Annotated in this window: 88 protein-coding genes, 2 pseudogenes and 1 riboswitch (1 of these 91 cut by a window edge); of the genes and pseudogenes, 30 read left to right on the forward strand and 60 right to left on the reverse strand. The window is 73.8% G+C overall.

The genetic code is table 11. The features are described from left to right. Positions 1-337 carry the 5' portion of a PAS domain-containing protein gene (locus tag ABDB74_RS20185; protein ID WP_346620695.1) on the reverse strand. Its footprint begins 101 nt before the window's first position, so 337 of the gene's 438 nt are visible here — the first part of the coding sequence; it begins with the start codon at positions 335-337; its stop codon lies beyond the left edge, outside the window. A gap of 198 nt (positions 338-535) precedes the next feature. Between ABDB74_RS20185 and ABDB74_RS20190 the strand changes: the two genes are divergently transcribed. Beyond that, entirely contained in the window at positions 536-994 is a 459-nt protein-coding gene (locus tag ABDB74_RS20190; RefSeq protein WP_346620696.1) for an ATP-binding protein, read from the forward strand. A gap of 79 nt (positions 995-1,073) precedes the next feature. On the opposite strand, the gene ABDB74_RS20195 is transcribed toward ABDB74_RS20190, so the two are convergent. From ABDB74_RS20195 to crcB, 17 genes and pseudogenes are all read right to left on the reverse strand, one after another. Continuing rightward, positions 1,074-1,568: a hypothetical protein gene (locus ABDB74_RS20195; RefSeq protein WP_346620697.1), complete on the reverse strand. Its 495-nt coding sequence runs from the start codon at positions 1,566-1,568 to the stop codon at positions 1,074-1,076. Next, positions 1,565-1,927, reverse strand: a complete 363-nt coding sequence (locus ABDB74_RS20200; RefSeq protein WP_346620698.1) for a response regulator — start codon at positions 1,925-1,927, stop codon at positions 1,565-1,567. Before ABDB74_RS20200 ends, ABDB74_RS20195 begins: the two co-directional genes overlap by 4 nt. Continuing rightward, on the reverse strand, positions 1,924-2,466 hold the full coding sequence (locus ABDB74_RS20205; protein ID WP_346620699.1) for a chemotaxis protein CheX: 543 nt from the start codon (positions 2,464-2,466) through the stop codon (positions 1,924-1,926). The genes ABDB74_RS20200 and ABDB74_RS20205 overlap by 4 nt, the downstream gene beginning before the upstream one ends. Beyond that, on the reverse strand, positions 2,463-2,846 hold the full coding sequence (locus tag ABDB74_RS20210; protein WP_346620701.1) for a response regulator: 384 nt from the start codon (positions 2,844-2,846) through the stop codon (positions 2,463-2,465). Before ABDB74_RS20210 ends, ABDB74_RS20205 begins: the two co-directional genes overlap by 4 nt. Beyond that, the gene (locus ABDB74_RS20215; protein ID WP_346620702.1) at positions 2,846-3,670 is read right to left on the reverse strand and encodes a protein-glutamate O-methyltransferase CheR; all 825 of its coding nucleotides are present in this window, start codon (positions 3,668-3,670) and stop codon (positions 2,846-2,848) included. The genes ABDB74_RS20210 and ABDB74_RS20215 overlap by 1 nt, the downstream gene beginning before the upstream one ends. Then, positions 3,667-4,803, reverse strand: coding sequence for a chemotaxis response regulator protein-glutamate methylesterase (locus tag ABDB74_RS20220; protein WP_346620704.1), 1,137 nt, complete (start codon positions 4,801-4,803; stop codon positions 3,667-3,669). The genes ABDB74_RS20215 and ABDB74_RS20220 overlap by 4 nt, the downstream gene beginning before the upstream one ends. 474 nt (positions 4,804-5,277) lie before the next feature. After that, positions 5,278-6,183 carry a hypothetical protein gene (locus ABDB74_RS20225; protein WP_346620706.1) on the reverse strand — a complete coding sequence of 302 codons (906 nt, stop codon included), beginning with the start codon at positions 6,181-6,183 and terminating at the stop codon, positions 5,278-5,280. A 274-nt stretch (positions 6,184-6,457) separates the two neighbouring features. Beyond that, complete coding sequence (locus ABDB74_RS20230) at positions 6,458-6,910, reverse strand: chemotaxis protein CheW (protein ID WP_346620708.1); 453 nt, start codon at positions 6,908-6,910, stop codon at positions 6,458-6,460. 1 nt (position 6,911) lies between these two features. Further along, complete coding sequence (locus tag ABDB74_RS20235) at positions 6,912-9,377, reverse strand: chemotaxis protein CheW (RefSeq protein ID WP_346620709.1); 2,466 nt, start codon at positions 9,375-9,377, stop codon at positions 6,912-6,914. Positions 9,378-9,536: 159 nt separating this feature from the next. Beyond that, positions 9,537-11,207: a methyl-accepting chemotaxis protein gene (locus ABDB74_RS20240; RefSeq protein WP_346620710.1), complete on the reverse strand. Its 1,671-nt coding sequence runs from the start codon at positions 11,205-11,207 to the stop codon at positions 9,537-9,539. A gap of 309 nt (positions 11,208-11,516) precedes the next feature. Beyond that, a pseudogene (locus ABDB74_RS20765) lies at positions 11,517-13,083 on the reverse strand (methyl-accepting chemotaxis protein). A gap of 110 nt (positions 13,084-13,193) precedes the next feature. Then, complete coding sequence (locus tag ABDB74_RS20255; RefSeq protein ID WP_346620712.1) at positions 13,194-13,673, reverse strand: HAMP domain-containing protein; 480 nt, start codon at positions 13,671-13,673, stop codon at positions 13,194-13,196. 759 nt (positions 13,674-14,432) lie between these two features. Further along, positions 14,433-15,346, reverse strand: a pseudogene (locus ABDB74_RS20770) (methyl-accepting chemotaxis protein); the annotation flags it as partial. 994 nt (positions 15,347-16,340) lie between these two features. Next, positions 16,341-17,081, reverse strand: coding sequence for a trehalose-phosphatase (otsB, locus tag ABDB74_RS20270; RefSeq protein ID WP_346620717.1), 741 nt, complete (start codon positions 17,079-17,081; stop codon positions 16,341-16,343). Further along, entirely contained in the window at positions 17,078-18,493 is a 1,416-nt protein-coding gene (locus ABDB74_RS20275) for a trehalose-6-phosphate synthase (protein WP_346620719.1), read from the reverse strand. The genes otsB and ABDB74_RS20275 overlap by 4 nt, the downstream gene beginning before the upstream one ends. A 90-nt stretch (positions 18,494-18,583) precedes the next feature. Beyond that, positions 18,584-18,940 (reverse strand): CrcB family protein, encoded by a 357-nt coding sequence (locus ABDB74_RS20280; protein ID WP_346620720.1) that lies wholly within the window; start codon positions 18,938-18,940, stop codon positions 18,584-18,586. Then, positions 18,937-19,323 carry a fluoride efflux transporter CrcB gene (gene crcB, locus ABDB74_RS20285; protein WP_346620721.1) on the reverse strand — a complete coding sequence of 129 codons (387 nt, stop codon included), beginning with the start codon at positions 19,321-19,323 and terminating at the stop codon, positions 18,937-18,939. Before crcB ends, ABDB74_RS20280 begins: the two co-directional genes overlap by 4 nt. A gap of 88 nt (positions 19,324-19,411) precedes the next feature. Here crcB and ABDB74_RS20290 point away from each other — a divergent pair, with 88 nt between their 5' ends. Then, positions 19,412-20,509: a CaiB/BaiF CoA-transferase family protein gene (locus ABDB74_RS20290; RefSeq protein WP_346620723.1), complete on the forward strand. Its 1,098-nt coding sequence runs from the start codon at positions 19,412-19,414 to the stop codon at positions 20,507-20,509. Between the two features lie 102 nt (positions 20,510-20,611). On the opposite strand, the gene ngg is transcribed toward ABDB74_RS20290, so the two are convergent. From ngg to ABDB74_RS20320, 6 genes are all read right to left on the reverse strand, one after another. Continuing rightward, complete coding sequence (gene ngg / locus ABDB74_RS20295; RefSeq protein WP_346620724.1) at positions 20,612-22,369, reverse strand: N-acetylglutaminylglutamine synthetase; 1,758 nt, start codon at positions 22,367-22,369, stop codon at positions 20,612-20,614. 11 nt (positions 22,370-22,380) lie between these two features. Continuing rightward, positions 22,381-24,165: an N-acetylglutaminylglutamine amidotransferase gene (locus ABDB74_RS20300; protein WP_346620725.1), complete on the reverse strand. Its 1,785-nt coding sequence runs from the start codon at positions 24,163-24,165 to the stop codon at positions 22,381-22,383. Positions 24,166-24,299: 134 nt separating this feature from the next. After that, the gene (locus ABDB74_RS20305) at positions 24,300-25,058 is read right to left on the reverse strand and encodes an ATP-binding cassette domain-containing protein (RefSeq protein ID WP_346620727.1); all 759 of its coding nucleotides are present in this window, start codon (positions 25,056-25,058) and stop codon (positions 24,300-24,302) included. Continuing rightward, complete coding sequence (locus ABDB74_RS20310; protein WP_346620729.1) at positions 25,055-26,083, reverse strand: iron chelate uptake ABC transporter family permease subunit; 1,029 nt, start codon at positions 26,081-26,083, stop codon at positions 25,055-25,057. The genes ABDB74_RS20305 and ABDB74_RS20310 overlap by 4 nt, the downstream gene beginning before the upstream one ends. Then, on the reverse strand, positions 26,073-27,050 hold the full coding sequence (locus ABDB74_RS20315) for an iron chelate uptake ABC transporter family permease subunit (protein ID WP_346620730.1): 978 nt from the start codon (positions 27,048-27,050) through the stop codon (positions 26,073-26,075). The genes ABDB74_RS20310 and ABDB74_RS20315 overlap by 11 nt, the downstream gene beginning before the upstream one ends. A 79-nt stretch (positions 27,051-27,129) precedes the next feature. Further along, positions 27,130-28,143 carry a siderophore ABC transporter substrate-binding protein gene (locus ABDB74_RS20320; RefSeq protein WP_346620731.1) on the reverse strand — a complete coding sequence of 338 codons (1,014 nt, stop codon included), beginning with the start codon at positions 28,141-28,143 and terminating at the stop codon, positions 27,130-27,132. A 210-nt stretch (positions 28,144-28,353) separates the two neighbouring features. On the opposite strand from ABDB74_RS20320, the gene ABDB74_RS20325 reads away from it, so the two are divergent. Both ABDB74_RS20325 and ABDB74_RS20330 read left to right on the forward strand, forming a co-directional pair. Beyond that, on the forward strand, positions 28,354-28,719 hold the full coding sequence (locus ABDB74_RS20325; protein WP_346620732.1) for a hypothetical protein: 366 nt from the start codon (positions 28,354-28,356) through the stop codon (positions 28,717-28,719). Beyond that, positions 28,712-29,158, forward strand: coding sequence for a hypothetical protein (locus tag ABDB74_RS20330; RefSeq protein WP_346620733.1), 447 nt, complete (start codon positions 28,712-28,714; stop codon positions 29,156-29,158). The genes ABDB74_RS20325 and ABDB74_RS20330 overlap by 8 nt, the downstream gene beginning before the upstream one ends. Before the next feature lie 94 nt (positions 29,159-29,252). Here ABDB74_RS20330 and ABDB74_RS20335 read toward each other — a convergent pair whose 3' ends face one another. Further along, the gene (locus tag ABDB74_RS20335; protein WP_346620735.1) at positions 29,253-29,768 is read right to left on the reverse strand and encodes a flavin reductase family protein; all 516 of its coding nucleotides are present in this window, start codon (positions 29,766-29,768) and stop codon (positions 29,253-29,255) included. Beyond that, a complete protein-coding gene (locus tag ABDB74_RS20340) occupies positions 29,768-30,703 on the reverse strand; it encodes a hydroxymethylglutaryl-CoA lyase (RefSeq protein WP_346620736.1) in 936 nt (311 codons plus the stop codon). Before ABDB74_RS20340 ends, ABDB74_RS20335 begins: the two co-directional genes overlap by 1 nt. A 154-nt stretch (positions 30,704-30,857) precedes the next feature. On the opposite strand from ABDB74_RS20340, the gene ABDB74_RS20345 reads away from it, so the two are divergent. Then, on the forward strand, positions 30,858-31,757 hold the full coding sequence (locus ABDB74_RS20345) for a sensor domain-containing diguanylate cyclase (RefSeq protein ID WP_346620737.1): 900 nt from the start codon (positions 30,858-30,860) through the stop codon (positions 31,755-31,757). Positions 31,758-31,777: 20 nt separating this feature from the next. Here the strand turns inward: ABDB74_RS20345 and ABDB74_RS20350 are convergent, their stop codons facing one another. The 6 genes from ABDB74_RS20350 to ABDB74_RS20375 all read right to left on the reverse strand — a co-directional run bounded on the left by ABDB74_RS20350 (position 31,778) and on the right by ABDB74_RS20375 (position 38,811). Beyond that, entirely contained in the window at positions 31,778-32,395 is a 618-nt protein-coding gene (locus ABDB74_RS20350) for a hypothetical protein (protein ID WP_346620739.1), read from the reverse strand. A 139-nt stretch (positions 32,396-32,534) separates the two neighbouring features. Then, complete coding sequence (locus ABDB74_RS20355) at positions 32,535-34,109, reverse strand: alpha-amylase family glycosyl hydrolase (RefSeq protein ID WP_346620740.1); 1,575 nt, start codon at positions 34,107-34,109, stop codon at positions 32,535-32,537. After that, positions 34,106-35,770 (reverse strand): alpha-amylase family protein, encoded by a 1,665-nt coding sequence (locus tag ABDB74_RS20360; protein WP_346620741.1) that lies wholly within the window; start codon positions 35,768-35,770, stop codon positions 34,106-34,108. The genes ABDB74_RS20355 and ABDB74_RS20360 overlap by 4 nt, the downstream gene beginning before the upstream one ends. Before the next feature lie 61 nt (positions 35,771-35,831). Then, positions 35,832-37,466: a phosphoglucomutase (alpha-D-glucose-1,6-bisphosphate-dependent) gene (pgm, locus tag ABDB74_RS20365; protein ID WP_346620742.1), complete on the reverse strand. Its 1,635-nt coding sequence runs from the start codon at positions 37,464-37,466 to the stop codon at positions 35,832-35,834. Between the two features lie 68 nt (positions 37,467-37,534). Beyond that, positions 37,535-37,963 carry a VOC family protein gene (locus ABDB74_RS20370; RefSeq protein WP_346620744.1) on the reverse strand — a complete coding sequence of 143 codons (429 nt, stop codon included), beginning with the start codon at positions 37,961-37,963 and terminating at the stop codon, positions 37,535-37,537. After that, positions 37,960-38,811, reverse strand: coding sequence for a helix-turn-helix domain-containing protein (locus tag ABDB74_RS20375; RefSeq protein WP_346620746.1), 852 nt, complete (start codon positions 38,809-38,811; stop codon positions 37,960-37,962). Before ABDB74_RS20375 ends, ABDB74_RS20370 begins: the two co-directional genes overlap by 4 nt. Before the next feature lie 202 nt (positions 38,812-39,013). On the opposite strand from ABDB74_RS20375, the gene ABDB74_RS20380 reads away from it, so the two are divergent. Beyond that, entirely contained in the window at positions 39,014-40,090 is a 1,077-nt protein-coding gene (locus ABDB74_RS20380; RefSeq protein ID WP_346620747.1) for a DUF222 domain-containing protein, read from the forward strand. Next, the gene (locus tag ABDB74_RS20775) at positions 40,005-40,229 is read left to right on the forward strand and encodes an HNH endonuclease signature motif containing protein (RefSeq protein WP_407062147.1); all 225 of its coding nucleotides are present in this window, start codon (positions 40,005-40,007) and stop codon (positions 40,227-40,229) included. The genes ABDB74_RS20380 and ABDB74_RS20775 overlap by 86 nt, the downstream gene beginning before the upstream one ends. A gap of 48 nt (positions 40,230-40,277) precedes the next feature. Here the strand turns inward: ABDB74_RS20775 and ABDB74_RS20385 are convergent, their stop codons facing one another. Continuing rightward, positions 40,278-40,613 (reverse strand): YnfA family protein, encoded by a 336-nt coding sequence (locus ABDB74_RS20385; RefSeq protein ID WP_346620748.1) that lies wholly within the window; start codon positions 40,611-40,613, stop codon positions 40,278-40,280. Next, a complete protein-coding gene (locus ABDB74_RS20390; protein ID WP_346620750.1) occupies positions 40,610-41,449 on the reverse strand; it encodes an alpha/beta fold hydrolase in 840 nt (279 codons plus the stop codon). Before ABDB74_RS20390 ends, ABDB74_RS20385 begins: the two co-directional genes overlap by 4 nt. 172 nt (positions 41,450-41,621) lie before the next feature. Between ABDB74_RS20390 and ABDB74_RS20395 the strand changes: the two genes are divergently transcribed. Beyond that, positions 41,622-43,358, forward strand: a complete 1,737-nt coding sequence (locus ABDB74_RS20395) for a helicase (RefSeq protein WP_346620752.1) — start codon at positions 41,622-41,624, stop codon at positions 43,356-43,358. A 21-nt stretch (positions 43,359-43,379) separates the two neighbouring features. Here the strand turns inward: ABDB74_RS20395 and ABDB74_RS20400 are convergent, their stop codons facing one another. Together ABDB74_RS20400 and ABDB74_RS20405 are read right to left on the reverse strand one after the other, a co-directional pair. Further along, a complete protein-coding gene (locus tag ABDB74_RS20400; protein ID WP_346620754.1) occupies positions 43,380-43,904 on the reverse strand; it encodes a MarR family transcriptional regulator in 525 nt (174 codons plus the stop codon). A 245-nt stretch (positions 43,905-44,149) separates the two neighbouring features. Next, positions 44,150-44,395, reverse strand: a complete 246-nt coding sequence (locus tag ABDB74_RS20405; RefSeq protein WP_346620755.1) for a hypothetical protein — start codon at positions 44,393-44,395, stop codon at positions 44,150-44,152. 67 nt (positions 44,396-44,462) lie between these two features. Between ABDB74_RS20405 and ABDB74_RS20410 the strand changes: the two genes are divergently transcribed. Then, entirely contained in the window at positions 44,463-45,158 is a 696-nt protein-coding gene (locus ABDB74_RS20410; RefSeq protein WP_346620756.1) for a hypothetical protein, read from the forward strand. 33 nt (positions 45,159-45,191) lie between these two features. On the opposite strand, the gene ABDB74_RS20415 is transcribed toward ABDB74_RS20410, so the two are convergent. Beyond that, complete coding sequence (locus tag ABDB74_RS20415) at positions 45,192-45,737, reverse strand: DinB family protein (RefSeq protein WP_346620758.1); 546 nt, start codon at positions 45,735-45,737, stop codon at positions 45,192-45,194. Between the two features lie 76 nt (positions 45,738-45,813). Further along, a complete protein-coding gene (locus ABDB74_RS20420) occupies positions 45,814-46,317 on the reverse strand; it encodes a DUF3291 domain-containing protein (RefSeq protein WP_346620760.1) in 504 nt (167 codons plus the stop codon). Between the two features lie 87 nt (positions 46,318-46,404). Continuing rightward, positions 46,405-46,498: riboswitch (TPP riboswitch) on the forward strand. Between the two features lie 67 nt (positions 46,499-46,565). On the opposite strand from ABDB74_RS20420, the gene thiD reads away from it, so the two are divergent. From thiD to ABDB74_RS20445, 5 genes are read left to right on the forward strand one after another with little or no spacing between them, the layout of a single operon-like run. Beyond that, complete coding sequence (gene thiD / locus ABDB74_RS20425; protein ID WP_346620762.1) at positions 46,566-47,378, forward strand: bifunctional hydroxymethylpyrimidine kinase/phosphomethylpyrimidine kinase; 813 nt, start codon at positions 46,566-46,568, stop codon at positions 47,376-47,378. Further along, on the forward strand, positions 47,375-48,046 hold the full coding sequence (locus ABDB74_RS20430) for a TenA family transcriptional regulator (RefSeq protein WP_346620763.1): 672 nt from the start codon (positions 47,375-47,377) through the stop codon (positions 48,044-48,046). The genes thiD and ABDB74_RS20430 overlap by 4 nt, the downstream gene beginning before the upstream one ends. 45 nt (positions 48,047-48,091) lie before the next feature. Continuing rightward, positions 48,092-49,435: a DNA polymerase IV gene (locus ABDB74_RS20435; protein ID WP_346620764.1), complete on the forward strand. Its 1,344-nt coding sequence runs from the start codon at positions 48,092-48,094 to the stop codon at positions 49,433-49,435. After that, positions 49,432-51,009: an FAD-binding oxidoreductase gene (locus ABDB74_RS20440; RefSeq protein WP_346620766.1), complete on the forward strand. Its 1,578-nt coding sequence runs from the start codon at positions 49,432-49,434 to the stop codon at positions 51,007-51,009. Before ABDB74_RS20435 ends, ABDB74_RS20440 begins: the two co-directional genes overlap by 4 nt. A 9-nt stretch (positions 51,010-51,018) precedes the next feature. Next, positions 51,019-51,624: a class I SAM-dependent methyltransferase gene (locus tag ABDB74_RS20445; protein WP_346620768.1), complete on the forward strand. Its 606-nt coding sequence runs from the start codon at positions 51,019-51,021 to the stop codon at positions 51,622-51,624. A gap of 20 nt (positions 51,625-51,644) precedes the next feature. On the opposite strand, the gene ABDB74_RS20450 is transcribed toward ABDB74_RS20445, so the two are convergent. Further along, the gene (locus tag ABDB74_RS20450) at positions 51,645-52,526 is read right to left on the reverse strand and encodes a hypothetical protein (RefSeq protein WP_346620770.1); all 882 of its coding nucleotides are present in this window, start codon (positions 52,524-52,526) and stop codon (positions 51,645-51,647) included. 103 nt (positions 52,527-52,629) lie between these two features. After that, on the reverse strand, positions 52,630-53,856 hold the full coding sequence (locus ABDB74_RS20455) for a helix-turn-helix domain-containing protein (RefSeq protein ID WP_346620771.1): 1,227 nt from the start codon (positions 53,854-53,856) through the stop codon (positions 52,630-52,632). A 72-nt stretch (positions 53,857-53,928) separates the two neighbouring features. Between ABDB74_RS20455 and ABDB74_RS20460 the strand changes: the two genes are divergently transcribed. Together ABDB74_RS20460 and ABDB74_RS20465 are read left to right on the forward strand one after the other, a co-directional pair. Continuing rightward, positions 53,929-55,038 (forward strand): ferredoxin reductase, encoded by a 1,110-nt coding sequence (locus ABDB74_RS20460; RefSeq protein ID WP_346620773.1) that lies wholly within the window; start codon positions 53,929-53,931, stop codon positions 55,036-55,038. Positions 55,039-55,064: 26 nt separating this feature from the next. Continuing rightward, complete coding sequence (locus tag ABDB74_RS20465; RefSeq protein ID WP_346620774.1) at positions 55,065-56,264, forward strand: acyl-CoA desaturase; 1,200 nt, start codon at positions 55,065-55,067, stop codon at positions 56,262-56,264. Between the two features lie 80 nt (positions 56,265-56,344). Here the strand turns inward: ABDB74_RS20465 and ABDB74_RS20470 are convergent, their stop codons facing one another. The 6 genes from ABDB74_RS20470 to rpsF all read right to left on the reverse strand — a co-directional run bounded on the left by ABDB74_RS20470 (position 56,345) and on the right by rpsF (position 62,158). After that, positions 56,345-58,219 (reverse strand): Ig-like domain-containing protein, encoded by a 1,875-nt coding sequence (locus tag ABDB74_RS20470; RefSeq protein ID WP_346620775.1) that lies wholly within the window; start codon positions 58,217-58,219, stop codon positions 56,345-56,347. A gap of 383 nt (positions 58,220-58,602) precedes the next feature. Beyond that, positions 58,603-59,973, reverse strand: a complete 1,371-nt coding sequence (dnaB, locus tag ABDB74_RS20475; RefSeq protein WP_346620776.1) for a replicative DNA helicase — start codon at positions 59,971-59,973, stop codon at positions 58,603-58,605. Between the two features lie 667 nt (positions 59,974-60,640). Then, complete coding sequence (rplI, locus tag ABDB74_RS20480; RefSeq protein WP_346620777.1) at positions 60,641-61,087, reverse strand: 50S ribosomal protein L9; 447 nt, start codon at positions 61,085-61,087, stop codon at positions 60,641-60,643. A gap of 11 nt (positions 61,088-61,098) precedes the next feature. Next, positions 61,099-61,335: a 30S ribosomal protein S18 gene (gene rpsR / locus ABDB74_RS20485; protein ID WP_014378671.1), complete on the reverse strand. Its 237-nt coding sequence runs from the start codon at positions 61,333-61,335 to the stop codon at positions 61,099-61,101. Positions 61,336-61,373: 38 nt separating this feature from the next. Then, a complete protein-coding gene (locus ABDB74_RS20490) occupies positions 61,374-61,868 on the reverse strand; it encodes a single-stranded DNA-binding protein (RefSeq protein ID WP_346620779.1) in 495 nt (164 codons plus the stop codon). 2 nt (positions 61,869-61,870) lie between these two features. Beyond that, positions 61,871-62,158, reverse strand: a complete 288-nt coding sequence (gene rpsF / locus ABDB74_RS20495) for a 30S ribosomal protein S6 (RefSeq protein ID WP_346620780.1) — start codon at positions 62,156-62,158, stop codon at positions 61,871-61,873. A gap of 248 nt (positions 62,159-62,406) precedes the next feature. Between rpsF and ABDB74_RS20500 the strand changes: the two genes are divergently transcribed. After that, entirely contained in the window at positions 62,407-63,219 is an 813-nt protein-coding gene (locus tag ABDB74_RS20500) for a deoxyribonuclease IV (protein WP_346620781.1), read from the forward strand. On the opposite strand, the gene ABDB74_RS20505 is transcribed toward ABDB74_RS20500, so the two are convergent. The 3 genes from ABDB74_RS20505 to ABDB74_RS20515 all read right to left on the reverse strand — a co-directional run bounded on the left by ABDB74_RS20505 (position 63,216) and on the right by ABDB74_RS20515 (position 67,827). Continuing rightward, positions 63,216-64,781 carry a glycosyltransferase 87 family protein gene (locus tag ABDB74_RS20505; RefSeq protein WP_346620782.1) on the reverse strand — a complete coding sequence of 522 codons (1,566 nt, stop codon included), beginning with the start codon at positions 64,779-64,781 and terminating at the stop codon, positions 63,216-63,218. The genes ABDB74_RS20500 and ABDB74_RS20505 overlap by 4 nt on opposite strands. 22 nt (positions 64,782-64,803) lie before the next feature. Then, positions 64,804-67,269 (reverse strand): transglycosylase domain-containing protein, encoded by a 2,466-nt coding sequence (locus ABDB74_RS20510; protein WP_346620783.1) that lies wholly within the window; start codon positions 67,267-67,269, stop codon positions 64,804-64,806. A gap of 141 nt (positions 67,270-67,410) precedes the next feature. Next, positions 67,411-67,827 (reverse strand): DUF5318 family protein, encoded by a 417-nt coding sequence (locus tag ABDB74_RS20515; protein WP_346620785.1) that lies wholly within the window; start codon positions 67,825-67,827, stop codon positions 67,411-67,413. 157 nt (positions 67,828-67,984) lie between these two features. Here ABDB74_RS20515 and ABDB74_RS20520 point away from each other — a divergent pair, with 157 nt between their 5' ends. The 3 genes from ABDB74_RS20520 (at position 67,985) to ABDB74_RS20530 (ending at position 70,671) form a co-directional block, all read left to right on the forward strand. Then, a complete protein-coding gene (locus tag ABDB74_RS20520; protein WP_346620787.1) occupies positions 67,985-68,626 on the forward strand; it encodes a PadR family transcriptional regulator in 642 nt (213 codons plus the stop codon). 95 nt (positions 68,627-68,721) lie between these two features. After that, entirely contained in the window at positions 68,722-69,801 is a 1,080-nt protein-coding gene (locus tag ABDB74_RS20525; RefSeq protein ID WP_346620789.1) for an inositol-3-phosphate synthase, read from the forward strand. 117 nt (positions 69,802-69,918) lie between these two features. Beyond that, on the forward strand, positions 69,919-70,671 hold the full coding sequence (locus ABDB74_RS20530) for a hypothetical protein (RefSeq protein ID WP_346620790.1): 753 nt from the start codon (positions 69,919-69,921) through the stop codon (positions 70,669-70,671). 118 nt (positions 70,672-70,789) lie between these two features. On the opposite strand, the gene ABDB74_RS20535 is transcribed toward ABDB74_RS20530, so the two are convergent. Further along, positions 70,790-71,407, reverse strand: a complete 618-nt coding sequence (locus ABDB74_RS20535; protein ID WP_346620791.1) for a YqgE/AlgH family protein — start codon at positions 71,405-71,407, stop codon at positions 70,790-70,792. A 212-nt stretch (positions 71,408-71,619) separates the two neighbouring features. On the opposite strand from ABDB74_RS20535, the gene ABDB74_RS20540 reads away from it, so the two are divergent. After that, entirely contained in the window at positions 71,620-72,891 is a 1,272-nt protein-coding gene (locus ABDB74_RS20540) for an MFS transporter (protein WP_346620793.1), read from the forward strand. Between the two features lie 9 nt (positions 72,892-72,900). Here the strand turns inward: ABDB74_RS20540 and ABDB74_RS20545 are convergent, their stop codons facing one another. Beyond that, positions 72,901-73,863 carry a matrixin family metalloprotease gene (locus tag ABDB74_RS20545; protein ID WP_346620794.1) on the reverse strand — a complete coding sequence of 321 codons (963 nt, stop codon included), beginning with the start codon at positions 73,861-73,863 and terminating at the stop codon, positions 72,901-72,903. Positions 73,864-73,921: 58 nt separating this feature from the next. Next, the gene (locus ABDB74_RS20550) at positions 73,922-75,409 is read right to left on the reverse strand and encodes a CCA tRNA nucleotidyltransferase (protein WP_346620796.1); all 1,488 of its coding nucleotides are present in this window, start codon (positions 75,407-75,409) and stop codon (positions 73,922-73,924) included. A 212-nt stretch (positions 75,410-75,621) separates the two neighbouring features. Between ABDB74_RS20550 and ABDB74_RS20555 the strand changes: the two genes are divergently transcribed. The 9 genes from ABDB74_RS20555 (at position 75,622) to ABDB74_RS20595 (ending at position 87,885) form a co-directional block, all read left to right on the forward strand. Continuing rightward, a complete protein-coding gene (locus ABDB74_RS20555; protein ID WP_346620797.1) occupies positions 75,622-76,098 on the forward strand; it encodes an NUDIX hydrolase in 477 nt (158 codons plus the stop codon). Beyond that, entirely contained in the window at positions 76,095-78,479 is a 2,385-nt protein-coding gene (locus ABDB74_RS20560) for a DUF6049 family protein (protein ID WP_346620799.1), read from the forward strand. Before ABDB74_RS20555 ends, ABDB74_RS20560 begins: the two co-directional genes overlap by 4 nt. After that, positions 78,476-80,557 (forward strand): murein biosynthesis integral membrane protein MurJ, encoded by a 2,082-nt coding sequence (gene murJ, locus ABDB74_RS20565; RefSeq protein ID WP_346620800.1) that lies wholly within the window; start codon positions 78,476-78,478, stop codon positions 80,555-80,557. Before ABDB74_RS20560 ends, murJ begins: the two co-directional genes overlap by 4 nt. Positions 80,558-80,637: 80 nt before the next feature. Continuing rightward, entirely contained in the window at positions 80,638-82,344 is a 1,707-nt protein-coding gene (locus ABDB74_RS20570) for a hypothetical protein (protein WP_346620802.1), read from the forward strand. A gap of 169 nt (positions 82,345-82,513) precedes the next feature. Next, positions 82,514-83,479 (forward strand): thioredoxin-disulfide reductase, encoded by a 966-nt coding sequence (gene trxB, locus ABDB74_RS20575; RefSeq protein WP_407062181.1) that lies wholly within the window; start codon positions 82,514-82,516, stop codon positions 83,477-83,479. Between the two features lie 127 nt (positions 83,480-83,606). Further along, on the forward strand, positions 83,607-83,936 hold the full coding sequence (gene trxA / locus ABDB74_RS20580) for a thioredoxin (protein WP_346620803.1): 330 nt from the start codon (positions 83,607-83,609) through the stop codon (positions 83,934-83,936). Between the two features lie 199 nt (positions 83,937-84,135). Further along, a complete protein-coding gene (locus ABDB74_RS20585) occupies positions 84,136-85,227 on the forward strand; it encodes an N-acetylmuramoyl-L-alanine amidase (RefSeq protein WP_346620804.1) in 1,092 nt (363 codons plus the stop codon). A gap of 295 nt (positions 85,228-85,522) precedes the next feature. Continuing rightward, the gene (locus ABDB74_RS20590; RefSeq protein ID WP_407062182.1) at positions 85,523-86,890 is read left to right on the forward strand and encodes a PLP-dependent aminotransferase family protein; all 1,368 of its coding nucleotides are present in this window, start codon (positions 85,523-85,525) and stop codon (positions 86,888-86,890) included. Further along, positions 86,890-87,885 (forward strand): D-alanine--D-alanine ligase, encoded by a 996-nt coding sequence (locus ABDB74_RS20595; RefSeq protein WP_346620807.1) that lies wholly within the window; start codon positions 86,890-86,892, stop codon positions 87,883-87,885. Before ABDB74_RS20590 ends, ABDB74_RS20595 begins: the two co-directional genes overlap by 1 nt. A 74-nt stretch (positions 87,886-87,959) precedes the next feature. Here the strand turns inward: ABDB74_RS20595 and ABDB74_RS20600 are convergent, their stop codons facing one another. The 8 genes from ABDB74_RS20600 to rpmH all read right to left on the reverse strand — a co-directional run bounded on the left by ABDB74_RS20600 (position 87,960) and on the right by rpmH (position 93,589). Next, positions 87,960-89,033, reverse strand: coding sequence for a ParB/RepB/Spo0J family partition protein (locus ABDB74_RS20600; RefSeq protein WP_346620808.1), 1,074 nt, complete (start codon positions 89,031-89,033; stop codon positions 87,960-87,962). A gap of 25 nt (positions 89,034-89,058) precedes the next feature. Further along, positions 89,059-90,114, reverse strand: a complete 1,056-nt coding sequence (locus tag ABDB74_RS20605; RefSeq protein WP_346620810.1) for a ParA family protein — start codon at positions 90,112-90,114, stop codon at positions 89,059-89,061. 100 nt (positions 90,115-90,214) lie between these two features. Beyond that, positions 90,215-90,913 (reverse strand): 16S rRNA (guanine(527)-N(7))-methyltransferase RsmG, encoded by a 699-nt coding sequence (gene rsmG / locus ABDB74_RS20610; protein ID WP_346620811.1) that lies wholly within the window; start codon positions 90,911-90,913, stop codon positions 90,215-90,217. After that, positions 90,910-91,512 (reverse strand): protein jag, encoded by a 603-nt coding sequence (locus ABDB74_RS20615; RefSeq protein ID WP_346620812.1) that lies wholly within the window; start codon positions 91,510-91,512, stop codon positions 90,910-90,912. Before ABDB74_RS20615 ends, rsmG begins: the two co-directional genes overlap by 4 nt. Positions 91,513-91,599: 87 nt before the next feature. Beyond that, on the reverse strand, positions 91,600-92,697 hold the full coding sequence (gene yidC / locus ABDB74_RS20620; RefSeq protein WP_346620813.1) for a membrane protein insertase YidC: 1,098 nt from the start codon (positions 92,695-92,697) through the stop codon (positions 91,600-91,602). Then, positions 92,690-93,073, reverse strand: coding sequence for a membrane protein insertion efficiency factor YidD (yidD, locus tag ABDB74_RS20625; RefSeq protein WP_346620814.1), 384 nt, complete (start codon positions 93,071-93,073; stop codon positions 92,690-92,692). The genes yidC and yidD overlap by 8 nt, the downstream gene beginning before the upstream one ends. Further along, positions 93,070-93,450: a ribonuclease P protein component gene (rnpA, locus tag ABDB74_RS20630; protein ID WP_346620815.1), complete on the reverse strand. Its 381-nt coding sequence runs from the start codon at positions 93,448-93,450 to the stop codon at positions 93,070-93,072. The genes yidD and rnpA overlap by 4 nt, the downstream gene beginning before the upstream one ends. Position 93,451: 1 nt before the next feature. Next, on the reverse strand, positions 93,452-93,589 hold the full coding sequence (gene rpmH / locus ABDB74_RS20635) for a 50S ribosomal protein L34 (protein WP_072921044.1): 138 nt from the start codon (positions 93,587-93,589) through the stop codon (positions 93,452-93,454). Positions 93,590-94,272: the final 683 nt, after the last annotated feature.

A 94,272-nucleotide genomic window follows, 5' to 3' on the forward strand; every position in this document is an offset into this window, starting at 1 on the left:
CGTCGGCCCGGAACCACGTGTCCAGCGGGGCGAACCACGCCTCCGTGCTCCCCGACTCCCCGGTGGCGCGCACGCGCCGGTAGAGCTCGTCGAAGGGGCCGCCGACCGCCTCGGGGAACTCGGCCCAGATGTCCCGGCCGAGCAGCTGCGGGACGGTGCGGGCCAGCACGCGGGCGCCGGCCGGGTTCACGTAGCGGAACCGCCAGTCACCGTCCAGGACGAAAAGCGGCCGCTCCATGCCCTCCACCGCCCGGAGGAGCAGGCGCCCCGAGGGGCGTGCGGCGTCGTCCAGGGTCATCCCCCGCAGTGCTCCGTCCCGCCGCACGGTCGGCAGCATGAGGTCCCAGCCTGACGGGTCGGCCGTGTGAAATCAATCCGCGGGCAACCCATCTCGCCGGCCCGGACGGGGCGCCGGGGCGGGGCCACGGCCGGCGGCGCCCGTCGGGCGGGAACCGGTTTCCGCGCCCGGACGGGGTTGACCCGGCGCCGCACGGGGCACCCCATGCCCGTCGGACAGGGACTCGAGGGGGAGAGCATGGGGCGACTCGCGTGGCCGGTGCGCCCGCTGCCCGACGGACGGGGCGAGGTCTGGCGGTGGCGGCTCGCCGCACTGGCCGAGCTGCCCTCCGCCCGGGCGGCGCTGCGCAGCCGGCTCCGGGACATCGGCCTCCCGCACGACCAGGACGACCCGTCCAGCGAGCAACTCGTGCTGGCCTTCGACGAGCTCGCCTCGAACGCGCTGCGGCACGGCGAGTCGCCGGTGGTGGCGACGGTCGTGCCGGGGAGCGGCGGATGGCTGCTCGACGTGAGCGACCGGGCACCCGAGTCGATGCCGGCGCCGGTCGTCGACCGGGATCCGGCCCAGGGCGGCATGGGCCTGCAACTGGTGGCCCGGCTCTCGGTGGCCCACGGCTGGTACGTCGACGACGACTGCAAGCACGTCTGGGCCTGCCTGCCCACGAGCACCGCGGAGCGCGAGCCCGCCCTGGCCTGAGCCGGGGTGTTCCACGTGCAACCAGGACGCGAGAGACCCCCGTCGCCCGGAGGCGACGGGGGTCTCTGCGCTGTCACAACTACGGGATGACCAGGGAGAGCGCACCCTTCCCGTAGGTGGGCACCTCGATGGCCAGGTCGACCCGGTTGAACGCGGCCAGCATGCCGGCCAGGTCGCCCGGGACCTCCTCGCCCGGCGCGTAGAGCCTGTGCAGCTTCGAGTGCGGGGCGCCCGGGGTGTTGAACAGCGCGGAGAGCACGTTCACCACCTCGTGCAGCGCCTCGACCTGCATGCCGCTGAGCTCGCCGTCCTCCTCCACGGCGTCCTGGGCGCCGCCGGGGGGCAGCAGGGCCAGGGCGGAGCCGGTGTAGGCCGACGCACCCAGGTCCATCAGGCACAGGGCGTTGACGTTCATGTGCGGGTCGACGTACACGGCCACGGACACCGGGCGGTCCGGGGCCGGCGTGACCGGGTCACCCGGGGCGACGGTGACCGGCTTGCCGACCAGCCCGGTCAGCATGTCGCGGACGTCCTTGGCGGCGGGCAGCTGCACGGCGCCGGCGGGGGCGGTCATGCGATCACCCCGTCCAGGTGCTCCTTGAAGGTGTCCTCGGTGAAGGGCTTGGCGATGAGGAACAGGGCGCCGGCGTTGGCCGCCTTCTCCCGCATCTCCGGAGAGCCCTCGGAGGTCACGAACCCGAACGGCACGCTCGAGCCGGAGGAGCGCAGCGCCTGCAGGCACTCGATGCCGGTCATGTTGGGCATGTTCCAGTCGGAGAGGACCAGGTCCGGCTTCTCCGAGCCGACCTTGGCCAGCGCGTCCGCGCCGTCCTCGGCCTCCACGATGTCGTGGTCGTCGTACCCCGCCTGACGCAGGGTGCGGATGACGATCTGCCGCATGACGCGGCTGTCGTCGGCGATCAGGATCTTCACTGTGGCACCTCGTTCTCGCGAGTGGGGGAAGGGACCGGCAGTGGCGGGAGGGCGCCCTGCACGGAGATGGAGACCGGCTCGCCGCGCCACACCAGGTCGATGCGGCAGACGTCGGCCGGGTTGCGGACGACCGGGGCGTTGCCCACCTGCGGCAGGCTCAGCGCGGACGGGCCCGGGAGTGAGGCCTTGACGTTGCCGCCGACCACGTTGGCGATCTCGCCGAAGGCGTCGGCGACGTCCTCGTCGTCGAGCACGTCCGGCGCCGTCTCCCGGAGCAGCGCCCGGGAGAGCTCCTCGGCGGTGCTCCGGCCGGTGGTGAGGACGACGCTGCCGGTCCACGGGCCGACGACGTCGACCCAGCTGGACACGATGTCGACCGGCAGCCGGCCCGGCAGCGGGACGAGCACCTCGTCCTCTCCGACGAGGGCGACCCACGCCTCGCCGGCGATCGACAGGATGGTGCCCTCGTCGATCAGGTCGGTGATGACCGGGCGGACGTCGCTGGCGCGGCGACGCTCCCCCGTGTCGGTCGTGCTCACAGGGCAGCCTCCTGGGGGAGCAGGCCGAGCAGCGCGAGCTTGTCGCGGAAGGCATCGGCGGTGAACGGCTTGATCATGTACTCGTGGGCGCCGGCGGCCAGGGCACGGACGATCTGCGTGTGCTCGCTCTCCGAGGTGACCATCATCATGGTCATCCGGCGCCACGCCGGGTTGGAGCGGACGGCGGAGACGAACTGCAGCCCGTCCATGACGGGCATGTTCCAGTCGATGGTGGCGAGGTCGGGCACCCAGCCCTCGTTCAGCACGTCGAGGCCCTCGCCGCCGTGGCCGGCATCGCGGACCTCGTAGCCGAGGCCGGTGAGGATCCCGCTGACGATCCGTCGCATGGCGCGGGAGTCGTCGATCACCAAGGCGCGCATTACTTCCCCTTCAGTGGGCGGTAGGCGGAGCTGCGGCCGATGACGACCCGCTCCCACGAGTCGTCGACGCCGAGGGTGGTCTCGGCGGCGCCGAGGAAGAGCCAGCCGTCGGGCCGCATCAGGTCCCGCACACGGCGGAGGATCGACTGCTTGGTCGGCAGGTCGAAGTAGATGAGCACGTTGCGCAGGTAGACCACGTCGAACGGGCCCATCCGCGGCAGCGGGGCGGCGAGGTTGCACTCGCTGGCGTTGACCATCCGGCGGAGGTTGGCCGACACCTCCCACTCGTTCCCGGCCCGCGTGAAGTGGCGGACCAGCATCGGCGCGGGCAGCCCGCGGTTGACCTCGAGCTGGCTGAACCGGCCGGCGCGGGTGCGCTGCACCATCTCGCGGGACAGGTCGGTCGCCGAGATCGCCACCCGGGAGGCGGCGTTGGGCAGCGCGTCGTCCAGCAGCATCGCGATCGTGTACGGCTCCTGCCCGCTGGAGCAGGCGGCCGACCAGATCTGCAGCCGCTCGTTGGCGCCACGGGCGGACACCAGCGCCGGCAGCACCGTCGAGGTCAGCGCGGTGAACGGGTCGCCGTCGCGGAACCACGAGGTCTCGTTCGTGGTGAGCGCCTCGACGATCTTCCTCGTGTCGTCGGCGTTGGGACGCACCCGCACCGACTCCACCAGCTTCCCGACGTCGGCCAGGCCCATCTGCCTGGCGATCGGCAGCAGCCGGGCCTCCACGAGGTACTCCTTGCCCGGCTGGAGCACGATCGCGCTCTCCTTGCGGACGAGGTCACGGACCCAGTCGAAACTGGTCGCGGTCAGGCTCATCGACGACCTCCCACGGCCATAGCGGTTCCGGGGCGCAGGGGTGCGGTCCCGGAGAGGTGTCGCTGGATCGCCTCGGCGATCCGCTCCAGCGGAAGGACCTCGTCGGCGTAGCCGGCCTGCGCCACGGCACCGGGCATCCCCCAGACGACGGAGGTCGCCTGGTCCTGGACGACGACGGTGCCGCCGGCGTTGCGGATCTCGCCGCAGCCGTTGCGGCCGTCGGCGCCCATGCCGGTGAGCACCACGCCCAGGACGGCGCCGTCGTAGGCGGCGACGGCCGAGCGGAAGAGCGGGTCCACCGCCGGGCGGCAGAAGTTCTCCGGCGGGCCCTGGTTGAGCGAGGTCGAGAACCCGGCGCGGCCGTTGGCACGGACGACCAGGTGGTGGTCGCCGGGCGCCAGGTGCACCGTGCCGGGGGCCAGTGGGACGCCGTCGACCGCCTCGACCACGCGCAAGGGGCTGAGCCGGTCCAGTCGCTGGGCGAACTGGCGGGTGAAGACCGGGGGCATGTGCTGGGCGAGCAGGACCGGCACCGGCAGGTTCGCCGGCAGGGCGGGCAGCACCCGGGCCAGCGCCTCCGGGCCACCGGTGGAGGACCCGATCACCAGCACCGCGGGCTTCTTGCCCGGGCCGGTCCGCGGAGCGGCGGGGCGCGGCGGCGGGACGGGGGCGGCGGCGCGGGCGGACGTCGCCACCGGACGGCCGGTCAGCGCCTTGATCTTGGGGATCAGCTGCTCGCGGACGCTCTCCATCGACTGCGCCACGCTGCCGACGTTGGCCGGCTTGGTGACGTAGTCGTTGGCACCGGCCGACAGCGCGTCGAGGGTCGCGGTGGCACCGCGCTCGGTCAGCGTGCTGAACATGATGATCGGCACCCGGCTGAGTCCCCGTCCCGCCCCACCACCCCCCGCAAGCCCCCGGATGGCACGGACCGCCTCGATGCCGTTCATCTCCGGCATCTCGATGTCCATCGTGACCAGGTCGGGCTCGAGCTGGGAGAGCTTGCTCACGGCGGCCCGGCCATTGACGGCGGTGCCCACGACCTCGATCCCGGGGTCCGCGGAGAGCACGTCGGTGACGATCTTGCGGACGACGACCGAGTCGTCGACCACCATCACCTTGATCGGGTTCACGCGTCCTCCTGGCCCCTGCCCGCGTCGACCGGCAGGCTCGTTGTTCTGTATCGGCATGTCCGCGCCCGGCTTGAGCCCTTCGGCGGTACGGCACCGGACATCTCCCCGTCGGGGGAGATGGACGACGAAAGGTGCCGTGGCTGGGCGCCAGACCGGGCGGAACTGCCGGCCGACGCCCGGGACCGCAGGTGCCAGGAATGGCGGCGGAGGGGACGGCGGCGGCGAGGTCAGCGCGCTCGAGGACGCCCCAGCCGCCGCGACCACACGGGTGCGGCGGGCTGGTGCTGCCTACGATTCTCGGCGCACCGAGGCCGGAATACAGCCGACACGCAGACGGTGTGGCCCCATTTTCTGGCCGTCAGAAATTGTCGACTTCGGCGAATTCGGCGACCCGCACGACCATTGTCGACATGATCCGCCGGAATGGCGGTGAACTGCTCGGACGCGCGGCGGGGGAGGTGGACTGCCGGGCGGTCAGCCGAGTGCGTCGACCGCGCGTCCGGGGGCGCGCAGGACGGTGACGGCGTCCGCGCCGAGGAGGTCGTCGAGCACGATCGCCTGGACGCAGCCGGCGACGGCGTTCCACACGCCGGCCGCGCCGTCGTGCAGGTCGAAGCCGCCGTCGAGGAACGCCTGGACGGCGAGCAGCTGAGCCGCGGCCAGCGCGCGCGTCCGGCCCGAGACGTGGGCGCCCCAGGAGGCCTCGTGCATGGCGGTGGCCCACGGCCGGTGCGCGGCCCGGCCCTCGTCCACCGCGATCCGCCAGCGGGTCCGGCCGGCGTCGTCGAGATCGCGGACGGCGTCGAGGAAGCCGGTCAGCTCGTCGGTGGCCGGGCCCAGGCCCCAGACGGCGGGCTCGGTCAGCGGACCGGCGTCCAGCGCGCGGTCGAAGGCGGCGGTCAGCTCGCGGCGCACCAGGGGCGGCAGCACGCCGGCGGCCCAGAAGCCGACCGCGGCGTCGGCCAGGACGTCGGCGGCCTCGTCCCACCGATCGGCCTCCACGTGGCCGGAGAGCGGGTGCTCGTGCCCCAGGACGTCCTCGCGGAGCAGCCGCTCCAGCGTCGGCGCGTCACCGATCGTGCCCTGCTCCAGCTGGGCGACCAGGATGGCGGCCCGGTTGCCCTCGCCACCGCCCGCCTCCGCGGCCGAGCGCATGTGCGGCACGGCGGCCGCCATCTCGCGGGCCCGGCGGGAGCGGACGGCGCGCACGCCCCGCTGCTCGCGGTCCAGGCCGCGTGCGGGGTGAGCGGCGGCCAGGCGGGCGACGGCCGGCTCGTCCGCCCCCAGGCCGGTGAGCAGCACCTCGGCCACGGCGCGGCCCGCGGGCAGGCGGACCAGGTCGAATCCGAGGGTGGCGGCACTGACCAGCGAGTAGGGCACGACAGGGCCTCCGGGGCTCGGCGAACAGGACGTCCCATGCTGTCTGCCCTGTCCGCCGAGCGCCATGCAGTCGTCACCCGTTCGCTGGAGTGACCACCCGCCTACTGGGCGTGTCGCGTCATGCTCTGCCATCAATCCATCACGCTGCGTGATGTAACCCACCTCCGGGTGCGGACGCCGGGTGCTCGCCCCGGGAACGCGTGAGCGGCGGGGGAGGTCTCCCTCCCCCGCCGCTCCACCGCACCGCGGGTGTCCTCCGGAGGAGGACGGATCGCTACGCGCTGACGGCCTTCTGGACGTCGAGGGCGAGCAGGAGCTTCCCGTCGAGCTTGTAGGCACCCCGGATCAGGTCGCGCGACTGGCCCTCGAGGGTGTCCGGCGGAGCCTCGAAGTCACCGGCGTCGACGTCCACGACGTCGGCGATGGAGTCGACCAGCATGCTGACGGCCTCGCCGTGCAACCGGACGACGATGACGACGGGATCGGTGCCCTCCGGCCGCGGCGGGCGACCGAGCCGCTCGCGCAGCTCGATCGCGGTGACCACCTGGCCGCGGAGGTTGATCAGGCCGGCGACGGCCGTCGGTGCGAGCGGCACACGGGTGAGCTGCTGGCTGCGCAGCACCTCCTGCACGTGCTCGACCTCGATGCCGTACAGGTCGCCGTCCAGCCGGAAGGTGGCCAGCTGGCCGCTGGTCGCGGGCGCGAGAGGGCGGGTCGGAGCGGTCATGTCAGACCTCCAGCAGGGAGTCGGAGACGCCGGTCGGCGCCGAGGAGTGCGAGTAGAAGGCCGGGTCGGCGGCGAGGATCGCGGCCCGGACGTCGAGCAGCTCGGTCACCTTGTCGCCGAGGACGGCGGAGCCGAGCAGGCCCATGTCGTCGATGTCGCTGCGCACGGCAGCCTCGCCGTCGACGATGTCGAGGATCTCCTCGACGACGATGGCGACGCTGCGGCCGTGGTCGGCGTAGACGATCACCTCGAGCACCTCGCGGTCGCTCTCGCCGTAGGCACCGAGGTGCCGGTCCAGCCGGACGATCGGCAGGATCGCCCCGCGGTACTGCACGACCTCGCGGTTGCCCACCTTCTCCACCGCCTCCGTGCGGACCTGCTCCAGGCGGGTGACGGTGTCCAGCGGGATGGCCACGCGGCGGCCGCCGCCGATCGCGGCCAGCAGCATCCGCTGCCGCTCGGTCTCGGCCGCGGCGGTCTGCAGCGACGTGGTCCGGGACTCCTGGCGCTCGGCGGTCTCGGTGCGCAGGGCGCGGCGGGCCAGTGCCTGCACGTCCAGGATGAGCGCCACCGTGCCGTCGCCCAGGACCGTGGCGCCGGAGTACAGCCCGATGGACTTCAGCTGCCCGCCGACCGCCTTGACGACGATCTCCTCGGTGTTGATCACGCGGTCGACGACGAGCCCGAAGCGCCGGCCCTCGGAGCGGAGGACGGCGATGACCACGTGCCCGTCGTGCCGCTCGGAGGTCAGCCCCAGGACGTCGGTGAGCCGGACGAGGGGGAGGAGCTCACCGCGGAGTCGGTAGACCTGCGCCCCGCCGACCTCCTCGACGGCGTTCACGGCCTTCTCCGCGTCCAGGCTGACCAGCTCCTGCAGGCTGATCTGCGGGATCGCGTAGCGGTCGGCGGCGCACTCGACGGTCAGCGCCGGGACGATCGCCAGCGTCAGGGGGATGCGCAGGCGGCAGACGGTGCCCACGCCCGGCTCGGACTCGACCTCGATCGTGCCGCCGATGGACTCGATGTTCGTCTTGACGACGTCCATCCCGACGCCGCGGCCGGAGACGTTCGTGACCGCCGCGGCGGTGGAGAAGCCCGGCAGGAAGATCAGCTGGAGGATGTCCGCGGGGCTCATCCGGGCCAGCGCGTCCTGGGTGAGCAGGCCGCGCTGCACGGCCCGGGCGCCGAGCTTCACCGGGTCGATCCCGGCGCCGTCGTCGGCCACCTCGACCACGACCTGGCCGCTCTCGTGCCGGGCGCGCAGGGTCAGGACGCCCTCGGCCGCCTTGCCGGCCTTCTTGCGCGCGTCCGGCGCCTCGATGCCGTGGTCGACGGAGTTGCGGACCAGGTGGGTCAGCGGGTCCTTGACCGCCTCGAGCAGCGTCTTGTCGAGCTCGGTGTCCTTGCCCTCCATCTCCAGGCGGACGTTCTTGCCGCACTGGATGCCGAGGTCGCGGACGACGCGGGGCAGCTTGGACCAGATGTGGTCGATGGGCTGCATGCGCGTCTTCATGACGCCCTCCTGCAGCTCGCTGGCGATGAGGTTCAGCCGCTGCGAGGCGCGCACCAGGTCGGTGTCGGTCGAGCGGCCGACGTACTGGACGATCTGGTTGCGGGTCAGCACCAGCTCACCGACGAGCAGCATCAGCTCGTCGAGCAGGTCGACGTCGACCCGGATGGTGCTGTCGGCGACGGCTCGGCGGACCTGGCCACCGGCGGCGTCGGCCGGGACGGCCTCCCCCTCGGGGTGGTGGTCTGCGGCGGCGGGCTCGGGCACCGGGTGCTCCTCGACGGCGGGGGCCGCGGTCAGCGGCTCGTCGGACAGGTCGTCCAGCAGGTCGTCCTGCGGGACGTCGTGCAGTTCCTCGACCGGAGCGGGGGCGGGCTTGGCGCGGGGTGCCCGCTTGGCCGGCGCCTTGGCGGCAGCGGGCGCCTTGGCCGGCGCCTTGCGGGCAGCCGGCTTCGCGGCCGCCTCGGCCGGCGCCTTGCGGGCAGCCGGCTTCGCGGCCGCCTCGGCCGGGGCCTCGGCCACCGGAGCCGGGGCCGGAGCCGGGGCCGGGGCCGGGGCCGGGGCGGCCGGCCCGTCCTCCATGGCGGCGCTGATGGCGGCTACGACGGCGGAGACGTCCACGGAGGCCTCGCCGCCGGTGGCCTCGATGGAGGTCAGCAGGGAACGGACCGTGTCCACCATCAGCAGCAGCACGCTCGTGCGCGCCGGCGTCAGCGCCAGCTCGCCGTCGCGCAGCCGGGACAGCATGTTCTCGCCGACGTGCGTGACCTCCTCCAGCCGGTTGAAGGCGAGGAAGCCGCTGGTGCCCTTGATGGTGTGGATGGTCCGGAAGATGCTGGACAGCCGCTCGCGGGAATCGGGCTCCTGCTCGAGCGCGACCAGGTCGGTGTCGAGCTGGTCGAGGTTCTCGTGGCTCTCGACGAGGAATTCCTCGACGATGTCGTCCAGACCGTCCACTGGTGCCTTCTCTCTGATCGGCGGGGCGCAGTCGGCCCCGCTGGGTCATCGGCGGGCCGCCGGCGGACTCAAGGTGAATCCGCCGGCGGCAGCCGCCAGGGGTGTTATCGGCAGTTCGTCGCCTCTGACCGACCATTCGGCGCGGGGACGCCGCGCCGGTCAGTAGGTGAAGCGGCCCACCGTGGTGCGCAGGCCGGCGGCCATCCGCGACAGCTCGTCGACCGCGGTGCGGGTCTGGGTCAGCGCCTGGGTCGTGGAGTCCGCGGCGGTGGAGACCCCGGAGATGTTCTCCGCGATCTGCGTCGTCCCACCGGCGGCCTCCTGCACCGACCGCGACATCTCGTTCGTCGTCGCCGTCTGCTCCTCCACCGCCGAGGCGATGGTCGTCTGCCGGTCGGAGATCTGGGCCACGATCGAGGAGATCTCCCCGATCGCCGCCACCGCCGCGGTCGTGTCGCCCTGGATCGCCAGCACCCGCCGCGCGATGTCCTCGGTCGCCTTCGCCGTCTCCTGCGCCAGCTCCTTCACCTCGTTGGCCACGACGGCGAAGCCCTTGCCGGCCTCGCCGGCGCGGGCGGCCTCGATGGTGGCGTTCAGCGCCAGCAGGTTCGTCTGCTCCGCGATCGAGGTGATCACCTTGACGACGTTGCCGATCTCGGCCGAGGACTCCCCCAGCTTCGCCACCGTCGCCGTCGTCGTCTCCGCCGCCGTCACCGCACGCGCCGCCACCTCGCTGGCCTCCGCCGCGTTCGTCGCGATCTCCCGGATCGAGGCACCCATCTGCTCCGCACCCGCCGCCACCGTCTGCACGCTGCGCGACACCTCCTCCGCCGCGCCGGAGACCACACCGGACTGCGCCGAGGTCTCCTCCGCCGACGCCGAGATCTGCGCCGACGACGCCGACAGCTCCTCGCTGCTGGCCGCCACCGCATCCGCCGAGGCGGCGACCTCGCCCAGGACCCCGCGGAGCGTGCCCATGGCCTCGTCGAGCGCCCGGCCCATCCGGCCGAGCTCGTCGCGGGACGTGAGGTCGCTCGTCCTCGTCAGGTCCCCGGCGGCCAGGCCGGCCGCGGCGTCCTGGACCTTCCGGGCAGCGCGGGCGATACCGGTCGCCACGCCGAGGCCGAGGCCGGCGGCGAGCGCGATCCCGACGATCATCGCGACGATCGCGATCGTCCGTTCCCACTCGTAGCTGTCCCGGACGGCGTCGGCGGCCGCGGCGGCCTCGGTCATCTCCATCTCGCGCAGGATCTGGATGTCCTCGCCCATCTCCGCGGCGATCGGCACGCCCTGCCGCTCGTTCGCCGCCGCCCAGCCCGCGACGTCGTCGGCCGCGGCGAGCGGAGCCAGCACCTGCTCCTGGAACGCGACGTACTCCTGGATGTCCACCGCCAGCTCCTCCGCCAGCGCGAGCTTCTCCCGGTTGTCGGTGCCGGCGGCGTACTCCACCAGCGTCGCGTCGAACCGGTCGCGGTGGCCCTGCACCTTGGCGGCGTGGGCCTGGAGCTCCTGGGGGGTCTGGGCGATGAGCATGTCGCGGGTCCCGACGCGCATGTCGCTGAGCGTGGCGTCCAGCTCGGCGGCGGCGACCGCTCCCTGCAGGTTGTTGCCGTACAGCTGGTCGGCCTGGTCGGCCGCCCCGCTCATGCCGACGATCCCGAGCACCCCGAGGCCCACCGCGACGGCCGCGCTGACCGAGACGGCGCCGAGCACCTTGGTCTTGACGGAGAGGTCGGCCAGCCGGGACATGGGGGACCGGCCGGGGGCGGCGGTCGGCCGGCCCGCCGGTCGGCGGACCGGGGTGACGGCCGTGCGGGCAACTGCGGTCATGGTGGTGCTCCAGGGAGAAAGGGGTTGGCAGGCGCCGGATTGGCCGGGCGAAGGTCGCCGGGCCCGGTGCGGGGCGGTACGCACCAGAAGGTAGGGCGCGGCGGACCGGAAAAGTACGGAATTGCCGGCGTGTCCCGATGGAGCGACAACATTGATCGGCGACCGCATTTCCGGTGTCGACTTGACGGCAGTTGCGGTACGCCGACCGGCCCGCACCGCATTCCGGGAACAATGGCGGCGGAACGCACGAAGGCGTGGTGACCGGGATTCCGGTCACCACGCCTTCGCGTGGACGTGCAGCGGCGTGGATCAGTAGGTGAAGCGGCCCACCCCTGCGCGCAGGTCCGCGGCCATGCGTGACAGCTCCTCGACGGCGGTGCGGGTCTGCCCCAGCGCCTGGTTCGTCGCATCGGCCGCGCCCGAGACGTTGCTGATGTTCGCGGCGATCTGCCCGGTGCCGCCGGCGGCCTCCTGCACCGACCGCGACATCTCGTTCGTCGTCGCCGTCTGCTCCTCCACCGCCGAGGCGATGGTGGTCTGCCGGTCGGAGATCTGGGCCACGATCGAGGAGATCTCCTCGATCGCCGCCACCGCCGCGGTGGTGTCGCCCTGGATCGCCAGCACCCGCTTGGCGATGTCCTCGGTGGCCTTCGCCGTCTCCTGCGCCAGCTCCTTGACCTCGTTGGCCACCACCGCGAAGCCCTTGCCCGCCTCACCGGCCCGCGCGGCCTCGATCGTGGCGTTCAGCGCCAGCAGGTTCGTCTGCTCCGCGATGGACGTGATCACCTTGACGACGTTGCCGATCTCGGCCGAGGACTCGCCCAGCTTGGCCACCGTGGCGGTGGTCGTCTCCGCCGCGGTCACCGCCCGCGCGGCCACCTCGGAAGCCTCGGCCGCGTTGCTGGCGATCTCCCGGATCGACGCACCCATCTGCTCGGCACCGGCGGCGACGGTCTGCACGTTCCGGGACACCTCCTCCGCCGCACCGGCGACCACACCGGACTGCGCACTGGTCTCCTCCGCCGACGCCGAGATCTGCGCCGAGTTGGCCGAGAGCTGCTGCGACGACGCGGCGACCGCGTCGGCCGACGCGACGACGGAGGCCATGACCTCGCGCAGACTCTCCTGGGCGACGTCGAGGGCTGCGGCCATGCCACCGATCTCGTCGGACTGCTCGATGCCGGTCGTCCGCGTGGTCGCCCTCGGCGAGCCCCTGGATGACGTGCTGGACCTTGAGGAGGCGGCGCCGGATCCCGCGGGCGACGACGTAGCCCACCGTCAGGGCGAGGGTCGCACCGACGGCGAGGACGGTGATGAGCAGGGTCCGGGCGTCGCTGCTGGTGTCGGTGACCGCGGCCGCGGAGTCGCGGGCCTCGGTGATCTCGGAGTCGAGGAGCTGACCGATCCCGCCGGTGACTGCCGCCATGATCTTCTGCGCCTCGGCGTACTTGGCACCGGCCGTGGCGGCGTCGCCGGCGCTGTAGGCCTGGTGGGTCTCGGCCTGCACCTGGGTCCAGGTGTCGTAGTCCGCGAGCGCCTGCTCGGCCAGAGCCTGCTGGTCGGCGGTCGGTTCCGTGTCCAGGTACCCGTCGCCGGCTGCGGAGAAGGCCTCGGCGGCCGCGAGCGCGCCGTCGGCCCACGCCTTCGCGTTCTCCGGGCTGATCCTCGGCAGCAGCCCGGCGGTCTGGTTGAGCTGGAGGGTGAGCAGCTGCGACCGCATCTCCTCCGCCTGCACGAGGGCCTGGGTGCTCTGCCGGTAGTTGGCCTCGGCCTTGTCGGCCGCATCGCCCAGGGAGACGGCGCCGACGGTCCCGACGGCGACGCCGGCCAGGACCGCGACGGAGACGGAGGCGAGGATCTTGCCCGAGACCGACATTCCGCCGATCGCACGGCGCACAGGTATTGCCACAGGACTTGTCCGTTCTGGAGGGTGATCGGAATGGTTTCCCGGCGGCGTGTCCCGGCGGGCGCTGAACGGGGAGCCGTTCACTCGCAACGAGAAGTTACGAGGCGGGAGTCGCGCTGTCGAACATTGTCCGCGTGTCGCACGAAGTTGTTCCGCAACAATTCGGGCACGGAGTTGACGAGTCGATAATTGCTTTTCGACGACCGGATCCGCGATGTCGACACGGTGCTGCCGAGCGAGGCGGCCATCCGGCCCAGCTCGTCACCCGAGCGCACCTCCGGCGTCACGGTCAGGTCGCCGGCCGCGAGAGCGTCCACCGACTTCTGCACCGAGCGCACGGTGGCGACGATCTGCCGCACGACGAGGACCGCCAGCACCGCGGCGGCCCCGATGCCGATCGCCAGGGCGATCCACAGGGTGTAGCGCGCCGACGTGGCGAGGTCCTGGCCGGCTGCGGCGTCGGCCTCCGCATCGGCGGCCTGGCGCTCCTGCTCCGCGCCGAAGGCGTCGGACAGGGCGCGCCCCGTCTCGGCCAGCGGCCCGGTGACGATGCCCTGCACGACATCCCTGTTCCCGGCGTCGGCCGGGGGTACAGCTGCTGGTCGACGACAGCGAAGTAGGCGTCGATCGCCTCCTGCATCGGCGCGAAGCCGGCCGGGTCGTTCAGCGTGGCGACGTAGGCGTCGATCTGCTCGCCGAACTCCACCCGGCGCTCGGCCAGGTCGACCCGCAGCTCGGCGCGCGTGGCTCCGTCGATGAAGCCGTACATGTTGTTGCGCGCGCGCTCGCCCTGCCAGGTGCGCTGCGCCTCGCCGAGCTTGTTGAGCGGGACGATCGAGTCCTCGTACAAGGTGTCCCCGCGTCGGCCAGCGTGTCGATCCGCTGGATGGCCAGCGCCGTCAGCCCGAAGGCGACGATGGCCAGCACCGCGAGGGCGGCGCCGATCTTCGCGCCGACCGGGCGGTCGGTGAACCAGCCCGCCCGTCCGGAGCGGGTGGTGCGTGCAGGGACAGTCATCGTGGTTCTCCAGGAAAGTGACTCGTACGAGCGGATCGGGACGGCGTCGCGTCCACGTCGACGCTTCTCGTCCCCACATCCATCGCGCGTCTCGGGCGCGACGGGCAGAAAGGTGGGGCACGTCCGAATCCGGATCGTCCGGATTTCAAGCGTGTCGGATCCGGCCCGGAAGATCGGTCGGTGACCGTGTCGCGGCCGTCGACATGCCGCCATTCCGGCCGGCGTCACCTGCAGAAATGCGGAACGCCGGTGGCGACCGGGGAACGGTCACCACCGGCGTTCCGGCGGATGTGCAGGCGCGATCAGTAGACGAAGTTCCCCACGGTGGTGCGGAGGTCCGCCGCCATCCGCGACAGCTCGTCGACGGCGATGCGGGTCTGGGTGAGCGCCTGGGTCGTGGAGTCCGCGGCGCCGGAGACCCCGGAGATGTTCTCCGCGATCTGCGTCGTCCCACCGGCGGCCTCCTGCACCGACCGCGACATCTCGCTGGTGGTGGCCGTCTGCTCCTCCACCGCCGAGGCGATGGTGGTCTGCCGGTCGGAGATCTGGGCCACGATCGAGGAGATCTCCTCGATCGCCGCCACCGCCGCGGTGGTGTCGCCCTGGATCGCCAGCACCCGCTTGGCGATGTCCTCGGTCGCCTTCGCCGTCTCCTGCGCCAGCTCCTTGACCTCGTTGGCCACCACCGCGAAGCCCTTGCCCGCCTCACCGGCCCGCGCGGCCTCGATCGTGGCGTTCAGCGCCAGCAGGTTCGTCTGCTCCGCGATCGAGGTGATCACCTTGACGACGTTGCCGATCTCGGCCGAGGACTCGCCCAGCTTGGCCACCGTGGCGGTGGTCGTCTCCGCCGCGGTCACCGCCCGCGCGGCCACCTCGGAAGCCTCGGCGCGTTGCTGGCGATCTCCCGGATCGACGCACCCATCTGCTCCGCGCCCGCGGCGACGGTCTCCACGCTGCGCGACACCTCCTCCGCCGCACCGGCGACCACACCGGACTGCGCACTGGTCTCCTCCGCCGACGCCGAGATCTGCGCCGAGTTGGCCGAGAGCTCCTCCGACGACGCGGCCACCGCGCTCGCCGAGTCGGCGACGCTGCTCAGGACCTCGCGCAGGCTGGCCTGCGCCGCGTCCAGGGACGCCGCCATCTGGCCGACCTCGTCGCGCGACGTGACGCCGGTGGCGACGGTCAGGTCGCCCTTCGCGAGGGCCTCGAGGGACTGCTTGACCAGCTGGACCGGCCGGGTGACCGAGCGCATGGTCAGCCAGCCCACGAGCCCCATGACCACCACGGCGGCGAGCGCGATGAGCAGGCTCTGGGTCTGGGAGCGCGTGATGCTGTCGGTGAGCGCCTGCTCGGCCGCGATGCTCTCGCCGATCAGCGCGTCCTTGGCGGCGCCCACCGCACCGTCGGTGATGTCGTTGGCCGTCTGGATCTCCTCCCAGCGCAGCAGCATGCCCGCCTGGTCGGCCACGGCGGAGTTGATGAACTGCTCGATCGCCTGGGTGTAGGGCCCGAAGCTGTCGAGGACCCCGGCGACGGCCGCGGCGCTCTCGCCGGTCAGCTCCACGGTCCGCAGCTCGGCCAGCAGCTCCTCGGCGGTGGCGATGTCGCCGGCGAGCTCCTCCAGCTGCACGGCGGGGTCGGGGCGGACGAGAGCCTTGTAGGCGTCCACCTTGAGCTCGCTGGCCCGGGTGTCGAGCGCGAGGACGACCGCCTCGGCCTTGTTGAGGTCACCGCTGTGGGCGTTGATGTCCTGGACGTCGGCGTTGCCGACCATCATCGACCCGAGGATCCCCCCGCAGCCGACCACGACCGTGCCGATCAGGAGGCCGAACTTCACGGCGATGGGTCGGTCGGCGAACCAACCAGCACGACGCGGCGCACCGGGGGAGGGGGCAGCTGAGCTCACGGAGAACCGTCCAAGGGGAGTGGCATGTGCGCCAGGTGTGACGACGCGATCATTGTGGTCACTCCACCGAACCATTTCGCGCGCACCCGTCCCCGCATTCCCCAATTGTGACCGGGACAGCGGGTCGGCTCATCCGGATCCGCCATTTGTCGACACGGCGGAATGGTCGTCGGCCGTGCGGTGGAGTTGGATGCTGGCCGAACAGCGTGCGGAGCCCCCGGTGTCGACAACGGCGGGGCGATGACCCGCAGCCGGCCCGCAGGTCGCCCCAGGGCCGTGCCGGACACGCCGGGTGGTGGGGTCAGCCCAGCCGGTCGGCGAGTGTGCGGAGCAGGACCACGACGTCCTCGGGCGCGTCGACGCGGAAGCGGGCCGCGGTCTCGCCCTCGCCCACCTTGACCGTCACGTCGCCGGGGCCCAGGGCCCGGAACCCGTCCTCGTCGGTCACGTCGTCACCCAGGTACACGGCCGCCGCGACGCCGAGGTCGGCGACCAGCCGGCGCAGCGCGCCGCCCTTGTCGGCATCGATGACGGCCAGCTCCAGCACGTCCTTGCCGGGTTTCATCGTCAGTGACGGATCCGCCAGCTCCCGGGCCTGTGCCAGCAGGGCGGCGGCACGGTCGCGGTCCTCGACCTGCCGGACGTGGACGGCGACACTGGCCGGCTTCACCTCCAGCCGCGCACCGGGCGTGGCGGTGACCAGCGGTTCGAGGGTCCGGGCGAGGTCGTCCCGCCGTCCGGCCAGGTCCCCCGCCAGCGGCCCGTCGTACTCGGCCCCGTGGCTCCCGACCCACCGGAAGGACCCGGTGAGCCCGCTGGTCCGCCGCAGGTCGTCGACCCCGCGGCCACTGACCAGCGCCACGGTGACCCCGTCGGCGGCGGCCAGCCGGCCGAGGACCTCGGCCACACCCGGCTCGGGGACGGCTGCCGCGGGATCGTCGCGCAGCCGGGCGAGGACGCCGTCGTAGTCACTGGCCACGAGCAGCGGCCGGCGGCCCGCCACGGCCGCCAGCGCGTCGTCGAGCGCGGGGGAGGGGGTCACGCCTCCCTCCGGAGCGCCTCGAAGAACGAGCTGGCCCAGTGCTCCAGGTCGTTCTTGAACAGGTGCCGCCGCATGGCCCGCATCCGGCGCGCCGCCTCCTGCGGCTCGGCGCGCAGCGCCCGCACGAGCTGGGTCTTCACCCCGGCGATGTCGTGCGGGTTGACCAGGAAGGCCTGCTTGAGCTCGGCGGCGGCGCCGGCGAACTCCGACAGCACGAGGGCGCCACCGAGATCGCCCCGCGCGGCGACGTACTCCTTGGCGACCAGGTTCATGCCGTCCCGGTACGGCGTCACGAGCATGACGTCGGCGGCGCGGTACAGCGCGGCCAGCTCCTCCCGCGGCATCGACTGGTTGAAGTAGTGCACGGCGGGCCCGGCGATCGACCCGTACACGCCGTTGATGTGCCCGACCTGCTGCTCGATGGTCTCGCGCATGTGCACGTAGTGCTCGACCCGCTCACGGCTCGGGGTGGCCACCTGCACCAGCACGGTGTCGGGTGCCTCCAGGGCGCCGTCCTCGAGCAGCTCCTCGAAGGCGGCGAGCCGGACGCCGATGCCCTTCGTGTAGTCCAGCCGGTCGACACCGAGGATGATCTTGGCCGGGCTGCCGAGCTCCTTGCGGATCTCCTCGGCGCGGGCGAGCACCTCCGGCGACCGGGCGAGCTGGTCGAAGGCCTCGACGTCGATGGAGATCGGGAAGGCCCGCGCGGTGACCACCCGGCCGTCGTACTCGATCTGGTTCTTGCGGCAGCTGAGGTCGTGCAGCCGTCGGGCGAGCTGGACGAAGTTCGCCGCGGCGGACGGCCGCTGGAAGCCGACCAGGTCGGCGCCGAGCAGGCCCTCCACGACCGCCGAGCGCCAGGGCAGCTGGGTGAACAGCTCGTAGGGCGGGAACGGGATGTGCAGGAAGAAGCCGATGGTCAGGTCGGGGCGCGCCTGCCGCAGCATCGCCGGCACCAGCTGCAACTGGTAGTCGTGCACCCAGACGATCGCGTTCTCGGCGGCCACCGCCGCGGCGCGCTCGGCGAACCGCTTGTTGACCTGCACGTAGGTGTCCCACCAGTGCCGGTGGTACTCCGGTTTCTCGACCACGTCGTGGTACAGCGGCCACAGGGAGGCGTTCGACATGCCCTCGTAGTAGCGGTCGACCTCCTCCTCGGAGAGCGGCACCGGGATGAGCGACATGCCACCGGACTCGAAGGGCTCCGGGGCCTCGCCCGCGGACCCCGACCAGCCCACCCAGGCGCCACCGCGCCCGGCGACGAACGGCTCCAGCGCGGTGACCAGACCGCCGGGGCTGCGCTGCCAGCGGGTGCTGCCGTCCGGGTCGGTGACCTGGTCGACCGGGAGGCGATTGGCGACCACGACCACGGGGCTGTCCGCCCCGACCTCGTTCTCCGTGTTCTCGGTCATACCGCCACTGACCCTAGCGACCGGGTCGAGCCCCCGCTCCCCGGGTGGGGCGCGGGTACCCCCTGGGGGTGGTTCGGGGAGCGTGTGGCGTCACAGCCCGCGGGCGGTCAGGTAGGCGCCCGCAGCGGCGCCCAGGCCCAGCACCAGGGTCGCGCCGAGGTACGCCAGCGGCCGCGCGAGCGCGCCGTCGGCCCGCAGCCGGACGACGTCGGCACCGAACGTGGAGAACGTGGTGAGAGCACCGCAGAACCCGGTGCCCACCAGCACCACGACGCCGGCCGGGACGTCGGCCAGGCCCAGCAGCAGACCGAGCACCGCGCTCCCCGCCACGTTGACCACCAGCGTCCCCGGGGCCGGGTCGCGCCCACCCCGGCCCGCGACCCGTGTGGCCAGCAGGCGCAGCGGCGCACCCACCGCGGCGCCCAGGGCCACCAGCAGCGGCGTCACCGGGCCGGCCGCCCGCCCGGTCGGCGGGCCACCCGCGCACCCAGGACGACGGCGGCGACGCCCCCGACGACCGAGGCGAGCACGTAACCCACGGCGAGGACCGGGAACCCGCCGTCGACCAGCCCGACCACCTCCACGGCGAACGTCGAGTACGTCGTGAACCCGCCCAGGACCCCCACGCCGAGGAACGGCCGCACCCAAGGTGGCTCGGGGGACCGGGCGGCCAGGGCGGCGAGCAGCGCGCCGAGCAGGAAGCAGCCGGTCAGGTTGACCAGCAGGGTGGCCCACGGCCAGCCCCCGGGGGAGGAGGGCACCACCACGGCCAGCGCCCACCGCGCCAGGGAGCCCAGCGCACCCCCCACGGCCGCCAGCAGGTACGCCATGTGACCTGGCTCTCCCTCCGGATCCGGGGTCGGGCAGCATGCCCCCGGGAGGGTCGCACGTCCGCGGCCCGGGGCAGAGGAGGACGCCGTGGGGCCGCTCGAGGGTGTGCGGGTCGTCGAGTTCGCCGGGCTGGGTCCGGGCCCGTTCTGCGGGATGCTGCTGGCCGACCTGGGCGCCGACGTCGTCCGCATCGACCGGAAGGGCGCCCGCGGAGGGCTGCTCGGCTCGCTCGGCGCCACCTCGCTGCTCGACCGCGGCAAGCGCTCGATCGCCCTGGATCTCAAGGACCCGGCCGACGTCGAGGTGGTGCGGGCCCTCGTCCGGCGGTCCGAGGTCCTGCTGGAGGGGTTCAGGCCCGGCGTCATGGAGCGGCTGGGGCTGGGCCCCGCGGAGCTGACGGCGGAGAACCCCGCGCTGGTCTACGGCCGGATGACCGGCTGGGGGCAGACCGGCCCGCTGGCGTCCTCCGCCGGCCACGACATCGGCTACATCGCGCTGACCGGCGCGCTGGGGGCCAGCGGGCGGCCGGACGAGCGGCCGGCGCCGCCGCTGAACCTGCTGGGCGACTTCGGCGGCGGGGGAGTGTTCCTCGCCCTCGGCGCGCTCGCCGCCCTCCTGCACGCCCGCAGCACCGGCCGCGGTCAGGTGGTGGACGCCGCGATCGTCGACGGCACCGCCGTCCTGACCACGATGATCCACGGCATGCTCGACGCCGGTGTCTGGACCGACCGCCGCGGCCGCAACCTGCTCGACACCGGCGCGCCGTTCTACGACGTCTACCGCTGTGCGGACGGGCAGTTCCTCGCCGTCGGGGCGCTCGAGGAGCAGTTCTACGCGGCGTTGCTGGCCGGGCTCGAGCTGGCCGGCGACGAGTCGCTGCCCGACCGGGCCGACCCCCGCCAGTGGCCGGCGCTGCGCGAGCGGTTCACGGAGGTGTTCGCCTCCCGCACCCGTGCGGAGTGGTGGCAGGTGTTCGCGGGCACCGACGCCTGCGTGGCGCCCGTCTGGTCGCTGCTGGAGGCGACGACGGACGAGCACAACCGCGAGCGCCGCGTCTTCGTCGAGGTCGACGGGACGCTGCAGCCCGCCGTCGCCCCGCGCTTCTCCGCGACCCCGGGCGCCGTCGGCCAGGTCCCGGCTCCTGGCCAGCACAGCGACGAGATCCGCGCCGAGCTCGGCCTCTGACCGGCGTCCTCCCTCACCGGGCGGCGTCCTCCCTCACCGCCGACCGCGAGGGAGGACGCGCCATGATCAGGTCACCTGATCATCGACGGCGGGCGGGGGGGCCTAGCGGCGGCGGGTCTCCGGGAAGAGCAGGTCGACGAAGCGCTCGGCGGTCGGCTGGGGCTCGTGGTTGGCCAGCCCGGGCCGCTCGTTGGCCTCGATGAAGACGTAGTCCGGGCCGGCCACGTCGGGCACCAGGAAGTCGATGCCGGTCACCGGGATGTCCAGGGCCACGGCCGCCCGGACGGCGGCGTCGGCGATCTCCCGGTGCAGCTGGCCGGTGACGTCCTCGATGGTGCCGCCGGTGTGCAGGTTCGCCGTCCGCCGCACCTGGATGCGGTCGCCGTTGCGCGGGACGTCGTCCATCGCGTAGCCGGCATCGGCGACCACCTCGGTGGTCGTCGCGTCCAGCGGGATCCGGGACTCGCCACCGGTCGCCCGCTCCCGGCGCCGGCTGGTGGTGCGCACCAGCTCGGTGACCGAGCTGCGGCCGTCACCGATCACCTCCGCCGGACGCCGGACCGCGGCGGCGACGACCTCCCGGTCGATGACCACCACGCGCAGGTCCTGGCCCGGCACCAGCTCCTCCACCAGCACGTCCGGGCAGAACTGCGCCGCGAACCGCACGGCCCGCTCGAGAGCGGCGTCGCCCTTGACGCCCACGGTGATGCCCTGACCCTGCTCGCCGCGGGCCGGCTTGACCACGACCGCGCCGACCTCGCGCAGGAGGGCCGAGGCGGCGGCCAGGTCGTCCTCGTGCGCCAGCGCCCCCCGGGCGACGCGCACCCCCGCCCGCTCCATGATCCGGCGGGTCACCCGCTTGTCGTCGCAGCGGCTCATCGCGACCGCGGTGGTGAACTCCGACAGCGACTCCCGGGTCACCACGGTCCGGCCGCCGACCGACAGCCGCAGTTCGCCCCACTCGGCGTCGGTGACCTCGACGCGGACACCGCGGCGCAGGGCCTCCTCGGCGATGACCAGCGCGTAGGGGTTGAGCCCCTCCAGCCCGGGCGGGCGGGCCGCGAACAGCGGCGTGTTGATCGGGTTCTTGCGCTTCACGCAGACCGCGGAGACCCGGCTGAACCCCAGCTTCCGGTAGAGGGCGATCGCCCCGGAGTTGTCGTGCATGACCGAGAGGTCGAGGTACGCGCGGCCGCGGCCGACGTAGCGCTCGGCGAGCACCCGCACGAGGGCCTCGCCGGCACCGGGAGGGGCGTCCTGGTTGTGCACGGCGAGGCACCACAGGCTGGTGCCGCCCTCCGGGTCGTCGAAGGCCAGGGTGTGGTCGACGCCGGTGACGGTGCCGACGATCTTGCCGGTCCGCTGGTCCTCGGCCACCAGGTAGGTGAAGCAGCGGGTGCGGTGGTTGCGCCACATGACGTCGGCGTCGCCCACCACCATGCCGTTCAGCGCGTAGATCTCGTTGATCGCCACCATGTCGGCGCGCGAGGTGGCGGTGCGCACGAACACCCCACGGATGAGCTCGTGCCGGGCCCGGTAGCGGTGCAGGTCGAGCCGGTAGGTGTAGCTGGGGTCGATGAACAGCTCGTCGGGGGCGAGGCCGACCAGGACGTGCGGGTCCCGGGGGTAGATGCAGATGTCCCGCTCGCCGGTCTCCTCGGCGCGCAGGGCGTCGACGATGCCGTGCAGATCGGAGAACGTCTGGCCGAAGACCAGGCGGCCCCACCCCATGTCCAGGACGACGTCGGAGCCCATGCCCTGGAGCTGGTGGTCCGACGGCTTCCGCCAGGACCGGTCGGTGAAGGCCGGCGTGCTGGTCACCGGGGTCCGGCGTCGGTGGCCGGCGAGCCGGGCTGCCATGGCGATCCCCGTCAGACCGCGTGCGTCTGGAGCCAGAGCTCGAGCAGCCCGAGCTGCCAGAGCTTGTTCCCCCGCAGCGGGGTGAGCTCGCCGTTCGGGTCGTTGAGCAGTTCCCGCACGTACTCCGGCCGGTACAGGCCACGGTCGCGGGCGGCGTCGCTGGAGAGGGCGTCCTTGACCAGGTCGAGCACCTTGCCCTGCAGGTGGGTGATCGCCGGCACCGGGAAGTAGCCCTTGGGACGGTCGATGACCTCCGGCGGGATGATCCGCCGGCCGATCGCCTTCAGGACGCCCTTGCCGCCGTCGGCGAGCTTGAGCTCCGGCGGGCACATCGCCGCCAGCTCCACCAGGTCGTGGTCGAGGAAGGGCACCCGGGCCTCCAGGCCCCACGCCATGGACATGTTGTCGACGCGCTTCACCGGGTCGTCGACGAGCATGACCTCGCTGTCCAGGCGCAGCGCTGCGTCGACGGCCGTCTGGGCCCCCGGGGCCGACATGTGCTCCCGCACGAACGCCAGGCTCGGGTCCTGGTCGAGGGCGTAGCGGCCCGAGACCACCTGCCGCATCTGCGCGTGGTCCCGGTCGAAGAAGGCCTTCGCGTAGGTCTGCACCGCCTCGTCCCGGCCGACCCCGGCCAGCGGCGGGTACCAGTGGTAGCCGGCGAAGACCTCGTCGGCGCCCTGCCCGGACTGCACGACCCGGATGGACTGGCTGACCCGCTCGCTGAGCAGGTCGAAGGCGACGGCGTCGTGGCTGACCATGGGCTCGGCCATCGCACCGATGGCGTGCCCGAGCGCGCCCACGAGCTCGTCGGACCCCACGCGGATGCGGTGGTGGTCGGTGGCGAAGTGCTCGGCGATGACGTCGGAGTAGGCGAACTCGTCACCTTCGCGGCCGCCGACGGACTCGAAGCCGATCGAGTAGGTGGCCAGGCCGGTCTGCCCCTCCTGGGCCAGCAGGCCGACGATCAGGCTGGAGTCCAGGCCACCGGACAGCAGGACGCCGACCGGGATGTCGGCGACCAGGCGGCGGCGGACGGCGACCCGCAGCGCCTCCTCGATCGCGTCCTCCCAGTCCCGCGCCGACCAGCCCGCGTGCTCGGGCCGGCGCTCGTACCGCGCCTCCCAGTAGCGGTGCTCCCGGCTGGTCCCGTCGGCCTCGATCACCCGGACCGTGGCCGGCGGCAGCTTGCGGACGCCGTTGAGGATGGTCCGCGGGGCGGGCACCACCGCGTGCCAGCTGAGGTAGTGGTGCAGCGCCACCGGGTCGACGGAGGTGTCGACGTCACCGGCGCGCAGCAGCGCCGGGAGCGTGGAGGCGAAACGCAGCCGCTTGCCCGGCGTCTCGGAGACGTAGAGCGGCTTGATGCCCAGCCGGTCCCGGGCCATGACGACCCGGCCGGTGTCCCGCTCGGCGATGACGAAGGCGAACATGCCGTGCAGGCGCGAGACGACGTCGGTGCCCCAGTGGTGGTAGCCCTTGAGGATCACCTCGGTGTCGCTGTGGGAGAAGAAGCGGTAGCCGTGGCCCTCCAGCTCGGCCCGCAGCTCCTGGTAGTCGTAGATGCAGCCGTTGAAGACCGCGGTCAGGCCCAGCTCGTTGTCCACCATCGGCTGGGAGCCGCAGGTGGAGAGGTCGATGACCGAGAGCCGGCGGTGCCCGAAGGCCACCCGGCCGTTGCCCCAGAAGCCCTGCCCGTCCGGCCCGCGCGGGACCAGGGCATCGACCATGCGGGTGACCGCGGTCGTGTCGGCCATCGAACCGTCGAACGTGATCTCGCCACTGAGGCCGCACATGCACAAAGATCTAACCCTCGCCGCCACGTGTGCGCGACGCGGGGGCGCCCGGTCGGGCGTAGCCGTGGCGCAGGTCACCGGGCATCCGCGCTGTTCCACGTGGAACCGGGCCGGGGATCCGACCGCCACGCTGCTCATCCGTAGTAGAGGGCGACCGGCTTCCCGTCGATCTCGCGGACGTCGACGGTGGTGTCGTAGACGGCGGCGAGCACGTCGGGGCGCATGATCTCGCGCGCCGGGGCGTCCGCCACCACGATCCCGTCGCGCATCGCGACGATGCGGTCGGCGTAGGTCGCCGCGAAGTTGATGTCGTGCAGCACGGTGACGATCCGCTTGCCGAGCTCGTCGGCCATCCTGCGGACCAGCCGCATGATCTCCGTCATGTGCCGCAGGTCCAGGTTGTTGAGCGGTTCGTCGAGCAGCACGTACTTGGTGTCCTGCGCGAGCACCATCGCGATGAAGGCCCGCTGCCGCTGGCCGCCCGAGAGCTCGTCCAGGAACCGGTCCCGGTAGACGCCGAGACCGAGGTAGTCGATCGCGCTCTCGATGTGCTCGCGGTCGTGCACGGTGAGCCGTCCCCGCGAGTGCGGGAAGCGGCCGAACTCCACGAGGTCGTGCACGGTCAGGCGCGCCGCGATGTGGTTGTCCTGGCGCAGCACCGCGAGGTTCTTGGCGAGCTCGTGCGACGGCGTCGTCGCGACGTCCATGCCGTCCACCGAGACCCTCCCGGCATCCGCCTGGAGCAGGCGGCCCACCAGGCCGAACAGCGTGGACTTGCCGGCTCCGTTCGGGCCGATGAGCGCCGTCACGCCCTCACCGCCGAACGCGAGGGAGACGTCGTCGACGACCGTCTGGTCGCCGTAGCGCTTGGTCACGTTCTCGAGCGCGATCACCGCGCCCCCTTCCGCAGCACGAGGTACAGGAAGAACAGGCCACCGGCGAAGTCGATGACCGTGGACAGGGTTCCGCCGAAGCCGAACAGCCGTTCCAGGATCAGCTGACCACCCAGCAGGCAGATGACGCCGATAAGCACGGCGGTGGGCAGCGTCCACACGTGCCGGAAGGACCCTGCGTAGGAGTAGGCGAGGTTCGCCACGATGAGGCCGAAGAACAGGATGGGGCCCACCAGCGCCGTGGACGCGGCGATCATCACCGAGACGCTCGCGAAGAGGACCATCACCACCCGCCGGTGGTCCACCCCCAGCCCCACGGCGGCCGGTTCACCCAGCGTGAGCACGTCGAGGACGCGCAGCAGCGGCACGACCGCCGCGCACCCGAGGACGACGAGCCCAGTGGTGAGCAGCAGCAGCATCTCGTCGGGCCGGGTGAGGGACGCGAACATCGCGTCGGAGAGCACCTGGAAGTCCAGCGGGTCGAGCATCCGCTGCATCCACTCGGTGAACGCGCGGAAGAACGTGCCCAGCACGATGCCGACCAGCAGCATGAGGTGGAGCGACCGCCGCTTGCCGCCGAACAGCCAGGTGAACAGCAGCACGCTGAAGGCGACCATCACCACGACCTGGACGAGCCACAGGGTGAGCTGGTCGAACCCGAGAAACGCCGCCGAGCCGGAGAAGAACACGATGATCGTCGAGATCAGCACGTAGAACGCGTCGAAGCCCATGATCGACGGGGTGAGGATGCGGTTCTGCGTGATCGTGTGGAACACCACCGTCGACACCCCGACGGCCGTCGCGACCACCAGCATCGCGACCACCGTGAGGCTGCGGACCTCGAGGGCGAAGGACAGCGAACCGGGGACCGCGGTGAAGAGGTAGACGGCGGTCAGGACCAGGACGGCCGCACCGAGCACGCCCAGGCGGACCCGTGGCCTCGCCCACGAGACGCCGAGCCGGCTGCGGTGCAGGCCGGCCTCGGGCAGGGCACCGGACTCGGTGGGGACGGGGTCAGTGAGCACGGCTCCGCCTCCGCAGCAGCAGCCAGAGGAACAGCGCCGCACCGATGATGCCGACGATGACCCCGAGCGGGATCTCGTAGGGGAAGCGCACGACCCGCGCGATCAGGTCGCAGGCCAGCACGAACACGGCTCCGATCCCGGCGACCCACGGGATCGACCGGCGCACGTTGTCGCCGATGATCAGGCTGACGATGTTCGGGACGACGAGTCCCAGGAACGGGATCATGCCCGCCGTGACGAGCACCGCCGCCGTGATCACGGCGATGATCACCATGCCGACGGCGACGACCCGCCGGTAGTCCAGCCCCAGATTGGTCGCGAACTCCTCCCCGAGGCCGATGACGCTGAACCGATCGGCGGCCACCCAGGCGAGGACGACCATGAGCCCGGCGATCCAGAGGAACTCGTACCGGCCCTGCATGATCGTGGCGAAGCTGCCCTGCGACCACTGCCCGAGGGACTGCAGGAGATCGAGGCGGTAGGCGAAGAACGTCGTGACGGCGCCCACGACGCCGCCGAGCATGATGCCGACCAGCGGGACGAGCACGAGCTGGCGCACGGGCACGACTCGGACCACCCGCAGGAACACCCAGGTGCCGAAGAGGCCGAAGACCGCGGCCACGCCCATCTTCCCGACGACGGCCAGGCCGGGGAGGAAGACCATCGTGGCGAGCATGCCGAGCGTCGCGAACTCGCTGACGCCGGTGGTGCCCGGCTCCACGAACTTGTTGCGCACGAGCATCTGCATGATCAGGCCGGCGATGCCCAGCGACGCGCCGGCGAGGAGCACGGCGACCGTGCGCGGGATCCGGCTGGCCACGAGCAGGAAGGCCGCGTCGCTGTCGGGGCCGCCCGTGAGGACCGAGGACGGGGACACGTCCGAGACGCCGACGAACAGGCTCGCGAACGCAAGGACGACGAGCAGCACGGCGACGAGCACCCCCACCCAGGTGCGGCGGGGCCGCACACGGGCAGGGGTGCTCGTCGGGGTTCGGTCGAGCGTCGTCACGGACGTCGCGATGGGCGCTCCGCCGGAGCCACGCTGGTCATCCGGCGATCTGCGTGACGTCGTCGATCATGATCTTCGTGGTCTCGACCCCACCGAAGACGACGTACCAGGCCGTCGGGTCCAGGTAGATGATCTGGTCGTTCTGGTACGCGGTCGTCTGCTTGACGATCTCGTTGTCGAGCACCGCCGCGGCCGCCTGCGCGCCCTCGGTGTTGGTGGCGGCGTCGCGGTCGACGACCCAGAGGTGGTCGGGGTTCGTCTCGAGGAGGAACTCGAAGGAGACCGGCTCGCCGTGCGTGGCGGCCCTGATGTCCTCGACCACCGGCTCGACGCCGAAGGCGTCGTAGATCAGCCCACCGCGCGCGCCGCGCGCGTCAGAGCTGTCGCGGGACGGGGACAGGGCGCTGAGCTCGCCACCGGAGACCATCAGGCCGAGCCCGGTACCCGCGTCCGCGGTGGCGGCCCGCGCCTCCTCGATGCCCTCCTCGAGCTCGGCGATCGCCGCCTCCGCCTCGTCCTCGGCACCCAACACCTCACCGAGGAAGGTGGTGTTGCGCTCGAGGGTCTCGGTGTACGAGCCCCGGAGACTCAGGTCGACGGTCGGCGCGATCTCGCTCAGGTCCTCGTACAGCGCCGACGAGCGACCGGCGATGACGATGAGGTCGGGCTGCTGCGCCTCGATCTCGACGATGTCCGCCTCGAACAGGGTGCCCACGTTGAAGGCGTCGTCGGCGAGGGCGTCCTGGAGGTACTCGGGGACCGAGTCGAGCGGGGCGCCCGAGACCTCACCGCCCAGCGCACCGATGGTGTCGAGGCTGGCCATGTCGAAGACGACGATGTTCTCGGGGTTCTTCGGGACCTCGACCGTCGTCTCCTCGTACTGGGGGTCCGCGTCCTCGGCGGCGATGTTCCGGTCCCAGGTGAAGGTGACGGTCTCGGCCTCGCTGGCCGCGGTCTCGGCAGCGGCGTCCGAGCCACCGCACGCCGAGAGGGCCAGGACGGCGGAGAGGGGAAGGGCGAGGGCCGCGAGGGGCCGGACGGCGGTGCGCATGGAGCTCCGATCGCTACGGGAAGGCATGCCTTAGTAAGGCGTGGCTAACCTGCCACATCCGTCTCCGGAGATCCACGGTGGGGATCATCACGCCGTCCGGCGGGCCTCGGCGGCACCCGCCCGGGGGGGGGGGGCGATCCGGGCCCACCCGGGGTGCGGCGGGAGGATGGTCGCCGTGCCGCTTGCCGACGTCCGTCCCGGAGGGGTGCGGTGACGCCCCCGCTCGTCGTCGCGATCAGCGTCGTCGCGGCGGTCCTCGTCGTCCTGGGCGTGGCGTCCTCGGTCGCCGGCCGCCGCATCGGTGTGCTGCACCTGGCCGGCGCGGGCCTGCTGGAGGCCCTGGTGCTCGCGCAGGGGGCGATCGCGGCGGTGGCCATGGCCGGCGGCGACACCCCGGCCGACACCCCGACGTTCCTGGGCTACCTGTTCGGCGTCGTGCTCATCCCGGTCGCCGGCGTCCTGTGGGCGCACGCGGAGCGGACCCGCTGGGCCGGGATCGTGCTCGCCGTCGCGGCGGCGGCCGTCGGCGTCATGGTGTGGCGGTTGCTGCAGCTGTGGGAGGCCACCGGTGCGTGAGCGGGGCCTGGGCCGGCCGGCGGAACCGGTGAGCAGCGGGGGCCCGGCCGGTCCCGCGCGGGTGCTGGTGCTCGTCTACGGGATCTTCGCCCTCGCCGCCGGGGCACGGGCCGGCGTCCAGCTGGCCACCCGCTTCGAGGAGGCGCCGGTCGCCTACCTGCTGTCCGCGGTGGCGGCTGTCGTCTACGCGGTGGCGACCGCGGGCCTGGTGCGTGGCGGGCGCACCGGCCGGCGGACGGCGCTGGCCGCCATCGTCGTGGAGCTGGTCGGCGTGCTGGTCGTCGGCACGCTGTCGGTGGCCGATCCGGCGGCGTTCCCGGACGAGACGGTCTGGTCGGCCTACGGCCGCGGCTACGGCTACATCCCGCTCGTCCTGCCGGTGCTCGGCCTGGTGCTGCTCGCGCGCACCCGTCGGAACGGCGCTCCGGCGCGCGACTGATCCCCCGCCGCCGGGCCGGCACGGTCCGCCGGTCGCCTCGGGCCGTGCCGCCCGGGAGTCGCCGGTCCCCGGGACGCGGCAGGTGGCACCGGGCTCAGGCCTCGCCGGTGCGCAGCAGGCCGTAGGCGCCGCGGTGGAACAGCAGCGGCCGGCGGTCGGGGGCCGCGCCCAGGTCGAGCACCCGGGCGACGACGATCGTGTGGTCGCCGCCCTCGTACTCCGCCCAGAGCTCGCCGTCGATCCACGCCACGACGTCGTCGAGCACGGGGGAGCCCTGGGGGCTCGGCGTCCACGGCACCCCGGCGAACTTGTCGGCGCCCGACCGCGCGAAGTTCTGCGAGACGGCGTCCTGCCCCTCGGCCAGCACGTTGACGCAGAACCGGCCGATCTCCCGCAGCCGGGCCCAGGTGCCCGACGTGCGGGCCGGGGCGAGCGCGACCAGCGGCGGGTCCAGCGACAGCGAGCTGAACGACTGGCAGGTGAACCCGATCGGCCCGTCCGGCGTGTCGGCGGTGACCACCGTGACCCCGGAGGCGAAGTGGCCCAGCACGTCCCGCATCAGGCGGGGGTCGACGATCCGCGGCGGCTCCGACGCCGCGTCAGCCGCCATCAGCGCGCCTCGGCCGGACGCGGCACCGACCGGCCACCGGCCCGGTACAGCGAGCTCGGCAGCTCGTGGCCGACGGCCTCCTCGGTGATCCGGGCGGCGGCGAGCACGGCGTCGAGGTCCAGCCCCGTGCGCACGCCGGACTCCTCGAGCATGTAGACCAGCTCCTCGGTGGCGATGTTCCCGCTGGCCCCGGGCGCGAACGGGCAGCCACCGAGCCCGCCGACCGACGAGTCGAGCATCGTGACCCCGGCCTGGACGGCGGCCAGCGCATTGGCCTGGCCGGTGCCCCGGGTGTCGTGGAAGTGCACGCCCACGGCGACGCCCGGGCAGGCGCGACGGACGGCGTCGACGAGGGTGACCACGCGCAGCGGCGTCGTCGTCCCGATGGTGTCGCCCAGGCAGAGCTGGTCGGCGCCGGCCGTGACGGCGGCCCGTGCGACGTCGACCGTGCGGGTGACCGGCGTGCGACCGTCGAACGGGCAGTCCCAGGCGGTGGCGATGATGACCTCGAGGGACCCGCCGGCGCCGTGGGCGAGCGCGGCGATCTCACCGACGGCGCCCACCGCCTCGGCGGTGCTCCGCCCCGCGTTGGCGCGACTGTGCCCGTCGGAGGCCGAGACGACGTACTCGAGGTCGGCGACCCCGGCGTCCACCGCACGGACGGCGCCGCGCGGGTTGGCCACCAGCGCCGACCAGTGGACCTCCGGCCAGCGGGAGAGCTCGGCCGCCACCGCGTCGGCGTCGGCGAGCGCCGGCACGGCCTTGGGGGACACGAACGACGTCGCCTCGATGCGCCGGACACCGGTGGCCACGAGCGCCTCCAGCATGGCCAGCTTGGCCTCCAGCGGCACGGGGGCCTCCAGCTGGAGCCCGTCGCGCATGCCCACCTCGCGGACGTCGACCGCGGCCGGCAGGACCAGGTCGAACTCCATCATCGGTGCCTCCTCGTGCGGTCAACGGGTACATCCGCATCCTGCACCCCCTCCCCGACGTTCCCTCGATCAGGCGTCACCGAACCGGAGCGGCCGATCCGGGGAGCATTTCGTGGGCGCCGTCCCGCAAGATGTGTGCAGGCAGAGGAGGTGTGGAGTGGTCGAGGTCGCGGATGCGCTACCCCCGGCGGACCGGCGGAGTGCCTTCGCCAACGCGCCGATGGGCATCGCGCTGACGACACCCGCCGGGCTCCTCGTCGACGTCAACCCCGCCCTCTCGGCCATGGTCGGCCGCGCCCCGGAGGAGCTGTACGGCCGATCGGTCATGGAGCTGGTGCACCCCGATGCCGTTCCGGCCGCGGAGGAGGCACACGCCAGCCTCACGGCGGATCCCGACCGTCCCATGCGGCACGAGACGCGCCTGACCCGTGCCGACAGGTCCGACGTCCCGGTGCAGATCACGGCCTCGTGGGTGCGGGAGGCCGAGGAGCAGGCCGCGCACCTCGTGCTCATCTTCGAGGACATCACCGAGCGGAAGGCGCTCGAGGCGCAGCTGGTGCACCGCTCGCTGCACGACCCCCTCACCGGTCTGCCGAACCGGCTGCTGTTCCAGGACCGCCTGCGGCACGCCCTCGACCGGGGGCACCGCGAGAACACCCCCACCTGCGTGCTGATCATCGACCTCGACGGGTTCAAGGCGATCAACGACGAGCTGGGGCACCCGATGGGCGACCGGGTCCTCGTCTCCTTCGCCGAGCGGCTGCGGTCGGTGCTGCGGGCCAGCGACACCGCCGCCCGCCTGGGCGGCGACGAGTTCAGCATCGTCTGCGAGAACACCGAGCGCCCGGACGCCGTGGCGCTGGCCGACCGGCTGCGCACGACGGTCACCGAGCCGTTGGACCTCGACGGCATCGAGGTGCCGGTGGGCATCAGCATCGGGATCGGCACGGTGCAGGGCGGCCAGGACCCCGAGCAGGAGTACGAGCGGGCGGTGCGCGCCGCCGACGACGACATGTACGCCGACAAGAGGCGCCGTCGCCGCGCCCGGCGTCGCTGACCCGCCGGATCAGGCGCCGGTCATCCCTCCACCCAGTCGGTGACCCCCCGGAGCTTCGCGAGGACGGCGGTCACGATCGGCAGGACGCTGGCGAACAGCACGAACGCGGTGATCCCGAAGCGGCCGCCGTCGCCCAGCGTCAGCAGGCCGGCGACCAGGGCGAGGAACAGGACCCCGATCGCGGTCAGCGCGGAGCCGAAGAGCAGCCCCGCGCGGTGTCCCTGCAGCAGTCGCGCCCCACCGGCGATCAGGCCGGCCGCGCAGGGGAGCCCGAGGACGAGCAGCACCGTCGCCGGGTCGTCGTCGCCGCCGAAGGCCGCCAGCAGCATGAACAGCGAGCCGATGCCGGTCAGCCCACCGGTCACGATGCCGAGGACGCCCGCCGAGGTGACGACGGTGGGGCGGCGCGCCCCGGCCGGCCACCCGGGATGACCCGGGTGCCCGTACGGAGGCTGCCCGTAGGGGAACGGCCCGTACGGGCCCTGGCCGTACGGGGCCTGCCCGTACGGCGCCATCCCGTACGGGGCCTGGCCGTACGGCGCCATCCCGTACGGGGCCTGGCCGTACGGGGGAGGACCCGGCTGCCCGGGGCCCGGCTGCCCGCCGGACGGAGAGGCCCAGTACCGACCGTCGCTCATGCGGGCAGTCTGCCCGCCGTCGGCCTCGTGACCAGGCCCGACACGAGCGTCGGTCACCCGGTCGGGTCGGGGGCCACCGTCCGTCGTCGGCCGGGCGGCGATCCGGTCGGTCCGGTCCCGGCCGCCGTGCCGCCACCGCTCACCGGGCGGCGGTCGTCCTCGTCGGAGCGAGCAGCACGGCCTCCGCGGGGCCCAGGTTCCCGGTCCAGGCGTCTCCCTCCGCGTGCCCGGCAGACGAGACCTCCACGGTCGCGGGCTCGTCCAGCGGCAGCCGCGCCGGCGCGTCGGTGAAGTTCACCGCGACGACCCGTCGATCGGGGTCGGCCTCCCGCTCGTACGCCAGCACGCCGTCGGGCGCGGGCAGGGGCGTCCAGTTGCCGTGGAACAGGGCGGGCGAGCGGCGGCGGGCAGCCAGGAGCCGGCGGTAGAGGTGCAGGACCGAGGCCGGGTCGTCGCGCTGCGCCGCGGCGCTGCGGGCGGCGGGATCCGGCGGGAAGGGCAGCCAGGGCTCCGGCGGCCAGCCGTGGCCCTCCGCCGCCGTCCAGGGGATCGGCGCCCGGCAGCCGTCGCGGCCGCCCGGGTCGACCCGCCGGTCCGGCGGGACGACGGCGTCCTCCAGCCCCAGCTCCTCACCCGCGTACAGGAACGGCGTGCCCGGCAGGGTGAGCAGCAGCACCGCGGCGGCGCGCGCCCGCTCCTCCGACCCGCCGTAGCGGGTGCGATGGCGGGGGTTGTCGTGGTTGGACAGCACCCAGGTCGGCCAGGAGCCGCTGGGCGCCAGCGCCGCCAGGATCTCCTCGACGGCCGAGCGCCAGAAGGAGGCGTCCCAGGGACCGGAGAGCGGGACGAAGTTGAACGCCAGGTGCAGCTCGTCGCCCGCACCGTAGTAGGGGGCGATGAGGGCGGGGGAGCGGAGGTTGACCTCGCCGACCATGGCCCGGTCACCGGGGAACTCGTCGAGCACCGCCCGGATGCCGCGCAGCAGCTCGTGGGTCACCGGCAGGTCGTGGCTGTGCACGATGTTCGTGCCGACCAGCTCCGGCGGGTGATCGGGCAGGCCCGGGTCCTTGCCGATCAGGTGGACGACGTCCGCGCGGAAGCCGTCCACCCCGCGCCGCAGCCAGAACCGGAGGACGTCGTGCATCGCCTCCTGCACGGCCGGCTCGGCCCAGTTCAGGTCGGGCTGCTCGGCCAGGAAGAGGTGCAGGTACCACTGCGCCGTGTGCTCGTCCCAGGTCCAGGCCGGTCCGCCGGTGAACTGCGCCAGCCAGTTGTTCGGCGGTGTCCCCGGCTCGCCGTCCCGCCACAGGTACCAGTTCCGGCGGGCCGACGTGCGGGAGGCTCGCGAGTCCAGGAACCACGGGTGCTGGTCACTGGTGTGGTTGGGCACCCAGTCCAGCATCAGCCGCATGCCCCGGTCGTGGACGTCGGCGAGCAGCCGGTCGAAGGCCGCCAGATCGCCGAACAGGGGATCGACGTCGCAGTGGTCGGCGATGTCGTAGCCGGCGTCGGCCATGGGCGAGCGGTAGATCGGCGAGAGCCAGAGCACGTCCACGCCGAGCCAGCTCAGGTGGTCCAGCCGGCTCCGGATGCCCTCCAGGTCGCCGATCCCGTCACCGGAGGCGTCGGCGAAGGACCGCGGGTAGATCTGGTAGACCACGCCGCTGCGCCACCACGGGGTGGCCGCCTCGCCGGGGGCCCACCGGGCGGTCACAGCGCCATCCCGCTGCCCGGACGCCGGCCCCGCAGCCACCGGTAGCCGAAGGGCCCGAGAGCGACGCGGGGATCGTCCGGGTCGAACGGCTCGTAGCGGTCGTTGCCGAAGATGTCGCCCACCTCCTCGAGCCGGCCGCCGTCGGTCAGCTCGATCCGGGTCTCCACGTCGTCGCCGGACAGGTTGTGCGCGGCGAGGACGGTGCCGTCCAGCCAGTCGCACCGGTGGACGAGCACCCGCGGATCACCGGAGTCGAGCACCGTCCAGGCGCCCCAGCCGAACTCCGGGGACTCCTTGCGCACGCGGATCGCCCGCTCCACCCGGTTGAGCAGCGAGTCCTCGCGCCGCCGCTGCTCGGCCACGTTGACCTCCTGGTAGCGGAACGGGCCGTCGTCGACGACCGGGGCGACCAGTTCGCCGTCGCGGCGGTTGGAGAAGCCGCCGTTCGGCCCGTCGGCCCACTGCATGACCGTGCGCACGCTCTTGCGCCCCTCGATGGCCAGGTCGTCGCCCATCCCGATCTCCTCCCCGTAGAGCAGCACCGGGGTGCCGGGCAGGGTCAGGAGCAGGCTGAAGGCGAGTTCGATGCGCCTGCGGTCGCCGTCGACCATCGGTGGCAGCCGCCGCCGGATGCCGCGGCCGTAGATCCGCATCTCCTGGTCCGGCGCGAAGGCGGTCATGACGTCGTCCTTCTCGTCGGCCGGCAGCCGGGAGAGGTTCAGCTCGTCGTGGTTGCGCAGGAAGTTGAGCCACTGCGAGGTCCGCGGTGGGGACGGCGTCCTGCGCAGGTGCTCGGCCAGCGGAGTGGCCTCGCCGCGGGCGAGCGCGGCGAAGACCGCTCCGGACAGGATGAAGTTGAACAGCCCGGTCATCTCGCCGCCGTCACCGAAGAAGCTCTCGCGGTCACCGGGATCGAGGTTGACCTCACCGAACAGGACGGCGTCCCCGCGCCGGCGGGAGAGGAAGCCGCGCATGTCCTGGAGGATCAGGTGCGGGTCCTGCGGCATCTGGTGCTCGACCCCGGTCGCGCCGATGAGGTAGGGCGCGGCGTCCACCCGGAACCCGGAGACCCCGAGCTCCAGCCAGAAGCCCATGACCCGGTGGATCTCGTCGCGGACGTCGGGGTGGGCCGTGTTGAGGTCGGGCTCCGACGAGTAGAAGCGGTGCAGGTAGTACTGCCCGGCCTCCTCGTCCCAGGCCCAGTTGCTCTCCTCCTTGTCCGGGAAGATGACCTTCGCCTCGTCCTCCGGCCGCTCGTCGGCCCACACGTACCAGTTGCGGTACGGGGAGTCCCGGTCCCGGCGTGCCGACTGGAACCAGGGGTGCTCGCTGGAGGTGTGGTTGACCACGAGATCGATCACCACCCGGATCCCGAGGTCGCGGGCGGTGCGGACGAACTCGACGAACTCGCCCAGCGTCCCGAGCCGGGGATCCACGGTGTAGTAGTCGCTGACGTCGTAGCCGTCGTCCCGTCCCGGCGAGGGATAGAACGGCAGCAGCCACAGGCAGGTGACGCCCAGGCCGGACAGGTAGGGCAGGCGGTGCGTCAGACCACGGAAGTCGCCGACGCCGTCCCCGTCGGAGTCCATGAAGGTCTCGACGTCCACGGAGTAGACGACGGCGTTCTTCCACCACTGGTCGCTGACGGCTGGATCGAACATGCTCCCCGCCCTACCCATGATCCGCCGTCCCACCTCACCGGGCGGGCACGGCCGTGTCCGCCTAGCTGCCGAGGGCCGCGGTGACCACGGCGCGGGCCTCCTCCTGCACGCGCGCGAGGTGCTCGGGGCCGGCGAAGGACTCCGCGTAGATCTTGTAGACGTCCTCGGTGCCCGACGGCCGGGCGGCGAACCAAGCGTTCTCGGTGGTCACCTTGAGGCCGCCGATCGCGGCGTCGTTGCCGGGCGCCCGGGTCAGCTTCGCCGTGATCGGCTCGCCGGCGAGCTCGGTGGCCCGGACGGCCTCGGGGGAGAGCTTGCCCAGGGCGGCCTTCTGCTCGCGGCTCGCCGGTGCGTCGACGCGGGCGTAGGAGGAGGAGCCGTACCGCTCGGTGAGCTCGGCGTGCAGCTGCGACGGGGACCGGCCGGTCACGGCCTGGATCTCCGACGCGAGCAGGGCCAGCAGGATGCCGTCCTTGTCCGTCGTCCAGACCCCGCCGTCCCGGCGCAGGAAGGAGGCGCCGGCGGACTCCTCGCCGCCGAAGCCGACCGACCCGTCGAGCAGGCCCGGGACGAACCACTTGAAGCCCACCGGCACCTCGACCAGCCGCCGGCCCAGGCCGTCGACCACCCGGTCGATCAGTGACGACGACACCAGGGTCTTGCCGACGGCGACGTCGGCGCCCCACTGCGGCCGGTGTTCGAACAGGTAGGCGATGGCGACGGCGAGGAAGTGGTTGGGGTTCATCAGCCCGGCGTCCGGGGTGACGATGCCGTGCCGGTCGGCGTCGGCGTCGTTGCCGGTGGCGATCCGGTACTCGTCCTTCGCCCCGATCAGGGAGGCCATGGCCGAGGGCGAGGAGCAGTCCATCCGGATCTTCCCGTCCCAGTCCAGCGTCATGAACCGCCACGTGGGGTCGACCAGCGGGTTGACCACGGTGAGGTCCAGCCGGTGCCGCTCGGCGATCGCGGCCCAGTAGTCGACGCTGGCTCCGCCGAGTGGGTCCGCGCCGATGCGCACGCCGGCCGAGCGGACCGCGTCGAGATCGAGCACCGAGGGCAGGTCGTCGACGTAGTCGCCGAGGAAGTCGTGCGCGGTCGCCGCGGCGCGGGCCCGGGTGAACGGGATGCGCCGCACCCCGCCCAGGCCCGCGCGCAGCAGCTCGTTGGCGCGGTCGGCGATCACGCTGGTCGCATCGGTGCCGGCCGGGCCGCCGCTGGGCGGGTTGTACTTGAAGCCGCCGTCGCGTGGCGGGTTGTGCGACGGCGTGACGACGATGCCGTCGGCCAGGCCGGAGGTGCGGCCGGCGTTCGCCCGCAGGATCGCGTGGCTGATGGCCGGTGTGGGCGTGTACCGGTCGGCGGCGTCGACGAGGACGGTCACGTCGTTGGCGGCCAGCACCTCCAGCGCCGAGGCCCACGCCGGCTCGGACAGCGCGTGGGTGTCCCGGCCGAGGAAGAGTGGCCCGTCGTAGCCCTGCGCGGCGCGGTACTCGCAGATCGCCTGCGTGGTGGCGAGGATGTGCGCCTCGTTGAAGGCCGCGTCGAACGCCGACCCCCGGTGCCCGCTGGTGCCGAACGCCACCTGCTGCGCCGGATCCGCCGGGTCGGGCTCGCGTGTGTAGTAGGCGGTGACGAGCGAGGCGACGTCGATCAGGTCGCTGGGCTGTGCGGGCCGGCCGGCACGGGCATCACTCATGCCGTTGATCTTGGCCGGACCGGCGGGTGGGCGCGAGCCCAGTGGCGGCTACGCCCACCCCTCCGGGTTCACTCCGCCCGGCGCGGCTCCCCGGGGTACGTGCCGAACTGCCAGAGGTTGCCCTCGGGGTCGCGCGCGGCGAAGTCCCGGGACCCGTGGTCGGTGTCGTACGGCGGCCGGACGATCTCGGCGCCGGCCGCGACCGCACGGGCGTGCACGGCGTCGGGGTCGGCGGTGACCACGTAGCAGCCGGTCGACTCCACCGGCCACTGCCCGCCGTCGTCCCGCACCGAGCCGAGCATCACCCCGCCGCCCTCGGGCCAGGACAGCTGGGCGTGGTCGACCCGGTCGCCCTCGCCGTACACGGCCGTCTCCTCGAACCCGAACGCATCCACGAGGAAGCGGATCAGCCCCCGCGCGTCGCGGGCCCGGAACGCCGGCCAGACCGTGGGGGCCGGCGTCGTCTGCTGCTGGTCGGTCTGCTGCGTCGTCGTCATGCCGACGACAGTGCCGCGGCCAGGGCAGCGGTGTCTTGTACGTACCCGAACTCCGCCGCCAGCCAGCGCGTGGGCGGCAGGCCGGCGAACGCCCGCCATTCCCGCGTGAGGTGCGCCTGGTCGGTGAAGCCGGTACCCACGGCGAGGGCGGCGAGGTCGGGGGCGCCGCCGGCGGCCACCCGCGCGGCCAGCGCCCGCCGGGCCCGGTCGAAGCGCACCACGCGGGCGGCCTGCTTCGGCCCCAGCCCCGTCTCGGCACGGAACCGCTGCTCCAGGTGGCGCGGGGACCAGCCGATCCGGCGGGCCACCTCCCCCACGGGCAACCGGCCCCCGGCCGCCGTCGTCAGCCGCCAGGCCTCGCGCACCTCGGCCGGCACGGCAACCGGGCGCAGCCGTCGCAGCAGCACCGCCTCCAGGGCCGCGAACCGGGCGGGCCAGCCGTCGGCGGCCCGCACCCGATCCACCAGCTCGGTGCCGGCCGCGCCCAGCAACTCGGTCAGCGGCACGTCCAGGGACGCCAGCGCACCGGCCGGGGAGCCGAGCAGCGCGCGGGCGCCGCACGGGGTGAGCGACAGCTGGATGCCCGCCTGCCGGCCGGGGTGGACGATCCGCGCCGGCCGGGTGTGCAGCCCGCCGACGAGCGTGTCGAACGCGCCGGGGGCCTGGGCGGGGTCGGGGTGGGCGGCCATCTCCAGCGGATCGTCGATCGCCACCACGACGGTCAGCCACGGGGACGGCAGCCCCAGGTGCTCGCCCGGTGGGAAGCCCTCGTGCCGGTAGCCGACGGCCGCGGCCACGTACGGGCGCAGGGCGGGGTGCGGGCGGTGCACCACCGACTCCTGCCGCACGGTGGGGATCGTTCCGCGTGCGCCCGCCGGTGTCACGGGGTCCGGCCGCGAACCCAGGGCGCGCCCGCGCGCGTCACCCGCCTGTCGGGGCCCTCGTGCAGACCCGCACCTCGGGCCATTTCCTGTCGCTGACCTGGGGTTCTGTTGTACCCCGGCTCTATGTTCGGGGTGTCGGTCGAGGTCCACCGGAGGGGGCGAGAGCGTGTCCGAGTTCCGATCCGCCCTCGACGACCTGACCGCGATCGACCTCGAGGAACTGTCCGGGGATGCCCTGCTCGACCTCGTCGGCGAGCTGAGCACGACGGCCAACCGCGTCGCCGCGGTCCTCACGTCCGCCGTGCGGGCCGCCGACCGGCGCGAGGCCTACCGGCGGGACGGCGCGGTCTCCATGAAGGCCTGGCTGCGCGGCAGCTGCAGCATGGCTCCCGAGCAGGCGACGGCGACGGTCTCCACCGGCCGGCGGCTCGAGCTGCTGCCGGAGACCGCGGCGGCCTTCGCGGCCGGCGACATCACTGCGAGGCACGCCCGCGTCATCACGAAGGCCATGACGCCCGGGCGGATCGCCAAGGCCGCCGGGGCGGGGGTCGATCTCGGCGAGAGCGATCGCCTCCTGGCCGATCTGGCACGGGCGACGGGCCCTCAGGACACCGCGCGCGGGGTCGCACAGTGGGTCGCCGGCGTGGACCCCGACGGCACGCTGGACGACGCCGCCGACACCCGCCGGCGCTTCACCATGACTCCCGGCCTGGACGGCCGGGTGTACCTGCGGGGCGAGCTGGACGCCGCCGGTGGCGAGTACGTGCGCACCGCGCTGGCCGCACTGATGAACGGCGACCGCCCGGCCGGCGACACCCGCTCCCACGCGGAGCGGCAGGGCGATGCGCTCGTCACGCTGGCCCGTGGGCCCCTGGACGGCGGCGGACTAACGACCGTTCGGGGTGAGCGGCCGCACGTCCGGGTCACCATCGACCTCATGGCCCTCTGCGCCGAACGGGGGGCTGCGGGCGTCGCGGGCGGTTCCCTGGGGTGGGGCGGGCCGATCAACCCGGAGACGGCACGGCGGCTGGCGTGCGATGCCGGCGTCTCCCGCATCCTCACCGGCCCGAGCGGGCCTACCGCTCGACGTCGGCCGCGAGCAGCGGACCTCGACCACGGGCATCCGCCGGTCGATCGAGATCCGCGACGAGCACCGCGTGTTCGCCGGCTGCGACGCCCCGGCGGAGTGGTGCGACGTCCACCATGTCGTTCACTGGGCCCACGGCGGGCCGACGAGCTGTGAGAACGGGGCGCTTCTCTGCGAGCGGCACCACACGAGCTGTCACGAGGGCGGTTTCGCCATCCGTCGGGATCCCGGCACCGGTCGCTGGCACACCTACCGGCCGGACGGCACCGAGATCCTCAGCCGCGCCGGCCCCTGACGCCACGGCGGCCCGCCGCCCGGACTGACAGCCCACCACTCCGAGTGGCTAGGCACCTCGCGGGGCGTACATGATCACCGCCACGCCGACGAGGCAGACGAGCGCGCCGACGACGTCGTACCGGTCGGGCCGGAACCCGTCGACGGCCATGCCCCAGGCCAGGGAGCCGGCGACGAAGACGCCGCCGTAGGCGGCGAGGATCCGGCCGAAGTTCGCGTCGGGCTGCAGGGTGGCGACGAAGCCGTAGAGGCCGAGGGCGACGACGCCCGCGCCGATCCACGCCCAGCCGCGGTGCTCCCGGACGCCCTGCCACACCAGCCAGGCGCCACCGATCTCGGCGAGCGCGGCGAGCGCGAACAGAACCAGCGACCGCGCGACGGTCACTCCTCGACCTGATCCAGGAACCTGCGCACCGTCTCGAGGAAGATCTCCGGCTGCTCGGAGTGCACCCAGTGCCCGGCGTTCTTGACCTTCACCAGCCGGGTCAACGGGAACAGCGCGTCCATGGCCGGGCGGTCCTCGGGGAGCACGTAGTGCGAGTTCGCCCCGGCGATCCAGAGCACCGGGCCGTCGAAGGTCGCGCCGGGTGGGGGATCGGGGAACCCGCGGAGCTCACCGATGTCGCGCTCCAGCAGCTCCAGGTTCAGCCGCCACTGCCAGCCGTCGCCCGACTCCTCCCGGGCCAGGCTCTGCAGCAGGAAGCTGCGCACCATCCGGCTGGGGACGGCGGTGCGCAGCGCCGCGTCGGCGTCGGAGCGGGACTCCAGCGATGCCAGGTCCACCCGCCGCATGGCGGCGATGAACGCGGCGAACGGCGACGCCTCCTCGTCGGGGTCCTCGGTGCGGCCGCCCTGCAGGGGGTACTCGACCGGCGCGATGTCCACGACCACCAGGGCGCGCAGCAGCTCCGGCCGGCGCAGCGCCAGCTGCATCGCGACCTTGCCGCCCATCGAGTGGCCGACGAGCGTGGCCGGCTCCCCGAAGGACTCCAGCTCCGCGGCGACCAGCTCGGCCATGTCGACGTAGTCGACCCGCTCGGTCCACGGGGAGTGGCCGTGGTTGGGCAGGTCGAGCAGCGTCACCCGGTGGTCCTCGGCCAGGCCCTTGGCGATCGTCGTCCAGTTCTTCCCCTGGCCGAACAGGCCGTGCACGAAGACGACGCGCGGGCCGGCCTCGCCCAGCGTCCGGGCGTGCAGGGCTTCCTCGGCGTTCTCCGTCACCGGGCGATTCCACCAGAGCGCGCGCTGCCGTGCGTTCCCGCGGTCTGTCCAGCTGCCCACGGACCTCCGTCCCCGGGGCGTCCTCCAGCGTGACCGACGGCGCGCCCCGCCTCCTGCCCGGGGCGGTCGTCCCCGGCCTCTACCGTGCCGGGGGGTCGACGAGGGGGAGCAGATGCCAGGACGACGCCGGGGCGCGAGCAGCACCCGCCGGTCGACGGGGACCACGACGAGGAAGACATCGCCGCGGAAGCCGGCAGCGCGGAGAGCGACGCCGGAGAAGGCCGCCCCCGAGCTGCCCACCGCGGCGCCGGGGGAGCGGGTGTGGGTGCTCGCCGTCCCGTTCCGGGCCCCGGCTCCGGGCGCCGTCTGGCACCCGGGCCTGCAGGCGCACGTGTGGGCCGGCCGCGAGCTGCCGCCCGAGCTGGCCCCCTACGACCCACCCGCCTACAGCCTGGAGCGGTTCCTCGAGGACGAGCTGAACGAATCTCCCCGTCCGCTGTCGGTCACCCCCGCGCTGGTGCCCCGGCCGCAGCAGGAGGAGGGTGCCGGCGTCGTCGCCGCGCACGCCGCGGCCGGCGGCCGGGTCTTCCTGCTCGGCGACGACCCGGGCGTGGGCAAGACCGGCACGGCGATCCTGGCGGTGCACGAGATCGCTGCGCAGCGGCCGGTGCGGACCGTCCTCGTGATCGCCGACCGGCCCGCCGCGATCACCATCCCGCACTGGGCGCGCTCGATCGCCGGCTTCGGCGACGGTGGGCTGCGCTGGTGCGTGACCACCTGGGACCGGCTGGGCAAGGTGGCGAAGCACCGGTTCGACGTCGTCGTCGCCGACGAGGCGCACATGGTGCGGCACACGACGACCCAGCGGTGGAAGCACTGGAAGGCCGTCTCCGGTGCCGCGCGGGTCAAGGACACGCCCTACGTGCTCGCCGCCACGGCCACCCCGGCGCACACGCCGCTGGAGCTGCCGTACCTGGCGCCGGAGTTCGCCGCCCGCCACGGCGAGTCGATCCGCGAGTGGGCCGACCTGCCGGCCGCGCTCGCCCGGCACACGTTCCACGTGGAACGTGGCCGCTACGGCTGGCAGTGGACCGAGGACGCCGACGAGCGCCGGGCCGACCTCGCCCGGCTGCAGACCTGGCTGGCCGAGGCGGATCCGCCCGCCACCCTGCACCGCCCCGCGCCGTGGGGACCGGTGTCGGTCACCGGCACCCCGGTGCTGCTCACCCCGGCCGAGCGGGCGCAGTACGAGGCGGAGTGGTCGCAGTTCCGGGCCGAGATGCAGCTGGCCCGGCGCGGTCGGCAGACCGCGCGCGGCCGCGCGGCGCTGCTGCGGTTCCGGCAGAAGGCCGGGCTGATCCGCGTGCAGGCGACCGTCGACTGGATCAAGGCCCAGGTGGAGGCGGAGCGGCAGGTGGCGGTGTCGGTGGAGTTCGTCGAGACGGCGGCCGATCCGATCCGCGAGGCGCTGCTCGACGCCGGCATCCCGGTCGCCGGCATCTACGGCCGCGACCGGTTCGACGTCGAGGCCGAGCGGCTGCGTTTCCAGCGGGGCGAGGCGGCGGTGTGCGTGTTCACCGTGACCGCGTCGATCAGCCTGCACGCCGGGGAGCTGCTGCCCGACGGATCGACGGCGTCGGAGGCGCCCCGGGTGGGGCTGTTCCACCAGCCGCGGTTCTCCGGCATCCAGGCCCGGCAGGTCACCGGGCGCACCCACCGCGACGGGCGCAGCTCGCCGTGGCGGGTGGCGTTCGCGGCCGACACCGTGGAGGAGCAGGTGGCCCGCGTGATGGTGGAGCGGCTGGCGGTCAGCGGGTCGGCGGCCGGTGCCGACACCTCGTCCCTGCAGGAGATCGCCGAACTGCTCGACGCCGACTGGCTCCCCGCCGCCGCCCTCGCCGAGGGCTGATGCCCGCTCCTCGTCCGGTGATCAGCCCGGGGGAGGGATGCGGTCGCCGAGGTCGGCGAGCAGCAGCTTGAGCAACCTGGCCAGCTGCTCGCGGTCGTCGCTGTCCAGTCCGCTCAGCAGGGCGTCCTCGTGCTGCAGGAGGTCGTCGACCGTGCTCTCGATGATGGCGTGGCCGCGCGCGGTCAGGGCCACGGTGACCCGGCGTCCGTCGAGCCCTTCCCTGCGCCGTCTGATGAATCCCTGCTCCTCGGCACGGGTGAGGCGCTGTGAGACCGCCCCGGGACTGATGGAGATCCGGCGCGCCAGTTCCGACGGCGAGAGCGCGTAGGGGGGACCCTCCCGGCGCAGCGTGCTCAGCAGGTCGCGCGTCCCAGGGTCCATGCCCAGCCGCGCCATGGTTCGCCGCCGGTCGTCCTCGAGCAGCCGGGCGATCCGCCAGATCCGGGTGATGACGCCGATGGAGGCCACCGGCGTGCCGGGGCGCTCGCGCAACCAGGCCTCCCGGATGCGGTCGACGTCGTCGTCAGGCAGATCCTCCGTGGGCACGGTGACTTTAGGTCGAAAGGAGGTGATGGGGGTGCCCTGGTCGCCGTCTCGACGGTGGCAGGCTGAGGTCTGCGACAGCCGCGGGTGCGCGCGCGGGCGAACTCGGCTTCCGGGCGGTGTGGACGTCCCCCGGCTTCACGCGCTGGGCCGTGACCAGCGTGGCCGCCCGTCTCCCGCGGACGATGACACCGCTCGGCCTGGTCCTCTTCGGCGAGTGGGCGACCGGCAGGTTCTCGACCGGCGCGCTACTGGTCGGTGTGCACGCCGCAGGGGATGTCCTGGCGGCCCCCTGGATCGGCCGGCGAGTCGGCGTGCGCTCCGGGCTCCTGGGTGAGGCCGTGGCGCTCACCGGGCTCGTCACCCTGGGTGCACTCGGCGGTGCGCCGGTGACCGGCCTCCTGGCCGTCGCCGTGGTGGCCGGCGCGGCGTCGGCCGGTGTCCCGGGAGAGCAGCGCGCCCGCCTCGCGGACATGACCCCGGTGGCCGCGCACCGGTCCGCCTTCAGCCTGGAGTCCACCGCCAGTGCCCTGCTCTACGCCATCGGCCCCGCGGATCGCCGTGGCGGCAGTGATCGCCGCGGTGGGTGCCGCGTCGGCGCCTGCCCGGTCAGCCCGGTTCCGGCCGGGCGCCGGCGAGGTCCCCGCGCCTCCCGTCCTCGCCGTCGCCCGCCTTGCCTGGCCCAGTTACCTGGGTGCCACGGGATTCATGCTCGGGGTGACCACCCTCGACGTCGTCGTCCCGGCGCAGCTGAGCCGGCTGGGCCACGATCCCGCACACGCGGGGCTCCTGCTCGGCGTGTTCGCCCTGACAGGCACGGTGGGCGGCCTCGTCTACGGCAGCCGCAACTGGCCCGGCAGCGCATCCCGGCACGCGCTCCTCCTGGTCCTCGTGCTCTGCGCCGCATTGGGCGTGCTGCCGCTGCTCCCAGGGCCCTGGGCCATCGCGGCGCTGCTGGCGGTCGCAGGTCTCGCCGGTCCGCCGGCGCTGATCGCGCGGAGCCTGACCCTCCAGGCCCGGCTGCCGGCCACCGCGGCGGCCACCGGCTTCTCCGGCCTGTCGGCGGTCGCCGGGCTGGGGGCGAGTCTCGCCGGCATGCTGGCGGCGCCCCTGCTCCGCTCGGCCGGGCCGGCCGCCACCCTGGTCACGGCCGCGGCGGTCACCGCCCTCGCCGCACTGGTGGGCGCAGCTCGGGAGGCACGTCCGCCCCCCGCCCCGGTACTGGGGGGAGCGGACGGCACCTCCACCGAGGGCTGAGCCGCGCCACCCTCCTGAGACGCAGCGCCCCTGCTAGTCGCCGACCTGGCCGTCGATCGACTCCCGGATGAGGTCGGCGTGACCGTTGTGCCGGGCGTACTCCTCCACCATGTGGAGCAGGATCCAGCGCAGGGTCGGCCGGACGTCGTCCGGGGGCCAGGGCGCCACGACGGCCTGGCGAGTGAGACCGCCGTCGGCGAGCGCCTCGGCGACGAGGTCGCGGGAGCGCGCGACGGCGGCCTCCCAGAGCCCCCGGAGCTCCTCGGGAGAGTCCCCTGCGGCGGAGCGCCACGCCCAGTCGGGATCGGCGTCCCAGTCGACCGCCACCCACGGGTCGCCCGGACTGCGACCGTGCAGCCACAGCGAGAACCACAGCGCCTCGACGAGAGCCATGTGCTTCAGCAGCCCGCCCAGCGTGATCGACGAGGCGGCCACCGGGACCCGGAGGGCATCGGCGTCCAGTCCCGCGCACTTCCACGCCAGGGTGGCGCGGTGGTGGTCCAGGAAGCCCAGCAGCGTGGCGACCTCGTCGCCGTCCACCGGTGGGTACGGACGGCCGTGGCGATCGGTCCCCGTCACACGGCGGAACCTAGCGATCGCCCATGTCGTGCACCAGATCCCCGGCCGACCCGGGGGCGGTCCGGCCGGAGCGGCCTCATACCGGGCAGAGCCAGTCGTCGTCGGCCGGCACGACCGCACCGGTCACCGGCGCGAAAGGCGTGCGGAAGGTGAAGGCCTCCGGCGTGGGCCCGTGGGCGCGCAGATGGCGGATCCGCGCCTCGGCGTCGTCGGTGGTCGGCAGCGAGCCGGCCGGGATCCACCACAGCGCCGTCGTCGCCTCCGCCGCCCGGGCGAACCACTCCCGGCGCCGCCGCATGATCTGCACGTGCCGCCCGCCGAACACGTAGCCGGCGAGCGACTCGACGTCCCGCCAGACGGTGAGGTTCACGACCACGCCGTGGCTGCCGGCGGCGTCCCAGCCGAAGGCCTGCACCGAGGTGGCGTTGCCGTCCTCGGTCTGCAGCCGCCAGACGAAGCCGGGGGCGCGGTCGGCCTCGGCGTTGACCTCGTCGAGCGCGGCCATGAAGTCGGCCAGCAGCGGGCTGTCCAGCGGCGCGAGCAGCCGGGAGACGTTCACCTGGGCGAGATGGTGATCCACCTGCGCGAACCTAGGGCACCGGACCCCGCCGGACCAGGACACCCACGCCCCGTGACGCCGCAGGGCGGGCTGGGTTAGGTTCGGACCGTACGTGGCACGGGGTGTCCCGCCCGGGACTGAGAACACACCCGTCGAACCTGCTCCAGTTCGCACTGGCGAAGGGATGTCACCGGCGTGGAAGCCATCGACCTGCGCGCAGCCCGGACGGCGCTGCGCGAGAACAACGGCACCGACCCGGCGTGGGCGTCATGACCCCCACCGCCCTCACCGTGGCCGGCAGCGATCCCAGCGGGGGCGCCGGGATCCAGGCCGACCTGAAGACCTTCAGCGCACTCGGCGCCTACGGCACCGCCGTGCTCACCGCCCTCACGGCCCAGAACACCCGGGGTGTCACCGGGGTCCACCCGGTGCCCGCGGAGTTCGTCGCCCACCAGCTGCACACGCTGCTCGACGACGTCGAGGTGCACGCGACCAAGCTGGGCATGCTGGGCAGCGCCGCCGTGGTCCACGAGGTGGCGGCCGTGCTGGCCGCGCGGCGCCCCGGCCCGGTGATCTGCGACCCCGTCATGGTCGCGACGAGCGGCGACCGGCTGATCGACGACGAGGCGGTCGCCGCCGTCCGCGCCGAGCTGCTCCCGGTGGCCGACCTGATCACCCCCAACGTCCCCGAGGCCGCGGCGCTGCTGGACACCGCACCGGCCACCGACGTCGCCCAGCTCCCCGGGCAGGCGCAGGCCCTGCTGGACCTGGGCCCCGGGGCGGTGCTGCTCAAGGGCGGGCACCTCGGCGGCGACGAGAGCGTCGACGTGCTCGCGACGGCGGCCGGGACGACGGTCACCCGCCGGCCGCGGATCGCGACCTCCGCGACCCACGGCACCGGGTGCACCCTGTCGTCGGCGCTCGCCGCCCTCGCGGCGCGCGCAGGAGGGCGCCCCGAATGGCCGGTGCTGGTGGAGGAGGCGCGGGACTACCTGCACCGCGCGCTGACCGAGGGCGCCGCGCTGCGCATCGGATCCGGGCACGGGCCGGTGCACCACTTCGCCGGGATCTGGCCGGCGTGAGCACGTTCAGCGCCCGGGCCTGGGCGGCCACGGCGGAGGTCCGCCGGGCGATCGACGAGCTGCCCTTCCTCGCGGAGCTGGGCGCCGGCACGCTCGCCCCCGAGGCGTTCCGCCACTACCTCGAGCAGGACGCCCTGTACCTCGGCGGGTACGCCCGCGCGCTGGCCCTGCTGGCCGCGCGCGCGCCGGACGCGGAGGCGGCGGCGTTCTGGGCCGGCGGGGCGCAGAACTGCGGCGTCGTCGAGACGCAGCTGCACGCCGACCTGCTGGCCTCCGAGCTGCTCGGGCCGGCCGGCCCCCCGCCGGCCGCGTCACCCACCTGCCTGGGCTACGTCTCGTACCTGGTGGCGACGGCGGCGACCGCGCCCTACGCCGTCGCGGCCGCCGCCGTGCTGCCCTGCTACTGGATCTACGCCCACGTCGGGGAGCGGCTGGCCCGCGAGGCGCGGGCGGCCGCCGGCCACCCGTACCGCCGCTGGGTGGCCACCTACGACGCCGAGCCGTTCCAGCTGGCGGCGGCCCGCGCCCGGGCGCTCACCGACGCGGCGGCGGCGACGTCGCCGGCCGACGAGCCCGCCATGCAGGCGGCGTTCGCGGTCGCCACCCGCTACGAGCTCGAGTTCTGGCGCGCGGCCCACGCCCGCGAGGAGTGGGCCGTCCCGGTCTGAGGGTCGTTGCACCCCCACGCAGCGGTTCGGGCGATCATCGAGGGCATGCGGCGGGAGGCGAGTGTGCTGCACCTCGACCTCGACGCGTTCTTCGCCGCCGTCGAGCAGCGGGACAAGCCCTCGCTGCGCGGCCGGCCGGTCGTCGTCGGCGGGGTCGGCGGGCGCGGCGTCGTCGCCACGGCGTCCTACGAGGCGCGGGCCTACGGGGCGCGATCGGCGATGTCCACGGCGGAGGCCCGCCGCCGCTGCCCGCCGGGGACGGCCTTCCTCGGTGGCCGGTTCGCCGCCTACCGGCGGACCTCCGACGTCGTCATGGATCTGCTCCGCGAACTCTCCCCGCTGGTCGAGCCGGTTTCCATCGACGAGGCGTACGTCGACCTCGCCGCCGGCGCACCGCGCGACCTCTCGGTTTCCGCTGTGACGGAACTGGCCGAGAGGCTCAAGGAGCGCATCGCCGCGGCCACCGGCGGCGTCACCGGGTCGGTGGGCATCGGCAGCTCCAAGCTCATGGCCAAGATCGCCTCCGACCTGGACAAGCCCGACGGTCTGGTCGTCGTGCCCCCGGGGAAGGAACTCGACGTCCTGCACCCCCTGCCGGTGACCCGGCTCGGGGGCGTCGGCCCGGCCACGGCCGAGCGGCTGCGCCAGGTCGGGGTGGCCACGGTCGCCGACCTGGCGGCCAAGTCCCTCCCCGACCTGGTGGCGCTGGCCGGGCGGGCCCACGGCGCGGGGCTGCACGCGCTGGCCCGCGCCGACGACGACCGCGCCGTCGTCCCCGACCGCGGGGTCAAGTCGGTGTCGCACGAGGAGACGTTCGAGCGCGACCTCACCGACCTCGACGTGCTGGGTCGCGAGATCGACTCGATGGCCGCCCGGGTCGGGGCGCGGCTCCGGGCGTCGGCCTTCTCCGGCCGGACCGTCACGGTGAAGCTCCGGCGCTACGACTTCACCACGATCACCCGGTCGCAGACGCTGCCCCAGCCGACCGACGACGTGCGGCAGATCGCCGCGACGGCACGGCGACTGCTCGGCGAGGCGGGGACCGGGGGCGGGTTGCGGCTGCTCGGTGTCGGCGTCTCCGGCCTGTCGGTCTACGCCCAGGGCGACCTGTTCGCCACCGACGAGGAACCGGCGGAGGAATCCCTCGCCACGCCGGAGCCGGAGGAGCCCGCCGAGGTCCCCGAGCTGCCCGCGGAGCGCCGCTGGTGGCCGGGCCAGGACGTGCGGCACGCCGAGCTCGGCACGGGCTGGGTGTGGGGACGGGGGCTCGGCCGGGTCACGGTGCGGTTCGAGGGGCCGTCGACGCCGCCCGGCCCGGTGCGCACGCTCGCCGCCGACGACCCGCTGCTGCAACCCGCCGACCCACCGGACTGGAGGATTCCCGAGTGACCGGATCCGCGGAACGTTCCTGGTGGGGCTGGGGCACCACCGACCGCGCCCTGTCGGACGACGAGTGCGTCGCGACGGGGGCGCTGGTGCCCGGCCTGCGCACCCGGCCGCGCGCCGTCCCGGACCTGGCCGCCGTCGACCTGCCGGCGTCCCGGATCACCCCGCCGCCGTCCCTGCCGGTGTCCGCCGCGCCGCCGGACCGAGCGGCGCACACGTACGGCAAGGCCTACCGCGACGTCGTCCGCGCCCTGTCCGGCGATCTCCGCGGCGCCCCGGACGGCGTCGCCTTCCCGCGCACCGAGGCGGAGGTGGTCGACCTGCTCGACTGGGCCGCCGCGACCGGGGTCGTGGTGGTGCCCTACGGCGGGGGCAGCTCGGTCGTGGGTGGCGTGGAGTACCGGGGCGAGCGGCCGTGGCTCTCGATGGACCTGACGCGGCTGGACCGGGTACTCGAGGTCGACCCGGTCAGCCGGGCCGCACGGATCCAGGGCGGCGCGCTGGGCCCGGTGCTGGAGGAGCAGCTGCGCCCCTCCGGGCTGACGCTGCGGCACTTCCCGCAGAGCTTCGAGTTCTCGACGCTCGGGGGGTGGCTCGCCACCCGGGCCGGCGGGCACTACGCCACGCTGCACACGCACATCGACGACCTGGTGGAGTCGCTGCGCGTCGTGACGCCGGCGGGGGTGAACGAGTCGTGGCGGCTGCCCGCGTCGGGCGCGGGGCCCTCGCCGGACCGGCTGTTCCTGGGCTCCGAAGGCGCCCTCGGCGTCATCACCGAGGCCTGGATGCGGCTGCAGGACCGGCCCCGGTGGAAGGCGTCGGCGTCGGTGACGTTCGCGGACATGACCGCGGCGACGGGCGCCGTCCGGGCGATCGCCCAGGCGGGGCTCCACCCGGCGAACTGCCGGCTGCTGGACCCGGGCGAGGCCGCCATGGCCGGGGCGGCGACGGGTGAGGCGGTGCTCGTGCTCGGCGTCGAGTCGGCCGCCCACCCGGTGGAGAGCCGGCTCACCGAGCTGACCGGCCTGGCCCGCGCGCACGGGGGCACGGTGGCCGCGGGCGGCGGCGGGCGGGACACCGCCGCGGACACGTGGCGGTCGGCGTTCCTGCGGATGCCCTACGTCCGGGACGGCATGGCACGGATGGGCGCGATCGTGGAGACGTTCGAGACGGCCTGCACGTGGGACCGCGTGGAGGAGCTGTACACGACCGTCCGCGCGGAGGTCGGGGCCGCCGTCGCGCAGGTCACCGGCGCACCCGGCCTGGTCACCTGCCGCTTCACCCACGTCTACCCCGACGGGGCGGCGCCCTACTTCACCGTCGTCGCCGCCGGCCGGCCCGGCTCGGAGGTGGCGATGTGGGACGACGTGAAGACGACGGCGACCGAGGTGCTGGGCCGGCTCGGCGCGACGATCACCCACCACCACGCCGTCGGCCGCGACCACCGGCCCGGCTACGACCGGCAGCGCCCCGAGCCGTTCGCCCTGGCGCTGCGCGCGGCGAAGGCGGCGCTGGACCCGGCCGGCATCCTCAACCCGGGGGTCCTGGTCGAGGCCCCGTCGGACCACAACCTGTAGAACGGCGTCATGACCGAGCAGAGCGCGTGGACGCGGATGACCCAGGAGGACCCCGACCACTCGCGGGCCTACGTGCAGCGCTTCCGCGACCTCGCCGCCCAGGGGATGGACATCGTCGGGGAGGCGCGGCTGGTCGACGCGATGCTGCCCCGCGGATCGCGGGTGCTCGATGCGGGCTGCGGTCCCGGTCGCGTCGGCGGGTGGCTGGCCGAGGTGGGCCACGAGGTGGTCGGCGTCGACGTCGACCCGGTGCTCATCGCCGCCGCCGAGGAGGACCACCCGGGCCCGCGCTGGCTGGTCGCCGACCTGGCCGAGCTGGACCTGCCCGCCGCGGGAGTCCCGGAGCCGTTCGACGTGATCGTGAGCGCCGGGAACGTCATGGCCTTCCTGGCGCCGTCGACGAGGTGCGCGGTGCTGCGCCGGCTACGCGCGCACGTGGCCCCCGGCGGCCGGGCGGCGATCGGATTCGGCGCCGGCCGGGGCTACGCGTTCGACGAGTTCCTGGCGGACGCGCGGGAGGCCGGCTGGGCGCCGGACCTGCTGCTGTCCACCTGGGACCTGCGCCCGTTCACCCCCGACTCCGAGTTCCTGGTCGCGATCCTGCGCCCCGCCTGAGCCACGCGCCGCCTCGGCGATCAGAGCCGGCCGTTGGCGCGCAGCAACGCGAGCGCCTGGACGGTCCGGTGGCCGCGCCACTCCAGCGCGGCCGCGGGGGAGTAGCTGGCGAAGTCGACGGGCCAGCCGCCGTCGGGTTGCTGGGCGCCGGCGAGCCGGTCGAGCTCGGCGTCCACCACGGCCGGCGCGAACAGCGACCGCGCCGGCCCCCCGGGCGACGGGGCGAAGTCCAGCGGGCGCATGTACTCGTCGTCCGCGCCGCCGGCCACGTGCAGCAGTCCGTCCGCCGGGATGTGCGGGCGGAGGACATCGACGAGCTCGGCCGCCTCGGGCCGGGTGGCCGACGCCGCGTCGAGGAACTGCGTCGCGAAGGCCAGCTCCATCGCGTGCGCCCTCCCGTCGAGCTCGCCGACGGCGGCCAGGCAGTGGTCGGTGGCCCGAGCAAGCCACGGGTGCCCGGCCACGGCGGGATCGGCCACCCGGTGGGCCGCCGCGGCCACCACAGCGGTGATCTGCAGCGACGAGCGATCGGGGTCCGCGCCCGCCCAGAACGGGGCGGAGGCGGCGGCGTCGGGCACCGGCAGCGCGAACGGCAGCCCGCGGTCGGGCAGGCTGACGCGGGCCAGCCAGTCGCAGAGCCCGCGGGCGCGGCCGCTGGTGACCGGCGCGACGTCCACGAACACCTCCAGCGCGTGCAGCGCGCCGCCCGGCTGGCTGGTGGCCGAGCGCAGGTCGGGCTCGAGCCCCCATCCGTAGCCGCCGTCCGTGTTGCGATAGCCGTCGAGAGCAGCGAGCACCGGCTCCGGCGGCCCACCGGCGAACAGCAGCTCGAAGCGACGGCGGTCGAGCACGCGCGCGGCACCGGCGAGGAAGCCGGCGGCGGCGGTCAGGTCGACGATCACGGCACCAGCCTGGCCGACGGCACCGACGAATCCGAGGGTGCGCAGGTTTCCCGTGAAACCACGGGGCATCCGCTGCGGCAGACCCTCCCGGCCGGCAGTGCGCTCAGCCGTCACCCGGGGACGGCGGCCCCGCGGGCGGGACGCCCAGGGCGACCGTGAGCTCGAGGACCGTCCGCGGGTCCTCCAGCCGCGGCCCGTAGAGCTCGCGCAGCTGGGTCATCCGGTAGCGGACCGTCTGCGGGTGCACGAACAGCTCCGCGGCGACCTGGTCACGGCGCCCCTGGTGGAGCAGCCAGGAGCGCAGCGTCTCGGTCAGCTTCTCCCGCGCGGTCGTCCCGACCTGGTCCAGCGGCGCGAGCACCCGCGCCCGCAGGTCGGCCAGGGCATCCTCGTCGGCCCGCAGGACCAGCTCGGCCAGCCGTGCGTCGGTGTCCACGGGGCCGCCGTCGTCCGCGGTCAGCCCCAGCCGCAGCGCACGCACCGCCCGGCCGTAGGACGCCTGGGCGTTCCACCAGGTCTGCGGCGGCCCGACCACCGCCTCCCGCCCGGCCAGGCCGCGCAGCAGGGCGCCGCGGGCCGCCCCCTCCGCGTCCGGCACCAGCAGCACCGCGAGATCGCCGTCGAGGTCGGGGACGTCCTCGGTCACCATCAGCGTGCGCGGGTCGAGCGACACCATCGCACCCCGCATGCGGCCCTCGGGCAGCAGAACCACCGTCAGCGTGCGCGGCGGCGTCCACTCCGCCCGGCGCGCCGCCTCGGTCAGCTCGGAGGGCCTGTTCCCGGTGAGCAGGCCGTGCGCCAGGCGCTCCAGCAGCCGGAGCCGGGCGCGGCCGCTGGAGGCCAGTTCGTCGGCGTGCCCGGCGACGCTGGCCGCCGAGAGCCGGTCGATGTAGGCGAACACCAGCTCGGCGAACCGGGCCAGCGGTTCGGGCCCCAGGCCGGCGGCGACGGCGGTGGCGCTCATGTCCCGCCAGGAGACCCGCGCCCCCACGCGGTAGGCGGCCAGCAGGGCGTCCATGGAGCGGCCGCTCCGCGCCTCCCCCCGGCCCAGCGCGTACGCCGCCTCGACGACCGGCCCGCCAGGCGTGGCCACGTCCGCGTTGCCGCCGGCCGCGGCAAGCTGCAGGAATCCGCGCAGGGTCAGCTCGACCGCCGTGGAGATCTTCCGGCCCATCGGCCCGGAGAACGCATTGGCGTAGCTCGGCACCGCGACGATGATCTCCTCGACGGCGCGCTCGGCGACCTGGGAGAGCGTGGCCCGCATGGCCTCCGCGACCGCGTCGGGGAACGGGGCGTAGTCAACCGCCAGCTGGGCCCCTTTGTCCTCCACGAACAGAAGCTACCTCGTGATTCACGTCCGGGGCACAGGTATTTAGCAGCCCGACTGGGAAAGCTCAGTAGCATGACAGCAACCGCCCCACGCCCCGGCGTGGCCCGCACGCCGGCGCGGCTCGCGCTGCGCGACCGGGCGCTCAAGCTCGCCGAGCTGGTGACGACGCCTTTGCTGCCGGCCGACTACCTCGACCTGTTCGACCCGCTCCGTTCCGGCGCGGCCCTGCGCGGCCGGATCGAGGCCGTCCAGCGGGAGACCCGGGACGCCGCCTCGATCGTCATCCGTCCCGGCCGCGACTGGCTGCCGCACGTGCCGGGCCAGTACGTCCGCATCGGCATCGACATCGACGGTGTCCGCCAGTGGCGCGCCTACTCGATCACCTCGGTGCTCGGCCGGGCCGACGGCTGCTTCACCATCACCGTGAAGGCCATCCCGGACGGCAAGGTGAGCAACCACCTGGTGCACCGCGCGCGGCCGGGCACGATCATCCAGCTCGACCAGGCCACCGGGGAGTTCTGCCTCCCCGAGGAGACGCCGGCCAAGTCCCTGTTCGTCACCGCGGGTTCCGGGATCACCCCCGTCATGGGCATCCTCCGCAACCACGCCGACTCGCTGGCCGACACCGTGCTGGTGCACTCCGCGCCCACCTCCGAGGACGTCGTCTTCGGCGAGGAGCTGCGGCAGATGGCCGCCGACGGCCGGATCCGGCTGATCGAGCAGCACACCGACAGCGCCGGGATGCTCGACGCCCGGTCCATCGCCGAGCTGGTGCCCGACCTGCACGAGCGCGCCACCTGGGCGTGCGGGCCCGTGGGAATGCTCGAGGCGCTGGAGGAGCACTGGGCGTCGGTAGGCATCTCCGACCGGCTGTACACCGAGCGCTTCCGCCCCCGGATCCTCGTCACCGGCGAGGGCGGCACGGTCACCTTCACGAAGAACGGGACCACCGTCGAGGCCGACGGCGCCACGCCGATCCTCGACGCCGCCGAGGAGGCCGGGGTCCTCATGCCCAGCGGCTGCCGCATGGGCATCTGCTACGGCTGCGTGCTCCCCATGCGGGCGGGCGCGGTCCGCGACCTGCGCAACGGCGAGATCACCACCGCCGAGGACGTCGGTGACGGCGTCCTCATCCAGACCTGCGTCAGCGCCGCCGCCGGCGCCTGCGACATCGACCACTGACCACCTCGAGCCCCAGGAGCCCGGACATGACCGTCATCCAGAAGAAGCCCGAGAACCCGATCGCCCACCTCACCCCCGAGGACATCGAGCTCATCGGCAAGGAGCTCGACACCATCCGCCAGGAGATCCGCGACAGCCTCGGCGAGGACGACGCGAAGTACATCCGCACGGTCATCGACGTGCAGCGGAAGCTGGAGCTGGGCAGCCGCGCCGTCCTGCTGTTCTCGAAGTTCCCGCCCGCGTGGCTGGTCGGCACGGCCGGTCTGTCCGTCGCCAAGATCCTCGAGAACATGGAGATCGGGCACAACATCCTGCACGGCCAGTGGGACTGGATGCGCGACCCGAAGATCCACTCCACGACGTGGGAGTGGGACATGGCCAGCCCGGCCGAGCAGTGGAAGCACTCGCACAACGAGCTGCACCACACGTACACGAACGTGATCGGCAAGGACAACGACCTCGGCTACGGCATCATGCGCGTCGACGAGGACCAGAAGTGGCACCCGATGTACCTGGCGCAGCCGCTGTGGAACTTCATCAACGCCTGCTTCTTCGAGTACGGGATCGCCGCCTATGACCTCGAGCTGGGCAAGAACCTGGCGTCGAAGAAGCGCCGCAACGACCCGAAGTTCCGGGCCGCCACCAAGCAGGTGCTGAAGAAGATCCGCAACCAGGCGACGAAGGACTACGTCGTCCACCCGCTGCTGTCGGGCCCGTCGTTCCTGCCGACCCTGGCGGCGAACTTCACCGCCAACGTGGTGCGCAACCTCTGGTCGCACTCGGTCATCATGTGCGGCCACTTCCCCGAGGGCGTCGAGACCTTCGAGAAGACGTCCATCGACGGCGAGACCCGCGGCGAGTGGTACGTCCGCCAGATGCTGGGTTCGGCGAACATCTCCGGCAGCAAGGCCATGCACCTGATGACCGGGAACCTTTCGCACCAGGTGGAGCACCACCTGTTCCCCGACATCCCGAGCAACCGGTACGCCGAGATCGCCCCGAAGGTGAAGGACATCTTCGACCGCTACGGCCTGACCTACCACTCCGCCCCGCTGTACAAGCAGGTCGCGAGCGCGTGGCACAAGGTCATCCGGCTCTCCCTGCCCAACGGCTGGCTGGCCGAGACGACGCCGAAGAACGCCCCGGCGCAGCTGGCCAAGCTGTACAAGATGACCACCGGCGGGCCGAAGGTCCGCCGCGCGCTGCAGCAGAAGGCCGCCGCCTGATCGGACCGGCAACGCTGAACGGCAGAGGCCCAGAACCGTCCTGGTTCTGGGCCTCTGCCGTCCGGCGGTCGGTCAGGGCATCAGCCCCGGCCGGGGAAGTTCAGCGACCGCAGCAGGTCGGGGTCGCTGATCGGCACCTCCCACACGAGCCCGTCGGCGTCGGGGTCGACGACCTCGCCGCGACCGAGGAACGCGGCCACCTGCCCCTGCGCCTGCATCGCGGCCACCGGGAACCGGGCGACGTCCAGCAGGAAGCCGTGCGGGTTGAGCGCCGCGGTGGAGGCCCTGTCGTTGCGGAAGAGGCTCGTCCGCGACCACAGGTCACCGGCGTCGACCAGCGTGTACGACGTCGGGTTCGGCACCGTCTGGTCGCCGAAGGCCACCTGCACCAGCACGCGGTCGTCCCGGATCAGCGGGGCGAAGGTCTCCGGGCTGCCCGGCCGGGCCAGCCAGGTCGACCTGGCCAGGTAGTCCTGGATGGCGAGCGCACCGGGCACGGTCGCGGTGACCGGCCCCTCGCCGCGCAGCGGCAGCTGCTCCTCGAAGTACCAACGGCTCGCGTCGGGGGTGTTCGGCGCCAAGCCGGCCGCCTGGAGCGCCTGGAAGGTCAGCGGCCGGAAGGCCGGCGACAGGCGCGAGATCTCGCTGATCGGGCCACCGGGCACGTTGAGCACCGAGCGGGCGATCGCGCGGTCGGCGCCGGCGAGCATCGTGCCGTAGATGCCGCCGAAGCTCTGCCCGAAGTACGTCACGCGGGCACCGGAGAAGTCGGCGCGCCGGTCGCCGTCGACGTCCGTGCCGCCCACCGCGCGGACGAGCGTCATGACGTCGGCGGCGGTCTGCCGGAGCGCGTCGCGGGAGGAGACCGCCGCGGCAGTGCCGGTGGCCGAGGAGCCCTCGGTGCTGCCGAAGAGCCCGTCGCCGTTCTGGTCGACGCCGCGACCGTAGGTCGGGATCGTCTGCGTCACGCCGTCCGCGGTCGTGATCTGCCAGGCGCTCCCGGGGCCGTAGCCGTGCCCGACCACGTTCGTGCCGATGGTCGCGATGCCGCTCTGGGCGTTCGTGATCGCGGCGAGGAACACGCTGGTCGTCGAGCCGGTGAAGCCGTGGCCGAAGGCGGCGGTCGGCCAGCCGCCGCCGGGCGCGGGGCCGGCCGGGAGGACGGCGACGAAGGGCAGCCGCTCGACCTCGACCGGCGCCGGACCGTCGCCCCGGGTCGGCGTCTGGGCGATGGTGACGTCGTCCCCCAGCCAGGACGGCGCCTGGTAGGAGCCGAAGACCAGCGTGCTGCCGGCGGGCAGCAGACCGGTGGGCTGCACGCTCGGCCCGGCCGGCGTCCCGCCCGGCACGGTCGGTGCCGGGCGGTCGGGGACGAAGGTGACCCTGGAGCCCGCCACGGGGACGACGGCGTCGATCTCCAGCCCGGGGCGCGTGCTGCCGACCTCGCGCAGGGCGCGGTTGGACTGGATCTGCCGGTTCATGTCGAGCAGCCCGTCGGTGGCGCTCAGCGTCGTGAAGGTCTCGCTGGTGGCCGAGTTCGCGGGGCCGGCCTGCACGTCGATGCGGTACGTGGTGCCCGGGGCGAGCTGCTCCACGGGCTGGGCGTACAGCGTGTTGGTGGCCGGGTCCCAGACGACGCGGTCGACGCCGGTGCGCCACCGGCCGCGCTCCTGGCGCACGGTGATCCGCTCGGCGACCACGGCCGGGTCGACGGGGGCGTCGAAGCGCACGGCGATGCGCGGATCGAGGTCGAAGCCGTCCAGCTGGTTGAGCCGCTCGACGAGCCCGCAGGTGATGACGTTGCCGCAGTTCTCCGTCGGCAGGGCGACCCGCAGGCCGGTGAGCTGCTGCCGGTCGGGGACGGTCAGGTCGTTCGTGGGGAACACCGAGAGGGGGTCGGCCGTGCCCTGGTCGGCGAGGGCCGGTGCGGCGGTCGCCGTGACGGTCAGGGCCATGGCCAGGGCACCGACGGCGGACGCCGTCGTCCGACGCCAGGGATGTGAGGACAAGGGTTCTCCAATGCCTGAGGGGCCCTCTTCCTAGCCCACCGGTGACAGGCGCCACAATGGTTGGCGCCTGCATCGCTGCAGGCCGTGGCGCAACGCTGCACGGCGCGCCCCGCAGACAGTGCGCACAGCCCAACCCGGCGGCCGAGCAGCCAGGCCACCGAACTGTTTCCCGTGGAACAGCGCGGCCGCGAGCACCCTGGCTCGCACCCGTCGACATGACTGCCGGCCCCGGGCGCCGACCGGTGCCGGGCGCAGCCTCGCCCGCAGACGACGCAGGGGCCCTGGACCTGTCCGGTCCTGGGCCCCTGCGTCGTGCGTTGCCCGGAGGGCTAGTTGGCCATGTCCACGAAGCGGCTGTAGTGGCCCTGGAAGGCGACGGTGACGTTCGCGGTGGGGCCGTTGCGGTGCTTGACCAGCATGATGTCGGCCTCGCCGGCCCGCGGAGACTCCTTCTCGTACATGTCCTCGCGGTGGATCATCATGACCATGTCGGCGTCCTGCTCGATGGAGCCGGACTCACGGAGGTCGGAGAGCATCGGCTTCTTGTCCTGCCGCTGCTCCGAGCCACGGTTGAGCTGCGACATCGCGATGACCGGGACCTCGAGCTCCTTGGCCAGCAGCTTGAGCGCACGGGAGAACTCCGAGACCTCCTGCTGGCGGCTCTCGACCTTCTTGCCCGAGGTCATGAGCTGGAGGTAGTCGATGACGATGAGCTTGAGGTCGTTGCGCTGCTTGAGCCGCCGCGCCTTGGCGCGGATCTCCATCATCGTCATGTTGGGCGAGTCGTCGATGTAGAGCGGCGCGTCGGCCACCTCGCCCATCCGGCGGGCCAGCTTCGCCCAGTCCTCGTCGGACAGCGTGCCGGCGCGCATGTGGTGCAGCGGCACCTTCGCCTCGGCCGACAGCAGACGCATCGTGATCTCGTGCTTGCTCATCTCCAGCGAGAAGATGCAGGCCGGCATGCCGTGCTTCACCGTCGCCGACCGCGCGATGTCCAGGCCCAGGGTCGACTTCCCGACACCGGGCCGGGCCGCGATGACGACCATCTGGCCGGCCTGCAGGCCGTTGGTGAGCTCGTCGAGATCGCGGATCCCGGTGGGCACGCCGCGGGCGGTGCCGCCGCGGGAGGCGATGGCGTCCAGCTCGTCCATGGTCGGCTGCAGGACGTCCTCGAGGCGCGAGTAGTCCTCGCTCATGCGCTTCTCGGTGACGTCGTAGATCTCCTGCTGGGCGCGGTCGACGATGTCGTCGACGTCGCCCTTGCCACCGGCCGCGCCGTAGCCCAGCTGCACCACGCGGGTACCGGCCTCGACCAGCCGGCGCAGCACCGCCTGCTCGGCGACGATCGCCGCGTAGTACCCGGCGTTGGCCGCCGTCGGCGTGGACTGGATGAGCGTGTGCAGGTAGACCGCGCCGCCCATCTTCGACAGCTGGTCGGTGCGGTTGAGCTCGGCGGCGACGGTGATGGCGTCGGCCGGCTCACCCCGCCCGTAGAGGTCGAGGATGCAGTCGAAGATCACCTGGTGCGCCGGCCGGTAGAAGTCGTTGCCGTGCAGGACCTCCACCACGTCGGCGACCGCGTCCTTGCTCAGCAGCATGCCGCCGAGCACCGACTGCTCCGCCGCGACGTCCTGCGGGGGCTGCCGGTCGTACTCCGGCGCCGCTGCGGACGGTCGGCTGAACTCGTCGGCCACCGCCACGGGGGTACCTCCATCTCCTTGCGGGCGCGCTCGCATGACCACTGCGCGCAGGGGAAGTACGCGAGCTCGGCGAGCGACACCGGACCGAACGCCTGTTCGGCTCCTGCCTACCGGAGGGGACTGACAGTCGGAGTCCCGTCGGCGGCCAGGGAGGACGTTAGGAAGCCGGGGGAGCGGAGTCCACCACCGCTGTGCACGTCGATCTGCACAACTTGTGGACAAGTCGGTGGACGGAGGCGTGTCGACATGTGGAGGAATCGGGGGACGCCGCCGGCAAGCCGCCCCCGGCACCCGGGCTGACCTGCACGGACGCCGCACGGGGCATGTGGACGGAAGAAAGTCCGGAAGAATTTTCCTGGCGTCGCACCACGTGTCACAGCGGTGTTCCCGCGCGCCCCGGCCGGTCGCCTGCCGCCACCAGTGGTGCCCGCGCACGGCGCTGAGCGGCCCCTCGGGGTCCCGGAGGTGGCCGGGCCCGAGGACAACGAGGGGCCGGCGCCCCGGGCGCCCCCGAGGCCGGCTCAGCGGCCCGGCGGGCGTCACGTGCCCCGGGGCCCCGGCACCGGCTCGGCTACCCGGCCGGCGTCGGGGGGTGCCGGTTCCCGGAGATGCCACGAGGGGCGCCGGACCGTGGTCCGACGCCCCTCGTGGGCCGTGCTGGTTGCTCCTAGCCGGCGACGACCTCGATGGCCAGCTGCGTCGAGACCTCGGGGTGCACCCGCACGGTGACGGTGTGCTCTCCCGTGGTCTTGATGCTGCTGGGCAGCTCGATCCGGCGGCGGTCGAGCTCCGGGCCACCGGCGGCGGTCACCGCGGCGGCGACGTCGGCGGTCGTGACCCGGCCGAACAGCCGGCCGCCGTCACCGGCGCGGGCCGGCACACGGACGGTCAGGCCCGACAGACGACCGGCCACGGCCTGCGCCTCCTCGAGGGAGCGCACGTCGCGGGTGGCACGCGCCCGCCGCAGGGACTCGACCTGCTTCTCGGCACCGCGGGTGGCCACGATGGCCAGCCCGCGGGGCAGGAGGTAGTTGCGGCCGTAGCCGCCCTTGACCTCGACGGTGTCGCCGGAGGACCCGAGACCGGTGACCTCCTGCGTGAGGATCAGCTTCATGGTGCTCATGATCAGCGCGCCGTGGAGGTGTAGGGCAGCAGCGCCATCTCACGGCTGTTCTTGACCGCCGTGGCGACGTCACGCTGGTGCTGGCTGCAGTTGCCGCTCACGCGGCGGGCACGGATCTTGCCGCGGTCGGAGATGAACTTCCGCAGCAGGGTCGTGTCCTTGTAGTCGACGTAGGTCGCCTTGTCCTTGCAGAACTGGCAGACCTTCTTCTTGGGCTTCCGAACAGGGGGCTTGGGCACCTGGTTCTCCAGAGAGATTCAGTCAGAGAGGAAGAGGATCAGAACGGCGGTTCGTCCGACGGTCCGGCGGGCGTCGACCACGGGTCGCTCGCCCCGCCGCCACCGCCACCACCGAAGCCGCCACCGCCACCGCCACCGCCGCCACCGAAGCCGCCGCCGCCGTCACCGCGGGAGGCCTTGGTGACCTTCGCGGTGGCGTAGCGCAGGGACGGGCCGATCTCGTCGACCTCGAGCTCGATGACGGTGCGCTTCTCGCCTTCCTTCGTGTCGAAGGAACGCTGCTTGAGACGGCCGCTGACGATGACCCGCGACCCGCGGGTGAGCGACTCGGCGACGTTCTCCGCGGCCTGCCGCCAGACGTTGCAGCGGAGGAACAGCGCTTCGCCGTCCTTCCACTCCTGGGACTGGCGGTCGAAGGTGCGCGGCGTCGACGCGACGGTGAAGTTCGCGACGGCGGCGCCCGACGGCGTGAAGCGCAGCTCCGGATCGGCGGTCAGGTTGCCGACGACGGTGATGACGGTTTCGCCGGCCATGGTCAGTGGACCTCGGGGCGCATCAGCTTCGTGCGCAGGACCGACTCGTTCAGGTTCAGCTGGCGGTCCAGCTCGGCGACCGCAGCCGGCTCGGCCTGGATGTCGATGACCGCGTAGATGCCTTCGACCTGCTTCTTGATCTCGTAGGCCATGCGGCGACGGCCCCAGATCTCGGTCTTGACGGTGCCACCGGAGTTGGTGACGACGGTCAGGAACCGGTCGAGCGAGGGCGCGATCGTGCGCTCCTCGAGATCGGGGTCGAGGATGACCATCAGTTCGTAGTTGCGCATGGAGAAACCCCACCTCCTCTGGTCTCGGCGGCTGCAGCACATCTGCAGCAGGAGGGTCGTACATGCGTCGCGCGCCCCGACAAGAGCCGGAACGCGCGGGTCCAGGCTACCAGCGGCCCGGCACCGGCGACCAGGAGCCGTCCGGGTGACCGGCCCGGCCGCCCTGCGACACCCCGTCACGCCCTCCACGATGATGGGCACCAGGCGGGCCGGGAACGACCCGGGGTGCCGCAGCAGGTGGAGGAGACATGGGTTCGCACCCGATCGGCGTCCACGTCGGCCCCGGGCTCACCGACGACGGCGAGCTCGACCGCGGTGGTCCGCTGGCCCGCGCGGCGGAGCTCGGCGCCGACGGCGTCCAGGTCTTCCTGGCCGATCCGCAGGGCTGGAAGGCGCCGAAGCCCCGGCCCGACGCCGCCGACCTGCTGTCCTCCGACGTCGCCGTCCACGTGCACGCCCCCTACGTGCTCAACGTGGCGACGACGAACAACCGGATCCGGATCCCCAGCCGCAAGCTCCTCGGCGCGCACGCGACGGCGGCGGCGGGCATCGGCGCCCGGGGGCTGGTGGTCCACGGCGGGCACGTGCTGGCCACGGACGACCCCGCGGTGGGGGTGGACAACTGGCGCAAGACCTTCGCCCGGCAGTACGAGGACGGCGGGTTCCCGGTGCCGGTGCTGGTCGAGAACACCGCCGGCGGCGGCAACGCGATGGCCCGTGACCTCGACGCCGTGGGGCGGCTGTGGGACGCGGTCGGCGGGTTCGGCGCCGGATTCGTGCTCGACACCTGCCACGCCTGGGCCGCGGGCTGGGACCTCACCACCGTCGTCGACGACGTCCGGGCGGTCACCGGCCGGATCGACCTGCTGCACCTCAACAACAGCCGGGACCCCGCCGGCTCCGGCCGGGACCGGCACGCGCCGCTGGCCGCGGGCGAGATCCCGGCGGAGCTGCTGCTGCACGTGGCCCGGGCCGCCGACTGCCCGGTCGTGCTCGAGACCCCGGGGGACACCGCCTCCCACGCCGAGGAGATCGCACTGCTGCGCGAGGCGCTGGCCTAGCGTCCGTCCTCCCTCAGCCGGGAGCGTCCTCCCGCACGGTCCACGCCGAGGGAGGACGCTTCATGATCACGGGAGCTGATCGTGGCGCCCCGGGCGCAGGAGAAGCGGTCGGGGGCCCGGTCCAGCGGCCCGCCGGCCGGATCGTCGACACCGGGCCAGCTGGTCCGCACGACGTCGCGGTCCGGCTGCAGCACCTCCCGGACGACGAGCGCCATGAGCACGACGACGGCGACGTCGCGGACGACGACCCCGAGGAAGAACCACTCGACGCCGATCCCGCGGTTGTCGGTCCCCAGGTAGTGCAGCATCGTCACCACCCAGACCAGGACCTCGGTGACCTGCCAGACGAGGGCCGACCGCCAGCGGGGACGGGCGAGCACGAGCAGCGGCAGCAGCCACAGCGAGAACTGCGGGCTCCACACCTTGTTGAGCAGGAGGAACCCGGCGACCAGCAGGAAGGCGACCTGGCCCACCCGCGGCCGCACCGGCGCCGCCAGCGTCAGCCAGGTGACCCCCGCCGCCAGGCCGAGCAGCACGACGGTGACCACGGCGTTGAGCACCTCGGGGGTCTGCCCCTCGGCCAGCTGCCCGTCGAGCACGCGGCCGCCGCTGACGTGCAGCGCGAGGTTCCACAGCGTCTCGGGGTTGGCCGGTCGCTCCCGGCTGAAGACGAAGAACCGGCTCCAGTTCTCCGGGGACAGCAGCGCCACCGGCAGGTTGACCGCCACCCACGCCGCCAGGGCGGCGCCGGCGGTGGTGGCCCACGCCCGCAGCCGCCCGGCGCGCAGGCACAGCACGAACAGCGCCCCCAGCAGGAGCAGCGGGTAGAACTTCGCCGCGACCGCCAGGCCGAGGAGGACGCCGGCCAGCACCGGCCGGTGCCGCGCCCATGCGGCCAGGGCGCCGGTCGCGAGCGCCACGGCCAGCAGATCCCAGTTGGTGAAGGCGTGCACCAGCAGCAGGGGGGACAGGCCGATCATCGCCGCGTCCCACGGCCGCCGGCCCGTGAGCGCCAGCGTGGCGCGCACGACGAGGAAGGCGCACAGGGTCAGCAGCAGGCACGTGACGACGTAGAAGCTCTGCACCGGCGGCACCTCGGGCAGCACCTCCGAGGCGGTGGCGGCACGGTCGTAGCCCGCCGACACCGCCGCCGCGGCCGCCATGAGACCACCGGTGAGCACCGGGTACTCCACGGCCGAGTCCAGGTAGGGGATCGCGCCGTCGTCGAGGCCGTGCAGGTCGAACAGCGGGACGGCGTCCGCGTAGCAGAGGTGCGTGTACTGGACGCTCCCCGCCCAGTTGCCGTCGGCGCACGGGGCCTGCTTGATCCAGGCCAGCGCCAGGGTGAGCGTGGCGAACAGCAGGCAGACGCGCAGCGGCGTCCAGAACAGCGCCCGCCCGGTGACGGCGAACCGTCCCCAGGGGCCACCCACCGCCTCGCTGGCCTGTGCCACGACCGGGTCGGTCCAGGACGGCACGACCCGGTCCGGTCCGCCGGTTCCACGTGGAACGAGCACGGGCCCGTCCGCGGTGGCGGACGGGCCCGTGGTGGTGCTGCTCATGACGATCAGTCTGCGGGACGGATCACCCGGGAGCCGGTGACGTGACCTCCGGCGCGGGTGCGCCGCCCTGGGGATCCGTCTGCGGCCCGTTGCCCGGGGGATTCACGGTCGTCGTGGGCGTCGGCTCCGCCTCCGGGGCCGTGGTCACGTTCGGGTCCGTCGGCGCGAAGTCCTGGCTGTCCGGAACGCCGTCCCCGTCCGTGTCGGCCGGGCGCGTCGTCACGTTGGGGTCCCTCGGCGCGAAGTCCCGGTTGTCCGGGACGCCGTCCCCATCGGTGTCGACGACGACCGGCTCGGGCGCCTGCGTGACCACCGGCTCCGGCTCGGGGGTGGGGTCCGGGGTCGGCTCGGGCACGCCCTGGCCGGTGTCGCCCTTGATCAGCGCCCGGTCCGGCAGGTCCTCCTCGGGGACGTCGGAGAGGACCGCGTTCATGAACCGCTGCCAGATCGCACCGGGCAGCCCCGAGCCGTAGACGATCCCGCCGTCGGAGTTGACGATCGGGTCGCTGGGCGAGTCGTTGCCCATCCACACCGCCGTCGCGATGGACGGCGTGTACCCGACCATCCAGGCGTCGGAGTTGTCCTCCCCCTGGCCCTGGGTGCCCGTCTTGCTGGCCACCTCGCGGCCGCCGTCGAGCGAGCGGCGGGAGTAGGAGGCGACGTCCTTGAGCGCGACGGTCACGTCGTTGACCACGTCGCTGCGCAGCACCTGCTCCCCGGCCGCACCGGTGTTCTCCAGCAGCACGGTGCCCGCGCCGTCGGTGACCCGCGAGACGAAGTAGGCGTCGCGGAAGACGCCGCCGGCGGCGAGGGTGGCGAAGCCCTGCGCCTGGTCGAACGGGCGGAGCTCGTACTCGCCGATGCCGATGGAGGAACCGGTCGCGCCCTCGCTGTTGGCGAGCACGGTGTCACCGGCCAGGTTGCCCTCCTCCCACGTCTCCGGCAGGCCGGTGGCGGCCCGGATCGTCTCGCGGACGTTCTCCGGGCCCACCTCGTAGGCCAGCCCGTAGTACGTGGTGTTGAGCGACCTGGTCATCGCCTCCGTGAGCGTGCACGCGGCGCAGCTGGTGCCGCCGGAGTTGACGACCTCCTTCGTGCGGTCGGGGAACGTCTGCGGGGAGCTGCCGTCACGTCGCGCCTGGATGCCGATGCCCTGCTCCAGGGCGGTGGCGAGGACGTAGGGCTTCACCGACGAGCCCGGCTGCCGCTGCGCCTGCGCGTAGTCGAGGTCGACACCGCTGTTGCCGCCGTAGTAGGCGACCACCGCACCGCTGCGCGGATCGATCGCGACCAGGGCCTCGCGGAGCCCCTCCGGCTCGCCGGCCATCACCTCGGCGACGCTGGCCTCGGCGGCGTCCTGCGCGGGCTGGCTGATCGTGGTGGTGATCTGCAGGCCACCGGCGCTGATCTGCTGCTCGTCGTAGCCGCGCGCCATCAGCTCTTCCTTGACCTGCTGGACGATCAGGCCCTCCGGCCCCTCGGGCACGCCCAGGGGCGTGTCACCCCGGGGCAGCACCTCCGGGTACACCGACGCCTCGCGCTCCTCCGGGGTGAGCCAGCCCTCCTCGAGCATCGCGTCGAGCACCAGGGCCCAGCGGTCCCGGGCGCCCTCGGGGTTGGTCTCCGGGTCGTTGCCGGAAGGACTGCGGATGAGGACGGCGAGCACCGCCCCCTGCTGGGGCGTGAGCTCGGCAGCGGGGACGCCGAAGTAGGTCTCGGCGGCGGCCTCGATCCCGTAGGCGCCCCGGCCGTAGTAGATCGTGTTCAGGTAGTTCTCGAGGATCTGCTCCTTCGAGAAGTTGTTGTCCAGCTTGATGGCCAGGAAGAGCTCCTGGAACTTGCGGCTGAGCGTCTGCTCCGACGTCAGGAACGCGTTCTTCACGTACTGCTGGGTGATCGTCGAACCGCCCTGCGTCGACCCGCCGGTCAGGTTGTTGTAGGCCGCCCGCACGATGCCGGTGAAGGAGATGCCGGGGTCGGTGTAGAAGCTGCGGTTCTCCGCGGCGAGGACGGCGTTCTGCGCGGCCTCGCTGACCTGGTCGAGCGAGACGTTCGTGCGGTTCTCGTCGCCGAGCCGGGCCATCTCGGTGACGCCGTCGGAGTAGTACATGACGGTCGTCTGCTTGGTGGAGACCGAGTCGGGGCTCGGCACCTCGGTGGTGGCGTACACGACCCCCACGAAGACGCAGAGCAGGGCCAGCAGACCGCCCATGACGGCCGCGGTGATCTTCAGCCGGCGGTTGCGGCGCTGCTTCTTGGTCCGCGCGGTCTTCGCCTTGGTGCCGGGCCGGGCGGGCGGGCGGCCGGAGCCGCCGGCCCCGGCGCGCGCGGCGCCGGTGCCCCCACGGGAGGCGCTGGTGCGGGCGCGTCCGGCGGGCGGACGGCCCCCGCCCCCACCGGTGCTGCGGGTACGGGCGGCCGGCGGCCGGCGGACCGATCCCGCCCGCGGAGCGACGGGTGAGGTCTCGTCGTGGCTGGGCACGAGCACCCCCCTTCCTGAACTGTCATGGTCGGCGTCCGGGCACGTGCCAGGGCGCGGTGGAACGTCTTCAGCTGTGGGTTGCGGGTCGGTCCACGTCGTCGGGGACCCGGGTCCGGGCGGGGCGCGAGCCGGCGGGCGAGCGGGGGCTCACCGCTCGGTGGCCGCCCGGCGCCGGCCGCGGCGGGGCGCCCGCCCCGGCTCGGGCTCGGCACCGAGGACGTACGAGCAGTCCAGGTGGTTCCAGCCGCAGCCGCGGCAGACCTCGACCTGGTACACCGAGAACTCGTCCTGCGCGGCGTCCATGCGGGCGAGTTCAGCCTCGGTCTTGGCCTGGCCGGCCACCGGCCCGAGGTGCTCGCCGTACACGTAGTTCACCAGCGTCAGCCGCTCCCGACGGCACACCGGGCAGGCGACGTCGGTCGGCTGCCCGTGGTACTTCGCGGCGCGGGAGAGGTAGGGACTGGCGTCGCACACCTCGAACAACCCGGTGCGCCCCGCATGTACTCCCGCGAGGACGGCTCGCCGCTGCAGCGAGTAGTCGACGACGGAGCGGCGTCCGGACACGGCCGCCAATGTACGCACCGGGCCGCCATGCAGGAGGTTCTCCGGCACGGCCGCCGTCCCGCCCGACCCACGCGCCCCACCTATCCGGGTGGAGCGCACCGACGCACGGATGTATCGTCCCGATACATCGATCGTGGGACAAGCCGGGGAGGGCGACGTGCTCGAGTTCGCCATCCTCGGCCTGCTGCACCAGGCGCCGATGCACGGGTACGAGCTGCGCAAGCAGCTCGCGCAGGTGCTCGGCGGGCTGCGCAGCATCTCCTACGGGTCGCTGTACCCCGCACTGCGGCGGATGCAGGCGGCCGGGCTGATCACCACCGATGAGCCCACGCCGCGCGCCCTCCTGCCGGCCGACGCCCCGCCGCTCACCGGGCGGCGCGGCAAGGTGGTCTACACGATCACCGCCGACGGCAAGGAGCGCTTCCACGAGCTGGTCAGCCAGACCGGCCCGGAGGCCTACGACGACGGCGGTCTCTTCGGCGTCCGCCTGGCGTTCTTCCGGCACACCGCGCAGGACGCTCGGCTGCGGATCCTCGAGGGCCGCCGTCGCACCGTCGAACGGCAGCGCGAGGGGTTGCGGTCCTCACTGGCGAGGACCCGCGAGCGGCTCGACCGCTACACGCTCGAGCTGCAGCGGCACGGCCTGGAGTCGGTGGACCGGGAGGTCCGCTGGCTCTCCGAGCTCATCGACAGCGAGCGCCGGGAGGCGACGGAGCCAGGGACGACGGAGCCAGGAACAGAGCACCGGGAAGCGGGCGGAGCCGCGCGGCCCGACCCGGGGCAGCCGAACACCACGTGAAACAGGCGGCGGGGTCCTCCGGTCCCCGTCCGCAGTCATCCGGACCGCTCGCGGTTCACGTACACGGGACCAACGGTCCAGGGAGAAGGAGAGTCATGGGATCAGTCAAGGTCGCCATCGTCGGCGTCGGGAACTGCGCCGCCTCGCTGGTGCAGGGCGTCCACTACTACCGCGACGCCGACGAGACGGCATCGGTCCCGGGCCTGATGCACGTCCGGTTCGGCGAGTACCACGTCTCCGACATCGAGTTCGTGGCCGCGTTCGACGTCGACGCGAAGAAGGTCGGCCGGGACCTGTCCGAGGCGATCGTCGCGAGCGAGAACAACACCATCTCCATCTGCGACGTCCCCCCGCTGGGCGTGACCGTGCAGCGCGGCACCACCCTCGACGGCCTCGGCAAGTACTACCGCGAGACGATCGAGGAGTCCGACGAGCAGCCGGCCGACGTCGCCGCGGCCCTGCGCGAGTCCGGCGCCGACGTGCTCGTCTGCTACCTGCCCGTGGGCTCGCAGCAGGCCGCGGAGTTCTACGCCCAGGCGGCGCTGGACGCCGGCGTCGGCTTCGTCAACGCGCTGCCGGTGTTCATCGCCGGCACCAAGGAGTGGGCGGACAGGTTCACCGCCGCGGGCGTGCCGATCGTCGGCGACGACATCAAGAGCCAGGTCGGCGCCACCATCACCCACCGGGTGCTCGCCAAGCTCTTCGAGGACCGCGGTGTGCAGCTGGACCGCACGATGCAGCTCAACGTCGGCGGGAACATGGACTTCAAGAACATGCTCGAGCGCGAGCGCCTGGAGTCCAAGAAGATCTCGAAGACCCAGTCGGTGACCAGCCAGGTCGACCGCGACATGGGCACCGGCAACGTGCACATCGGTCCGTCGGACCACGTGCCGTGGCTGAGCGACCGCAAGTGGGCCTACGTCCGCCTGGAGGGCCGCGCGTTCGGCGACGTCCCGCTGAACCTGGAGTACAAGCTCGAGGTCTGGGACTCCCCGAACTCGGCCGGCATCATCATCGACGCCGTCCGCGCCGCGAAGATCGCCAAGGACCGCGGCATCGGCGGCCCGATCCTGTCGGCGTCGTCGTACTTCATGAAGAGCCCGCCGGTGCAGTACAGCGACAGCGAGGCCCGGGACGCCGTCGAGGCGTTCATCCGGGGCGACGTCGAGCGCTGAGGCAGGACCCCTCCGGAAGGGGCCGGCACGGGCTGCGGGGCCCGCATCTCCTCGGGAGATGCGGGCCCTGCGCGTTCCTCCCCGGGATCGACGCCCGGGCTGCCTACGCTGGCCGCCATGCGTGCCCGCCCCCTGCCTGCCCGGGCGTGCGCCACCGCGCTGGCCGCCGTCCTGCTCGCGGGCTGCGGCGAGGACGAGCGGCGGCCCGGCGAGCCGATCACCGAGGACGAGGCCGTGGTGCTCGCCGAGCTGCTGCACCGCAACCACGAGGAGGGCGGCGCCGACTTCGTGGTCGTCGCGCCGTTCGCCGACGACGCGCTGCTCACCCTCACCGGCGAGATCGACTTCCGACGCGGGATCGGGCGGGCACAGGCGGTCGTGGAGGTCGACGGCGAGGAGCGCGACGCGCGGACGCTGTTCTTCGACCGCGACGAGCTCTGGTCCGGCGACCTGCCCGGCCTGACCGAGGCGCTGGCCGAGGCGGGGACCGAGGCGAGCTACCTGCGCCGGCCGTTGCCGGCCGGTCCGGAGCCGGGCCTGATCGACGTCGTCGTCCAGGTGCTGCTGAACCTCGCCACGCCCACCGCCGACGATCCGGCGACGTTCCTGGCCGGCCCGTACCGGTGGGCGGCCGAGCAGCCGATCGACGGCCGGCCGACCACGGTCTACCGGCTGCGGGAGGGGCGCACCGTCGCGGTCGACGCCGGCAACGGCACGCTGGTGCAATACCGGACCCCGCTGGGCGAGGACGGGCCGGAGCTGACGGTCACGCTCGCCGACCACGGCAGTCGCCGGCTCACGCTGCCGCGCGAGGAGGAGACCGTGGCGGCGGAGCAGCACCCCGTGATCGCCGAGGCGTACGGCATCTAGCGGAGCGGCCCGAGACAGCGGGAAGGGGCGGCCTCTTCCCCAGACCGCCCCTTCCCGGGCTCTTTCCTACCAGATGCCGGGCGAACGCGCCGCCCGTCGCAGCGGCGCGTCGTGCGGATCAGTTGATCGACGGGTCCGCCGGAGCGGTGGACAGCACCGCCAGCCGGCCGGTCTGCCGGGCCAGCACCCCGCGCCAGAGGTCGGGGCCCGCGAGGTCGCTGAACACGTCACCGGCGACGCTCGGCACGCAGGCCCAGGCGCCCTCGGCGATCTCCCCGGCCAGCTGGCCCGGGGACCAGCCCGCGTAGCCGGCGAAGACGCGCAACCCGCCGAGCGACCCGGCGAGCTCCCCCGGGTCCGCGTCCAGGTCGACGAGGTGGACGTCGCCGGCCACCGGCCGCAGGCCCTGGGCCGGCACCGGGCCGGGGGCCGTGGCCAGGCACAGCGCCGTGTCGGCCTCGCAGGGCCCGCCCACGTGGAACACCGCCGGGTCGACGGCGAGATCGCACCAGCCGGGCAGCACGTCGCGGATCTCCACCTGGCTGGGGCGGCCGAGGACCACGCCGAGGGTGCCGGTGTCGGAGTGGTCGAGGACGTAGACGACGGACCCGGCGAACGTCGGCTCGGTCAGCGACGGCATGGCCACCAGCAGGCTCCCCGCGCGCACGTCGTCGAGGCAGCCGATCGACAGCGCCGGGACCGGCCGGGCACGGCGGCCACCTGTCGCGGGCCGCACGGGGGGACCGGACTCGGGATCGGGCGACGCAGGCACCGGCGACATCTTTCCCAGTGTGCCCCAGAAGAGCGGCCAGGGCCCGCGCGCGTCCCCCGGTCGCGCGACCGACCTGGCACGGGCCGCCGCACCGCCCGCCGGTACCGGCGGGCGGCCCACCTGCACGGGAGCGGCGGTGACCCAGCGGACGCTGCCGGTCGCCCTAGGGTGAAGGCGTGGCCGAGGCGGGGACGACCGTGCGCGGTCTCCTCGTGCGCCCGGACTTCCGCCGGTTGCTCGGCACCCGCTTGCTGGGGCAGTTCGGCGACGGCGTCTTCCAGGCCGCGCTCGCCGGCACCGTGCTGTTCAACCCGCAGCGCGCCGCCGACCCGGTCGACGTCGCCGCGGGTTTCGCCGTCCTGCTGCTGCCGTACTCCCTCGTGGGCCCCTTCGCCGGCGTCTGGCTGGACCGCTGGAGCCGCCGCCAGGTGCTGCTGCGCGCGAACGTCCTGCGCGCGGGGCTGGTGGCGGTGGTGGCGGCGCTCGTCCTGTCCGGGGTGCAGGGCGTCGGCTTCTACGCGGCCGGGCTGGCCGTCTTCTCCGTGAACCGGTTCGTGCTGGCCGCCCTCTCCGCCGGCCTGCCGCACACCGCCGAGGAGTCCTCGCTGGTGCCGGCCAACGCCGTGTCGACGACGTCCGGCGCCGTCGCCACCGTCTCCGGGGGTGGCGTCGCCCTGGCCCTGCTGCAGCTGACCGGGTCCGGCGACGCCGGGTACGCCACCCTGGCCGTGTCCGCCGCCCTGCCCTACCTGGCGGCGGCCGCCGTCGTGGCCGGCTTCGCCCGCAGCGGCCTGGGCCCGGACCACATGGCGCGCTCGGCCCGCATCTCGGCGTCCCAGGTGCTGGCCGGCATGGTCTCCGGCGCCCGGCACGCCTGGCAGGACCGCCCCGCGGCGGCCGTGCTCACCGCCATCAGCCTGCACCGCGTCTGGTTCGGCTTCCTGACGCTCATCGCCCTGCTGCTGTACCGCAACACCTTCACCGGCGGGCCCGGCCCGTTCCCCGGCGGGCTGGTGGGCCTCGGGGTGGTCGTCGCCGCGGGCGCCGTGGGCACCCTGGCCGCCGCCGTGGTGACGCCCGCGGTGGTGGGCCGGATCGGCAAGGACCGGTGGATCCGGGGCCTGCTGGCCGGGGGCGGCCTGGCGCAGGTGGGGCTGGGCCTGCTGCTGGCGCCCCCGGCCGCCGTCGCGGCCGGGTTCCTGCTGGGCTTCATGGGGCAGGGCGTGAAGATCTGCGTGGACACGACGCTGCAGGAGCGCATCGACGACGACCACCGCGGCCGCGTGTTCTCCGTCTACGACACCCTGGTCAACGTCGGCTACGTGGTGGCGCTCATGGTCGCCGCGGTGGCGCTGCCGCCCTCGGGCGTCTCCCCGGCCGTGCTGCTCCTCGTGGGGGCGGGGTACGTGGGCACGGCCCTGCTGCACGCCCGCATGACCCGGCGCTGACGCGGCGGCTCAGAGTTCGGGCAGGCACTCGCCGGTGCCGAGCGCGGCCAGCCCGGCGCGGTCCCCGTCGGCGAACCCGGTCACGGCCCGCCGCGTCTCCGGGTACATCAGCTGGGTGTCGTCGTCGACGTGCGCGAGGCCGACGAGATGGCCGAGTTCGTGCAGGACGACCGCCTGCACGGTCGCCGCGCCGTCGCGCCCGGCCAGGATCGCCGGCGCCTGACCGCCGTCGAGGGTGACCGTGCCGGTGACGTAGACGCGCGGTCCGTCGTCCAGGGAGACCGCCGTGCTGCCCGCCTCGCCGACGATGTCCCCTGCCAGCGCCGCGTTCTCCGCCTCGGTCTGCCAACCGATCAGCACGGGGGCCCACCGGTCCCCGTAGCGGTCGGACTGGAACGGCGCGCGCGCACCGGCCGACGGCTCGTCGGTGTAGCCGTCGTAGACGAACCGCAGCCCGGTGAGCTCGCTGATCCGGGCGACGGCGTCGTGCACGAGCGGCTCGGTGCCCGGGGGCGCGCCGTCGGGGCGCAGCACGTAGTGGATCGGTCGGCAGGGGTCGTAGGCCACCGGCGTGCTGCCGTCGGCCTGCAGCGAGACGAAGCCGTGCGTACCGCCGGCCGGCGGGACCGGCGCGGGGGTGCCCAGGGCCGTCGTGGCCCCGCTCGGCGTGGGGCGGTCGGTCGGCCGGGCCGGGGACGGGGCGACGACGCCGGGCTCGGCCACCCCCGCCTCGGCGCTCCCCGGCCACTCCCGGACGTCGGGGAGGACCAGGGCCGCGGCTGCGGCCGCGGCGAGCACCGGCACCGCCCACCAGCCCCGGCGCCGTCGTCCCGGCTGCGCGGAGGGCCGTTGCCCGGGGAGCGGGGACGCGCCGGTCGCCTCGTCGACGACCCACTGCGGAACCCGGCCGCTGGGCGACGACGGCAGCGGCGCCGCGCCGTCCCGGGGCTCCTGCGGGTGCATGTCCGTCATGTCGGCACCGCGAGCGGTCCGCTGGAGCCGGGCCGCCCGTCCTGCCGGCGGCCGGCGCTCAGCCGGCGCGCCCGGCCCACCACGCCCTCAGCGCCGCCTCGGCCTCGTCCGGTTCCAGCGGGCCGCGCTCGAGCCGGAGATCCTTGAGGAACCGCCAGGCCTCGCCCACCTCCCGGCCCGGCGGCAGCCCGAGGATCTCCATGATCGCGTTCCCGTCGAGGTCCGGCCGGACCCGCGCGAGGTCCTCGAGCTCGGCGAGCTCGGCGATCCGCTGCTCCAGCGAGTCGTACGTCGCCGAGAGCGCAGCCGCCCGGCGCTTGTTGCGGGTCGTGGAGTCCGAGCGCACGAGCTTGTGCAGGCGGGGGAGCAGGTCACCGGCGTCGGTGACGTACCGGCGGACGGCGGAGTCGGTCCACTCGCCGCGGCCGTAGCCGTGGAAACGCAGGTGGAGGAAGGTCAGCCGGGCGACCGCCTCGACGATCTCCTTGGAGTAGCGCAGCGCGGTCAGGCGCTTGCGCACGAGCTTGGCGCCGACCACCTCGTGGTGGTGGAAGGAGACCCGCCCGCCGGCCTCGTGCCGCCGGGTCGCGGGCTTGCCGATGTCGTGCAGCAGCGCGGCCAGGCGCAGCACCAGGTCGGGGGACTCGCCGTGCGGATCGGCTTTCTCCAGCGCGATCGCCTGGTCCAGCACGGTGAGCGAGTGGGTGTAGACGTCCTTGTGCTGGTGGTGCTCGTCGATCTCCATGCGCAGGGCCGGCAGCTCCGGCAGCACGACGTCGGCCAGGCCGGTGCTCACGAACAGCTCGAGGGCCGCGCGCGGGGAGTCCTGCAGCAGGGTCTTGGACAGCTCGGCCTGCACCCGCTCCGGGGTGATCCGGGCCAGCTCTCCGGCCAGCGAGGTCATCGCCGCGACGACCTCCTCGTCGGGCAGGAGCCCCAACTGCGCCACGAAGCGGACGGCGCGGAGCATCCGCAGCGGGTCGTCGGCGAAGGACTCCACCGCGGGGCCGGGGGTGCGCAGTCGCTTCGCCAGCAGATCGCCCAGGCCGCCGAAGGGATCGGTCACCGTCCGGTCCGGGCCCAGCGAGACCGCCATCGCGTTCACGGAGAAGTCGCGGCGGGCCAGGTCGTCGACCAGCGAGTCGCCCCAGGCGACCTCGGGGTTGCGCGACTCCCGGTCGTACCGATCGGCCCGGAAGGTGGTGATCTCCACACGGACGCCGTGGACGTCGGCGCCGACCGTGCCGAACGCGATCCCGGTGTTCCACGTGGAACGCGCCCAGCCACGCAGCAGCTCCAGCACCTGCTCGGGCCGGGCATCCGTGGTGACGTCGAGGTCGCCGGGCACCCCTGCCCCGCCGGCACCCGCCGCCAGCAGCGCGTCCCGCACCGAACCACCGACCAGGTGCGCCTCGAAGCCCGCCTCGGCGAACCGCCGGCCGAGCTCGGTGAGGACGGGGGAGAGCTCCACGAGCTTCCGGACGGTCTCCTGCACGGCTGCGGGAACCGGCTCCGGCTCGGGTGGGCTCGAGGGGGTGGCGGACACGACGAGCCAGCGTAGTGCCGCGGCGGATCAGCACGGACCCCGCGCTGCGGCCGGCGTCCGCCGCCCACCGGTCGCGTCCCCGCTGCGACGCTCCCGGGGCTGTCGCCGACTCCGCCCCCCGCTCCGGCTCCGCACCCCGGTCCGCTCCTCGCTCGCTGGCGCTCGCTGCGATGCTCCCGGGGCTGTCGCCGGAGTCGCGCTACCCTCCTGACATGGCTGGTACGGGCGGGCGAGGGCGCCCGGGCCGTCGGCTGCGCCGGGTCGACGAGACCTCCGCCGGGGGCCTGGTGGTGGCCGACGACGGCGTGACCGGGCCCCGTGCCGCCCTCATCGGCCGCACGGACCGCCGGGGCCGGCTGCTGTGGTCGCTGCCGAAGGGCCACATCGAGGCGGGGGAGACGCCGGAGGACACCGCCGTCCGCGAGGTGGCCGAGGAGACGGGGATCATCGGCGAGGTGGTCGCGCCCCTCGGGATCATCGACTTCTGGTTCGTCGCCGAGGGCAGGCGCGTCCACAAGACCGTGCACCACTTCCTGCTGCGGGCCACCGGCGGTGCGCTCTCCGACGCCGACGTCGAGGTCACCGAGGTCGCCTGGGTTCCCCTGACGGAACTGAGCACCCGGCTGGCGTACGCCGACGAGCGGGCGCTGGTCGAGCGGGCGCCCGGACTCCTGGCCGACAGCGCGTGACGCGGCCGGCTGCCGCCCGCGCCGGCCGCCGCCCCGCCGCCGACGCGCCCGCCCGGCCGGGTGCCGCCCGGCGCGCGGCCGCGCTCGTCCCGCTGCTGGCCGGCACCCTGGTCCTCGGCGGACCGCTCCCGGTGCCCGGGGCCGGGCTGAGCCCGGCGGTGGCGGCCCCCGTCACGGCGGCACCGGCCGACGCCACCGGCGCCGACCGCCCGGTGCGCGTCGACGTGGCCCGGTTCGAGCCACGCACGGTGACGCCCGGAGCCCTCATCACCGTGACCGGGACGCTGACCAACACCGGCGCCGAGCCGATCACCGACCTGGCCCTGCGCCTCCAGCGTGGGGACGTCCGCACCAGCCGGCCCGCACTGGCCGAGGCGCTGAGCGACCCCGACCCGGCCACGACCGTGCAGCCGGCGTTCACGCCGCTGGACTTCGGGCTGGCACCCGGGGAGAGCACGCAGTTCAGCTACACGCTGGACTCCGCCGAGCTCCGGCTCGACCAGGACGGCGTCTACCCGGTGCTGTTCAACGTCAACGGCACCGTCGACGGCGACGAGGAGCGCCGCGTGGGGGAGCTGGCCACGTTCGTGGTGCAGCAACCGGTGGTGCCGTCGTCCCGCACGACGGTCGCCTGGCTGTGGCCGTTGTCGGAGCGCAGCCACCGCGACGCGACCGGCTCGTTCGTCGACGACGAGCTGACCGGCGTGATCAGCGAGGGCGGCCGGCTGGACCGCGCCCTGGCCGTCGCCGAACGGCTCCCGGTCGGCCTCGCGGCCGATGCGCCCGTTCCGTCGCCGGCCCTGCCGGTCACCCTGGCCGTCGACCCGGCACTGGTCGAGGAGCTCGCACTGATGGCGGAGGGGCCCTACGCCGTCGACGGCGTCGAGGGCGCCGGTACCGGGACCGAGGAGGCCGCCGCCTTCCTCGCCCGGCTGCGGGCCGTCGCCGCGGTGCACCCGGTCGTGGCGCTGCCCTACGGCGACGTGGACGCCGACGGCCTGCAGGTCGCCGGCCTGCCGGCGGTGATCACGCGCAGCCTGCCGGGGACGCCCGAGGGCACGGCGCAGGACCCGCCGGGGCCGCCACCCGAGCCCGCCGTACCGGCCGCGGACGCCGCCCCAACACCCGACCCCACCGGGCAGCCGGCGACCGGCGCGGGGGCGGAGATCCTCGGCGAGGTGCTCGACGTCGCGCCGGTGACGGACCTGGCCTGGGCCGCGGACGGCTCCTTCGAGCCGGAGACGCTCGGGACGCTGCGGGACGGCGGGATCGACCGGGTGGTGCTCGGCAGCGGCGCCCTCACCGACGGCGCGTCCGCGGTCGGGCTCGACGGCTCCGACGCGGTCGCCCACGCCCGGGTCCCGGTCGGCGGGGAGCCGCTCGACGTGCTGGTCGCCGATCCGACGCTGAGCGCCGTCGTCGGCGCGGCCGAGGCGACCCCCGGCGGTCCGCGGATCGCCGAGCAGCGGTACCTGGCCGAGCTCGCGGCGCTGACGCTGCAGGCGCCGCCGGGCACCGAGCAGACGGTTCTCGTCGCCCCGCCGCGCGACGTGCAGGCCCGGCTCGAGGGCGCCGGCGCGATGATGGCCGACACCGCCGGCCTGCCATGGCTGGGACCGGCCGGCGTGGCCGACCTCGGCGGCGTCCCGGCCGCCGACGCCGGCATCCTGGCGGACGCACCCCAGGACGCCGCGCTCAACGGCACCGGGATGGCGGCCCTGCGGGAGGCGGTCGCGATCCGCGAGGACCTCGCCGGCGCGATCGTCGGGGACGCCGACCGGGCACTGCGGGCCTATGACGCCGGGATCGCCCGCGCCGCCTCGGTCCTGTGGCGCGGTGAGCCGGAGGCGTTCGCCGAGGCCGCCGCGGATGCGCAGGACACGGTGGAGCGACTGCTCGACCGGATCACCGTCATCGCCCCCGTGGACGGCACCTACAGCCTCGCCTCCAGCAACGCCCCGCTGGTGCTCACCGTGGACAACCCGCTGCCGTTCCCCGTGCAGGTCCGTCTCCAGGTCGAGACGCCGGGCAACCGGGGGCTCGCCGTCGAGGACGTCGGCGTCCAGACCCTCGCCCCGCAGCAGCGCACCATCCTGCAGGTGCCCACCGAACTGCGGCGCTCCGGGGGTTTCGCGGTGACCGCCCAGGTGACGACCCCGTCGGGCAGCCCGCTCGGCGAGCGCGTCGAGATGCAGGTCAAGAGCACCGCCTACGGCCCGATCACCCTGTTCATCACCGTCGGCGCCGCCGCGCTGCTCGGCCTGCTGTTCCTCCGCCGGCTGGTCCGCTTCGTCCTCCGCCGCCGCCGGGGCGCCGCGGCCGACGGGACGGGCGCGTCGGCGGCCGGGCTGTCGGTCCCGCCCACCCGGAGCCCGGTGTGAGCGAGCAGCCCGGATCCGGGGACTCCGCCTCGTCGACCGAGCAGGAGGCGCCGCAGCGCCTCCCCGTCGCACGGATGCCCCCACCGCCGCCGCCGGCACGCCCGGCCCCCGGACGGCGCGCCTGGGGCTCCCCCGCCCCCCTGCCGCCCGCGCCCTACCTGGCCACCCCACCACCCGATGCCGTCTTCGCCGCGCCGTCGGCCACCGACGGCGGCGGGCCGTCCGACGCCGTCGTCGACGGGGCGGTGCCCCCGGCCTCGCCGGTGCGGCCGGCACGGCCCCCGGTGCCGGCGGTCACGCCGCGCGCGGGGCGCCCGGCCGGCCCGGTGCCGCCGCTGCCGCCGCTGCGGCACCGGTGGGTGCCGGCCGCGGACGACACCCAGGTCTTCCCCATGCCGGTGCTCCCGCCGGTGCCGCGCACCGCGCAGGAGACCGACGAGGACGTCGAGCGGCGCGAGGGCGCCCCCGGCGCCAGCCGGGGGATCCTGCGGGCCGCCGGGACGATGGCGGTCGCGACGCTGGTCTCCCGGGTCACCGGCCTGCTGCGCACCATCGTGCTGGCCGCCGCGCTCGGGGTCGGCCTGGTCGCCGACGCCTACAACACCGCGAACACGCTGCCGAACATCGTCTACGAGCTGCTGCTCGGTGGCGTGCTGACGTCAGTGATCGTCCCGCTCCTGGTGCACGCGCAGGAACGGGACCGCGACGACGGCGTCGGGTACGCGCAGCGCCTGGCCACCATCGCGATGACCGGGCTGCTGGTCATGACGGTGCTGGCGGTCCTCGCGGCGCCCGTGCTGACCGCGCTCTACGGCCTCGACGAGGACCCGGAGCAGTACCGGCTGGCCAACTGGCTGGCCCGCATCCTGCTGGTCGAGATCGTCTTCTACGGCTTCGGCGCCTTCGCGCAGGCGATCCTGAACTCCCGCGGCGTGTTCGGGCCGCCGGCCTGGGCGCCGGTGCTCAACAACGTCGTGGTCATCGCGACCGGCCTGGTGTTCCTGGCGGCCAGCGGCCCCGGCGCGCTGGCGCCCGCGACGATCGACCCCGGGCTGGTGTGGCTGCTCGGCATCGGCACGGTGCTCGGCATCGCGGTCCAGGCCCTCGTGCTGCTGCCGCTGCTGCGCCGCGCCGGGGTGCCGCTCCGCCCACGCTGGGGGATCCGCGACACCGGGCTGCGCGAGGCCGGGACGCTGGGGCTGTGGGTGATCGGCTACGTGGCCGTCAGCCAGGTCGGCGTGCTGGTCGCGCTGCGCCTCGCCAACGAGGCCGGGCGGCAGGGCGGTCTGGGGTCGGCCGCCTTCGGCTACGTCAGCCTGCTGTTCCAGATGCCCTACGGGATCATCGGCGTCGCGCTTCTGACCGCGCTGGTGCCGCGGATGAGCCGCGCGGCGGCCCGCTCCGACGTCCCCGGCGTCATCGAGGACCTCTCCCTGGGCACCCGGCTCTCGGCGCTGGGGCTGCTGCCGGTCACCGCGGTGCTGACCGTACTCGGGCCGCCGCTGGCGGTGCTCGCCTTCGCCCGGGGCAACACGTCGGTGGACGAGGCCCAGGCCATCGGCACCGCGCTCGCCGCCGGGGCGTTCGGTCTGCTGCCGATGGCGGTGACCCTGCTGCAGCTGCGGGTCTTCTACGCCATGAAGGACGCCCGGACACCCACCCTGATCCAGCTCGGCATGGTGGCCGTCCGCGTCCCGCTGCTCCTGCTCGTGCCCGTCGTCGTCGAGCCGGAGCTGGTCGTGGCCGGGCTGATGGTCGCCACCAGCCTCACCTACGTCGCCGGGTGGGTGTTCGGCGACCTCGCCCTCCGCCGCAGGCTCGGCGGTCTGCGCACCCGCGAGACGTTCGGGCCGGTCGCCCGGGTCGCCGCGGTCGCCGTCGCGGCCGGGCTGGCCGGCGGTCTTGTCCGGATCGTGACCGACGACCTGCTCGGACGCTCCACCACAGGCTCGCTCCTCCAGGTGCTCGTCGGTACCGTGGTCGTCGGCGGCGTCGCACTGGTCGGTCTGGTGGTGGCCCGCGTTCCCGAGGTCCGGGGGCCGCTCTCCGCGGCCCGCGCCCGCCTGGGACGCGGGTGACCGGGGACCGGCCGCAGGGCCCGACCGTGCCGGGGCGTCCGCCTCGGCGGCTGGAGCAGCACAGGGAGTCGACAGTGTCGATGGCGTCCACGACCACCGGCCTGCCCGACCGCTACCGGCCACTGGACCAGGTCGGTCCCGACGAGGCCACGCCCACCGGGGTCATCCAGTGCTGGCGCGCCAAGGACCGGATCCTCAACCGCGACGTGGCCATCCGGGTGCACGTGCCGGCCGGGCCCGCCGCCCACGCCTGGATCACCCGCGCGCTCACCGCCGGCGGCCTGGCCACCCCGGCCCTGGCGATGGTCTACGACGCCTCCGAGGGCAGCGGCGATCCGCAGTCCCCCGGGGGCGCGGCCTACGTCGTCAACGAGTGGATCGACGGGGAGACCCTCGCCGAACGGCTGAGCTCCGGGCCCATGCCCGAGCGGGACGTCCGGCTGGTCCTCCGCCGGCTGGCCGAGGGCGTCGCCGAGGCGCACCGGGTGGGCCTCGCCGTCGGCGGCCTCTCGCTGGAGAACGTCGTGCTGCGGCCCAACGGGCTGGTCGGTCTCCGCGCGGTCCCCGCCGCGGCCGGCACCTTCGACGGTGACGTGACGGCCCTCGGTGAGCTGCTGTCGGCCTGCCTCACCGGCGTCGGTCCGGGCGCCCGCCCGGCGACCGGCCCCTCCGACCTGGTGATCCTGGCCCGGCGTGCCCGGTCCACCGAGCCGGGGCAGAAGCTGTCGAGCGTCGCGGCCATGGCCGCGCTGCTGGCCGAGCGGCCGCGCACCGGCCCCTCCCCGGCGGCCACCGCCCAGCGCGGGGACGACACCGACGGCGGACGGCGGCGCCGGCCGTGGGACCGCCGGGGCGAGGGCGAGCGGCCCGTGCGCCTGGAGCCCGGCACCCTGCCGCCGGTCCCGCCCGTCCGGCCGGCCGCCGGCGTCGGTCCCAGGAGCCTCGCGAGCGCCGGGAGCGACGACACCGTCGCGGTCCCCGGGCCGCGCGCCGGCGCCACCCGGGCGGTCCCCGGGACGGTGCGTGGCCCCTCCGGCGACGAGGACGAGCCCTTCGGCGTCCTGCACGCCGGCGCGCCGGCGTTCGACGACGAGGACGACTACCCGGACGAGCTGGCCGACCACCCCGAGGACCCCGAGACGGCCCGCCGGCACCGGCTGGTGGTCGTCGGGCTGCCGCTGCTGGCCCTCGCCGTGGTCATCGCGCTCGCCTGGTGGCTGGGGACGAGCGTCCTCTCTGTCGCCGGCACCGTCGGGAACGCCGTCGACGGCTCCATCCCGCCGTCCAGCACGGTCGAGGACGCGCCGGCCGAGCCCGGGCCCGAGCCGGCCACCGCCGGCGCTCCGGTCGCGATCGCCGGCGCCGAGGTGTTCGACCCGTTCGGCGACGGGGAGCCGGAGAACGACGCCGCCGTACCGCTGTCCTACGACGGCGACCCCGCGACGGCGTGGTCGACGCTGGACTACCGGGGCTCGCCGGCGTTCGGCAACCTCAAGCCCGGGGTCGGCGTCGTCTACGACCTCGGGGAGACCCGGCAGCTGGCCGGGGTCACCGTGCAGAGCCCGCTGCCGGGCGCCACGGTCGAGGTACGCACCGCCGACACCCCCGCGGACTCGCTCGACGGGTTCGCCGTCGCCGCCGAGGGGACGCTCGCCGACACCACCGAGCTGACCTTCGCCGAGCCGGTGGACGCCCGCTACGTGCTCCTGTGGGTCACCGGGCTCACCGACGGCCCGGACGGCTTCACCGCCGAGGTCGCCGAGGTGGAGATCCGCGCCGCCGGCTGAGCGAGGACCTCGGCCTCCTCACCACTCGCGGGCCCGCGGCGGGGCTCTCCGCGGACGGCCACCGTCCCCCGGGCCGGGGCCGCACGGGAATGTGCCCCCTACGATCCTGGTTGTGCCGCCCGTGACGACAGACCACCCGACCCCCGGCCCCGCCGTGACCACCGGTGAGGTGCGGGAGCCCGTCATCCCGCCCGCCGAGCACGACGGCGTCCGCGACCTGATCATCATCGGGTCCGGCCCGGCGGGGTACACCGCGGCCACGTACGCCGCGCGGGCCAACCTGCACCCGCTGGTGTTCGAGGGCTCCCAGTTCGGTGGCGCCCTGATGACCACCACCGAGGTGGAGAACTTCCCCGGGTTCCCGGAGGGCATCCAGGGCCCCCAGCTCATGGACGACATGCGCACGCAGGCCGAGCGTTTCGGCGCCGAACTGGTGCCCCGGGACGTCACCGAGGTCGACCTCACCGCCGACCCGAAGATCGTCAAGGTCGGCGACGAGGTTCACCGGGCGCACGCGGTGATCGTGGCCACCGGCTCGAAGTACCGGTACCTCGGCCTGGACAACGAGCAGCGACTGCTCGGCCGGGGCGTGTCGGCCTGCGCCACCTGCGACGGGTTCTTCTTCCGCGACCAGGACATCGTCGTGGTCGGCGGCGGCGACTCCGCGATGGAGGAGGCCACCTTCCTCACCCGGTTCGCCAAGAGCGTCACCGTCGTCCACCGGCGCGAGGAGCTGCGCGCGTCGAAGATCATGCAGAAGCGCGCGCAGGACAACGAGAAGATCCGCTGGGCGCTCGGCAAGCAGGTCACCGAGGTCCTCGGCGAGACCACCGTCTCCGCCGTCGAGCTCACCGACACCACCACCGGCACCACCGAGACGCTGCCGGTGACCGGGCTGTTCGTCGCCATCGGCCACGACCCGCGGACCGAGCTGTTCGTCGGCCAGCTGAAGCTGGACGACGGGGGCTACATCCAGGTCGACCACCCGACCACCCGGACCAACGTCGACGGTGTCTTCGCCTGTGGCGACGTCGTCGACCACATCTACCGTCAGGCGATCACCTCGGCCGGCACCGGTGCCGCGGCCGCGATCGACGCCGAACGGTGGCTCGCCGATACCTTCGACGAGCGCTAGACACCGAACCTCTGCCCGCGCGGCGGACGGGGCCACCCGGGCATAACCGGGCCGTCCCCCCCGTTGTCCCGGCAGCCGATCCCGTCAGCGCAACCCACCAGCCAGTCGACCGAGAGGGAGAACGACCATGGCAGGCAACACCGTGAAGGTCACCGACGCCAGCTTCGCCAGCGAGGTGCTCGGCAGCGACAAGCCCGTGCTCGTCGACTTCTGGGCGGAGTGGTGCGGACCGTGCAAGATGGTCGCCCCCGTCCTGGAGGAGATCGCCTCCGAGCACGGCGACAAGCTCACCATCGCCAAGCTCAACATCGACGAGAACCCGCAGATCGCCCGCGACTACCAGGTCATGTCGATCCCGACCATGACCGTCTTCCAGGGCGGCAAGCCGGTCAAGAGCATCATCGGCGCCAAGCCGAAGGGCGCGATCCTCAACGACCTCGCCGACTTCATCCAGTAGGACGCGTGGCAGGGGGACTCCGGTCACGCTGCGCGCTGCGAGGGCCCACCCGTCCATCTGACGGGTGGGCCCTCGGCGTGAGAGGGGACGCCGCCCGGCCCCCGGCGGGCCGAGCGGATCGGGAAGGACGACAATCGGTGACACCATGGGAACCGACAGCCGCATGCAGCCCCTGAGACCGGGGGACCGCGGGCCGGCCGTGGCCGACGTGCACGCTGCCCTGCGCAGCCTGGGTCTCCTGCCGGACCCCGCCGCCGATGGCCCGGGCCCCGGCCTGGAGTCGGCCGAGTACGACGCCGCCACCGAGCTCGCCGTCCGCCACTTCCAGCAGATCCGGGGTCTGTCCGTCGACGGCCGGGTGGGGGAGGAGACCTACCGCTCCCTCAGCGAGGCACGCTGGTCGCTGGGCGACCGGCTGCTGCGCTACGACCCCGAGCGCCCGATGCGCGGCGACGACGTGATCAACCTGCAGGAACGGCTGCTCGAGCTCGGCTACGACGCGGGGCGGGCCGACGGCATGCTCGGCCCCGAGACGGAGACGGGCCTGCGCGCCTTCCAGCGCGACTACGGCCTCACCTCCGACGGCACCTGCGGCCCGGCGACGCTCCGCGCGCTGCGCCAGCTGGGGCGCAAGGTCACCGGCGGACGGCCGCAGCTGCTCCGGCAGAGCGCCTCGTTCGTGGAGAGCGGGCCGCACCTCATCGGCCGCCGGATCGTCGTCGACGCCGGCCACGGCGGCCCGGACACGGGCTTCGCCTACGGGGAGACCACCGAGGCGGACCTCGTCTTCGACCTGGCATCCCGGATCGAGGGCAGGCTCGCGGCCGCGGGGGCCACCGTCTACCTCACCCGAGGCCGTGCGCAGGGCCCGGCGCTGGCCGAGCGGACCGCCTTCGCCAACGACGCCCGGGCCGACCTGTTCATCTCGCTGCACATGGACGCGCACAGCTCCGAGCACGCCCGCGGCGTGGCCAGCTACTACTACGGCACGGGCTCGGGGGCGTCCTCGACGGTGGGCGAGGAGTTCGCCAACCTGGTGCGCCGCGAGGTGGTGGCCCGCACCGGCATGCTGGACCTCGGCTCGCACCCCAAGACCTGGGAGCTGCTGCGGATGACCCGCATGCCCGCGGTCCGCCTCGACAGCGGCTACCTCTCCCACCCCGTCGACCGGCTGCTGCTGCTCGACGCCCGGGTCCGCAGCGCCATGGCCCACGCCGTCCTGGCCGCCGTCCAGCGGCTCTACCTGCCCGCCGAGGCCGACCCCCCGACGGGCACCTTCGTCCTGCCGTGACAGCGCACGCCGAGTGGGCCCGGAGGGTCCGCGCAGGGGTGTGCTGAGCCGCCCCGCGAGGCGGCGTGAGGAGCTGGCCCGGAGGGTCGGCGACGAGCGCCGGAAGGGGCTCAGCGCAACCGGGGGACGGCACCTGGCCGCCGAGTCGCCCGGAGGGCGACAGTGAGCACCGTGACTGAACAGTCCGTCCTTCGGACGTGTTGCGTGCGGCCGGTCATCCCGGGCTGCCTACACTCTGAAGGTGGCCACCATCCCGCCCGGCTCGCCTGCCGGTCCCGGTCAGCCGGGGGCGCACCTGACCCAGGGTGCCCATCCCCATGTCGTCCCGCGTCACCCGCGGCTGGACCCGCTGGCCGACCGGTACGCAGCACGGACGCACGGGATGAAGTCCTCGGAGATCCGGGCGCTGTTCTCCGTCGTGAGCCGCCCCGAGGTCGTCTCCCTGGCCGGGGGGATGCCCGCGGTCACCGCGCTGCCCCTCGACGCGGTCGGCTCGATGATCGGGGACCTCGTCTCCGGCATGGGCGCGCAGACCCTGCAGTACGGCTCGGGTCAGGGTGACCCGCGACTGCGCGAGCAGATCTGCGACGTCATGGCCCTGGAGGGCATCACCGACGCCTCGCCGAGCGAGGTCGTCGTCACCGTCGGGTCCCAGCAGGGCCTGGATCTGGTGACCCGTGTCTTCGTCGACCCCGGTGACGTCATCCTCGCCGAGGGCCCCTCCTACGTCGGTGCGCTGGGCGTCTTCCAGGCCGCCCAGGCGCGGGTCCGCCACGTGGCGATGGACGAGCACGGCCTGATCCCCGAGGCCCTGGAGGAGGCGCTGGCCGACTGCCGCGCCAACGGTGACCGGGTGAAGTTCCTCTACACGGTGCCCAACTTCCACAACCCGGCCGGCGTGACCCTGTCCGAGCCGCGCCGCGAGGCGATCATGGCGCTGGCCGAGCAGCACGACCTGCTGGTCATCGAGGACAACCCCTACGGCCTGCTGGGCTTCGAGCACGAACCGATGCGCGCCCTGCGCGCCCGGAACAGCCAGCGCGTCATCTACCTGGGCTCTTTCTCCAAGACGTTCTCGCCGGGCCTGCGCGTGGGCTGGGTGCTGGCGCCGCTGGCCGTGCGCGAGAAGCTGGTCCTGGCCACCGAGGCGCAGGTGCTCTGCCCGCCGTCGCTGACCCAGTACGCCGTCGCCCGCTACCTGGACACCCAGCCCTGGCGCGAGCAGATCAAGATCTTCACCGAGCTGTACCGGGAGCGCCGGGACGCCGCGCTGGAGTCGCTGGCCACCCTCATGCCCGCCGGGACCGCCTGGACCAAGCCCGAGGGCGGGTTCTACGTGTGGCTGAAGCTGCCGCACGGCCTGGACGCCAAGCTGATGCAGCCCCGCGCGGTCGCCGCCCACGTCGCCTACGTCCCCGGCATCGGGTTCTTCGCCGACGGGAACGGCCAGGAGTACATGCGGCTGTCCTACTGCTACCCCGAGCCGGACCAGATCCGCGAGGGCGTGCGCCGGCTGGCCCGTGTCATCGAGGCCGAGCTGGATCTGCACTCCACGTTCGACAAGGTGGACACCGGTACGTTCCGGGCGGTGCGCGGCACCGCCGGGCACGAGGCGGAGCAGATCGTCGGGCCCGCCAACAGCGACAGCTACGAGGACCGGTGATGAGCGAGACGGCCCCCGCACCCGAGACCGCCGGCGACATCGCACCGCACCCGCTGCGCGCCGTCGTCCTCGCCGGCGGGCTGACCTTCGAGCGCGAGGTCAGCCTGTCGTCGGGCACGCAGGTGGTCGAGGAACTCACCCGTGCCGGGCTGGACGCCGAGCTGCGCGACGCCGACGCGGACCTGCTGCCCGGGCTCGCCGCAGCTCCCGCCGACGCGGTGTTCATCGCCCTGCACGGGGCCACGGGCGAGGACGGCGCGCTGCGAGCGGTCCTCGACCTGGCGGGGATCTCCTACGTCGGTTCCCCGGCCGCGGCGTGCCGGCTGGCCTGGGACAAGCCCGCGGCGAAGTCCGTGGTCCGGTCGGCCGGTGTCACGACGCCGGACTGGGTGGCCCTGCCGCACAGCACCTTCCGGGAGCTCGGCGCCGGCGCCGTCCTCGACCTGATGGTGGCCCGGCTCGGCCTGCCGCTGGTCGTCAAGCCGGCGTCCGGGGGATCGGCCCTCGGCGTGCAGAAGGTGACCCGCGTCGAGGACCTGCCCGCCGCGATGGTGAGCTGCTTCGCCTACGGGGACACCGTGCTGGTCGAGCGGTACGTCGAGGGCATCGAGCTGGCTCTGTCGGTCATCGACCTCGGGGACGGGCCGCAGGCGCTGCCCGCTGTCGAGATCGAGCCGGAGTCCGGTGTCTTCGACTACACCTCGCGCTACACCCCGGGCCTCACCGAGTACCACGCCCCGGCCCGCATCCCCGACGAGGCCGCGGAGCGGGCGGCCGAGGTCGCGGTGCGCGTGCACCAGGTGCTCGGGTTGGCCGACCTCTCCCGGACCGACGCCATCGTCACCCCCGACGGCGAGGTGCACTTCCTGGAGGTCAACGTCTCGCCCGGGCTGACCGAGACCTCCATGTTCCCCATGGCCGTCGAGGCCGCCGGCTACGAGCTCGGTGACGTGCTCGGCCGGCTCCTGGCCCGGCGGGCGAGCACCGACCGCTAGTCCGTCGATCGGACCCGCGAAAGGGCCCCTTACGTCAGTGACGTAAGGGGCCATTTCGCGTGGAGTCCAGACGATCAGGCGTCGGGACGCCGACCGGTGATGTCCGGGGCCATGACGCCGATGATCCGCTGCAGGTCGTCGACCGAGCCGAACTCGACGACGATCTTCCCCTTGGCCCGGCCGATCTGGATCTTCACCTTCGTCTCGAACATGTCGGACAGGCGGGACCCCAGCTCCTCGACGCCCGGAGCGCTGATGTTGCGTGCCCGTCGCTTCGCGGCCGGCTGGAGGGCGGCGGCCATGGCGACCGCTTCCTCGGTGGCTCGCACCGACATCCCCTCGGCTACGATCCGTGTCGCCAGCGCGTCCTGCGCCTCGGCGTCCGGCAGGCCGAGCAGCGCCCGGGCGTGGCCGGCGGAGATGACGCCGGCGGCGACACGGGTCTGCACCTTCACCGGCAGCTTCATCAGCCGGATGGTGTTGGTGACCTGGGAGCGGCTGCGCCCGATCCGCTGGGCGAGCTCCTCGTGGGTGGCGCCGAACTCCTCGAGCAGCTGCTGGTAGGCCGCCGCCTCCTCCAGCGGGTTGAGCTGCACCCGGTGGATGTTCTCCAGCAGCGCATCACGCAGCATCGCGTCGTCGGTGGTGTCGCGGACGATCGCGGGGACGGTCTCCAGCTCCGCCGCGCGGGCGGCGCGCAGCCGGCGCTCGCCCATGATGAGCTCGTACCGGCCGTCACCCGCCTCGCGGACGACGATCGGCTGCAGCAGGCCGAACTCCCGGACGCTGTGGGTCAGCTCCTCCAGCGCCTCGTCGTCGAACACCTGCCGCGGCTGCTTGGGGTTGGGGACGACGTCGTCCACCGACACCTCGCGGAGCTGGGCTCCGGGCACCCCGACGGCACCGCTGTCCTGACCGGGTGCGGGGGAGGGCACCAGGCTCACCGGAGAGGACGGCCCCGCGACCTCCTCCGCACCGGTGCGGACGGCGTCCGCAGCCGGCCCGGCGGTCTCGCCGCCGTCGTCGCTGCGCTCGGCCTCGACGACGGCGGCCGGCGCCGGCGCGGGGACCGGCGCGGAGGAGGCCGGTGGCGGCCCGGTGGGGATCAGCGCGGCCAGCCCGCGGCCCAGACCGCCTCGCTTCGTCATGACTGCTCCTCGCTGGCAGGGATGCTCACTGGGTCTCCTGGGTGCGGAACGGCACCGCCGTCTCGCCGAACGAGAGGGCACCGACCGGCGTCGCCCCCGAGCTGCCCGCCGCCGCACCGTCGAGGGGCCGGAGGTCGACACCCCGCTGGGCGAGCTCGCGCGCCGCCTCCACATAGCTGGTCGATCCGCGGGAGCCCGGGTCGTAGGTCAGGACCGACTGGCCGTAGCCCGGGGCCTCGGACACCCGCACGTTGCGCGGGATGACCGCGTTCAGCACCACGTCGCCGAAGTGGTTGCGCACCTCGTCGGCCACCTGGTCGGCGAGCTTGGTCCGGCCGTCGTACATCGTCAGCAGGATCGTGCGGACGGCGATCCCCGGGTTGAGGTGCTGGCGCACCAGGTCGATGTTGTTGAGCAGCTGGCCCAGCCCCTCCAGGGCGTAGTACTCGCACTGGATGGGGATGAGCACCTCGTCCCCGGCCACCAGCGCGTTGAGCGTGAGCAGGCCCAGCGACGGGGGGCAGTCGATGAGGATGTAGTGCGGCCGCCGCTCCCGGGGGAGGGCCGCGACGTAGGCCTCGATGGCGCGGCGCAGCCGGTGCTCCCGGGCCACGACGGAGACCAGCTCGATCTCCGCGCCGGCGAGATCGATGGTCGCCGGCACGCAGAGCAGGTTCGGGCTGGCCGTCGTCGGGTGCACCACCTCCGACAGCGTGCTGTCCCCGACCAGGGCGTCGTAGATCGACGGCGTCCCCACCGTGTGCTCGACACCGAGGGCGGTGCTGGCGTTCCCCTGCGGGTCCAGATCGATGACCAGGGTGCGCAGCCCGTACAGCGCCAGAGCGACGCCGAGGTTCACCGTCGACGTGGTCTTCCCGACCCCGCCCTTCTGGTTGGCGATGGTGACGACCCGGATCCGCCCGGGCGCCGGGAAGGGATCCTGGTCAGCGGCGTGCAGCACCCGGGTGGCGCGCAGCGCCTCCATGGCGATCGGGCTGTCGAAGTCCGCCATGCCGGAGGAGGTGGCCGACGACTGATCGGCGGCGAGGCTGCTCCGCAGCCGCTCTCCCGGGTCGGTCATCGCGAGTCCTTCCTCTGCCGAGCGCGTTTCACGTGGGACGGGACGGGTAGCCGCAGCTGTTCCACGTGGAACAGGTGCGCGGGGGTCCGCGCGAGCGCCGTCACCGTTCTCCACGCGTCATGACCACCACGGTAGTGGCAGCGTCTCCCAGTGATGCGCCGACGGCACGCGGCGCGATGTCGCGCATGCCGGCGGCGTGCAGCTCGGGCAGGAGCCCCGGCAGCTCCGCCAGCGCCCGCGAGCCGACGAGGGCGACCAGCTGCGTCCCCGGCCGCAGCAGACCGCGGCACCAACCGACCAGCCGGGGCAGCGGTGCGACCGCCCGCGCGGTCACCACGTCGACCGCTCCGACGGCGCTGACGACCGCTCGGTCCTCGGCCCGCCCGCGCACCACGCGCCAGGGCGTCTCCGCACCGTCCCCGAGGTCGGCGACGGCCTCCTCCAGGAACTCGATCCGCCGGGCCATCGGCTCGACCAGGGTCAGCGAGATGTCCGGCCGGGCCAGCCCCAGCGGGATGCCCGGGAGTCCGGCGCCGCTGCCGACGTCGACCACCCGGGCCCCCGCGGGCACGGCCTCGGCCACCGCGGCGCTGTTGAGGACGTGCCGCTCCCACAGCCGGGGCACCTCGCGGGGCCCGATGAGGCCACGGGTCACCCCGTCGGTGGCCAGCCGCGCCACGTACCGCCGGGCGGCGGGCAGCGCGGCCCCGAACACCCCGGCCGCCGACGGCGGCGGCGCGGGGACGACGGCGTCCTGCGGAGCGGCCGCCGCTCCCGGCGCCGGACGTCCGTCGGTCACTTGTCGGGCAGGACCACGACGCGGCGGTTGGGCTCCTCGCCCTCCGACTCGCTGTGCACGCCCGTCACCGAGGCGATGACGTCGTGCACGACCTTGCGCTCGAACGGGTTCATCGGGCTGAGCCGCTCCGGCTGGCCGCTGGAGGACACCCGGCGGGCCGTCTCGGCCGCGAGCGAGCTCAGATCGGCGCGGCGCTTGGCCCGGTGACCGCCGACGTCGAGCATCAGCCGGCTGCGCACGCCCGTGGACTGCGCGACGGCGAGCCGGGTCAGCTCCTGCAGGGCCTCCAGGGTCGCGCCGTCGGGGCCGATCAGGTCGTTGAGCCGACCACCGACGATCGCGACCGACGCCCGGTCGCCCTCGACGTCGAGGTCGATGTCCCCGTCCACGTCCAGGATGTCGAGGAGCCGCTCGAGGTAGTCGCCGGCGACGTCGCCCTCGCGCACCAGCAGGTCGTCCCCACCCCCACCAGCCCCACGCGGCTCGTCCGTTCCGTCGTCCTCGACGTCGACGGGCTCGACGACGGCGTCATCGCTGGCGGCGTCGGCGTCGGGCAGGGCGGGCTGGTCGTCTGTCACGGGCTGCTGCGGAGCACTCACGGGTGTCCCTCCCAGGTCGGTGCGGCGGCCGGGTTGCCCCGGTGGTCGGTGTGCCGGACGGGCCGGCGGGCTGGCGGACGGCGCGGGTCAGCGACGTTTCCGCTTGCCGCGGTTGGCCGGGCCCTGGCCGGCGCCCGGCCGGGAGCCCCCGCCGCTGCGGGTGGCCCCGTTGCCGGTGCCCCCCGCCGGCGCGGGGCCCGAGCCGTTGCCGTCGCTCGTCGGCGCACCGCCGTCACCGGAGGCGGCGGTGCTGCCGGTGACCTCCCCGGTCACGGGCGGGACGACCCGGCCCTGCTTGGGACGCACCGGCTTCGCACCGGGCTTGGGGGCCAGGGTCTTCGGGTCGACCGCCGGCTTGTCGGCGGCGGCCTTGGCCTTGGCGGCGTCCGAGCCGGGCGGCGGCATCTTCCGCAGGACGAAGAACTGCTGGCCCATCGTCCACAGGTTGTTGGTCATCCAGTAGAGGAGGACACCGATCGGGAAGATGAAGCCCGAGACGAAGAGGCTGATCGGGACGCCGTAGAGCATCATCTTCTGGATCATCGCGGCCTGGCCCTCGACCGGCCCCGAGCGGCGCATGATCTGCTTCTGCGTGAAATAGGTCGTGAAGCACATGATCACGATCAGCGCGAAGGCGACGATCCGGATGTTGGTGTAGTTGACGCCCTGGATCGCCAGGACCGCCTGCTCCTTGACGCCGCTCATGTTGAACGACGCGGAGATCGGCGCACCGAACAGCTGGGCGCGCGCCGCCTCGTCGGTGAGCTCGTTCGACCAGGAGTAGAGCCCCTGCTTCTCGGGCGCCAGGCGCCGCAGGACGTGGAACAGCGACAGGAAGACCGGGATCTGCGGCAGGATCGGGAGGCAGCCGGCCAGCGGGTTGACGCCCCGCTCCTTCTGGAGCTGCTGCATCGCCACCGCCATGCCCTGGCGGTCGCTGCCGTACTGCTTGCGCAGCTTCTGCAGCTCGGGCTGGAGCTCCTGCATCGCGCGCTGCGACTTGATCTGCTTGACGAACAGCGGGAAGAGCAGCAGCCGGATCGTCACCACCAGGAAGACGATCGCCAGCACCCAGGTCAGGCCGCCGAGGGCGGACTCGGGCGCCGGGTCACCGAAGGCCAGGTCCCACAGGTAGTGCCACCGGGCCATGACCCAGGAGATGGCGGTGTAGAGCCAGTCAAGCAACGGAGGACTCCTCCTGCGGGGTCCGGCACGCGGCCGGCGGGGTGGCCTCGCGGCCGGGGTCATCGGACGGGGCACCGGACGACGGTGCCCCTGAGCTCGACGAGCGAGCGGGTGTTCCGGTTCCGCCGGGTCCGGCCGGCGGCACCGGGTCCACGCCCCCCGGGTGCCAGGGGGCGCACTTGAGCAGCCGGACCAGCGCCAGCCAGCTGCCCCGGCCGGCGCCGTGCCGGGCGACGGCCTCGGCGGCGTAGGCGCTGCACGTCGGGTAGAACCGGCACCGCGGGGGGAACGCCGGGCTGATCGCCCGCGAGTAGAAGCCGAGCGCCCGGAGCAGCACCCGGGCGACGGGGGAGCGGCGGGCCGCAGTGGCGCTCATCGGGCCCGGGCCCGGTCGCCGAGCAGCCGGTCCAGGCCGGCGGACAGATCCCGGTGCAGGACGGCGAACGGCGCCTCGGCCGCTTCCGGCCGCGCCCGCACGACCAGGTCGGCACCGGCGGGCAGCCGGTCGAGCTCCGCCCGGACGACCTCCCGCAGGCGCCGGGTCACCCGGTGGCGGACCACCGAGTTGCCCACGCCCTTGCCCACCACGAAACCGGCCCGTGCAGCCTCCGGCGACGACGTGTCACCGGTCGGCTGCTCGGGCCGTTCGGGGAGGAAGTGCAGCACCATGGTCGGCCGCCCGGCGCGCCGGCCGGAACGGACGACCGCGGTGAATTCCGGGCGCCGGCGCAGGCGTGCCTGCGCAGGCAGCACGTCAGGCGGAGAGCTTCTCGCGGCCCTTGCGCCGACGGCCGGTGATGATCGCCCGGCCCGCGCGGGTACGCATCCGCAGCCGGAAGCCGTGGGTCTTGGACCGGCGGCGGTTGTTCGGCTGGAACGTGCGCTTGCTCACGAGGTACTCCCACTACACGACATCGACGGTGCGCTCCCGTCGGTGGACGGGGCGCGCAGGGCGTCGGGACGGCGCAACGACCGCACCCGGAACCCGGGAAGCTGGCACTGCGGACCGGACACCGAACCCCGACCGCGCAGGCACGCTGCAGCGACCGGACACGGGCAGACCCGTCCACAGACTCCGGCCAGCATAGCCGAGGACCACGGGATGCCGGTGACCGCCCGCATGCCGACCGGTCATGGTGCCCCCGGCCACCCGGCCGGAGCCGTGCGGCGCGCCGCGCCGCCGGCACACCGTGCCTCCCCGCCGTGGCACCCGCCGACGTTGCCGGGCTGTGGACGGGGCTGTTAGCGTCGCCGTCGCTCCGCGTCGGACGTCAGGGTCACGACGCGTGGGCCGACCCCGCCGGTCGACCGACCGGCGTACCGCTCCTCCAGCCGCCCGACCTGGGCCGTGACCAGCAGAGATGCTGCACCGGCCGCCACCTCGTGCGAGGTCGGCGCACCGCGTCGCCGGCCGTGCACAGCCTGTGGACACCGATGTGGACCACGTGCGTGCGTGCATCCACAACCGGGGCATCCACCGGTGGACGGTTCGCGGCGGCAGGGGGAACCGGGACGGACGCGCCCGGCGCACCGGGAGCGGCCACGGGGGCGACTGCAAGGGGAGGACGACACGGC

The sequence above is a fragment of the Blastococcus sp. HT6-4 genome (genome assembly GCF_039679125.1).
GTDB classification, from domain to species: domain Bacteria; phylum Actinomycetota; class Actinomycetes; order Mycobacteriales; family Geodermatophilaceae; genus Blastococcus; species Blastococcus montanus.

Excerpts from the sequence above, each read along its gene's own strand:
- ABDB74_RS20300 (WP_346620725.1), bottom strand. The coding sequence starts at position 24,165 with ATGTGCGGCCTCAGTGGCGAGATCACGTTCGACGGTTCGATGGCCGAC.
- ABDB74_RS20195 (WP_346620697.1), bottom strand. The coding sequence starts at position 1,568 with ATGACCGCCCCCGCCGGCGCCGTGCAGCTGCCCGCCGCCAAGGACGTC.
- thiD (WP_346620762.1), top strand. The coding sequence starts at position 46,566 with ATGACCCCCACCGCCCTCACCGTGGCCGGCAGCGATCCCAGCGGGGGC.
- ABDB74_RS20435 (WP_346620764.1), top strand. The coding sequence starts at position 48,092 with ATGCGGCGGGAGGCGAGTGTGCTGCACCTCGACCTCGACGCGTTCTTC.
- crcB (WP_346620721.1), bottom strand. The coding sequence starts at position 19,323 with ATGGCGTACCTGCTGGCGGCCGTGGGGGGTGCGCTGGGCTCCCTGGCG.
- ABDB74_RS20320 (WP_346620731.1), bottom strand. The coding sequence starts at position 28,143 with ATGCGCACCGCCGTCCGGCCCCTCGCGGCCCTCGCCCTTCCCCTCTCC.
- ABDB74_RS20500 (WP_346620781.1), top strand. The coding sequence starts at position 62,407 with ATGGGTTCGCACCCGATCGGCGTCCACGTCGGCCCCGGGCTCACCGAC.
- ABDB74_RS20545 (WP_346620794.1), bottom strand. The coding sequence starts at position 73,863 with ATGACGGACATGCACCCGCAGGAGCCCCGGGACGGCGCGGCGCCGCTG.
- ABDB74_RS20595 (WP_346620807.1), top strand. The coding sequence starts at position 86,890 with ATGAGCGAGACGGCCCCCGCACCCGAGACCGCCGGCGACATCGCACCG.
- ABDB74_RS20445 (WP_346620768.1), top strand. The coding sequence starts at position 51,019 with ATGACCGAGCAGAGCGCGTGGACGCGGATGACCCAGGAGGACCCCGAC.
- ngg (WP_346620724.1), bottom strand. The coding sequence starts at position 22,369 with ATGGCAGCCCGGCTCGCCGGCCACCGACGCCGGACCCCGGTGACCAGC.
- ABDB74_RS20230 (WP_346620708.1), bottom strand. The coding sequence starts at position 6,910 with ATGACCGCTCCGACCCGCCCTCTCGCGCCCGCGACCAGCGGCCAGCTG.
- ABDB74_RS20600 (WP_346620808.1), bottom strand. The coding sequence starts at position 89,033 with ATGACGAAGCGAGGCGGTCTGGGCCGCGGGCTGGCCGCGCTGATCCCC.
- ABDB74_RS20525 (WP_346620789.1), top strand. The coding sequence starts at position 68,722 with ATGGGATCAGTCAAGGTCGCCATCGTCGGCGTCGGGAACTGCGCCGCC.
- ABDB74_RS20370 (WP_346620744.1), bottom strand. The coding sequence starts at position 37,963 with ATGACGACGACGCAGCAGACCGACCAGCAGCAGACGACGCCGGCCCCC.
- ABDB74_RS20395 (WP_346620752.1), top strand. The coding sequence starts at position 41,622 with ATGCCAGGACGACGCCGGGGCGCGAGCAGCACCCGCCGGTCGACGGGG.
- rplI (WP_346620777.1), bottom strand. The coding sequence starts at position 61,087 with ATGAAGCTGATCCTCACGCAGGAGGTCACCGGTCTCGGGTCCTCCGGC.
- ABDB74_RS20190 (WP_346620696.1), top strand. The coding sequence starts at position 536 with ATGGGGCGACTCGCGTGGCCGGTGCGCCCGCTGCCCGACGGACGGGGC.
- trxA (WP_346620803.1), top strand. The coding sequence starts at position 83,607 with ATGGCAGGCAACACCGTGAAGGTCACCGACGCCAGCTTCGCCAGCGAG.
- ABDB74_RS20460 (WP_346620773.1), top strand. The coding sequence starts at position 53,929 with ATGACAGCAACCGCCCCACGCCCCGGCGTGGCCCGCACGCCGGCGCGG.
- ABDB74_RS20605 (WP_346620810.1), bottom strand. The coding sequence starts at position 90,114 with ATGACCGACCCGGGAGAGCGGCTGCGGAGCAGCCTCGCCGCCGATCAG.
- ABDB74_RS20570 (WP_346620802.1), top strand. The coding sequence starts at position 80,638 with ATGGCGTCCACGACCACCGGCCTGCCCGACCGCTACCGGCCACTGGAC.
- ABDB74_RS20505 (WP_346620782.1), bottom strand. The coding sequence starts at position 64,781 with ATGAGCAGCACCACCACGGGCCCGTCCGCCACCGCGGACGGGCCCGTG.
- yidD (WP_346620814.1), bottom strand. The coding sequence starts at position 93,073 with ATGAGCGCCACTGCGGCCCGCCGCTCCCCCGTCGCCCGGGTGCTGCTC.
- ABDB74_RS20215 (WP_346620702.1), bottom strand. The coding sequence starts at position 3,670 with ATGAGCCTGACCGCGACCAGTTTCGACTGGGTCCGTGACCTCGTCCGC.
- rpsF (WP_346620780.1), bottom strand. The coding sequence starts at position 62,158 with ATGCGCAACTACGAACTGATGGTCATCCTCGACCCCGATCTCGAGGAG.
- ABDB74_RS20470 (WP_346620775.1), bottom strand. The coding sequence starts at position 58,219 with ATGGCCCTGACCGTCACGGCGACCGCCGCACCGGCCCTCGCCGACCAG.
- ABDB74_RS20555 (WP_346620797.1), top strand. The coding sequence starts at position 75,622 with ATGGCTGGTACGGGCGGGCGAGGGCGCCCGGGCCGTCGGCTGCGCCGG.
- ABDB74_RS20465 (WP_346620774.1), top strand. The coding sequence starts at position 55,065 with ATGACCGTCATCCAGAAGAAGCCCGAGAACCCGATCGCCCACCTCACC.
- ABDB74_RS20275 (WP_346620719.1), bottom strand. The coding sequence starts at position 18,493 with ATGACCGAGAACACGGAGAACGAGGTCGGGGCGGACAGCCCCGTGGTC.
- ABDB74_RS20490 (WP_346620779.1), bottom strand. The coding sequence starts at position 61,868 with ATGGCCGGCGAAACCGTCATCACCGTCGTCGGCAACCTGACCGCCGAT.
- ABDB74_RS20530 (WP_346620790.1), top strand. The coding sequence starts at position 69,919 with ATGCGTGCCCGCCCCCTGCCTGCCCGGGCGTGCGCCACCGCGCTGGCC.
- ABDB74_RS20350 (WP_346620739.1), bottom strand. The coding sequence starts at position 32,395 with ATGAGCGACGGTCGGTACTGGGCCTCTCCGTCCGGCGGGCAGCCGGGC.
- ABDB74_RS20240 (WP_346620710.1), bottom strand. The coding sequence starts at position 11,207 with ATGACCGCAGTTGCCCGCACGGCCGTCACCCCGGTCCGCCGACCGGCG.
- ABDB74_RS20340 (WP_346620736.1), bottom strand. The coding sequence starts at position 30,703 with ATGATGGAGTTCGACCTGGTCCTGCCGGCCGCGGTCGACGTCCGCGAG.
- ABDB74_RS20335 (WP_346620735.1), bottom strand. The coding sequence starts at position 29,768 with ATGGCGGCTGACGCGGCGTCGGAGCCGCCGCGGATCGTCGACCCCCGC.
- ABDB74_RS20210 (WP_346620701.1), bottom strand. The coding sequence starts at position 2,846 with ATGCGCGCCTTGGTGATCGACGACTCCCGCGCCATGCGACGGATCGTC.
- ABDB74_RS20360 (WP_346620741.1), bottom strand. The coding sequence starts at position 35,770 with ATGTTCGATCCAGCCGTCAGCGACCAGTGGTGGAAGAACGCCGTCGTC.
- pgm (WP_346620742.1), bottom strand. The coding sequence starts at position 37,466 with ATGAGTGATGCCCGTGCCGGCCGGCCCGCACAGCCCAGCGACCTGATC.